Source organism: Comamonas sp. DB36, assembly GCF_057914905.1.
In genome coordinates, this window is record NZ_CP196631.1 from 1,156,198 (window position 1) to 1,267,324 (window position 111,127).

The following is a 111,127-nucleotide window of genomic DNA, read 5'->3' on the forward strand; positions in this document are numbered from 1 at the left end:
CGGGATGTCGGGCAGGCTGCTCGAGCGCCTGGCCGTTGTGACGGCCAGCGGGCGCAGCTTGCCTGCCTTGATGAAAGGCATCACGGGCGTGAGCGTATCGAACGACATCGTCACCTGGCCGCCCAGCAGATCGGTGGTCAGCGGCGCGCTGCCCTTGTAGGGCACATGCAGCAGCTCTATGCCCGACAGCGCGGCAAACTGCGTGCCGACCAGATGCTGCAGCGTGCCGTTGCCGTTCGAGCCATAGGCCAGCTTGTCCTTTGCCGCCCGGGCTTCGGCCACCAGGCCCCTGACATCCGTGGCCGGCGATTTCGCGTTGATCACCAGCACATTGGGCACCATGGCCAGCGTGGTGACGGGCGCAAAGCTCTTCTCGAAGTCGTAGGGCAGCTTCTTGTAGACGCTGGTGGCAATCGCGTGGTGCACCGCGCCCAGCAGCAGCGTGTAGCCGTCGGGCTTGGCCGCGGCAACATACGCCGCGCCCAGCGTCGCGCCCGCGCCGGGCCGGCTTTCGACGATCACCGGCTGGCCCAGGCTCTGCGACAGCTTGTCGGTGAGCGCGCGTGCCAGCACGTCGGAGCTGCCGCCGGGCGGGAAGGGCACGACCAGCGTGATCGGCTTGGCGGGAAAGCCCTGGGCGGCGGCCAGCGCCGAAGTCAGGCCGAGGGCAATGGCCACGAAGGTGGCGCGTGGACGAAAGAAAGAGGTCTTCACGGTTTGTCTCCTTGTTGTTGATTTCATTCTGGGCTGGCAAGGCGGCGAGCGGCCGGGCGCGAAGTTAATGCGTCTTTAACCTCAAGAAAACAATCATGGCGGTTTGTCCCGATGGCTCGCTGAGGGCAGACGCGTTAACTCAGGCGATCTGCGCGATGCGCAGCAGATTGGTCGTGCCCGAGGTGGCGAACGGCAGGCCAGCGGAAATCACCAGCGTCTGGCCGACCGCACCGAAGCCTTGCTGCAGCGCCGTGCGGCTGGCCAGGTCGGTCATCTCGGGAACGTCGGCGACGTCGTGGCACAGCACCGCGTGCACGCCCCACACCAGCGCCAGGCGGCGCGCGGTCGCCAGGCGCGGGGTCATGCCTATGATCGGCGCCTGCGGCCGCTCGCGCGCCATGCGGATCGCGGAATAGCCCGAGCTGGTATAGGCCACGGTCGCGGCCGCATTGAGCAGGCGCGTCACATGGCGCAGCGCGAAACCGATGGCGTCGGCGGCGAGCGGCTGGGGCTCGGCGCGCGCGGCCTCGATCGCCGCCTGGTAGTTGGGGTCCGACTCGGTATGGCTGATGATGCTGCTCATCATGCGCACTGCCTGCACGGGGTAGCGGCCGCTGGCCGATTCCGCGGACAGCATCACCGCATCCGCGCCCTCGTAGATGGCCGTGGCCACGTCGGAAGCTTCGGCGCGCGTGGGCACGGGCGCGCTGACCATGGATTCGAGCATCTGCGTGGCGACGATCACCGGCTTGCCGGCCTTGCGGCAGGCCCGGACGATGCGTTTCTGGATGGACGGCACCTGCTGTGCGGGCATTTCCACGCCCAGGTCGCCGCGCGCCACCATGATCGCGTCGGCCTCGGCGACGATGGCTTCCAGCGACGCGATCGCCGCGGGCTTCTCGAGCTTGGCGACGATGGCGGCGCGCCCCTCGACCAGGGCGCGCACTTCGATGATGTCCTCGGGCCGCTGCACGAACGACAGCGCGACCCAGTCGACACCCAGGCGCAATCCGCAGGCCAGGTCGATGCGGTCCTTTTCGGTGAGGGCCGACAGCGGCAGCACCACGCCGGGAACGTTGACGCCCTTGCGGTCCGACAGCGGGCCGCCGTTGATCACCCGCGTCTGGGCGAAATCGGCGCCGAACTGCTCCACGCGCAGCCGCAGCCGGCCGTCGTCGAGCAGCAGTTCGGTGCCCGCTTCGAGCGCCGCGAAGATTTCCGCATGCGGCAGCGCGACGCGCATGGCGCTGCCCGGCGTGGCGCTGTCCAGATCCAACCGGAACGCCTGGCCTTCGACCAGGGTGACGGGGCCGTCGGGAAACGTACCTATGCGCAGCTTCGGGCCTTGCAGGTCGAGCAGCACTCCTATGGGGCGGCCGCTGCTGCGTTCGATCTCGCGGATGATCTCGAGCCGGCGCTGGTGGTCCTCATGCTTGCCGTGGCTGAAGTTGAGGCGAAAGACATCGGCTCCGGCCTCGAACAGCGCCAGTATGGTCTCGCGGTCGTCGCTGGCCGGGCCCAGGGTCGCCACGATCTTGGCGTTCTTGTTTCTGCGCATGCTATGGCTTCCCGTGCGCGCTGCGGTCCGGGCCGGCATGGGCCTGGATCAGCAGGGCGCGAAAATCGTTGACATTGGTGTGCGTGGGGCCGGTCACCACCGTGTCCCCCAGGCGCTCGAAAAAGCCGTGTCCGTCGTTGTCGTCGAGCTGCTCGCGTGGCCGCAGTCCGCACTCCCAGGCGCGCGCCAGCGTGTCGGGCGTGAGCAGCGCGCCGGCAATCTCTTCCTGGCCGTCGACGCCGTCGGTATCGCCCGCGAGCGCGAAGACGCCGGGTTCGGCATCGAGCGCCAGTCCCAGCGACAGCAGGAATTCGACATTGCGTCCGCCGCGGCCTTGGCCGCGCAGCGTGACCGTGGTCTCGCCGCCCGACAGCAGCACGCAGGGTGCGCGCAGGGGCTGGCCGCGGCGCGCGATCTGCAGCGCGACGCCGGCCAGGGCCCGGGCGACTTCGCGCGCTTCGCCTTCGATCGCGTCGCCCAGGATGTGCGCGTCCCAGCCGGCCTGGCGCGCGACCTGCGCCGCGGCCTCGAGCGCCTGCTGCGGCGTGGCGATGAAGCGCGTCGTGATCTCGGGCAGGCGCGGGTCGCCGGGCTTGAGGCTTTCGCCTTCCTGGCTTTGCAGCAGCGCCAGCGCGCGCGGCGCAACGTCGATCCGGTAGCGGCGCAGGATCTGCAGCGCGTCGGCGCAGGTCGTGGGGTCGGGCACGGTGGGGCCTGAGGCGATGTCTATGGGGTCGTCGCCCGGGACATCGGACAGCAGCAGGTTGAGCACCCGCGCGGGATGGCAGGCCGCAGCCAGCCGCCCGCCCTTGATCGCGGAAAGATGGCGGCGCACGCAATTCATTTCGCCTATGCTCGCGCCGCTGGCCAGCAGCGCGCGGTTCAAGGCCTGCTTGTCGGCCAGCGTCAGGCCGGGCAGGGCCAGCGGCAGCAGCGCCGAGCCGCCGCCGGAAATCAGGGCGATCACCAGGTCGTCGGCGCAGAGTCCGGCAACCAGGGCCAGCATGCGCCGCGCCGCGTCTTCGCCCGCGGCGTCGGGCACCGGATGCGCGGCTTCGACGATTTCCACGCGCTCGCAGGGCACGCCGTAGCCGTGGCGCGTGACCACCAGCCCGGTCAGCGGGCCGGGCCAGTGCTTTTCCAGTGCGCTGGCCATCGCGGCCGAAGCCTTGCCTGCGCCTATCACCACCAGCCGGCCTTTGGGTGGCTGCGGCAGATGTGGCGGCAGGCAGACCGCGGGCTGGGCGGCCGCGATGGCCGCGTCGAACATGGCGCGCAGCAGGGCGCTCTCGGGGGAAGATGACATCGATGGGTCCTCAACAATGATGCCGCGGGGGGCATGCCGGGCCTTCGGGCCAGGCGAGCTCGAGAGGCCTGCCGGGCCCGCACCTGCCCGGCGAGCGAGCGGCGCGCTGCCGCTGGGGGACGATCAGGCGGCCTGCAGCGCCGTGGCGGCCAGCTGTTCGCAGACCGCCTGGGTGACCTGGGCCGTGGTCGCCGTGCCGCCCAGATCGCGCGTGTGCAGCGCCGGGTTGGCGGTCACGCTTTCCACGGCCTGCATGACCTGGGCCGCGGCCTCGTGCTCGCCCAGGTGTTCGAGCAGCATTACCACCGACCAGAACGTGCCGACCGGGTTGGCCAGGCCCTGGCCCATGATGTCGAACGCCGATCCGTGGATGGGCTCGAACATGGACGGGTAGCGGCGCTCGGGATCGATGTTGCCCGTGGGCGCTATGCCCAGGCTGCCGGCCAGGGCCGCGGCCAGGTCGCTGAGGATGTCGGCATGCAGGTTGGTGGCGACGATGGTGTCCAGCGTCGCCGGGCGGTTGACCATGCGCGCGGTCGCGGCGTCGACCAGTTCCTTGTCCCACGTGACGTCGGGGAACTCCTTGGAGATCTGCACGGCAATCTCGTCCCACATCACCATCGCGTGGCGCTGGGCGTTGCTCTTGGTGACCACGGTCAGCAGCTTGCGCGGACGCGACTGGGCCAGCTTGAACGCGTAGCGGATGATGCGTTCCACGCCGGCGCGCGTCATCATCGAGACATCGGTTGCGGCTTCGATCGGATGACCCTGGTGCACCCGCCCGCCCACGCCCGAATACTCGCCTTCGGAGTTCTCGCGCACGATCACCCAGTTGAGGTCGTCGGGGCCGCAGCGCTTGAGCGGGCCGTCGATGCCCGGCAGGATGCGCGTGGGGCGAACGTTGGCGTACTGGTCGAAGCCCTGGCAGATCTTCAGGCGCAGGCCCCAGAGCGTGATGTGGTCGGGAATATGCGGGTCGCCGGCCGAGCCGAACAGGATCGCGTCCTTGTTCTTGAGCGCTTCCAGGCCGTCGGCGGGCATCATCTCGCCGTGTTCGCGGTACCAGTCGCCGCCCCAGCCGAAGTTCTCGAATTCGAACTGGAAGCGGCTGCCAGCGCGCGCCAGCGCCTGCAGGACTTCCTGGCCCGCGGGCACGACTTCCTTGCCTATGCCGTCGCCGGGAATGGTTGCAATGCGGTATGTCTTCATGGTTGGTTTCCGTGGGAGAGATGGATGGCCTGACTTTAGGCACTCGACACCGGTTGCGAGCGCCGCTAAAGTGAATCCAGTATTTACTTGAAATTAACAGTGAGGCCTCTTCATGGGCAACGGCATACAACCCGCGGACCTTGGTTTCTTCTCGGTGCTGGCCGGCGCCGGCAGCCTCAGCGCGGCCGCGCGCGAACTGGGCATCACCACGCCCGCGGTCAGCAAGCATTTGGCGCTGATGGAGACGCGCATGGGCGTGTCGCTGGTCAGCCGCACCACGCGGCGCATGAGCCTGACGCAGGAAGGCGAGGTCTATCTGGAGCATGCGCGCCGCATTCTGGGCGAGATCGACGACATGGAGCAGCTGATAGGCGGCGCCAAGGCCTCGGCCCGGGGGCTGTTGCGCGTCAATGCGACGCTGGGTTTCGGCCGCACCCATGTCGCGCCCCTGATCTCCCGGTTCGTCGCGGATTTTCCCGATGTCGAAGTGCAGCTGCAGCTGTCGGTCAATCCGCCGCCGCTGACCGAGGATGCGTTCGACGTCTGCATACGCTTTGGCGCGCCACCCGACGCGCGTGTCATCGCGCGGCATATCGCACCCAATCGCCGGCTGCTGTGCGCCTCGCCCGCGTATATCGCCCGACACGGCCTGCCCAAGGTCGCGAGCGAGCTCGCGCGCCACAACTGCATAGGCATACGCCAGGGCGAGGAAGCCTATGGCACCTGGCGGCTGACCAGCGGCCGCGGCCGCGCGACGCTCACCGAAGTCGTCAAGACGCGCGGCAACCTGACGACCAACGATGGCGAGATCGCCGTCAACTGGGCGCTCGACGGCCATGGCATCCTGATGCGCGCCGAATGGGACATCGAAAGGCATCTCGCCAGCGGCCGGCTGGTGCAGGTGCTGCCCCAGTGCCACACGCCCGACGCCGCCATCCACGCCGTCTATCCTCAGCGCCACAAGAACGCGGGCCGGGTGCGCGCCTTTGTCGACTTCATCACGCGCGCGTTCGAGCAGCGAGGGGAGGCGGACGAAAATCCCCGGGCCCGCGACCCGGCGCGGTAAATTCAGCGATGATGGCGGCCGCAACGCCCCAGCCTGCAGCCGCAGCCCTGGGGCCGCTTCTTTTTCGACAACCCCGACCTTTCCATGAACGTTGACCTCAAGATTCTCGACGCGCGCCTGCGCGACAACATGCCCGCCTATGCCACGCCCGGCAGCGCCGGCCTGGACCTGCGCGCCTGCATGGACGCGCCGCTGACGCTGGCGCCCGGCGAATGGCAACTCGTGCCCACGGGCATGGCGATCTACCTCAAGGACCCGGGCTATGCGGCCATGATCCTGCCGCGCTCGGGCCTGGGCCACAAGCACGGCATCGTGCTCGGCAACCTGGTCGGCCTGATCGACAGCGACTACCAGGGCCAGCTGATGGTCAGCGCCTGGAACCGTTCGCCCACGGCGTTCACGCTGCAGCCCATGGACCGCCTGGCACAGCTGGTGATCGTTCCCGTGGTGCAGCCGAGCTTCCGCCTTGTCGCGGATTTCGAAGCCGCGTCGGAGCGCGGCGAAGGCGGCTACGGCTCCACGGGCAAGGCCTGATCAGAGGTCGAGTGAACGCTGGCGCCAGAACGCCGGCTCGGGAATCACGCCCTGGCCGGCACGCGCGTTGTCGGCCATGTGCTCTGGCCGACTGGTGCCTGGAATGACGCAGGTGACCGCGGGGTGGCTCAGCACAAACTTCAGCAGCACCTGCGCCCAGCTGCTGCACTCGATTTCTGCGGCCCAGGCCGGCAGCGGGCGACGCTCCAATTGGCGCAGCAGCCCGCCGCCGCCAAACGGCTGGTTCACCAGCACCGCCACGCCCTTGTCCGCGGCCAGCGGCAGCAGCCGCTGCGCTGCGCCCTGGTCGTCAAACGCGTAGTTGATCTGCAGGAAGTCCAGCGGCTCGCTCCTGAGCACGGCCTCGACTTCGGCAAACGCCGATGAGGTGTAGTGCGTGATGCCCAGATAGCGCACCCGGCCCCGGGCCTTCCAACCGCGCAGGGTGCGCAGATGCGTCTGCCAGTCGACCAGATTGTGGATCTGCATCAGGTCGAGTTTCTCGCTGCCCAGCAGCGCCATCGATTCCTCCATCTGCCGGATGCCGGCCTCGCGGCCCGAAGTCCAGACCTTGGTCGCCAGAAAGGCCTGGCCGCCGCGGCGCGACCTGGCCAGCAGTTCGCCCGTGGTCTTTTCCGAGCGGCCGTACATGGGCGAGCTGTCGAGCAGCGTTCCGCCCGCGTCGAACAGCGCTTCGAGCACGCCCGGCAGGCGCGCGTATTCGGGCGTGCCGGGCGCGTGGCCGAAGCCGCGCCAGGTGCCGCAGCCGACCACAGGCAGGGCTTCGCCGCTCGATGGAATGCTGCGCTGGCGCATCGCGCGCGCCGGTGCCGCGGCCTGGCCCGGGCCCAGGCCCATGGCCAGGGACGCGGCCAGCGTGGCGCGCAGGAACTGGGCGCGGTTGATGGCGGATAGGTCAACGGTGGGTTTCATTTTTCCTCCGGAAGTTGGGCGGCGCGGGGTGCGGGCTGGGCAATGTTTCCTGGCGCCGCGCCAGCCACACGCACAGCGCGCACCAGGCGGCCGACAGCGGAATCGCCAGCAGGGCGATGCCGGCCAGCCCCATGCCCAGCGCCGAGAGTGCCGCCGACAGCCAGCCGCTGAGCGCATCGCCGCCGCGGTAGACCAGGGTCTCGATCGCGTTCTTGGCCTTGTATTTCTCCTCGCGGCTGATCACCGTGAACAGCACTTCGCGCGCCGGCCGGGCAATCGCGTAGTCAAGCGCGCGCCGCAGTATCTGCACGCCCGCCAGCACTGCCAGCGTGGGCGCCCAGGCCAGCGCGCCGAACGCCGCCAGCGTCACCAGCGGCAGCAGGGCCAGGCACAGCGCCAGGCCGAATTTTCGCATCAGCAGCCCCGTGACCAGCAGCTGCAGCGCCAGCGTCAGCGCCGATACGCAGAAGTCGACCAGCGCGAAATAGCGCGTGCGCGCCGCGGTATCGGCCAACGCCGCGCTGACGATGCGGCCTTGCTCGAAGTACAGAAAGGTCGACGCCGCGGTGTGCGCCAGCAGGTACGCGCAGATGCCCAGCAGATAGGGAGAACGCGCAATCAGCGACAGCCCGGCCCACACCTGGCCGCCCAGCGCGCGCGCCGGTGCCGGCGCGCTGGCGCTGCCGTCGTGGACCGGGTAGATGCCGCGAAAGCAGCGCAGCGCAAGTTCCAGCAGCAGCGCGGCCAGCAGCGCCAGCGCCATGGTGCCGAACACGCTCGCGGCAGCGGCGGCCAGCAGCGGGCCGAGCACCGTGCCCAGCGTGCCGCCCGCGGCAATGAAGCCAAACAGGCGCCGGCCCTGTTCATTGCTGAAGCAGTCGTCGAGCACGCTCCAGAAGATGCTGACGATGAACAGATTGAAGACGCTGACCCAGACAAAGAAGGTGCGGCCCAGCCAGGCGCTTTGCACGTCCAGCGCCATCCAGGCGCTGAAGGCCAGCAGCGTCAGCGCGAAGAAGCGGTAGACCCAGGGCACTAAGCGGCGCGGCGGCAGTCTGCTCACCAGCCAGCCAAATGCCGGCACCAGCAGCAGCATGGTCACGAAGGTGGCGCTGAACAGCCAGCGCAGCTCCTCCACGCCGCCCGCCAGACCCAGGGCATCGCGCAGCGGCCGCAGCAGGTAGTAGCCCGAAAGCAGGCAGGCAAACCAGGCAAAGCCCAGCAGCGTGGCCCGCACTTCTTCGGGGGCGATGCGGACCAGGCGACTGAGCAGCCGGTGGGCGCGGGAGGTCGTCATGGCGGGCGTGGCTTTCTCATGGGTGGAGGACGAGGTTCACCAGCGCGACCATAGACTATTTGCGCGACAACGGGGGGCCGGGCCTATGGCGCGCGCCGGCGTAGTGGCGCTAAGCTTGCTGCAAATACCTTGCAGGCAACAGGCCGAGCTGGGCGCTTGGAAGGGAGCGGACTTGAAAAACACATCGACGAAGCAAAGGCCGGGCCGGCGCAGTTCCTGGACGCGCATTGCGCTGCCCGCCGAGCAGCAAATGCGCCGCCAGCTGCAAAGCCGCCATTGGCTGCGACTGCATGCCTGGCTCACCGGGCTGTTCACGCTGGCGGTGATGGCGGCACTGAGTTCCATCCTGCTGCATGTCGGCATGCACAGCATGGCCTTGCGCTACGGACTGGTGCTGGCCGCGGGTTATGGCGCCTATCTGCTGCTGGTGCGGCTGTGGGCCGAAGCCATGCTGCGCCGCTCCTGGGATGGGCCCGCCGACCTGCCGATAGAAGTGCCCTGGCCTGGAGGCGCAACGCCGGGCGAAGCCAGCGCCGAGTTGAGCGGGCAGGGCGGCAGTTTTGCCGGCGGCGGGGCTTCGGGCGGCTGGGACAGCGGCGGCGAAGCGCTGGGCAGCGTTGCCGAGAATCTGGCCGAGGGCGCAGGCGGTGTGGACCTGTCGGCAGGCCTGGACGCCGCCGATGCCGAGGGCGTGGTCCTGCTGCCCGTGCTGCTGGTGTTTGGGCTGCTGCTGTTGGCCTTGACCGGCGCGGGCTCGCTGCTGTGGCTGATGTTTGGCTCCGAGCTGTTTCTGGCGGTGGCCGTCGAAGTCGCCTTTGCGCTGCTGATGGCGCGCACGCTCTATGTGGTGGAGCGCGAAGGCTGGTTACTGGTCGCCCTGCGCCTTACCTGGAAGCCGGTGCTGGGTGCGCTGCTGGTCACGGTCGCGCTGGGCTGGGCCGGTGATTTCTTCTTTCCCCAGGCCGATTCGCTGGCGCAGGTGGTGGCGGCGCTGCGCGGTCGCTGAGACGTATCCGAAAGCACTATGTGTGAGGAAGTGTCAAACCTGTCGGCTGGGGATGTTGGCCTACCGTTATAGGTGGACAGGCCGGTCAAAATGGGACAGGCCCATGCCGAAGACGGGAGTCCCTCGACCCTGGATCGCATCGGCATGTCGCAACAGGAGAAATATCCATGCAAAAAATTCAACGTTGGAGCCGCTTGGCAGGTGCAGGCGTCGTTCTCGCCGCGCTGACCGCATGCGCCGGTTACCCCCAGGGCGGCTATAACCAGTCGGGCTATCCCAATCAGCCCGTTTCCAGCTACCCCACGCACTCGTATCCGTCCACGGCCTATCCGAACAACCAACCCGTGTACAACCAGGGCTACCAGACATATGCCCGCGTGATCAACATCGAGACCGTGCGCGTGCAGGACTCGAGCGGCATCGGTGCCGGCGGCGCCATTGTCGGCGGTGTGCTCGGCGGCCTGGTCGGCCACCAGATCGGCGGCGGCTCGGGCAAGACGCTGGCCACGGCCGCCGGCGTGGTCGGCGGTGCGCTCGCTGGCAGCGCCGTGCAAAACCATGCGGGTGGCGGCAGCGTGCGCGATATCTATCGCGTGACCGTAGAGACCCGCGACCGCAGCCTGCGTGCGTTCGACTATCCGAATCCGCCGCCGTTCAACATCGGCGACAACGTGCGCATCGAGAACGACCAGCTCTACCGCTGAGTCGATTCCACGCAAAAAAGGGACTCCGCGGAGTCCCTTTTGCGTTCAATGCAGCGTGTCGTTGCCCGGAGCCTGGGGCGGCTGGATGCGGAAGAAGCCCGTGCCCGAGCTGCCGCGGCCGATTTCCTCTTCGGTCGCTTCGCGCACGCCTTCGACCTTGAGGTGCAGGCGCAGCGCGATGCCGGCCAGCGGGTGGTTGCCGTCAAGCACCACATGCTCGGGATAGATATCGGTCACGGTGTAGAGCGCATCCTTGGGCGCTTCGGCGTTGGTGCCCGCGGGCAGCGCATGGCCTTCGAAGGTCATGCCTTCCTCGATTTCGGCGGGGAACAGCGTGCGCGGCTCCAGGAAGATCAGCTTTTCGTTGTAGTCGCCAAACGCGTCTTCGGGTTCGAGGTGCAGGTCGAGCTTGGCGCCCATGCCGTGGCCTTGCAGCGCGCGCTCTATGGCCGGCAGCAGGTCATCGCCGCCGACCAGGAAATCCACCGGTTCTTCGAGCACGTCGAGTTCTTCACCCAGGGTGTCCTTGAGGGTCCAGGTCAGAGCGACCACGCATTGTTCTTTGATGTCCATGGGTTTGCAGCCTTGTGAGTGGGAAAAGGCCGACCGCAGCGCGATCGGCCCGTATGGCGTCGATTTTCCCACGCCTGTCAAGGCCAGCGCCCCGCGGCGGGCTTATGCCGCCCGCCACTCCTCTCAGAAGGGGTAATGGCGCGGTGTGGTCTGCATCGTGATCCAGCGCGTGTCGGTGAACGCGTCGATGCCGGCCTGGCCGCCGAAATGGCCGTAGCCCGAGCTCTTGACGCCGCCGAAAGGCATTTGCGCTTCGTCGTGCACCGTGGGGCCGTTGATGTGGCAGATGCCCGATTCGATGCGCGCCGCGACCTGCCAGGCACGCGCGGTGTCGCGGCCGTAGACGGCAGCCGACAGGCCGAACTCGTTGTCGTTGGCAATCGCAATCGCTTCCTCGACATTCTTCACGCGCACGATGGCCTTCACGGGAGCGAAAGTCTCCTCGTAGAAGATGTCCATCGCCGAGGTCACATGGTCGAGCAGTGTCGCCGGCATCAAGGTGTTGTCGGCCTTTCCGCCGCACAGCAGCTTGGCGCCCTTGGCAAGCGCATCGTCGATCAGCGCGTTGACGCGATCGACCGTGGTCTGGTCGACGACCGAGCCCAGCACCACCGGGCCCTGGCGCGGGTCGCCCAGCGGCAGCGAAGTGGCGCGCGCGACCAGCTTGGCGATGAATTCATCGGCGACTTTCTCGTCGACGATGATGCGCTCGGTCGACATGCAGATCTGGCCCGAGTTGGCGAACGCGCCGAAGGTCGCGCCGGCAACGGCCGCGTCGACATCGGCGTCGTCGAGCACCAGGAACGGCGCCTTGCCGCCTAGCTCCAGGATCGCGGGCTTGAGGTATTTGGCCGCGGTCTGGCCGATGATGCGGCCCACGCGCGTCGAGCCCGTGAAGTTCACGCGGCGCACGGCCGGGTGGGCAATCATGGCTTCGACCACGGCGCCGGCATCGGCCGGGGCGTTGGTCACGAAGTTCACCACGCCCGGCGGCAGGCCGCCTTCCTGCAGCGCCTCGATGATCAGGCCATGGGTCGCGGGGCACAGCTCCGAGCCCTTGAGCACCACGGTGTTGCCGCAGGCCAGCGGCGTGGCGATGGCGCGCACCGCCAGGATGATGGGCGCGTTCCAGGGCGCGATGCCCACGACCACGCCCGCGGGCTGGCGCACGGCCATGGCCAGGCTGCCGGGAACGTTCGAGGGAATGACCTGGCCGCTGATCTGCGTGGTCAGCGACGCGGCTTCGAGAAACATGTCGGCCGCGAGGTGCACGTTGAAGCCGGCCCAGATGCCCGACGAGCCAGTCTCGGCGGCCATGGCCGCGGCAAAGGCTTGGCCCTTGGCTTCAATCGCCGCGGCAGCCTTCATCAGCAGGCCGCGGCGCTCGCCCGGGCCCATTGCGGCCCAGGCGGGAAAGGCCTTGGCGGCGGCGTCGATCGCGGCGCGCGCGTCGTCGGCCGTGGCGGCCGGCGCACGCGTGGCGACCTGGCCGTCCAGCGGGTTGCGGCGCTCGAATGTGGCACCACCCGTGGCGCCCACCGATTGGCCGCCGATCAGCATCTGTTGTTCGATCATGGAACTTCCTTCACAAAAAAATCAGTGGGCTGCGCCCAGATACGCCTGTCGCACGGCAGGGCTGGCTTGCAGTTCTGCGGCCGTTCCCTGGCCCACGACAAGCCCGGTTTCCAATAGATAGCCGCGGTCGGCAATTGCCAGGCTCTGGCGCGCGTTCTGCTCGACCAGCAGCACGCCCACGCCCAGGTTGCGGATGCGCGCCAGCGCCGAAAACAGTTCCTTGCACATCAGCGGCGACAGGCCCAGCGACGGCTCGTCCAGCAACAGGATATCGGGCGCCGACATCAGCGCCCGGCCCACGGCCACCATCTGCTGCTCGCCGCCGCTCATGGTGCGCACGGTCTGCGCCATGCGCTGGGCAAGCTTGGGGAACAGGTCGAGCACACGCGCCAGGCTTTGCGCTTCGAGCGCGCGTGCCCGCTTGGGGTGGGCGCCCAGCTGCAGGTTCTCGCGCACCGTCAGGTCGCCAAACACGCCGCGGCCTTCGGGCACCAGCGCGAGGCCGGCCTCGACCACCTGATGGGCCGGCAGCCGCGTGAGCTCCTGGCCCGCGAGCAGCACGCGCGCGCCGTCCTGCGGCCGCACCATCGCGCCAATCGCCTTGAGCAGCGAGGACTTGCCCGCGCCGTTGGCGCCCAGCATCACCACCAGCTCGCCCTTGGCGACCTGCAGCGACACGCCGCGCAGCGCCTGGTGCTTGCCATAGGCCAGCGAAAGATCGTGCACTTCAAGCATGGGCGCTCTCCTGGATGTCATCACTGCTGCCCAGATAGGCCTCGATCACGCGCGCATCGCTGAGCACTTCGCGTGTCGGGCCGTCGGCAATGCGGCTGCCGGTGTTCATCACCACGCAGCGGCTGCACAGCGCGTGCACCGCATCCATCACATGTTCGACCATCAGCACCGTCATTCCTTCATCGCGCAGCGCGGCAATCAGCGCAATGCCCTGCTGCAGCTCCGTGGGGTTGAGCCCGGCCAGCCACTCGTCGAGCAGCAGCAGCTTGGGCGCGAGCGCCAGCGCGCGCGCCAACTCCAGCCGCTTCTGGTCGATATAGGTCAGCTCGGCGGCCGGCAGCCCGGCCTGGGCGCCCAGGCCCACGCGCTCGAGCAGTAGCTGCGCCGCATGTTCCGCGGCGCGGCCGTGCAGGCCGCCGGGGCGAAACGCCAGGCCCGCGGCGACGTTGTCGCGGCAGCTCATGCCGCCGAGCACGCGCACCAGCTGAAAGGTGCGCGCCACGCCCAGGCGCGCGATCTGGTGGCTGGCCAGGCCGCTGATGGTGCGGCCGTCAAAGCGCACTTCACCGGCGTTGAGCGGCAGGGCGCCCGAGACCAGGTTCATGGCCGTGGTCTTGCCCGAGCCGTTGGGGCCCAGCAGGCCCACGACCTCGCCCGCGTGCACGTCAAACGACAGGTCGTTGACCGCGACCAGGCCGCCAAAGCGCTTGCTCAGGCCCTTGAGTTCCAGCAGCGGCTTCATTTCCCGCCTCCGTTGTGCTTGCGCCGGCGCAGCCAGCCCGAGATGCCGTGCGGCACTGCATAGACGATGACCATGAACACCAGGCCGACAAGAATGGCGAAATGGTTGGGGAAATTCGCCGACAGGAACTCGAACAGCAGCACCAGCGGCACCGCGCCCAGCAGCGGCCCGAACAGCGTGCCCGCGCCGCCGAGCAGGGCCATGATCAGCGTCTGGAACGAGATCGCGGGTGCAAACGCAATCGTCGGGTCGAGGTAGGTCCAGCGCGGCGCCATGATCGCGCCGGCCACGGTCATGAAGGCCGCGCTCAGCGTGAACAGCAGCACCTTGACGCGCGTGGTGTTGATGCCCACGTGCACCGCCACGGTCTCGTCCTCGCCGATCACGCGCAGTGCCAGGCCCAGCCGCGTGCGCGCTATCCAGGCACGCAGGCCCAGCACCAGCGCCAGCAGCACCAGCAGCTGCCAGTAGATGTCCTGGGCCGTGATGTCGACAAACACATAGCGGCCCAGGTCCTTGGTGATGTTGACTTCGTACCAGGTCACGAGCTGCTTGACCAACTCGGCCAGGCCGAAGCTGAAGATCACGAAGTACACGCCCGACAGCCGCAGCGTCGCCAGGCCCACGACCAGCGCCATGGCCACGCCCACGCCCAGGGCGATCAGCAGCACCGCGGCCCAGGGCAGCGCTTCGCCGAACACCGCCGTGGTGTAGGCACCGACGCCAAAGAACGCCACGGTGGCCAGCGACACATAGCGCGTGGGTCCGGAGAACAGCGCCCAGGCCGAGGCCAGCACGCTGTACATCAGCACGCTGATCAAGAGCGACAGGTAGTAGTCGTTGTGCATCCATTGGGGCACCGTGGCCAGGCCGGCCAGGGCGAGGGCGCCCGCGCCCCATGCCATTGCATCGCGGCGGCTCATCGTGCGCCCTTTCCAAACAGGCCCGTGGGGCGCAGCAGCAGCACGCCGAGGAACAGCGCGTAGTTGACGGCCAGCGTCAGCCCGGGGTCTATAAAGGTCGCGACCAGCGTTTCGGCAAAGCCCAGCATCATTCCCGCGAGCAGGCAGCCCATCAGGTTGCCCACGCCGCCCATGATCACCACGATCAGCGCCTTCATCGCGAACATGGTGCCCATCGCCGCGGAGAACGGCAGGAACATGCTGACCAGCACGCCCGAGGCCGCGACCATCGCCCCGCCCAGGCCGAAGGCCAGCGCCGCGGTGAAGCGCACGTCGATGCCGACCAGCGGCGCAAAGCGCGGCGCGACCGAGACCGCGCGCACCACCGTGCCCATGCGGGTGCGCGTCAGCAGCAGGTACAGGCCCAGGCCCAGCGCGATCGCCACGCCCAGCACCAGCAGGCGGTTGGCCGCGACCGTGCTGCCGAGGATCTGCACTGGCGTCGAGAGATAGGTGTAGCTGTGGTAGTTGCCGCCAAACGCGACCATCATCACGCCCTGCACGACAAACATCAGGCCGAAGGTCGCGAGAATGGAGTCGACTTCCAGCGCCGGCCCCGCGCCCGTGCGCCGCACCAGCGGCGTCAGCAGCAATTGATAGACCAGCCACTGCACGATGAAGCCCAGGGGCAGCACCAGCAGCAGCATCAGAATGGGTGACAGCCCCCAGGCGGTCACGCCCAGATAGGCCAGAAAGGCCGGCGCGATCAGGAACTCCCCATAGGAGAGATTCATGATGCGCGCCACGCCGTATTGCAGGGTCAGCCCCATGGCGATCAGCCCGTAGAGGCCGCCCAGGGTGCTGCCCGCGAGCAGGATGTCGAGCAGGTTCATGGGGCCGGGACTTCAGTTCTTCCAGGCCGGTTTCGGGATGATCGCCGGCTTGGCGCCCGCGCGGTTGCTGGGCGCTACGCCATAGAACTCGCCGTTTTGCCACTGGCCCACGTACCAGAGCTTGGTCAGCATCTGGTTCTCGAGCTTGACCGGGCCGATGATGGTGTCGAAAGTACCGGTCCTGATTTCCTGCGTCACGGCCGCGCGGTCCACCTTGCCCACGCGCTCTATGGCCTGCTGCAGCACCTGCAGCGTGGTGTACTGGATGGTGCTGGCAAAGCGGTCGGGCTCGTAGCCGGCCGATTCCTTGTGGCGCTTGAAGTAGTCCTTGATCGCGGGTGCGTCGAAGTCCACGCCGCCCGGCGCCATGATGCCTTCGGTGGCCGCGCCGAACTTGGCCTTGAACATCGGAAACTGCGTGCCCACGCCCGTGAACATCACCTTGGGGTTGAGGGCGTTGATGCGCGACTGCTCGGTGATCAGCATGGTGTCGGGCGGATACGAGTAGGCAATGAACACATCGGCGTTCTTGCTCTTGATCTCGGTCAGCAGCGGCGTCATGTCCTGCGTGCCTATCGGATAGCTCTTGTCGTAGACCAGCTCGAAGCCATGCTGCTTGGCCGCCTTGCGCGTGGCGTTGGCCAGCTCCACGCCAAAGCCGTCGGCAATGTTGATCATCGCAATCTTGTTGCCTATCTTGCCTTCCTTCTTTGCGCTTTCCAGGTAGCTCACCAGCGACTCGGCATAGCCCGCGCCCGTGCCCAGGAAGAAAAACGCATGCTTCCAGCGCTTGGCCAGCTCGGGCGCCTTGTCGGTCACTGCAGTCGCTGCCAGCAGCGGGTACTTGTGCTTTTCGTAGGTCGGACCGACGGCCAGGTTGCTGCCCGTGCTCCAGGGCGGCAGCACGAAGTCGACCTTGTCCTGTGTCATCAGGCGCTCGGTGGCGCGCACCGCTTCCTCGGTGCTCGAGCGGTCGTCGTATTCGACGACTTCGATGGGCACGCGCTTGCCGTAGGCCTTGAGCATGATGCCGCCCGCGGCATTGATCTCCTTGACCCACAGCTGGTAGTTGGGCATCACGGTGGCCGCGGTGCCGCCGGCGTTGTGGCCGGTCTTGGCAATCGCCCAGCCTATGCGCACCGATTTCGGTGCTTCCTGCGCCAGGGCCAGCGGGCCCAAAGTGGCGATGGCGGCAGCCGCAGTCACCTGCCTGAGCCAGAAACGTTTGCTTGCTGTCTTCATGCTTGTCTCCTTGGTCGCTCTTTTGCTGAGCGTGCAAGCATGCTAGGGCGTGGCCCGCGGCGTGGCTGTACTGAGCATGCACTAAGTCCTTGACTGTGAATGCACGGCGCTCAGGGTTTTCCAGTGCTGGCCCGCATGCCTGGATAATCGGCAGCCAACCCCGGGGAGGTAGCGAAGATGGACAGCAGCTTGAGCACCGATGGCCTGTCGGCCCAGGAAGCCGTGCCTGCGTGGCAGGACTGGATGGCCACGCTGTTTTCGGGCCTGGGCACCGACCTTTACGGCGACACGGTGTTCGAAGGCCATCTGCAGCGCTCGCAGGCGGGTGCCGTGGTCATGACGCGGCTCGAGGCGGCGCGCCACCGCGTGATCCGCAGCGTCCAGGGGCGGCGCTCGCACGACCCCGACTATGTGAAGATCGTCGCCCCCTGGCAAGGGCTGGCGGCCGTGAGCCAGCAGGGCCGCGAAGCCAGCGCGCGCAGCGGCAGCTGGGTGATCTACGACACCAGCCAGGCCTATGAAGTCGCCAACCCCGAATGGTCCGAGCACCTGATCGTGATGCTGCCGCGCAGCAGCCTGGTGCAGCGCGGCATCCGGCTCGAAGGCCTGATGGGGCGCAACGTCGGTGGCAGCTCGGGCATTGCGCGCGTCGCGCTTGAAGCCATGCGCAGCACCTACCAGGAGCTGCCCACCATGGCGCCGGCGGTGGCCGAGCGCGCGGGCGAGCTGCTGATCGATCTGGTGCATCTGTCGCTGCAGGAGCTGTCGGGCCGGGGTACGGCGCTGACCCAGCAGGAAGCGTTCAAGGACCGCATCCGCGCCCATGTCGCGGCCCATGTGCGCGAGCCGCGGCTGTGCATAGACGACATCGCCCAGGCAATGAACTGCAGCAAGCGCCATCTCTACAACGCCTTTGCCGACGAACCCCTGACGCTGGCCGCCTGGATACAGCAGCTGCGCCTGGAACTGTGCATGCGCGAACTGCGCGAGGCGCGCGGCGCGCAGCGCACCATCACCGACATCGCTTTCGGCTGCGGCTTCAGCAACAGCGCGCATTTCAGCCGCGCGTTCAAGGCGTATACGGGGATGGCGCCTAGCGAATTCCGGGCTTTGCGTTGAGGGTATTCGGCAAGCTTAGCTCCAGGGCCTTGTGTGCGATTTCTAGGACAGGCCGTTCATCATTCGACAAGCTCAGGACGAGCGGAACCACCGACCACGTCTTTTGTGGCTGCAGTCGCTCGGAATATGTCCCCCGTTCGTGGTGAGCCTGCCTGCGCGGCCCGGTCGAACCATGAACGCCCTGTCCTCCTCGGCAAGCCTGCCTCCATTGAGGGAAAGCAAACAGCCCCGGCAGCATACATAGGACAATGCAGCCTGTTTCTTAGATCGCGACCCCGTTGACCACCATGGATATTGACCAACCCCTCGCCCTGCTTGGCGGAATGACCGCTTCCCAGTTCATGCGCCGCCACTGGCACAAGAAGCCGCTGCTGGTGCGCCAGGCCGTGCCCGCGATGGTCGCGCCCGTGGGCCGCGACGCGCTGTTCGCTCTCGCCGGCCAGGACGGCGTCGAATCGCGCCTGATCCGCCAGCAGAAGAAGGGCTGGACCATGGACCACGGCCCGTTCGGCACCAAGGACCTGCCGGCGCTGAGCCAGAAGGCCTGGTCGCTGCTGGTGCAGGGCGTGGACCTGCACGATGCGGGCGTGCACGCGCTGCTACAGCAGTTTCGCTTCGTTCCCGAAGCCCGGCTCGACGACCTGATGATCAGCTACGCCACGGACGGCGGCGGCGTGGGCCCGCATTTCGACAGCTACGACGTGTTCCTGCTGCAGGCCCACGGCAAGCGCCGCTGGCGCATAGGCCAGCAGAAGAACCTGACGCTGCAGGAAGGCGTTCCGCTGAAGATCCTTGCCGATTTCGAGCCCGAGCAGGAATTCGTGCTCGAGGCCGGCGACATGCTGTACCTGCCGCCGCGCTATGCGCACGACGGCGTCGCCGAAGGCGAGTGCATGACCTATTCGATCGGTTTCCGTGCGCCGGCGCGCGAGGAACTGGCGCGCGAGCTGCTGCTGCGCATGTCGGACGAACCCGACGAACCAGAAGCCCCCGTGCTGTACCGCGACCCCAAGCAGGAAGCCGTGGCAAATCCGGGCGAAATTCCCGCGGCCATGGCCGACTTCGCGCGCAAGGCGCTGGAACGCGCTCTGGCCGAGCCGCTGGCGCTGGAGCGCGCGCTGGGCGAATATTTGACCGATCCCAAGCCCAATGTCTGGTTCGAGGCCGGCGAGGAGGGCGTGATGCTCGAGGCCCTGGTGCTCGATCGCCGCACGCGCATGATGTACGACGCGCGCCATGTGTTCATCAACGGTGAAAGCTATCTGGCCGCGGGCCGTGACGCCAAGTTGATGCGCCTGCTGGCCGACCAGCGCGCGCTGTCGGCGCGCGATCTGGCCAAGGCCAGCGACGATGCGCTGGAACTGCTGGCGTCATGGCACGAAGCCGGTTGGGTGCGTAGCGCTGTCTGACACGCGCACGGGCAGTTGTCTGTCAGCCTGGCAGACGGCTGGCGCGTTGAAAGAACAGGCCTCGATGATGCCTTTGCCGCCGCAAGCGGGGAAACCCGAAAAAAAGTTGTGGACAAATGTAGAAGTGGCGTCAGGAATCGTCAGGATTCCTGAAATCTCCCTATAATTGCCCGCTGTGTCGCAGTAATTTTCTTGCGACTCTGCCGCGACGTTCCATGGCTGCAAGAGGCTGGCCGTTAATGGCATATCGAATTCTCACTGCTCCTCAATTAGGAAAACTGACATGAAGAACTCTCTCGTTCTGGCTACCGTGATCGCTGCTGCTGCCCTCGTCGCTTGCGGCAAGAAGGAAGAAGCTGCTCCCGCTCCCGTGGCCGCTCCCGCTGTGGAAGCTCCTGCTGCTGCTCCCGTGGAAGTCGCTCCTGCTGCTCCCGCAGCTGCTGCTGACGCCGCCGCTGCTGGCGCTTCGGCCAACGCTGCTGACGCTTCGGCCGACGCTGCCAAGGCTTCGGAAGAAGCTGCCAAGGCTGCTGCCGACGCTGCCGCTGCCGCTGCTGCTCCCAAGTAATGCATGCGCCGCTGGAGTCCGGTTCGCCGGGCTTCAGTCAGGCAAAAAAGCCCTGGTCTCGCGATCGGGGCTTTTTTTATGTGCGCTCGCGCCATCGGCAGCCGATGCGCAGATGAAAAAAAGCCACCGCATGCGGTGGCTTTTTTTGACCGGCCCTTGCGGACCGTCAGCTTTGCAGCTTACTTCAGATCGTCGGTCAGCACGCGCACGATGCGCTGGGCATTGGCCGATGTCTCGGGTGCACCGGCCGTGGTCAGCACCGACACCGTCGAGCGTTCGCCTTCGGAGCGCACCTGGACCTGGTACTTGACTGGCGCCGAAGCTTCGCCGCCCTGGCTGAAGATGCGGCTGAAGAAGCCCTTGGCCTTCTGCTCTTCGGGCGAGACGTAGCGCACGTAGTAGATGCCGCGGCTGCGGTCGCGGTCCTCGACCGTGAAGCCGGTGCGGTCCAGCGCCAGGCCCACACGGCGCCAGGCGCGGTCGAAGCCTTCGTCGAGCAGCACCACGGGCACGTTGTTGATGGTGTCCATGCGGGCGCTGGGCGCGGCAGGCGCGGCCTTGACCGAAGCCGCGGCGGCCTGGGATTGCTCCTGGGTCAGGCCCAGCTTGACCATGAGGCGGCGCAGGAACTCGGTTTCCAGTTCCGTATCGGCGGGGCGTGGCTGCCAGGCCGTGGAATCCTTTTGCTGCGTCGAGTAGACCTCGATCATGCCGCGGTGGGTGATGTACACCTCGGTGCCGCCGTCGGGCTTGCGCTCCAGGCGGGTGCGGAACTTGTCGCGCTCGCCCGTGGAGTACAACGAGTCGAACACCTTGCCCAGCGCCGAGCGGATCACGTCCTGCGGCAGCTTGGCGCGGTTCTCGGCCCAGTCGGTTTCCATGATGCCCAGCTTGGCGTCGTCCTGCACCAGCACGAAGCCGTTCTCGAGCCAGAACTCGCGCACCGGATCCCAGAGCTTGTCGGCAGGGCGCTGGATCACGAGCCAGCGCTCATTGCCCACGCGTTCGATGCGCACATCGCCCACGGAGTTGACCACGGTCTGCGCGCCGCTGGGCGCAGGCGCGTTCTGGCCGGCCTGCAGCGCATTCGCCGAGACCACGCCACCGGGCACGTTGTAGCGCGTGTCGCGCGTCAGCTGGCTCAGGTCGGGTGGAACTTCGAGCGTAGGCGCCTTGACGGCGCTTTTGTAGTCGATCTTTTCCGAATTGAAAGTGGTGCAGGCAGAAAGCGCCATGGCAAGGCCCAGCAGGCCCAGACGTGCAGTAATTGGTTTCACGCGAAAAATCCTCGGTGCTCTGGTAAGGAGGGGCGCAGGCTCAGATGAGCTCTGCGGAGCGCAGCGCGCTCTCGACCAGGTCCACATATTGGGGGCTCAGGTCGGTCATTGGCAGGCGCATGGTTGCACCGCACAGGCCCAGGCGGGCGACGGCCCACTTCACGGGGATGGGGTTGGCTTCGACGAACAGGTTCTTGTGCACCGGCATCAGCTGGCGCTGGATCTGCATCGCGCGCTGCACGTCGCCGGCCAGCGCCGCCTTGCACAGCTCGCTCATCAGGCGCGGCGCCACGTTGGCGGTCACGCTGATGTTGCCATGGCCGCCGCACAGCATCAAGGCCACGGCGGTCGGGTCATCGCCCGAGTACACGCCGAAGCCGGCGGGCACATCGCGGATCAGCCATTGAGCGCGCTCGATGTTGCCCGTGGCTTCCTTGATGCCGATGATGCCCGGAACCTGGGCCAGACGCAGCACGGTGTCATGCTGCATGTCGGCGACCGAACGGCCGGGCACGTTGTAGAGAACCGTGGGCAGGTCGCCCACGGCTTCGGCAATCGCCTTGAAATGCTGGTACTGGCCCTCTTGCGTGGGCTTGTTGTAGTAGGGCACGACCTGCAGCTGGCTGTCGGCGCCCACGGTCCTGGCGAACTGGGCCAGCTCGATCGCTTCGCGCGTCGAGTTGGCGCCGCAGCCGGCCATGATGGGCACGCGCTTGGCAGCCTGCTCGACGGAGACGCGAATGATCTCGCAGTGCTCTTCCACATTGACGGTGGGGGATTCGCCGGTGGTGCCTACCACGCCGATGCAGTCAGTGCCTTCGGCGATATGCCAGTCGATCAGTTTGCGCAGGCTCGGGTAGTCGACACTACCGTCTTCGTGCATGGGTGTGACGAGGGCAACAATGCTGCCAGTGAGGGCGACGGTGGAAGAGGTCATGTCCGCAGTTGAAAACGGGAAAGAGACATTCTAACGATTGCGCGCAAGCCGCAGCGTGCTCGCAGTCGTACGAAGGGAATGGGGACTGTTTCTGGACAGAAAAAGTGCAGGCATTGAAGGCCTAGAGCCTGGCGGGCGTTTCGCTGCCGGGCAGGGTTCTGACGGCCGCGATGCGCTGCACGCAGCGCGCGGGATCGTCGAGAAAACCGTCTTCGTAGGCCACCACGCGCAGTTCATTGCCGCAGACGCGCAGCAGTTCGCCGGGCTGCAGCAGGAAGTCGGGGCGCGAGGGCTTGCCGAAACGCGCATTGCCTTCGGCAAACGTTTCGTACAGCAGCACCCCGCCCGGAGCGACGCTGGCCACCAGCGTGGGCAGCAGCGCGCGCCACAGGTAGTTGGTAACCACGACGGCCGCGAACTGCGCGCCCGGCAGAGGCCAGGCGCCTTGCTCGATATCGGCGCACAGCCGCTGCGCCGACGCCGGCAGCGCCGCGAGCGCCTCCTGCGAGCGGTCGATTCCAAGACAGGGGTGGCCGCGCTGGGCAAACCAGTGCACGTGGCGCCCCTGGCCGCAGGCCACGTCGAGCACGCTGCCGCCCGCGGGCACGAGGTGGCTGAAGCGTTGTATCCAGGTCGAGGGCGTCATCAGAAGCAGGCCCAGACTTGATCGGCCATCAACAGCATGAATTGGGGGTCGGTATAGAGGCCGAACACCGCGGCCAGCACCAGCGCGACCAGGGTCCAGCCCAGGCCCGTGAGCAGGCGCTGGCGCCAGGCGTGATGTGCGGTCATGGTTCAGGCCGCCGCGGGTGTGTGGCGCTGCAGCGCGGCTTCGCGCACCGGCAGATTGATCAGCGCCGCGAAGACGCCTAGCGCAATCGACAGGTACCAGACGATGTCATAGCTGCCGCTGCGGTCATAGAGGTAGCCGCCCAGCCAGACGCCCAGGAAGCTGCCGACCTGGTGGCTGAAGAACACGAAGCCGCCCAGCATCGACAGATGCTGGATGCCGAAGATCTGCGCCACGGTGGCGTTGGTCAGCGGCACCGTGGACAGCCACAGAAAGCCCATGGCCGCGGAAAATGCATAGACCGACGCGGGCGACAGCGGCACCAGCAGGAAGGCCACGGTGACCACCGAGCGCGTGAGGTAGATGCCCGCGAGCAGGTAGCGCTTGGGGAAATGCTGGCCCAGGTTGCCCGCAATATAAGTTCCGAAGATGTTGAACAGCCCGACCAGCGCCAGCGAATAGCTGGCGACATGCGGCGCCAGGCCGTAATCCTTGAGGTAGCTGGGCATGTGCACGCCGATGAACATCACCTGGAAGCCGCAGACGAAATAGCCCGCGGTCAGCAGCAGGAAGCTGGGCGTGCGGAAGGCTTCGGCCATGGCCTGGCCCACGGTCTGCTCGCGCTGCGGCCGCGGGCTGCTGGAAGAAAAGCCGGGCTCGCGCAGGCCGAAGGCCAGCGGCACGATCATCAGCACCAGCATCGCCAGCACGATCAGCGCATTCGACCAGCCGATCTGGGCAATCAGCGCGCCTTCGACCGGCACCATGAAGAACTGGCCGAACGAGCCCGTGGCAGCGATCACGCCCATGGCCCAGGAGCGCTTCGTCGCGGGTATCTGCCGGCCGAGCACGCCGAACACCACGGCATAGGTGGTGCCGGCCTGGGCCGCGCCTATCAGCAGCCCGGCCGTGAGCGCGAACCAGGTCGGCGTGGTCGACAGCGCCATGCCGGTCAGGCCCAGCGCATAGGCCGCGGCGCCGGCCAGCAGCACGCGGAACGCGCCGAAGCGGTCGGCGATGATGCCGACGAAAATCCCCATGATCCCCCAGGCAATGTTCTGGATGGCGATGGCCATGGCGAAGGATTCGCGCGTCCAGCCCATTTCCTGGGTGATGGGCTGCAGCCACAGGCCGAAGCCGTGGCGAATCCCCATGGACAAGGTGACGACTGCGCCCCCGCACAGCAGCACCTGCATCATGGACAGTGGTGTTGGTAATGTTTTTTGCATGATGATGCGACTGTAGCCAAATTGGCCCCAGGATGCTGGCGCGCAGGCAGCATTGCGGGGGCGCGCCACAGAGGCCGCAAGGCCATGCTGTTTGCCCATACAGCTTTCTGGATCACGCAGCACTACAATCCCAGCCCATGGCAGCTAAACCTTCATCCTCCTCCACGAGCGCTTACTCCGAAGGCTCTATCCGCGTGCTCAAGGGCCTAGAGCCCGTCAAGCAGCGGCCGGGCATGTACACGCGTACCGACAACCCACTGCACATCCTGCAGGAAGTGGTGGACAACGCGGCCGACGAAGCCTTGGCCGGTTACGGCAAGAAAATCAAGGTCATCCTGCATGCGGACCATTCGGTCAGCGTGGAGGACGACGGTCGCGGCATTCCCTACGGCCTGCATCCCGAAGAAAACGCCCCGGTGATCGAACTGGTGTTCACCCGCCTTCACGCGGGCGGCAAGTTCGACAAGGGCCAGGGCGGCGCCTACAGCTTTTCCGGCGGCCTGCACGGTGTCGGCGTCTCGGTGACCAATGCGCTGTCCACGCGCATGGAAGTCACGAGCTTTCGCGACGGCCACAGCGCGCGCCTGGTGTTTTCCGCGGGCGACGTGATCGAGCCGCTGCAGACCGTGCCGCTGGCCAGCGGCGAGCGCAAGCGCGGCACCACGGTGCGCGTCTGGCCCGACGCCAAGTATTTCGAGACCGCCCAGCTGCCCATGGGCGAGCTGGTCCACCTGCTGCGCAGCAAGGCCGTGCTGATGCCCGGCGTCACGGTGACGCTGGTCAACGAGAAGACGCGCGACACCCAGACCTGGCAGTACAAGGGCGGCCTGCGCGACTACCTGCAGCAGAACCTGCACGGCGAGCCCGCGATTCCGCTGTTCGAAGGCGAGGGCTTTGCCGACCGCCACCACGACAGCTTTGCCGAAGGCGAAGGCGCGGCCTGGTGCGTGGCGTTCACCGAAGACGGCGCGCCGGTGCGCGAAAGCTATGTCAACCTGATTCCCACCACGGCCGGCGGCACGCACGAAAGCGGCCTGCGCGACGGCCTGTTCCAGGCGGTGAAAAGCTTCATCGACCTGCACTCGCTGCTGCCCAAGGGCGTCAAGCTGATGCCCGACGACGTGTTCGCGCGCGCCAGCTATGTGCTCAACGCCAAGGTGCTCGATCCCCAGTTCCAGGGCCAGATCAAGGAGCGCTTGAACTCGCGCGACGCCGTGCGCCTGGTCTCGGGCTTTGTGCGCCCGGCGCTCGAGCTGTGGCTCAACCAGCATGTCGAGTGGGGCAAGAAGCTCGCCGAACTCGCGATCAAGGCCGCGCAAAGCCGCCAGAAGGCCGGCCAGAAGGTCGAGAAGCGCAAGGGCTCGGGCGTTGCCGTGCTGCCCGGAAAGCTCACCGACTGCGAAAGCCGCGACCTGCTGCACAACGAAGTCTTCCTGGTCGAGGGCGACTCCGCGGGCGGCAGCGCCAAGATGGGCCGCGACAAGGAAACCCAGGCGGTGCTGCCGCTGCGCGGCAAGGTGCTCAACACCTGGGAAGTCGACCGCGACCGGCTGTTCGCGAACAACGAAATCCACGATATTTCAGTGGCGATCGGCGTCGATCCGCACGGCCCCAACGACTCTCCCGATCTGTCGGGCCTGCGCTACGGCAAGGTCTGCATTCTTTCGGACGCCGACGTCGACGGCTCGCACATCCAGGTGCTGCTGCTGACGCTGTTCTTCCGCCACTTTCCCAAGCTGGTCGAAGCCGGCCACATCCACGTGGCGCTGCCGCCGCTGTTCCGTGTCGACGTGCCCGCGCGCGGCAAGAAGCCCGCGGCCAAGGTCTACGCGCTCGACGAGAGCGAGCTGGCCGCCATTTTCGAGAAGTGCGCCAAGGACGGCGTGCCGCGCGAGAAGTGCCAGGTCAGCCGCTTCAAGGGTCTGGGCGAAATGAACGCCGAGCAGCTCTGGGACACCACGCTCAACCCCGACACGCGCCGTCTGTTGCCGGTGCAGCTGCTGAACATGGACTTCGCGGCCTCCGAAGGCGTGATCACCAAGCTCATGGGCAAGGGCGAGGCCGCGGCCAGGCGCGAGCTGATGGAACTGCACGGCGACGCCGTGGAAGTCGACATCTGAAGAACGCCTGAGCCATGCCCGGCATCGCCCGCTCACTGCCTGCGCTGGACCACAGCCTCGGCCAACGCCTGCTGGCGGGTGGCCTGCTGTGCCTGGCGCTGGTCGCGGGCGCAGCGCGCGCCGATCTGTGGGCGTTTGTCGATGCGCGCGGCATCACGCATTTCGCGGCCGAGCAGCTCGATGAGCGCTACGAGCTGTTCTTTCGCGGGGCGAGCTTCGATTCGCAGCGCGATATCGGCGCGCAGGCCGGCGCCGCGGATGAGAATCCGGGCGCGACGCTGGCGGCCAGGGCGCGCGTGCAGTCGTATTTCGACATACTGCCGGCCTATAAGAGCGTGCGTCCGCACCTCAGGCGCGCGGCCGAGCGCAGCGGCATCGACTATGCGCTGCTCAAGGCGGTGATCGCGACCGAGTCGGGCTTCGACGCGCATGCGGTCTCGGCCAAGGGCGCGCTGGGCCTGATGCAGCTGATGCCGGCGACGGCGGAGCGCTTCGGCGTCGCCGCCGCGGGCAGCCGCACGCTGGCCCAGCAGCTGCATGATCCGGCCGTGAACGTGCCCGCGGGCGCGCGCTACCTGCGCCATCTGCTGGACCTGTTCGACGGCCGGCTCGACCTGGCCCTCGCGGCCTACAACGCGGGCGAAGGCGCGGTGCGCCGTGCGGGACAGAAGATTCCGCCGTTCAAGGAAACCCAAAACTATGTGAAGACCGTGCTGGCGCTGTACCGCCAGCTCCAGCCGCTGGCGCCGGCTGACGGTACGCCGGCCGCCGGTACGCCGGCCGCCGGTATGCCGGCCACCGGTATGCCGGCCACACCTTCTTCACGCATCCGCATGACGCTGCCTGCGGGCAGCGCGCGGGAGTCTATTGACGAGAAACGAGAACAATGAGCGATCAAGACACTTTAGATCTGGCTGCGCCCGCCAATGGCGATGCGCTGGACCTCGGAACCTATGCGCAGCGCGCCTACCTCGAATATGCACTGTCGGTCGTCAAGGGCCGGGCCCTGCCCGATGTCTGCGACGGCCTGAAACCCGTGCAGCGGCGCATCCTCTATGCGATGGACCGCATGGGCCTGAGCTACTCGGGCAATACCGCGCCGCGGCCGGTCAAGAGCGCGCGCGTGGTCGGTGATGTGCTGGGGCGCTTTCACCCGCATGGCGACCAGTCGGCCTATGACGCGCTGGTGCGCATGGCCCAGGACTTCGCCCAGCGCTATCCGCTGGTCGACGGCCAGGGCAACTTCGGCAGCCGCGACGGCGACGGCGCGGCGGCCATGCGCTACACCGAAGCGCGACTGTCCAAGATCACCGGCCTGCTGCTCGACGAGATCGACGAGGGCACGGTCGACTTCGTGCCCAACTACGACGGCTCCACGCAGGAGCCGCGCCAGCTGCCCGCGCGCCTGCCGTTCAGCCTGCTCAACGGCGCCAGCGGCATTGCCGTCGGTCTGGCGACCGAGATACCCAGCCATAACCTGCGCGAGATCGCCGACGCCTGCGTGGCGCTGATCAAGAAGCCGCTGATGAGCGCGGCCGATCTGGCCCTGCACATTCCCGGCCCCGACTATCCCGGTGGCGGCCAGATCATCAGCAGCCCGTCCGACATCGCCGATGCCTATCGCACGGGCCGCGGCAGCCTCAAGGTGCGCGCGCGCTGGAAGATCGAGGAACTGGCGCGTGGCCAGTGGCAGATGGTGGTCACCGAGCTGCCGCCCGGCGTTTCGACGCAGAAGGTGCTCGAGGAGATCGAGGAGCTGTCCAACCCCAAGATCAAGACCGGTAAGAAGGCACTGACCCAGGACCAGCAGCTGCTCAAGGTCAACCTGCTGGCCGTGCTCGACGGCGTGCGCGACGAGTCGAGCAAGGATGCGCCGGTGCGCATCGTCATCGAGCCCAAGAGCGGCAAGGTGCGCCAGTCCGATCTGTCGCACATGCTGCTGGCGCACACCAGCCTCGAAACCTCGAGCTCGATCAACCTGACGATGATTGGTCTGGACGGCCGGCCCGTGCAGAAGTCGCTGCTGCAGATGCTGCAGGAGTGGATAGAGTTCCGCCAGGCCACGATCACGCGGCGCTCGCAGCACCGCCTGGCCAAGGTGCTGGACCGCGCCCACATCCTCGAAGGGCGGCAGATCGTGCTGCTCAACATCGACGAAGTGATTGCCATCATCCGCGAGAGCGACGAACCCAAGGCCGCGCTGATCGAGCGCTTCGCGCTGTCGGAGCGCCAGGCCGAGGACATTCTTGAAATCCGCCTGCGCCAGCTCGCGCGGCTCGAAGCCATCAAGATCGAGCAGGAGCTCGCCGCGCTGCGCGAAAGCCAGGGCAAGCTCGAAGACATCCTGGGCAATCCGGCGACGCTGCGCCGGCTGATGATCAAGGAGATCGAGGCCGACGCCAAGCAGTTCGCCGACGCGCGCCGCACGCTGATCCAGGAAGAGAAGAAGGCCACGGCCGAAGTCAAGGTCGCCGACGAACCCGTCACCGTGGTGGTCTCGGAAAAAGGCTGGGTGCGCGCGCGCCAGGGCCATGGCCATGAAGCCGCGAGCTTCAGCTTCAAGGCAGGCGACGCGCTCTACGGTACGTTCGAGTGCCGCACCGTCGACCAGTTGCTGGCGTTCGGCAGCAACGGCCGGGTCTATTCGGTTCCGGTGGCGCAATTGCCCGGCGGGCGCGGCGACGGCCAGCCCGTGACCACGCTGGTCGAACTCGAAAGCGGCACGCAGCTGCAGTACTACTTCGCGGGCCCGGCCCAGGCTTGCCTGCTGCTGGCTTCCTCGGGAGGCTACGGCTTCCTGGCGAATGTCGAAAGCCTGGTCTCGCGCAACAAGAGCGGCAAGGCCTTCGTCAATCTGGCCGAAGGCGAGACGCTGTGCGCGCCGTCGCTGGTGAGCGGCGGCTCGGGCAGCGTCGTCGTGCCCGCCGCGACCCATGTCGCCGTGGGCTCGGTCGGCGGCCGCATCCTGACGTTCGAGATCGGTGAGCTCAAGACCATGACCAGCGCCGCGCGCGGCCTGATGCTGCTGGCGCTCGAAGCCGGCGACCAACTGGCGGGCGCAGCCGCCTATACGCGCAGCATACGTCTCGAAGGCACGGGCCGCGGCGGCAAGGCACGCGACGAGACGCTGGAGATCCGCAGCCTCAACAACGCCCGCGGCAAGCGCGGCGCCAAGGGCAAGGCGGCCGACCTGGGCTTCAAGCCGGCGCGCATCACGCGCGTGGAATGACGTCGCTCGCCACGCTAGGCTGAGGCCGTAAGCGCAGCCCTTCACTGAAACCCCGCCTCTGGCGGGGTTTCGTCCATGCAGGAAAGACGTCCGTTTTTTGCAAATCTTGCCAAATTTTGCCAACGTGTCTAAGCTTGTCTGCATGAGCACGATGAACATTTCCCTGCCTGAAAGTCTCAAGTCGTTTGTCGACGATCAGGTCAGCCAGCGTGGTTATGGCACCAGCAGCGAGTATGTGCGTGAGTTGATCCGCAAGGACCAGGATCGCCTGCAACTGCGCGGGCTGCTGCTTGCAGGCGCTGCCTCCCCGCCTGCGGCAATCGCCGACGGCACGTATTTCTCGGGACTGCGCGACCGCGTGCTTCGGAACGCCAAGGGAGGCGCTCCGAAATGAGCGCCAAGCCGGTGGTGCCGCGCGAGCAGGCCAACCGGGACGTTGAAGAAGCCATCGCCTATTACTTGGGCGAGCATGCGCCGAGCGCTGCCCTGGGATTCATCGACGCATTGGAGCAGGCCTATGTGCATATCGCCCAGCACCCGGGAACGGGCTCACCGCATTGGGCTTATGAGCTTCAGTTGCCGGGTCTGCGTGCCTGGCCTTTGAGCCGCTACCCGCATCTTGTGTTCTATCTCGAGCGCCCTGACCATATTGATGTCTGGCGCGTACTCCATGGGCAGCGCGATATTCCGGCGTCGATGCAGCCAGCCCAGCTGCTTTGAGCAGCATCAGGCTGGAGGCCGGCGCAGCAGTGCACGCCGCGCCTGCATGCAGGGTGTGCTCAGCCCAGTTCAGCGATCAACTCGATTTCCACGCAGGCTCCCATGGGAATCTGCGCCACGCCGAATGCGCTGCGTGCATGCTGACCCTTGGTGCCGAAGACTTCGCCCAGCAGTTCGCTGCAGCCGTTGGTCACCAGGTGCTGCTCGGTGAAGTCGCCGGTCGAATTGACCAGGCTCATCACCTTGACGATGCGCTGCACGCGGTTGAGGTCGCCGCCGGCCGCATGCTGCAGCGTGCCCAGCAGGTCGATCGCCACCGCGCGCGCCGCCGCCTTGCCTTCTTCGGTGCTGATGTCGCGGCCCAGCTGGCCGGCCCAGACCTTGCCGTCCTTCTTGGCGATATGGCCGCTGAGGAACACCAGCGCGCCGGTCTGCACATAGGGCAGGTAGGCGGCGGCGGGCACGGCCAGCGCGGGCAGTTCGATCTGCAGTTCGTTCAGCTTGTTGTAAACGCTCATCACGGTTTCCTTTGGCAAAAAATCAGGGAAAAGGGGTCTGCGTGAGTGTGACATAGGCATAGCCAATGCTGGCCGCAGGGACAGCGTTGGCATTGCCGGATGGCGCTGGCTAGCATCTGCGCCATGCGCTGCGCGCTTCCTTCCCCGCCGACTCCAGCGGCCGTCTTCCGGCCGCTGCGACCCTGGTCTGGCTTTCAGGCGGCGCTCGTGGGTCTGGTCGCGGGCGCGGCCTGGCAGGTCACCCAGCCCGCGCTGTGGCGTGCCGAGAGCTATGCGGGCCTGTTGCTTGCGGCGCTGGCGCTGGGCGCCGCAGTCTGGATCGCCCAGCGCCGCGCGCACCGCAGCGTCGTCTGGCTGCTGTGCGCGCTGGCCGCCGGCCTTGCGATGGGCGCGGGCTGCGGCGCGCGCGCGCTCGCCTTCCAGGCGCAGGCGCTGGACATCGCACTCGAAGGCCAGGACCTGCGCCTCACCGGAATCATCGCCGCCATGCCCGAGCCCGCGCCCTGGGGCACGCGCTTTCGCTTTGCAGTGGAGCATGCCCAGCGGGCGGGAAAGAAAGAGGCGCGGCCGGGTCGGCCGGTGGTGGTGCCGCCGCTGGTCGAGCTGAGCTGGCCGGGCGCGCGCGCAGGTGATAGCGCCATCGCACAGGCCCCGCTCAAGCCCGGTGAGCGCTGGGAGTTGAGCGCGCGCCTCAAGGCCCCGCACGGCCTGCGCAATCCCCATGGCTTTGACCAGGAACTGTGGCTCTGGGAGCAGGGCGTGCAGGCCACGGGCTATGTGCGCCTGGGCCGGGCCCAGGCCAGACCGCAGCGACTGGCGCAGACCGGGCGCCATCCGGTCGCGCGGCTGCGCCAGCAGCTGCGCGATGCCATCGTCGCGCCGCAGGATGCGCAGCCGGCATGGCAGCGCGCGCGCGGCGTGGTCGCGGCGCTGGTGGTGGGCGATCAGAACGCAATTGCCGCCGACGACTGGGAGCTGTTTCGCGCCACCGGCGTAGCGCATCTGATGAGCATTTCGGGCCTGCACATCACGCTGTTTGCCTGGCTGGCGGCGGCGTTGTTGGCACGGGCCTGGCGCTGCTCGGCGCGCTGCTGCCTGTGGCTGCCTGCGCCCACGGCGGCGCTGGTCGGCGGCGTGCTGCTGGCGCTGGCCTATGCACTGCTCAGCGGCTGGGGCCTGCCTGCGCAGCGCACCGTGGCGATGCTGACCGTGGTTGCGGTCCTGCGCCTTGCAGGGATACGCTGGCCCTGGCACCAGATCTGGCTGCTCGCGCTCGCGACCGTGGTGCTGGGCTATCCCTGGGCGCTGTGGCAGCCGGGCTTCTGGCTGAGCTTTGTCGCCGTCGGTGTGCTGTTTGCCGCGTCGGCGCGCGACGAAGGCGTGGCGCAGGGCCTGCGCGCCCGGGCTCTGGCGCTGCTGCGCACCCAGGCCGTGGTCACGCTGGCGCTCACGCCGCTGGGCGTGCTGCTGTTCGGCCAGGTCTCTCTGGTCGGGATCGTGGCCAACCTGCTGGCCATTCCCTGGGTCACGCTGGTGGTCACGCCACTGGCCTTGCTGGGCATGTGCTGGCCGCCGCTGTGGCAGCTGGCCGCGCTGTGCGTGCAGCCGCTGATCGCGCTGCTGTCCTGGCTGGCGCAATGGCCTGCGGCGCAGTGGTTTCCGCCCGCGGCGCCGGCCTGGGCCGCGCTGGCGGCGGTCGCCGGCGGCATCTGGCTGGTCCTGCGCCTGCCCTGGACGCTACGGCTCATGGGCCTGCCGCTGCTGCTGCCGGCGCTGTGGTGGCAGCCGGCGCGGCCCGCGCCCGGCAGCTTCACGCTGCTGGCCGCCGATGTGGGCCAGGGCAATGCGGTGCTGGTGCGCACGCATGGGCACAGCCTGCTCTACGACACCGGCCCGCGCCACGGCCCGGACAGCGACGCCGGTCGGCGCGTGCTGGTGCCGCTGCTGCATGCGCTCGGCGAGCGCCTTGATGTGCTGATGCTGAGCCACGGCGACAACGACCATATTGGCGGCGCCGGCGCGGTCTTGCGCGCCCAGCCCCAGGCCATGCTGCGCGGCGCTGTAGACCCGCAGTGGCCGGCATCCATGCAGCGTTCGGCCACGGCCTGTGTGGCCGGCCAGCGCTGGCAATGGGATGGCGTGGCGTTCGAGGTGCTGCATCCCCTGTCGATCGCATCGTCGCACGACGCGGCGCCCAATACGCAAAGCTGCGTGCTGCGCATCGTTGCCGCCAACGGCACCACAGCCCTGCTCGCGGGCGATATCGAACGCGCGCAGGAGGCCGCGCTGCTGGCCGAGGGCCTGCCACTGCGCGCCGACTGGCTGCTGGTGCCGCACCATGGCAGCAAGACTTCGTCGAGCGCCGAGTGGATTGCCGCCGTCGCGCCGCGCCATGCGCTGGTGCAGGCCGGCTACCGCAACCGCTACGGTCATCCGGCCGCGCCCGTGGTGCAGCGCTACCGTGCGCAGGGTGTGGAGGTGGTGACCAGTGCAGGCTGCGGCGCGGCGCAGTGGACTTCCGCGCGGCCGCGGCACATGGCCTGCGAACGTAGGTCAAAGCCGCGTTATTGGCAGGCGCAGCCTATCGCCGTCAATTGACATGCAACGAGCGTAACAATCCTCTGGCGCGCTGGGTACACTGAAGCGCCAGGCAAGCGCGCAGCCGTATCGGGCCCGAAGTTTGCTTGGATGAGCTGCAGGAGGCTCCGCTGATGCAAAGATTCGACGAAATGTATGCAACCACGCCCTTTGAGGGCAGTGATGTTCGACCGCATTACAAGGACTACCGCCAATGGCTTGCACGCCAGCCGGGGGCGGCCATGGAGGCGCGCCGCGCCGAGGCGGAAATGATTTTCCGCCGGGTCGGCATCACGTTCGCCGTTTACGGCGCAAAGGACGAGGGCGGAGCCGGCCGGGAGCGGCTGATTCCTTTCGACCTGATACCGCGCATCATTCCCGCGCAGGAGTGGTCGCACATGCAGCGCGGCCTGGTGCAGCGCGCGACGGCGCTCAACCGCTTCATCCACGATGTCTACCATGACCAGGAGATCCTGCGCGCGGGCATCGTCCCCACCGATCTGGTGCTGCAGAACGCGCAGTACCGTCCCGAGATGGTGGGCGTGAATGTGCCCAATGACATCTATGCGCAGATCGCGGGCATAGACATCGTGCGCGCCGCGAATGCCGACGGCGTGGGCGAGTACTTTGTGCTCGAGGACAACCTGCGCGTGCCTTCGGGCGTGTCGTACATGCTGGAAAACCGCCGCATGATGATGCGCCTGTTTCCCGAACTGTTCGCCCAGCATTCGGTGGCACCGGTCGCGCATTACCCCGATCTGCTGCTCGACACGCTGCGCGCCGTCGCGCCCGCGAGCGCGCCCGAACCCACGGTGGTGGTGCTCACGCCGGGCATGCACAACAGCGCCTATTTCGAGCATGCCTTCCTGGCCCAGCAGATGGGCGTGGAGCTGGTCGAAGGCCAGGACCTGGTGGTCGAGCACGACACCGTGTTCATGCGCACCACGCGCGGCCTGCGCCGCGTCGATGTGATCTACCGGCGCCTGGACGACGACTTCCTCGACCCCGAAGTGTTCCGCGAAAGCTCCACGCTGGGCTGCCCCGGCCTGATGCGCGCCTACCGCGCGGGCAACGTGGCGATCTGCAATGCGGTCGGCACGGGCGTGGCCGACGACAAGTCGGTCTACCCCTATGTGCCCGACATGATCCGCTTCTACCTGGGCGAACAGCCGCTGCTGTCGAACGTGCCGACCTGGATGTGCCGCAAGAGCGACGACCTGGCCTATGTGCTGGACCACCTGCACGAGCTGGTGGTCAAGGAAGTGCACGGCGCGGGCGGCTACGGCATGCTGATCGGCCCGGCCGCGACGCGCGCCGAGATCGAGGATTTCCGCCGCGCGCTGCTGGCCAACCCCGCGGGCTATATCGCCCAGCCGACGCTGAGCCTGTCGAGCTGCCCGACCTATGTCGAAAGCGGCATTGCGCCGCGCCACATCGATCTGCGGCCGTTCGTGCTCAGCGGAAAGACCGTGAAGATGGTGGCCGGGGGCCTGACGCGCGTGGCCTTGAAGGAAGGCTCGCTGGTGGTCAATTCATCACAGGGCGGAGGCACCAAGGACACCTGGGTGCTCGAAGGCGCGGACGACGCCGGCCTCGAAGGGAGTGTTGCATGCTGAGCCGTACCGCCGACCATTTGTTCTGGATGTCGCGCTATGTCGAGCGCGCCGAAAACACCGCGCGCCTGCTGAGCGTGGCCTACGACACCTCGATGCTGCCGCAGGCGCCGGGCCAGGCGCGCAAGGCCTGGCAGGGGGTGCTGTCGATCAGCGAGCTGGTGCCCGCCTATCAGGAACTGCATGCGGAAGTCGCGCGCGACAAGGTGCTGCATTTCCTGGTGCAGGACGAAAGCAACAGCGCGTCCATCATCTCCTGCCTGCGCGCGGCGCGCGAGAACGCGCGCGCGGTGCGCGGCGCCCTGACTACCGAAGTCTGGGAAACGCACAACCAGACCTGGCTCGAAGTGGGCAAGCAACTGGACCAGGGCGCGTTCGAGCGCGATCCCGCGCAGTTCTTCGAATGGGTCAAGGACCGCTCGCACCTGTCGCGCGGCGTGACGCAAGGCACCATGCTCAAGGACGAGGCCTATCGCTTCCTGCGCCTGGGTACGTTCCTCGAGCGCGCCGACAACACGGCGCGCCTGCTCGACGTGAAGTTCCACGCCATCGAGCGCGACTACCACGGCAGCGTGCGCGGCAATGGCGTGGTGCAGTTCGACTTCTACCACTGGAGCGCGCTGCTGCGCAGCGTCTCGGCCTTCGAGGTCTACCGCAAGGTCTACCGCGATGTCATCACGCCCGAGCGCGTGGCCGAACTGCTGATGCTGCGCGCCGACATGCCGCGCTCACTGCTGGCCTGCCTGCAGGAGGTGGTCGATAACCTGGCGCTGGTGGCGAACGAGCAATCGGGCGAAACCCAGCGCAAGGCCGGGCGGCTGCTGGCCGACCTGCGCTATGCGCGCATCGATGAAATCCTCGCCACCGGGCTGCATGCCTATCTCACGCAGTTCCTCGAGCGCGTCAACGCGCTGGGCGCGGACATCAGCCGGGATTTTCTGGTGCCGAGTTGAACCAAGGCCGCCCTGAGCCGCTTTGGCTCAGGGCGACGTTGCGTCCCCCGTTCGTCCTGAGCTTGTCGAAGGATGAACGCCCGGCTCAAGAGAGCAGGGTGAATGGCGCCACATCCGCCTCAGCGGTTCCTGGGGATTCTTGCCTCAGCGCTTGCCGCCTGTCCTGCGCTGCTCGCGCAGCATGAACAGATACAGGCTCTCGACCTTCTCGCGCGCCCAGGGTGTCTGGCGCAGGAACTTGAGGCTCGAATTGACGCTGGGCTGGCTCTGGAAGCAGCGTATGGGCACCAGCCGCGCCAGCTCTTCCCAGCCGTAGTGGGCGTGCAAGGCTTCGACAATGGCGGCCAGCGTCATGCCGTGCAAGGGGTTGTTGGCTTGCTTGGGGGGAGCGGGAGGCGTCTCGGGCGGATTCTGCATGGGCGCGAGCATAGCGAGATTGGCGCGCTGCGTGGCATTCAGGGACAAGCCGGCGCAAAAAAAGCGGGCCAGGCCCGCTTTCAATCTGTCTCGTGGAAGTCTTATTCCAGCTCACCCATCTGCGATTGCAGATAGTTCTGCAGGCCGACCTTGTCGATCAGGTCGATCTGGGTCTCGAGGAAGTCGATGTGCTCTTCGGTGTCGTCGAGGATCTTCTGCAGCAGGTCGCGCGAGACGTAGTCGCGCACGGACTCGCAGTGGGCAATGCCGTCCTTGATGGTCTGCTGCGCGCCCAGCTCCAGGCGCAGGTCGCAGGCCAGGCATTCAGGCACGTCTTCACCGATCTGCAGCTTGCCCAGATCCTGCAGGTTGGGCAGGCCGTCCAGCGTGAAGATGCGGTCCATGAGCCAGTCGGCGTGCTTCATTTCGCCTATCGACTCTGCATATTCCTTCTTGGCCAGCTTGTCGAAGCCCCAGTGCTTGTACATGCGGTAGTGCAGGAAGTACTGATTGATGGCCGTGAGCTCATTCTTCAGCTGTGCCTGCAGGTGGGCAATGGCTTGTAAATCGCCTTTCATGGGGAACTCCTTCGCTTTATGTGAATACCTTGATTGTCGCTGTTCGCAACGTGGTTGTAATGGCTTGCCCCTGCAAATTCGGTCTGTCTGCGTTTGATGATGACTCGCGTTCTCGTTGTAAAGCGATAGTCTGCACGGGCTATGAATTGCGGTATTCGATAGTCAAATTAAATTAACATAATAAAGTCAATTGATTGGATATATCCTGTGAAAGCTCTAAACTTCATACCTGTGTTCAGTCGCATCACTTAAAGGAAGCAACCATGTCCGTCATCAATACCGAAATCAAACCTTTCAAGGCCAGCGCATTCAAGGCCGGCAAGTTCATCGACATCACTGAAAAGGACGTGCTGGGCAAGTGGGCGGTGTTCGTTTTCTACCCCGCCGACTTCACTTTCGTCTGCCCCACCGAGCTGGGCGACGTTGCTGACCACTACGCAGAATTCCAGAAGATGGGCGTGGAGATCTTCTCCGTGTCCACCGACACCCACTTCGTGCACAAGGCCTGGCACGATGCATCGGAAACCATCGCCAAGATCCAGTACACCATGATCGGCGACCCGACCATGGCGATCTCGAACAATTTCGAAATCCTGCGCGCTGACCAGGGCCTGGCCAACCGCGGCACTTTCATCATCGACCCACAGGGCGTGATCCAGGCCGTGGAAATCACCGCCGAAGGCATTGGCCGCGATGCCACCGAGCTGCTGCGCAAGGTCAAGGCTGCCCAGTACGTCGCCGCCCACCCCGGTGAAGTCTGCCCCGCCAAGTGGCACGAAGGCGAAGCCACGCTGGCTCCTTCGCTGGATCTGGTCGGCAAGATCTAAGCAATTGCCCTTGAAAAGCCCGGGGCGACCTGGGCTTTTTTTGAAGCACTTGAACTTTAGCTATCAATAATAAATTTTAGTAGGATTTGACTATTATGCTCGACGCCACCCTCAAGACCCAACTCAAGGCATACCTGGAACGGGTGCAAAAGCCCATTGAAATCGTCGCCACGCTCGACGACGGCAAGGCGTCTGGCGAAGTCAAGTCCCTGCTCGCCGACCTGGTCGCGCTGAGCGACAAGATCACCGTGGTGGAGAACAATGCGGCCGATGTGCGCAAGCCTTCGTTCCTGATCACCAATCCCGGCGTGGACACCGGTCTGCGCTTTGCGGGCGTGCCGCTGGGCCATGAATTCACCTCGCTGGTGCTGGCGCTGCTGCAGGTCGGCGGCCACCCCTCGAAGGAGTCGGCGGAACTGCTGGAGCAGATCCGCGCCATCGACACGCCGCTGAACTTCGAGACCTATTACTCGCTGTCGTGCCATAACTGCCCCGATGTGGTGCAGGCGCTCAACCTGATGAGCGTGCTCAACCCCAACATCACCCACACTGCGATCGACGGCGCACTGTTCCAGAGCGAAGTCGAGTCGCGCGAAATCATGGGCGTGCCCACGGTGTTCGTCAACGGCGAGCGCTTCGGCCAGGGCCGCATGGAGCTGGCCGAGATCGTCGCCAAGGTCGATAGCGGCGCCGCAGTGCGCGAAGCCGCGAAGATCAGCGCCAAGGAGGCGTTCGACGTGCTGATCGTCGGCGGTGGCCCGGCCGGTGCGGCTGCGGCTGTCTACGCGGCGCGCAAGGGCATTCGCACCGGCATTGCCGCCGAACGCCTGGGCGGCCAGGTGCTCGACACCGTGGACATCGAGAACTTCATCTCGGTGCAGAAGACCGAAGGCCCGCAGTTTGCCGCGGCGCTCGAGCGCCATGTGCGCGACTATGAAGTCGACATCATGAACCTGCAGCGCGCCAAGGCGCTGGTGCCGGCCAAGGAAGAGGGCGGCCTGATCACCGTGGAACTGGAGTCGGGCGCGACGCTGCAATCGAAGACCGTGATCCTGTCGACGGGCGCGCGCTGGCGCAACATGAACGTTCCTGGCGAGGAGCAGTACCGCACCAAGGGCGTGACCTATTGCCCGCATTGCGACGGCCCGCTGTTCAAGGGCAAGCCCGTGGCCGTGATCGGTGGCGGCAACTCGGGCGTGGAAGCCGCGATCGATCTGGCCGGCCTGGTCAAGCATGTGACGCTGCTCGAGTTCGGCGCCGAACTGCGCGCCGATGCCGTGCTGCAAAAGAAGCTGCGCAGCCTGCCCAACGTGACCATCATCGTCAACGCCGAGACCACGCAGGTCAACGGCGACGGCAAGAAGGTCACGGGTCTGACCTACAAGGACCGGGTCACGGGCGAAGTCAAGGACGTGGCGCTCGAAGGCATCTTCGTGCAGATCGGCCTGCTGCCCAACACCGACTGGCTCAAGGGCACGGTCGAGCTGACACGCTTCGGTGAAGTCATCATCGACGCCAAGGGCCACACCAATGTGCCCGGCGTGTTTGCCGCCGGCGACTGCACCGATGTGCCGTACAAGCAGATCATCATCGCCGCGGGTGCGGGTGCCACTGCGGCGCTGTCGGCCTTCGATCATCTGATCCGCCATTGATCTGCCCGGCCGGGAACGGCCAGGCACTGAAGCAAGAAGGACTGCCCAGGCAGTCCTTTTTTGCGCCTGCGCGCTGTCGCTGTTTTTACGGCATGTCGTTGCTGCTAGCGGAGGGCGCCGTTAGACGAAGCAGAGCGTCAGAAAAGGTCACGCTCCGCCGCCGCCGGGCCGTCCCAAGGCGGCGGACGGCCCCCTCGGGGGGCAGCGGCTACGCGAAGCGAGCAAGCGTGGGGGCTAGTACCCCAATCGTTCGGGCTTCACATCCTGCAGGATGGTGGTGGCGATTTCCTCGATCGACTTGTTGGTGCTCGACAGCCAGCGAATGCCCGTGCGGCGCATCATGGCTTCGGCTTCGGCGACTTCGTGGCGGCAGTTCTCCAGGCTCGCGTAACGCGAGTTGGGCCGGCGCTCGTTGCGGATGTCGGACAGGCGCTGCGGGTCTATGGACAGGCCGAACAGCTTCTTGCGCAGCGGCAGCAGCGCGGGCGGCAGCTGGCGCCGGTCGAAGTCTTCGGGAATCAGCGGGTAGTTGCCGACCTTCATGCCGAACTGCATCGCCAGGTAGAGGCTGGTCGGGGTCTTGCCGCTGCGGCTCACGCCCACCAGGATCACGTCGGCGCCCGCGAGGTCGTGGTGGGTCTGGCCGTCGTCATGGGCCAGGCTGAAGTTGATGGCCTCCATGCGGTCCAGATATTCCTTGCTCTGGCTGATGTCGGAAAAACGCCCCACGCGGTGGTGGGACTTGAGGCCCAGCTCCTGCTCCAGCGGGTTGACGAAGGTGCCGAACATGTCGAGCAGCATGCCCTTGCAGTTCTCGCGGATCACATCGACCACCTCCATGTCGACCAGCGTGGTGAAGACGATGGGCTTCTTGCCTTCCACTTCGCCAGTGTGGTTGATCTGGCGCACGGTCTGGTGCGCCTTGTCCACGGTGTCGACAAAAGGAATTCGAACGAAGCGCGCGCTCACGTCGAACTGCGTCATCAGGGCTTTGCCGAACGTCTCGGCGGTGATGCCTGTGCCGTCGGAGATCAGGAATACGGTGCGCGTGTGCATGGTGCTCTGGGGATGAAGTGAATAACGAGCCGGACGCGCGGAAACCGGACGCGGGCCTACAATGGCGCCCATTATTCCCAATTTCACGTTCATGCTCATCGGCGGCCCACAACCACAAGAGCAAAGCCTGCGCAGTGCAGCATGGACCAGACCCGCGCCACCGGATGGCGCGGATCGCAGCGGTTTTTAACTTTGGAGCTTTCCCATGTCTGCACTGTTTGAAGCGACCGCCCTGGTCGTTCCGTTCGAGAAACTGAGAATGAGCGACGTCGAGTCGGTCGGCGGCAAGAACGCCTCGCTCGGCGAAATGATCTCCCAGCTGCCCGAGGGCGTGAAGGTCCCCACGGGCTTTGCGACCACGGCGCACGCATTCCGCGAATTCCTCGCGTTCGAAGGCCTGGCCGACCGCATCAACGCCAAGCTCGCCACGCTCGACATCGAAGACGTGCGCGCGCTGGCCGTCGTCGGCGCGGAAATCCGCGCCATGGTCGAGAACCAGCCTTTCCCCGCCGACCTGCAAAAAGCCATTGGCGAAGCCTTTGCCACGCTGAGCGCGGGCAACAGCCAGGCCTCGTTTGCCGTGCGTTCCTCGGCCACGGCCGAAGATCTGCCCGACGCATCGTTTGCCGGCCAGCAGGAAACCTTCCTCAACGTGGTGGGCATCGATGATGTGCTGCACAAGATGAAGGAAGTGTTTGCCTCGCTGTACAACGACCGCGCGATCTCCTACCGCGTGCACAAGGGCTTTGCGCACGACGTCGTGGCGCTGTCGGCCGGCGTGCAGCGCATGGTGCGCTCGGACACCGGTGCGGCCGGCGTGATGTTCACCATCGACACCGAATCGGGCTTTGAAGACGTGGTGTTCATCACCTCGAGCTACGGCCTGGGCGAGACCGTGGTGCAGGGCGCCGTGAACCCCGACGAGTTCTATGTGCACAAGCCCATGCTCAAGGCCGGCAAGAAGGCGCTGATCCGCCGCAACCTCGGCTCCAAGCTGGTGCAGATGGTGTTTGCCTCGCCCGAGGAAAAGGCTGCGAGCGGCAAGCTGGTCAAGACCACCGACGTCGCTCCCGAGCTGCGCAACCGCTACTCGCTGACCGACGCCGACGTCGAGCAGCTGGCGCGCTACGCGCTGGTGATCGAGGACCACTACGGCCGTCCCATGGACATCGAGTGGGGCAAGGACGGCAGCGACGGCCAGATCTACATCCTGCAGGCACGTCCCGAGACGGTGAAGAGCCAGTCCAAGGGCCAGGCCGAACTGCGCTACAAGCTCATGGGCACGGGCGCCGTGCTGGCCGAAGGCCGCGCCATCGGCCAGAAGATCGGTACCGGTCCCGTGCGCCTGGTCAGCGACATCTCGCAGATGGACCAGGTCCAGGCCGGCGACGTGCTGGTCACCGACATGACCGACCCCAACTGGGAGCCGGTGATGAAGCGGGCTTCGGCCATCGTCACCAACCGCGGTGGCCGTACCTGCCACGCGGCCATCATCGCGCGTGAACTGGGCATTCCGGCCGTGGTCGGCTGCGGCAATGCCACCGACCTGCTCAAGGCCGGCACGCTGGTGACCGTGTCCTGCGCCGAAGGCGACACCGGCAAGATCTACGACGGCCTGATCGAAACCGAAGTCACCGAAGTGCAGCGCGGCGCGATGCCCGAGATCAAGACCAAGATCATGATGAACGTCGGCAATCCCCAGCTGGCCTTCGACTTCGCCCAGCTGCCCAACGACGGCGTGGGTCTGGCGCGCGTCGAGTTCATCATCAACAACAACATCGGCGTGCACCCCAAGGCCATCCTCGACTACCCCGCCGTCGATGCCGACCTCAAGAAGGCCGTCGAATCCGTGGCCCGCGGCCACGCTTCGCCGCGCGCCTTCTATGTCGACAAGGTCGCAGAAGGCGTGGCAACCATTGCCGCGGCGTTCTACCCCAAGCCCGTGATCGTGCGCATGTCGGACTTCAAGTCCAACGAGTACCGCAAGCTGATCGGCGGCAGCCGCTACGAGCCCGAGGAAGAGAACCCGATGCTGGGCTTCCGCGGCGCGGCGCGCTACATCAGCGCCGACTTCGGCGAAGCGTTCAAGATGGAATGCGAAGCCCTGCGCCGCGTGCGCGAGGACATGGGCCTGACCAACGTGCAGATCATGATTCCCTTCGTGCGCACCTTGAGCCAGGCCGAGCGCGTCAACCAGCTGCTGGCCGACAACGGCCTCAAGCGCGGTGACAACGGTCTCAAGCTGATCATGATGTGCGAAGTGCCCTCGAACGCCATCCTGGCCGACGAGTTCCTCGAACACTTCGACGGCTTCTCCATCGGCTCCAACGACCTGACCCAGCTGACGCTGGGCCTGGACCGCGATTCCGGCCTGGAACTGCTGGCCGCCGACTTCGACGAGCGCGATCCCGCAGTCAAGAAGCTGCTCGAACGCGTGATCGCCGCCTGCCTGGCCAAGGGCAAGTACGTGGGCATCTGCGGCCAGGGCCCTTCGGACCACCCCGACTTCGCACTGTGGCTCGCGGACCAGGGCATTGCCTCGATATCGCTGAACCCCGACAGCGTGGTTGCGACCTGGCAGCAATTGGCTGCTCGCTGAAAAGCGGTTGCCCCATGAAAAAAGCGGCCTGGGCCGCTTTTTTTCATTTGCCAGGAGGTCTTAGACCGCCAGCAGTTCCACGTCGAACTTGAGCGTGGCGTTCGGGGGAATCACGCCGCCGGCGCCGCGGGCGCCATAGCCCAGGGCTGCGGGGATGATCAGCGTGCGTGCGCCGCCAACCTTCATGCCCTGCACGCCTTCGTCCCAGCCCTTGATGACCATGCCTGCGCCCAGGGCGAAGACGAAGGGGTCCTTGCGGTCCTTGCTCGAATCGAACTTGGCGCCTTGCACGCCTTCGTTGTAAAGCCAGCCGGTGTAATGCACCGTGACATTGCCGCCGCGCTTGGCTTCGGCGCCGTCGCCCACAACGGTGTCTTCGTATTGCAGGCCGGATGCGGTGGTGGTGAAAGCCATGAGAAATCCTTGAAATATGCGTCTGTGAAAAGTGCCCGCAGAGGGCACATGACCGCGGACTCGAAGTCCGCGCGTCGCCATACCGTACTTTACTTCTTGGCGCGCGCCGCGACCCAGCGGTTGGCAAAAGCCTGTACGTCGCTGAGTCGTTTGAGCAGATCCTGGCCCGACAGCGTCACGATGTAGCCATCGCTGCCGTGCTCGAGCAAGCCGCATTCGCGCAACTCCTTGATGCGGGTGTTGAGCGTGTTGGGCGTGATGCCCCCCACGCTGTCCTGCAGCAGGCGAAACGTCTGGGGATGGCCATCCCGGAGCGCCCACAGCACCCGCAGTGCGTAACGGCATTCGAGCCGCTCGAACAGCTGGTTGATGGCGACATTTTCCTTGGGGCTCATGGACGCTTCTCCTTGCGCGATGGGGTTGAGCGAGGCGTTGGCCAGCTTCGCCAAGTCGTGATTCACTATAGCGTGGAAACTATCTTGCTACAAGTTTAATAGCTTCTAAGCCACGCCTGTCAGGCGCAGACGCGCAAAATTCCGCAAAATCCAGCCAATTGTTGCTGCCAAGCCACGATGGCGCGCAAGCCCTTATTGCGCTGCGTCTGCGGGCTGCGCGGCCGGCCCGCAGGCATGCAGATGCGCGACCAGCAGCCGCGCCGCCGGACTCAGCTGGTCCTGGCTGCGAAAGCAGATCGCGAAGCGCCGGCGCGCCCAGTCGTCGGCCAGCGGCACCAGCCGCAGCCCGTAGGCCTGGGCAAACGGCTGGGCGATTTCGGCGGGCATCACGCTGATGGCCAGGTTGGCGCGCACCACGCGCAGCGCGGCGTCGAAGTGCGAGACCTGCATGCGGTGCTGCAGCACCTTACCCTCGACCGCGGCGGTGCGCGTGAGCAGCTGCTGCACGGCGCTGAGCGCGGGCATGCTCACGTATTCGTAGTCCAGCACATCGGCGAAATGCACTTCGCTGCGCGTCGCGATGGGGTGGCTGGCGTGGGCGCAGATCGCCAGATGGTCGCCGCGGTAGCTCTGCGTCTGCAGGCCTTCGAGGTCGGCCGCGTCCCAGCAGATGCCCACCGACGCGCTGCCGTCGCGCACGCCGCGCGCCACCTCGGGGCTTACGCGCTCCTCGAGGCTGACCTGGATGCGGCCATGGTCGGGGTGCTTGAGAAAGGCCGCCACGTCGTCGGCCAGCGACTCGGCCATGACGGATGCCGTGACCAGCAGCCGCACATGGCCGCGCGTTCCCTGGGCATAGCCGGCCATGTCGCGCGCGATCAGCTCGCTGCGCGCCAGCAGCGCACGCGCATGCTCGAGCAGGGTCTCGCCCGCAGGCGTGGGCGCGACGCCGCGGCGCTTGCGCACCAGCAGCTGCGTGCCCACCTGGTGCTCGAGCTGGGCCAGGCGCTTGCTGATCGCCGAGCCGACCATGGCCTGCTGCAGGCCCGCGGCGGTGATGCTGCGCTGCTCGCAGACGGCAATGAACAGCCGCAAGGTCGTCAGGTCCAGGTCGCGCATCTGAGGTGTTCCATTTGGGAAGGCTAGAAGTTCCAAAATTGATTATCCGTTCCGGCCAGGAATTCCTAGAATCCTCGCATTCCCTTAGAACAACGATTTGGAGACTGCATGCCGACGACTGCTTCCTACGCCTCTGGTCCGCGCCATGCGGTGATCCGTGAAGTCGGTCTGCGCGACGGCCTGCAAAGCCTGGCGCCGACCATGCCGACGGAGCACAAGATCGCCTGGATCGATGCCGCCTACGCCGCAGGCCAGCGCGAGATCGAAGTGGGCTCGTTCGTGCCCGCGCGCCTGTTGCCCCAGCTTGCCGATACGGCCGAGGTGTTGGCGCATGCGAAGACGCTGGCCGGCCTGTTTGCTTCGGTGCTGGTGCCCAACCTCAAGGGCGCGCAGCGCGCGCTCGAATGCGGCGCCGATCTGCTGGTCGTGCCGCTGTCGGCCAGCCATGCGCACAGCCTGGCGAACCTGCGCAAGACGCCCGACGAAGTGGTGGCCGAAGTCGCGCGCATTCGCGCCGAGCGCGACGCGGGCGGCCATGCGACGCTGATCGAAGGCGGCGTGGGCACGGCGTTTGGCTGTACGCTGCAGGGCGAGGTGGCTGCCGGCGAAGTGCTGCGGCTCATGGTCGCGCTGCTGGACGCCGGCGCCGACCGCGTGAGCCTGGCCGACACCGTGGGTTTTGCCGACCCCGAAAGCGTGCGCCGGCTGTTTGAAAGCGCGCGCCGCGAGGTGGGCGACAAGCTGGCCTGCGCGCATTTCCACGATACGCGCGGCATGGGCCTGGCCAACGCCTATGCGGCCTGGCAGACCGGCATCGAGCGCTTCGATGCCTGCCTGGCCGGCATTGGCGGCTGCCCGCACGCGCCGGGAGCGAGCGGCAATGTGACGACCGAAGACCTGGCGTTCATGCTCGAGCGCATGGGCGTGGTCACGGGATTGGATGTCCAGGCCCTGCTGGCTTTGCGCCAGCGACTCGGGGCCTGGTTGCCGGGGGAGACCCTGCATGGTGTGCTGTGGCAGGCAGGTCTGCCACAGGTGCTCAATGGCGCGGCAGCAGTGGCTGCCTGAGCCGGTTTTGGATGGAATGCGATGACTGAGAATTCAAAGGCTGGCGCTGCGGCGCTGCCGCTGGCGGGACTGCGGGTGGTGGAGTTTTCCCATATGGTGATGGGCCCGACCTGCGGCATGGTATTGGCCGACCTGGGCGCGGAAGTGATCAAGGTCGAGCCCGTCGAGGGCGACCGCACGCGCCATCTGCTGGGCGCGGGCGCGGGTTTCTTCCCTATGTTCAACCGCAACAAGAAAAGCATTGCCCTGGACCTGCGCCACCCCGATGGCCTGCAGGCGGCAATCCGGCTCGCCTCGTCGGCCGACGTGGTGGTGCAGAACTTCAAGCCCGGCGTGATGACCAAGTACGGGCTCGACTACCGTGCGCTGTCGCGCCTCAACGAGCGGCTGATCTACGTGAACCACGCGGGCTTTCTGCCCGGCCCCTATGAAAAGCGCACGGCGCTGGACGAGGTGGTGCAGATGATGGGCGGGCTGGCCTATATGACCGGCCGTCCCGGCGACCCGCTGCGTGCGGGCTCCAGCGTCAACGACATCATGGGCGGCATGTTTGGCGCGATCGGCGCGATGGCCGCGCTGATGCAGCGCGGCATCACGGGCCGGGGCCAGGAAGTCGACTCGGCGCTGTTCGAGAACAACGTGTTCCTGGTCGGCCAGCACATGATGCAGTACGCCGTCACGGGCGAAGCCGCCGCGCCCATGCCCGAGCGCATCTCGGCCTGGGCGGTCTACGATGTGTTCAGCGTCAAGGACGACGGCCAGATCTTTCTTGCGGCCGTGAGCGATGCGCAGTGGAACACGCTGTGCACGGCCATGGGCTTTGCCGATCTGCAGGCCGATCCGGCGTTCGCCACCAACAACGAGCGCGTGCGCGCCCGCCCCACGCTGCTGCCCGAGCTGCGCCGGCGCCTGGCGGCCTACAGCACCGAGCATCTGTCCGAAGTGTTCGAGCGCAACGGCCTGCCCTATGCGCCCATCGTGCGGCCCGAGCAGCTGTTCGACGACCCGCACCTCAATGCCACGGGCGGCCTGGCCGAGATCACGCTGACCGACGGCGAGCGCGCGGGCCAGACGGCGCGCACCACGCTGCTGCCGATACGCATGGACGGCCAGCGCCCGGGCATTCGCCACAACCCGCCGACGCTGGGCGAGCACACCCGCCAGCTGCTGGAGTCGCTGGGCTACGGGCCCGACGAAGTCACCTCCATGGAAGCTGCGGGCGCCGTGGTGTAGCGCCCTTCAGGCCTGCTGCGCAGGCTTTTTTGTATTCATAACAACGAGCTGGAGACAAAAAAATGCAATTTCCCACGAATTCCCGCCGCGGCATTCTTGCGCTGGCCGCGGCCGGCCTGCTGGCCCCCTTGGGCGCGCTGGCCCAGGGCGACAAGCCGCTGCGCGTGATCCTGCCGCTGTCGGCAGGCTCGGGCGCCGACGGCGCGATACGCGCGATCAGCACCCAGCTGGCCAAGGCCGCGGGCCATCCCGTGGTGATAGAGAACCTGCCGGGCGCGGGCGGCATCACCGGCACGGCGCAGATCGTGCGCGGGCCCAGGGACGGCTCGATGATTGGCGTGGTCTCGAACAACCATGTGGTCAATCCCAGCGTCTATCCGTCGATCCCATTTGACGCGATCCAGGACATCGCGCCCATCACCATCATTGGCGCGACGCCGTTCGTGGTGGTTGCCAATCCTGCCGTGCCGGCGCGCAACATCCAGGAGTTGGTGGCTCTGGCCAAGGCCAAGCCCGGCACGCTCAACTACGGCTCGTCGGGCAACGGCACCATCCTGCACCTGGGCGCGGCCATGCTGGTCGACCAGGCCAGGCTGGACATCAAGCACATCCCCTACAAGGGCATGGGCATGCTGATGAACGACCTGCTCAGCGGCCAGGTCCAGTGGGGCGTGGTGGCGCTCGCGCCCGCGGCGCCGCACATCAAGAGCGGCACGCTGCGCGCGCTGGGCGTGACCACGGCGCAGCGCGTGCCGTCCATGCCCGATCTGCCCACGGTGGCCGAGCAGGGCCTGCCCAACTACGCGCTCGAAGGCTGGATCGCGGCCATAGGCCCCAAGGACCTGCCCATGGCCGAACGCAACCGCCTGCACCAGGCGTTCCAGCAGGCGCTGGCCCAACCCGAGGCGCGCAATGCACTGATTGCCCAGGGCTATGAGATCAAGCTGACCCCGCCCGAAGCCACGACGGCCTTCATGCGTTCGGAACTGCAGCGCATGGCCGAAGTGGTCAAGAACGCGCGCGTGAAGGTCGACTGACGCCGGCCGCGTTCAGGCCATCTGGCGCAGCGGCTGCGCGGCCTGCCAGCTGCGCAGCTTGCCCGGATTGAGCAGGCCCAGCGGATCGAAGCGCTGCTTGGTGCCGACCACGGCCGGGTCCAGGTTGTTCTGCTTGCCGTCCTCGACAATGTAGACATGCGGGTTGTTGATCTGCACGCCGTGGTCGCGGTAGATCTGCATGATGGCGTTGAGCCGCTCCTCGGTGGTGTAGCGGATGATCTGCAGCCCGCTGCAGTTGAACGCGCCTTCCTTGGTGCGCAGGAACTCCAGGTGCATCATCACTTCGCCGCCCAGCGCGGCTTCTAGCGCCTTGACCTGCTCTATGCGCCGCGCGGGGTTGAAGCCGCTCTGGATATAGGTAAGGCCCTTGTCGACTTTCAAGGCATGCAGCGTGGTGTGGTTCCAGGTGTATTCGACCAGCGTCTTGTTGCCGGCCTGCACTTCGTCGGCCGTCTTGCGGTAGGTGATCTGGCCGCCATGTTTGGCCACCATGTCGCGCATGCCGGCCTCGGAATGCGGCGCCACCAGCAGCAGCACCGCGTGGCAGCCCGTGGGCAGGTATTCGGCCAGGCTGGTGAAATACTCGGGAATCGGTGCAGCCAGAAAGCAGACTTCCTTCTTCTCCAGGCCCGGCGCGCTGCCAAACCGGTCGGCGAATTCCAGCGCCGCATCGAAATCCTCGAAGGTCGCAATGCACTCGGTCCAGGGCACGGCGGGCGTGAGCGCGACTTCGAGTTCCAGCACGATGCCGTTGGTGCCGTAGGTGTGGTGCAGCAGCATGGCCTCGGCACCGCGCAGCTCGATGATCTGCGGCTCAGGTTCCACGGTCATGGCGCGCACCGCCAGCACGTTGCCGGGCGCGGCCAGCGGGCCGTGGTTGATCGAGCCCGCGCCGCCAAAGCCGCCGCCAAACAGTCCGCCCAGAGTCGCGCTGCGGTAGGTCGAGGGCAGCCAGCGCAGCTCCTGGCCCAGCGGCTTGGCCTGGGCGTCGAAATCGGCCAGGCGTATGCCGGCCTGGGCCCGGCCCACGCCGCCGCGCACCCAGCCAAAAGCGTTGTAGCCCGACAGGTCGAGGATCACGCCGCCGTGCAGCGGCGTGCACTGGCCATAGTTGCCCGTGCCGCTGCCGCGCACGGTGATGGGAATGCCCGCGCTGGCGCAGGCCGACACCACCTGGCGGATCTCGGCTTCGCTGCGCGGGCGCACGGCAATGTCGGCGCGCTTGCCGGCAAGCTCGCGCTTGAGCACCGGGCTGAACCAGGCGAAATCCTGCGACAGCCGGCCCACGCGCAGCGGGTCGGCGATCCAGTCGAGGTCGGGAAGTTGTTCGGGCAGTTGGTGGGCGGTGGTGGTGTAAGTCATGTTGTTTTCCTGGTTTTCAGGCAAGGCGCGGCCTGCACCGCGCGTCGTGCGCGGCGTGGTGATGGAATCAAGTGGGATCAGTTCTCGCTGGAATGCCAGCTGCCCAGCGCCAGACGGCTAAGCCAGGCCATGGCGACAAACATTCCCACGCCGGTCAGCGAGATCAGCAGCAGCGCGGCAAACATGCGCGGGATGTTGAGCTGGAAGCCCGCCTGCAGGATCTGGTAGGCCAGGCCCGCGCCCGAGCCGCCCGTGCCGGCGACAAACTCGGCGACGACGGCGCCGATCAGCGCCAGGCCGCTGGAGATGCGCAGCCCGCCGAAGAAGTAGGGCAGGGCGCTGGGAATGCGCAGCCGCACCAGGGTCTGCAGCCGCGTCGCGCGGTTGAGCTGGAAGTAGCTTTGCAGATCGGGCTCGACGCTGCGCAGGCCCAGCGTGGTGTTGCTGATGATGGGAAACAGCGCGACCAGCGCCGCGCAGATCACCATCGACGCCGTCGGGTCCTTGACCCAGATGATGATCAGCGGGGCAACGGCCACGATGGGCGTGACCTGCAGCAGCACCGCATACGGGAACAGCGCCATCTCGATCAGCTTGCTCTGCACGAACAGGAAGGAGATCAGCACGCCGGCCACGGTCGCGGCGAGAAACGCCAGCACCGTGATCTTCACCGTGACCCACAGCGAGGCGCCCAGCGCCGCCCAGTCGGTGACCAGCGTCTCCAGCATCAGCAGCGGCGAAGGCACGAGATAGGGCGGCAGCTCCAGCCCCGTGACCAGGCCTTGCCACAGCGCAATCAGCACCAGGCCGACCAGCAGCGGGTAGAGGATGCGCTGCACGCGCGGCCGGGCCAGCAGCGGCTGGCGCGCGCGCCTGGGCGCGGCGGCGGCTTTCCTGGCGGCTGGCGCTGCGGGCGCAGGCGCTGCAGCCAGGGGCACGGCAACGGAAGGAAATGGGGTGCTCATGCGTGGGCCTCCGCGGTGTCTGCGCTGGCGCGCAGCAGGCTGTCCTGCAGCAGCTTGGCGTAGCGGCTGAATTCGGGCGAGACCATGAAGTCGGCGCTGCGCGGATAGGGCGCATCGATGCGGAATTCCTCGACCACCCGGCCCGGGCGCGCGGCCATCATCACCACGCGGCTGGAGAGAAACACGGCTTCATGGATGGAGTGCGTGACGAAGATCACGGTGAGCTTCTTCTTGCGCCACAGGTCCAGCAGATCGGCGTCGAGCTTGTGGCGCGTGATCTCATCGAGCGCGCCGAAAGGCTCGTCCATCAGCAGCAGGTCGGGCTGGGTCACCAGGCCGCGCGCGATCGAGACGCGCATCTGCATGCCGCCCGACAGCGCGCGCGGCAGCGCCGCGGCGAACTTCGCCAGGCCCACCAGGGCCAGGGCCTCGGTCACGCGCGCATCGGCCTCGGCGCGCGGCACGCCGGCCAGGTCCAGCGGCAGACGCACATTGGTCTGCACGCTGGCCCAGGGCATGAGCGTCGGCGACTGGAACACAAAGGCCATCTTCTTGCCGCTTTCGTCCAGCTGCGCCACGGGCTTGCGCCACAGGTGCAGCCGGCCGTCGGTGGGCTCGAGCAGGCCGGCGACCATCTTCAGCAGCGTGCTCTTGCCGCAGCCCGAAGGCCCGAGCAGGGTGACGAATTCGCCTTCCTCTATGCATAGGTCCACGGGCAGCAGCGCCTGCGTGCCGTTGGGGTAGGTCTTCTCGGCCGACAGCACTTCCACGGCGGGCGTGGCGGCATTCGGGGTCTCAGCGGGGTGCATGGTCGCCTTTCGATGAATGAGGACTGGCCTCTGTTTCAGGGCAGATGAAAGTTCAGGGCAGAACCTTGAGGTCCTTGACGAAGCTGGTGGTGTAGGTGTCGGCAAGCTTGACCTTGGCCGGGTTGATGAGCTTGGTCTCGACCAGGAAGTCGTAGCTGGCCTTGGCGCGCGCGTCGGTCAGCACGCCGATTCCCATGCTGGCCGCGTCGCCGCCCGTGACCATGCCCATTTCCTTGAGCTTGGCGACGCTGTAGGCCAGCTGTTCGTCGCTCATGTTGGGGTTGTCCTTCTTGATCAGCGCATTGCCGGGCGCGGGGTCGGCGAGGTAGCTTTTCCAGCCTTCCATAGACGCCTTGACGAAGGCGCTCACCGCGTCGGAGCGGGTCTTGAGCGTCTTGTCCATGCACGACACCGTGGTCGCGTAGGCGGGGTAGCCCTGGTCGCTGAACATCAGCGTGGTGGTCTTGACGCCGGCCTTGGCAATCGCAAACGGCTCCGACGTCAGATAGCCCTGCTGGGCGGTGTTCCGGTCGGCGACAAAAGGCTGGATGTTGAAGGTGTAGGGGCGGGTCTGGGCATCGGTGAAACCGTACTTGGCCTTGAGCCAGGGCCAGTAGCCGCGCTGGGCCGAGGAGCCGATCAGAATGGTCTTGCCCTTGAGGTCCTCGAACTTCTTGACGTCGTCGTGCGCGATCAGCACCTGCAAGTCCTTCTGGAACACCGCGGCGACATTGGTCACGGGAACGCCGCCTTCGCGCATCTGGATCATCTGCAGATCGCTCGATCCCATCACGCAGTCGGCCTGGCCCGCGGCCATCATCTGCACGATGTTGACCTGGGGACCGCCCATCTTGATGGTCGCGTCCAGGCCGTATTTCTTGTACAGGCCCGTGGCCAGCGCCTGGTAGAAGCCGCCGTGCTCGGCCTGGGCGTACCAGTTGGTCATATAGGTGAACTTCTCCTGCGCCTGCGCGGTGCCCAGGGCACCAAGAGCGAGCAGGGCGGCTGCACCAAGTTGGGAAAGGCGGGAAGCAGTCTTCATCATGGCAATACTCCGAGAGGGGCAGGGCAGAGGCGGAACGGGAAAGGATTCGCAGGTTTCAGGCCAGCGCCGAGGAGCTCTCGACATGGCCCGTATGGTTGGCGCGGCCCCAGGTGGGCTCGGGGCGCGCCGCCCATTGCAGCTGGTGCAGCTCGGTGATGGCCGCGGCCCAGCTCACGGCCAGCGATTCGAGAATCGCCAGGCCCTGTTCGGCGGTCGCGGGCAGCGGGTCGCCGATGATTCCGCTGGCGCCGAAGTCGCGCGCGCTCCAGGCGCAGGCGGGGCGGCCGTCGGGCGACAGCAGCGGCGAGTCAAACACCGGCGGGTAGTTGGTCACGGCGCGCTCCATGTGCACGGTGTCGGGCGCGAGCGCCAGCATCAGCGCGGTCTCGGCATGGCCGGCATGCATGGCCAGCTTCTTCTCGGTGTCCGAGAGGTATTTGCCGGCCACATGCGGCACGCGCCAGGTGAAGCTGGGCACGACAATGAAGTCGCCGTGGCGCAGGCGCAGCTCGCGCGCGCACATCTCCATCACCTGGGGCTGGCCGCCGTGGCCGTTGACGAACAGCAGCTTGCGAAAGCCCGCGCGGTAGACCGACTCGCCGATCTCGTTCATCGTTGCCAGCAGCGTCTCGCCGCTGAGCGTCACCGTGCCCGGAAAGTGCAGATGCTCCTCCGACTTGCCGTAGGTGATCGGCGCCATCGCGAACGCCGGCACATGGGCCGGCAGGCGCGCCATCGCGTGGCCGACGACGCCGGCGCTGATCACCGTGTCTACGGCGCAGGGCAGGTGCGGGCCGTGCTGTTCGGTGGCGCCCGTCGCCAGCACGATCACGGTGTTTTCCTTGTCGGGCAGATCGGCGATCTCGGTCCAGCTCAGGTAGGGCAGATAGCGGTGGGGCGGGGTGTAGCCGTGCAGCATGGGATGGGTCTTTCTTGGGGTTTTCAGCGCTGGGGCAGCCAGGCCGTGGCCTCGACTTCGATCAGGATTTCGGGCGTGGGCAGCATGGCGCTGACCTCGACCACGGTGGAGGCCGGCGGCTCGCCGGGGAAGAACAGCTTGCGCACCCGGCTGTATTGCGGGAAGTGGTCCAGGTTCCTGAAGTACTGCACCAGCTTGATCACGTCCGACATCTGGCCGCCCGCGGCCTCGATGGTCAGGCGTATGCGGTCCAGCACATACCAGCTTTGCGCCAGGATCGGGCCTTCCTTGATGTCGCTGCTGAACTCGCCGCTGCGGCCGATCAGCGTCGCGGCGTCCTCGGGAATGTCGGCATAGCCGTGCACGATGCGGCCGGCCGCGGGATCGACGGCAATGATTCCCGAGAGAAACACCATGTCGCCCGCGCGCCGCCAGGCCGCGTAGCGCGCCAGCGGTTGGGCAATTCCGGGTGGGTTGGCGCTCATGCGAGGCTCCTTGCAAGTGGGGAAATCGAAGGGGAGGCGGTGAACCAGGCGGCATTTGCCTGGCCGCTCGCGAGCCGGCCCTGGCGCAGCACCAGACGCGATTGCGCGCGCGAGGGAAAGCCGCAGGCATCGGCCTGGTGGAAGACGATCAGGTCGGCGCTGCTGCCTGCCTGCAGCGGCAGCGCCGGCGCGCCGCGGCGCAGCCAGTCGGCGCGGCACAGCGCTTGCGACCAGCGGTCGAAAGGCGCGTCCAGCTGCGCGGCCAAAACGCCCGTGGCCAGGGCTTCGAGCGGATCGAAGCTGCCCACGGGGCAGAACGGGTCCTGCACGTTGTCGCTGGCAATGAGCAGCGGAATGCCGCGCGCCTGCGCTTCCTTGACCAGCGTGAGCCCGCGCTGGCGCGGCGTGCGCCCGGTCACCGCGTCCTGCAGCAGCAAATTGGTGATGGGCAGCGTGACCAGCGTGATCGGGCATTGCGCGACGGCGTCCAGCGTTGCCAGCGCCGTGGCTTCGGGCTGCGCGGCCAGCGCGCAGCTGTGGCCGCAGACCACATGGCCGTCGAAGCGCAGCGCCTGCAGCAGCGCGGCCGTGGTCGCCAGGCCCTGGGCGGCGGGCTGCAGTTCCTCATCGACATGCAGATCGACATTCAGGCCATGGATTTGCGCCGCCTCGAACAGATGGCGCAGCGCCTGGGGGTTCCAGTTGGTCGAATGCACGAAGCCGCCGAGCAATGCGCCCGGGCCGCTTTCGGCCACGCTGCGCGCCAGGCGCAGCGCGGTATCACGCTCGGCAAACAGGTGCAGCGGAATCAGCGCCACGCGCTCGAGCACCAGGCGGCCGGCCCATTCCTGGGCAAGTTCGCGCAACACGTTCCAGGCCAGCGGCTGGGCCTGGGGCTCCCACCAGTCGCAGTGGGTGCGCAGGTGCACCGTGCCGGCTTCATGGGCCCACTGCAGCGCGCGGCTGGCGCGCGCACGCACGTCGGCTGGCGTCCAGCTGCGGCGGTCGACCATCATCGCGTCAATGGCGCCCAGCAGGCCGGGCTGCACGGACCCCATGCGTGCCAGCGTGAAGGCCTTGTCCAGATGCGTGTGGGCATCGACCAGGCCGGGCAGCACCAGGGCGCCGGCCAGGTTCCAGGCCGTGCCCGCGGGCGGCGTGAATTGCGCGTCGTGCGGCGCCAGGCCCAGTACCCGGCCCTGGGTCAGGTGCAGGTCGGCCAGCGCGGGCCGGCCGCCATGCTCGGGCCACTGCGCGGGCAGCAGCCAGCGTGGCAGGCGCGCGGCAAGAAGATGTTGGGGAGCGTGCATGTCGAGTCCTTCAGGCAAAGCGCGCCATGGCCTCGCCCACGCGCGCCTTGAAGGCCTCGAGGCGCTGCGGCGTGGCGACGTTCAGGTGGTAGCAGGCGTGGTAGTCGACGCGCGCCTTGCCGCCCGTGAGCAGGCGCAGATAGCGCGTCACCGACTTGCGCGGCGGGTCGCCCATCAGCAGCGCGGTCCAGCGCGGCCGGCCATAGGTGACCACGGCCGAGATGCGCTTGAGGTGCGTGAGCGCGGGCTTGACGTTTTGCGGGTCGCTGATGTCAAAGGCCACGCCGGGCATCAGCACGCGGTCGAAGAAGCCCTTGAGCATGGCCGGCATGCCGAAGCACCAGGTGGGAAAGCAGAACACCACGGCCTCGGCGCGCAGCAGCCGGTCCACGTAGCCCTGCACCGGCAGGCGGTTGCCGGGCACCTCGTGATAGCCCAGGCGCTCGGCGCGGCTGAGCACCGGATTGAAGTCCTCGGCGTAGAGGTCGCAGTCGTCGACTTCATGCCCGGCGCTGCGCAGGTTGAGCAGCACTTCGGTATGCAGCGCCGCCTGGTAGCTGGTCTCGACCGGATGGCAATAGATCACAAGAACGCGCATCGCCGCTCCTCAGAGATCGAGCGTCAGCGCCGGGCCGTGGCTGCGCGCGCAGCAGACCGCGACATGGGTGCGCTGCTCCTCGGCGCTCAGGCAGCTGTCGCGGTGCTCGGGCGCGCCATCGAGCCAGCGCGTGACGCAGGTGCCGCACACGCCTTGCTCGCACAGCGTGTCGATGGCGATGCCGGCGAGCTGCAGCACGTCGGCCATGCTTTCGCCGGGCGCTACGCTCAGGCGCAACTGGCTGCGCGCCAGCACCAGTTCAAAAACGTGTTCGCTGGCGCAGGACAAAGGGGCAGGGGCGGTGATTTGCATTTTTGACCATTTGATTTGATCGAACGGTCAAACTATTGCAAATGCTGTGCCAGCCTGCTGCCCTCTCTGAGCGGGGCGGCAGCGCGACCCGGGTGCCCGCGAACGTGCAGGCCGTGCTTATTCTGGTGCGAGCCCGCAGCCCAGCAGCACAAAAGTGGTGAGCTCGCGCATGATGGGTTCGCGGTCAATGGCGGCGTCGGGCGCGACGCCCAGCATGATGTGCACCTGCACGCCGTAGTCGGCGTAGTGCTGTGTCATTCCCCAGATCTGCATCAGCAGCACCGTGGGATCGAGCGCGCGCATGCGGCCTTCGGCAATCCAGCGGTTGATCAGTTCGACCTTCTGCTGCGTGGACTTCACGGCCACGGGCCAGTACTTGCCCAGGTTGCGCCCGCCGCCCAGCACCTCGGACGTGAAGATGCGCGACAGCCCCGGGTTGTCGAGCGCGTAGTCGAGCTTCTTGCGCACATAGCCGCTGAGCACGGTTTTCGGGTCGTCACTGTCGATATCGAACACAAAGGCGCTGGACCAGCCATTGAGCACCGAATACAGCAGCTCCTCGTAAAGCTCTTCCTTGCTGCTGATGTAATAGTGCAGCTGGGGCTTGGTCAGGCCCGCGCGCTCGGCAATGGCCTTGGTCGAGGCGCCCTTGAAGCCGTGGCGGCTGAACTCGGCAATGGCCGCCTCGCGGATCGCGCCCAGGATGCGTTCACGCCCTTGCTTGGCGCGGCTGGTGAGCGCGCCGGCGGGCGCGCTGTCTTCGGGTTCTATCATGGGCAGGCCGGTGGAGAGCAACGCTGCCGATTCTGCCTGCATCAGGCTTTCCAGAAGCCGATATGGGGAACGCTGGCTTCCTCTATCATCGTCGGGCCCAGGCACTCGATCTCGTGCGGCGAGGCCGCGAACACGTCGCGGCAGGACAGCTCGGCGTCGCGCTGCTCGGCATGCTCGCCGCGAAACACGCGCAGGCGCACGGCATCGATGCCGAACACCACCCGGCCTATGCCCGACCAGAAGATCGCGCCCGCGCACATCACGCAGGGCTCGGCCGAAGAATACAGCGTGGCCTGGGCCAGCACGTCGCGCGCCACGCGCGGGCTCAGCTGGCGCACGGCATTGGTCTCGGCATGGCCCGTGCAGTCGCCGGTCTCGGTGGTATTGCAATAGGCTTCGGCCAGCAGCTTGCCGTCGGCATCGACGACCACCGCGCCAAACGGCCGGTTGCCGCGCGCGCGCGCCGTGGCCGACAAGGCAATGGCCTGGCGCAGATAGCGGCCGTCGGTGTCGCCTACGGGCGTGGGTTCTTCAAGAAAATCAGGGCTGGCAAACATGAGTGCGGGCATGGCGGTCTCCGGCGTTGAGAAAAGCGCAGGCAGGGCTGCGGCGGTCTGCGCCATGCACTTTGCATGCCAGGCAGGCACCCTTCTTGCTTGGCTTTTGCCAGGAGTAGAAGCGTTCACTGTGCGGTCCATGGGGCCTGGCCAGCCGGAAATTGCTCCTGAAGCCTGCATGTCCTGGCTTCAGGAAAAGCCGGATGGCGCGCGCGCCTGTCCGGCTGGCTGAAGCCGGGAGCGGGAAGACTTTTGTTTGACTTCCATCTTCTGGAGAACCGCATGACCACCGCCACCTACGACCTGACCGAGCTGCAGAAGGAAACGCGCATGGGCGCGCTGGGCTCGGAAAGCAGCCGCCGCGAAATCCGCCGCATCGATCTTTCCGACTTCGCCGCGCGCAAGCGCGAGATTGCCGAGCAACTCTGGGACGCCGCCGTCGATGTCGGCTTCTTCCAGGTCGTGAACCACGGCATCGCGCTGGACGACGTGCACCACGCGTTTGCCATGACCGAGCGCTTCTTCGCGCTGCCCGATGCCGTCAAGGCCCAATACCCTTTGAAGAAGGCGCTCAACGTCGGCTGGGAAAGCCGCGCCCAGGTGCGGCCGTCGACGGGAACGCCCGACCAGAAGGAGTCCTACCAGATCACGCGCCCGCACATGCAGGGCCTGTGGCCCAGCGAGGAGGAGCTGGCGGGCTTCCAGGCCACCATGCTGGCGTTCGAAGGCCAATGCTGGCAGGTGGCAATGCAGGTGCTGTCGTGCTTTGCCTGGAAGCTGGGCTTTGACGACGGCTTCTTCCTGCGCGCGCATGACCCGGCGCAAGCCAGCTACCAGAGCACCCTGCGCCTGCTGCATTACTTCGCCACGCCGCCCGAGCAGCAGGCCAATCTGGGCCTGTGGCGCGCCGGCGCGCACACCGACTTCGACTGCCTGAGCCTGCTGTTCCAGCGCCAGGGCCAGGGCGGGCTGCAGGTCTGCCCGGGCAAGGAAATGGACAGCCAGGAGTGGACTTCGGTGCAGCCCGATGAAAAAGCCATCACCTGCAATATCGGCGACATGCTGATGCGCTGGAGCGACGACCAGCTGCCGTCGAACTTCCACCGCGTGAAGAACCCGCTGCCCGGCGAATACATGGGCCCGCGCTACAGCATGGCGTTCTTCGCCCAGGCCAACCGCGATGCCATCATCGAAGGCCCGGGCCGCAAGTACCCGCCGATTGCCGCGGGCGACTACCTGAACCAGCGCGTGGCGGCGAACTTCAAGGCGTACTGAAAGGCGCGCGAGCGCGCGCCTTTCATCGCGCGGCGCGTTGTCAGGCGACGGCGACGGCGCCGGCTTCGGCCAGCGTCGGGTAGTCGGTGTAGCCTTGCGCGCCGCCGCCATAAAGCGTCTTGGGATCGAGCGCGGCCAGCGGCGCGCCGGACTGCAGGCGTTCGACCAGATCGGGGTTGGCGATGAACGGCCGGCCGAACGCAAACAGGTCGGCCTTGTCTTCGGCCAGGCGCTTGGAAGCCAGTTCGAGGTCATAGCCGTTGTTGGCCATGTAGGTGTTGCGAAAACGCTTGCGCAGGCTCGCGTAGTCGAACGCTGCGACATCGCGCGGCCCGCCGGTCGCGCCTTCGACCACATGCAGGTAGACCAGGTCCAGCGCGTCCAGGCCGTCGACGATATGGTCGAACTGCGCTTGGGGCTCGCTGCAGCTGATGCCGTTGGCCGGCGACACCGGCGAGATGCGAATGCCCGTGCGCTTGGCGCCGATCTCGCCCACGACGGCGGCCGCGACTTCGAGCATCAGGCGCGCGCGGTTCTCGATCGAGCCGCCATAGGCATCGGTGCGCTGGTTGGCGCCGTCCTTGGCGAACTGGTCAAGCAGATAGCCGTTGGCGCCATGGATCTCGACGCCGTCAAAGCCCGCGGCAATGGCGTTGGCCGCGGCATGGCGGAAATCGTTGACTATGCCCGGCAGTTCGCGCAGCTCGAGCGCGCGCGGCGCTGAGACTTCCTCGAAGCGGTTGTTGACAAAGGTCTTGCCTTGGGCGCGTATCGCCGATGGGGCCACGGGCGCGGCGCCGCCGGCCTGCAGGTCGACATGCGAGATGCGCCCCACATGCCACAGCTGCAGGAAGATGTGGCCGCCCTTGGCGTGCACCGCATCGGTGACCTTGCGCCAGCCCGCGATCTGCGCGGGCGTGTAGATGCCGGGCGTGTCCTGGTAGCCCTGGCCCTGCTGCGAGATCTGCGAGGCTTCGGAGATCAGCAGGCCCGCGGAGGCGCGCTGGCTGTAGTAGGTGGCGGCGAGATCGCTGGGAACGAAACCCGCGCCCGCGCGGTTGCGCGTCAGCGGCGCGAGCACGATGCGGTTGGCGAGCGTCAGCGCACCGAGGGAATAGGGCTGGAACAAACGGCTGTCGGACATGCTTCTTTCCTTGGGGTAGGTAAACAGGCGGCTGCGCGCCGCCGCAAAGGGTAGGGAGTGTTTATTGCGCGGCGGCGTCGTCGTCGAAACAGGCGATGCCGTCATCGAGCAGTTCGTGCAGCGCGGCGACGCGCTCCACGCCCAGGCGTTCATTCAGTGCGAGCTGCGCGAGCTTCCAGGCGCGCTGGCCTTCGACGCGCTTGGCGCGGCCGGCGTCGGTGATTTCCACCAGGCGGCTGCGCGCGTCTTCTCCCGCCCCGATGCGCAGCCAGCCCTGGGCGACCAGGGGCTGCATGTTGCGCGTGAGCGTGGAGGCATCCATCTGCATGCTGCGCGCCAGATCGCCGGGGCGTATGGGCCCGAGCTTCTCCACATGCGACAGCAGCGAGTACTGCGTCGTCTTGAGCCCGGCCGCTGCGGTGTAGTGGTCGTAATGGCGCGTGACCAGCCGGGTCAGCTGGCGCAGCTTCAGATTGGTGCAGCCTTTTGGAGTGTTCATCTGCTATATTGTACTTGCAATGTTTGTATATACAATGATTTGACAAGGAGCATGTGATGGAGATGGTAATGGACCCTGTTGTTGCGCGCTGGACGGCGCAGGAAATCGAAGTGCGCTCGCGCCTGAACGTCGATGCCGGCGCGCCCGCATCGCTGGCCGGACTCACGGGAATGGAGCTGTTTGCCGCGATCTTCGCCGGCGATATCCCGCCCGCGCCCATAGGCCTCACGCTCGACTTCATTCCCATCCACATGGAGCCCGGCGTCGCGGTGTTCCAGGGCCGGCCGCAGCGCAAGCATTACAACCCGCTGGGCAGCGTGCATGGCGGCTGGTTTGCCACGCTGCTGGACTCGGCCGTGGGCTGCGCCGTGCACACGCTGCTGCCCGCGGGCAAGGGCTTCACCACGCTGGAGCTCAAGGTCAACATGGTGCGTGCCTTGAACGACAGCGTGCCGCTGGTGCGCGCCGAAGGCAAGGTGATACACCAGGGCCGCCAGGTCGCCACGGCCGAAGGCCGCATCGTGGGCCCCGACGGCAAGCTCTACGCGCATGCGACCACGACCTGCCTGATCTTCGATGTGCCCGCCAACGCCCAGGAGTCCTCCCATGTCCGCCAATGATCGCGCGCTTTCCTACCTTGACGACCTGGAGCCGGGGCAGCGCTTTGTCGGCAGCGCGCGCCTGCGCGTCGACGAGGAGCGCATCAAGTCCTTTGCCGCCGAGTTCGATCCCCAGCCTTTTCATCTTGACGACGAAGCCGCGCGCGCGACGCTGTTTCGCGGCCTGGCCGCCAGCGGCTGGCACACGGCCGCCGTGACCATGCGCCTGCTTGTGAGCCATGATTTTCCGCTCGCGGGCGGCATCATAGGCGCGGGCTTCGACGAGCTGCGCTGGCCGCTGCCGGTGCGCCCCGGCGACACGCTGCGCGTGGAATGCGAAGTGCTGGAAGTGCGGCCTTCGAAGTCGCGCCCCGAGCAGGGCCTGATCAAACTGCGCACCACGACCTTCAACCAGCATGATCAGCCGGTGCAGATTTCGGTGGGAAATCTGGTGGTGCCGCGGCGTTCGCCCTGAGCAGGAAAGGCAAACTCCGCACTTGCGTTTGCCCTGTCGAAGGGCGTTTGAGCCCAAGCGACATGCGGGTGCTCGAGCGCCCATGAAAAAAGCCATCCCTGAGGATGGCTTTTTGCTGTGCCTTTAAGGCGCGTCGCTTAGAGCGAGTCGATGAAGCTGCGCAGCTTGTCCGAACGCGAAGGGTGCTTGAGCTTGCGCAAGGCCTTGGCTTCGATCTGGCGGATGCGCTCGCGCGTCACGTCGAACTGCTTGCCGACTTCTTCCAGCGTGTGGTCGGTGGACATTTCAATGCCGAAGCGCATGCGCAGCACCTTGGCTTCGCGCGGCGTCAGGCCGTCGAGGATGTCCTTGACCACGTCGCGCAGACCGGCCTGCATGGCGGCATCGATGGGGGCGGTGTTGGCACCGTCCTCGATGAAGTCGCCCAGGTGGCTGTCGTCGTCGTCGCCGATGGGCGTTTCCATGGAGATCGGCTCCTTGGCGATCTTCATGATCTTGCGGATCTTGTCCTCGGGAATCTCCATCTTCGCGGCCAGGATGGACGCATCGGGCTCGAAGCCGAACTCCTGCAGATGCTGGCGGCTGATGCGGTTCATCTTGTTGATGGTCTCGATCATGTGCACCGGAATGCGGATGGTGCGTGCCTGGTCGGCGATCGAGCGCGTGATGGCCTGGCGGATCCACCACGTGGCATAGGTCGAGAACTTGTAGCCGCGACGGTATTCGAACTTGTCCACGGCCTTCATCAGACCGATGTTGCCTTCCTGGATCAAGTCCAGGAACTGCAGGCCGCGGTTGGTGTACTTCTTCGCGATGGAGATCACCAGGCGCAGGTTGGCCTCGATCATTTCCTTCTTGGCATCGCGCGACGCACGTTCGCCGTCGTTCATGCGCTTGTTGATGTCCTTGAGGCCTGGCAGGGGCACGACAACGCGCGTCTGCAGGTCGATCAGGTTCTGCTGCAATTCCTGCACGGGCGGAATGTTGCGCTCGAGGATGACGCTCCACGACTTGTTCGACGCGGCCTGCTTGACCACCCATTCGAGGTTCAGCAGGTTGGCCGGGAATTCCTTGATGAAGGTTTCCTGGGGCATGCCGCACTTGTCGACGATGATGCGGCGCAGTTCGCGTTCCTTCTTGCGCACGTCGTCGACCTGGGCGCGCACCAGGTCGCACAGCTTCTCGATGGTCTTGGCCGTGAAGCGGATGGTCATCAGCTCTTCGGTCAGCGCGGCCTGCACCTTCATGTACGCAGGAGTGCCGTAGCCTTCCTTGTCGTAGATCTTGTGCATCTTCTCGAACAGCTCGCGCATCTTGTCGAAGCGCGACAGGGCGTCGTTCTTGAGTTCTTCGAGCTTCTTGGTCAGCGCCTTGGAGCCGCCCTTGCCGTCGTCGTCGTCTTCTTCGTCGAATTCGTCGAAGTCTTCTTCGGCCACGTAATCGTCGGCTTCGTTGGGGTTGGAGAAACCGTCAACGATGGTCGAGATGACCACCTTGCCGCTGCGGATTTCCTCGGACATGTTGAGGATTTCGGCAATCGTCGCAGGCGATGCGCTGATCGCCTGCATCATGTCCTGCAGTCCGCCTTCGATGCGCTTGGCGATTTCAATTTCACCTTCGCGCGTCAGCAGCTCGACCGTGCCCATTTCACGCATGTACATGCGCACCGGGTCGGTCGTGCGGCCGAATTCGGAGTCGACGGTCGACAGCGCGGCTTCGGCTTCTTCTTCGGCTTCCTCTTCGGTCGTTGCCGACTGGCCGGTGTTGTTCAGCAGCAGCGTCTCGGCGTCGGGCGTCTGTTCATAGACGGCCACACCCATGTCGTTGAGCATGGAGATCACGACTTCCAGCGTTTCGGCATCGACCAGCTTGTCGGGCAGGTGATCGTTGATTTCGCCGTGCGTGAGGTAGCCGCGGGTCTTGCCCAGCTTGATCAGCGCCTTCAGGCGCTGGCGGCGGGTCAGCATTTCTTCTTCGGTCAGGACGGTTTCGTCCAGGCCGAATTCCTTCATCAAGGCGCGTTCCTTGGCCTTGCTGATCTTCATGCGCAGCGGCTTGACCTTTTCGGTCGTCGTCGTGGTCGTGGTTTCGACGGCTTCGACTTCGCCTTCCAGATCGGACTCGATGTCCGACAGGTCGGTGTCGTCCATGTCGTCGCCGTCTTCCTTGGACTTGGGCTTGCGGCCGCGCTTGGCCGGCGTCTTGTCGGCAGCAGCCACCGCCTTCTTGGCCGCGGGGGCCTTCTTCACGGCGGGTTCGGCGCCGTCTTCGGCCGCAGCCTTGGGCTTGCGGCCGCGCTTGGCGGGGGCGGCTGCCGCGAGCAGGGCGTCGGCGGCGGCGATGAGTTCAGCAGAGGTCTTGGTGGCCACGGATTTGACTTTCTTGGCAGCAGCTGGGGGCTCAGCCGCTGTTGGGGTCGCAGATGTTACGGTCTTGGCCGATGCCTGGGGCACGGCCTTGGCAGCTGCGGTTGCAGGCACAGATTTTTCGGAATTTGCAGCGGGGCCAATGGCAGACTTGGGCAACTTCGGGGACTTTGGAACAGGCATGGACACCTCGGATTCAAAATCAAACACACAAAGAAAACACAAGCGCCTAAGATTCCGGCGCAATGGATGCGATCCCGCCATAGGCAGGTTGAGCATCCGGAGAAAGATCTCCCGGGCAAGATGTCTGGGCGAACATTTGGGGTGCAGTCCTTGCGGTAAATTGGGTCCATGCAGTTGCTGCAATGACGTGTTTTTCACGTTGACCCGGTCCGGAGGTGCTGCTGTCGCTCTTGCCGCTAGCCTTTAATTATATCTTTGTCCAGCGATTTCAAGAGGGGTTGCGCGTTTCATTTTCTAAAAATTGTAAGCGAGTGTATATATCTCGCAGTTGCTGTGCGGCATGGGGGTCGGTGGAGATCGCCATCGCGACCGTATGGGTCTGCTGCTTGAGGTGGTCGATCAGCACGCGGTTGAGCACGCCGCGCAGTTCACGGCGCAATTCGGGCAGCTCGCCTTCAGGCTGGGCATGCGGGCCGGTCATCAGGCGCTCGGCCAGGGGCGCCACGCCCGCGTCCATGCATTCCTGCAAGCGCTCGCGCAACACGGCCCAGGGCTGGGCGCCATATTCCTGAAATTGGGCTTCGAGCCACGAAAACAAGTGACCGTGCGGCGCGCCGCAGCGCGCCAGCGCGTCGAAATCCTCGTGCGTGAGCTCTTCCATGAATTCCATGTGCGCCATAAGCAGTCGCGCGGCCTGGTCGGTCTTGGTGGCGGGTGCGCCGCGCGGACCGCGCGAAGCGGCGTCGAAACGGTTGGCGGGCTGGCGGTCGCGCCCCCAGCTGCCTTTTTCCCATTTCTTGCCCTTGCCCTGCGGCGGGCTCCAGGCGCCGCTCTGGCTGCCGGCGTTGTAGCCCCCGCCTTGGCCGCCGCTGTAGCCGCCCGCGCCGGGCGGCATGTCGTTGCCCCAGTCCATGTCAGGCGCGGCGCCCGCGCTGAAACCACCAGCGTCATGGCCGGGCGCGGCGGCGCTGCGCATGCCGGGGCGCGCGGGCTCCTTGCTCCAGAGCTCGCTCAGATCCTGCAGCTGCAGCTGCGCCAGCTCGGCAATTTCAGCGATCAGCTGGCGCTTGAGCACGCCGTCGGGCAGCAGCGTCCACAGCGGCCTGGCATTGCTCGCCATGTGTGCCCGGCCTTCGGGCAGTCCCAGGTCGCAGCCTTCGCTGGCGGCGTCGATCAGAAAGCGGCTCAGCGGCTTGGCGTCGCCGACCTGGCGCGCAAACGCATCGGTGCCGAATTCGCGGATGAAGCTGTCGGGGTCGTGCTCGGACGGCAGGAACAGGAACTTGAGGCTGCGCGTGTCGGTCGCGTAGGGCAGCGCGGCTTCGAGCGCCTTGTGCGCTGCGCGCCGGCCCGCGCCGTCGCCGTCGAAGCTGAACACCACGGCGTCGGTGAAGCGGAACAGCTTTTGCACATGGTCGGGCGTGCAGGCCGTGCCCAGCGTGGCGACGGCATTCGCAAAGCCCAGCTGGGCCAGCGCGACCACGTCCATATAGCCTTCGGTGACCAGCGCATAGCCCATTTCGCGCAGCGCGTTGCGCGCCTCGTACAGGCCGTAGAGCTCGCGCCCCTTGTGGAACACCGGCGTTTCGGGCGAGTTCAGGTACTTGGGCTTCTCGTCGCCGAACACCCGTCCGCCAAAGCCTATGCATTCGCCCTTGACGTTGCGGATGGGAAACATCAGCCGGTCGCGAAAGCGGTCGTAGCGCTTGTTGTCTTCCTCGTTGACGATCACCATGCCGCTTTCGTGCAGCAGCGGGTCGTCATATTGGGCAAACACGCTCGCCAGGCTGCGCCAGCCTTCGGGCGCATAGCCCAGGCCGAAGCGCGCGGCCGTGGCGCCCGAGACACCGCGGCCCTTGAGATAGGCGATGGCGTGCGGCGAGTCCTTGAGATGGCGGCGGTAGGCATCGCCGGCCTTCTCGAGCACGTCGGTGAGCGTTGCCTGCTTTTCCTTTTGCGCGGCCTGGCGCTGGCGCTCCTGGGGACTGATGTCGTCCTGGGGCACGACCAGGCCGACCTGGCCGGCCAGATCCTGCACGGCTTCTATGAAGCCCATGCCCGCATGCTCCATCAGGAAGCCGATGGCGTTGCCGTTCTTGCCACAGCCGAAGCAGTGATAGAACTGTTTGGAGGGGCTGACGCTGAACGACGGCGACTTCTCGCCATGGAAGGGGCAAAGCCCCATGAAGTTCGCGCCGCCTTTGCGCAGCTGCACATAGCGGCCGACGATGTCGACCACGTCCACGCGGGACAGCAGCTCTTGGATAAACGATTGGGGAATGGACACCGGGCGTATTTTGAACTATCCGGCGCTAATTTGGCTGCTCAGGGGCAAGGTGCGGCGCGCGCAGCAGCTGATCGGCATGGCCGCGCATCCAGCCGGCGAGCGAATCCAGCGTGGGCCGCAGGCTCCGGCCCAGCGCGGTGATTTCGTATTCCACGCGCGGCGGCACTTCGGCGTAGACCGTGCGGCGCACCAGGCCGCGCTGCTCGAACAGGCGCAGCTGCTTGGTCAGTTCCTTTTGCGTGATCGGCGCGATCGCGCGCTGCAGTGCGCTGAAGCGCACCGGCGCGCCAATGACGATCAGCCGGTACAGGATGGGAATCGCCCATTTGCCGGAAATCAGGTTCACGAAGTCCACCATGGGGCAGCGTTGCGTGTCGGGAGCGTTCATGGTTATTCATCCGCCTGTTTAGTATCCAGTATCCAAATGGTGCCTACTATGCAAAGGATACTATTGATTGAACAATGCGGCTTTGTTTCTTCTGGGGATTCAAGGACATGGCCAGACTTCAAGGCAAATACGCACTCATTACAGGCGGCACGGGCGGCATAGGGCTGGAGACCGCACGCCAGTTTCTCGCCGAAGGCGCGACGGTGGCGATCACCGGGCGCAACGAGGCGGCGCTGTCGGCCGCGGGGCGCGAACTTGGCGATCGGGCGCTGCTGCTGCAAAGCGATGCGGGTGACATTGCAGGCCAGCGCACGCTGGCGCAGCAACTCGCGCGGCACTGGCCGCGCCTCGACGTGCTCTATGCGAATGCGGGCGATGTGACGCATCGCCCCTTGCAGGATTGGGACGAAGCCGCCTACGACCAGCTCATGGGAGTCAACCTCAAGGGCCCGTTCTTTCTGCTGCAGGCCCTGCTGCCGCTGCTGGCCAATCCCGCGTCGGTGATTCTTTGCGGCTCGGTCAGCGCGCATATCGGACTGCCGCAAAGCAGCGCCTACGCCGCGAGCAAGGCCGGGCTGCTGTCGCTGGCGCGCACGCTGTCGGGCGAATTGTGGGAGCGCGGCATACGCGTCAACGGCCTGAGCCCCGGGCCCACCGAAACCGCGGCGCTGGGCAAGCTGGGTCTGCCGCCCGAAGAGGAAGCGGCGCTGCGCGATCAAATACGCAAGCTGGTGCCGATTGGCCGGCTGGGAACGCCGCTTGAACTGGCCAAGGCCGCGGTGTTTCTGGCCAGCGACGAGTCAAGCTATGTCGTGGGCACCGAGCTGCAGGTTGACGGCGGAGTGGGGAATCTGTGAAGCGCTGGAAATAAAAATGGCCCGCACCTTGCGATGCGGGCCGGTCTCCTCCGCCCCGGTACATGCCGGGGTGGTCCTCTGTTGTCTGTTGATTCCGGGCCGATTTTCTCGCCACCGCCGGGGCCGGCGAAAGCGGCGGGGCAGGGCGTCATGCGGGAACGAATGCAATTGTAGGAAGCTCCCGGCCTTGCTGCCAGGCTTTTATTTTAATAAATGATGTTTTATATAAGACATGAGACTTGGATAGCTGCAGTCTGCCGATGTCCTGAATATTTATTCTCTTAAGTAATTGTTTTATCAGCTGATTTTCTTGTTTCAGAAAATGCTGAAACACCTGGATTGAATGAATCAGCTCAATTCTTGAGAGATTCAAGGGGGCAATGGTGTGGTGAAAAGGGGTATTCAATGCCCTGACAAAGTTCAGGATGAATGGTTTTTCGCTGCGGCATTAAGTTTGATTGCGCGGGCATGAGGATGGGCCGTTCATGGTTCAACGGGCGCGCCTGGCGAGGCTCGCCACGAGCGGGTCGCGGCAAAAGATGAACGACCTGACCTCAATGCCCCGTGGAAGAAGAAAACAGCTGGATCACCAGCACGCCCGCGATGATCAGCCCCATGCCGATCAGCGCCGCGGCGTCCAGCGTCTGGCCCTGCCAGAACCAGGCGATGGCCGAGACCAGCACGATGCCCGCGCCCGACCAGATCGCATAGGCCACGCCCGTGGGCACGGTGCGCAGCGTCAGCGACAGGAAGAAGAAGGCCAGCGCATAGCCCGTGGCCGTGATCAGCGAAGGCCACAGCCGCGTGAAGCCTTCGGCGCTCTTGAGGAAGGAGGTCGCGATGACTTCGCAGACGATGGCCAGCGCCAGATACAGATAGCTGATCGACATGGATGTCAGAGCGCTGCGTAATCGCCCGTGCCTTCGGGCCAGGGCGTGAGCACTTCGTAGCCGGTCTCGGTCACGCAGACCATGTGCTCCCATTGGGCCGACAGCGACTTGTCGTTGGTGATCACGGTCCAGCCGTCGCTGAGCTCGCGCGTCGCGGCCTTGCCGGCGTTGAGCATGGGCTCGATGGTGAAGATCATTCCTGGCTCCAGCCGGAGGCCCTGGCCGGCCACGCCGTAGTTGAGCACGTCGGGCGTGTCGTGGTAGATCTGACCAATGCCGTGGCCGCAGTATTCCTGCACCACGGTGAAGCGTTCGCGTTTGGCCACGCTTTCGATCGCATGGCCGACATCGCCCAGCGTCGCGCCGGGGCGCACGGCCTGCACGCCTGCGCGCATCGCTTCATAGGCGGTGCGCACCAGGCGCCTGGCCTGGGCGCGCGGCTCGCCGACCATGTACATGCGGCTGGTGTCGCCGAACCAGCCGTCCTTGATCAGCGCCACGTCGACATTGACGATGTCGCCGTCCTTGAGGATGTCGCGGTCCGACGGTATGCCGTGGCACACCACATGGTTGACCGAAGCGCAGATGGTCTTGGTATAGCCGTGGTAGCCGATGTTGGCCGGAATGCAGCCCAGAGTGTCGACGATGTAGTCGTGGCACAGCTTGTCGAGATCATTGGTGCTGACGCCGGCGCGCACATGGGGCACCAGCATGCGCAGCACATCGGCGGCGAGATGGCCCGCCTGGCGCGACTGGGCGATGTCGGAAAGGGTATGGATGGGCGTGGAAATGGAGCGTTTCATTGCGCGGCTCCAGGCGTCTGTTGGGCCTGGAGGCGCGGCGGCACGGGCAGCGCAAACGACGCTGGCGTGCTCGCGTGCTGGATCAGCAGCTGGCAGATGTCGGAGTAGGTCAGCTGCGGATGGAGTTCGGCCATCATGCCGACCCGCAGCCAATGTTCGGCCTGTGCGTTGATGGAACGGCTCAAGGCCGTGCTGGCGGTGCGCACGCTGTCATGCAGTGCGTCGGATATTTTGACGATTCCCATGCGGCGCGATTATACGTTCCATTACGTTTCGTATACTACGCGTGATCAATCACAGCAGCCATTCGATCGGCAGCCAGCCCAGCAGCCGCAGCCAGGCGCGTTCGAACCAGCGGCTTTCGGGCTCGGTGTGGTGGATCGGCGCCGGGTTGCCGGCACCGCCCTGCCATTCGAGCCGGCCTTGCGCGTCGAGGCGCACGCGCCAGCTGCGCAGCGGAATCTGCTGATCGAAAGCGTCGGACACCTGGCCGGCAAGCCGCGGGCTGTCGATCACGAAACCCAGCTCGGTATTGAGCAGCGCCGAGCGCGGGTCGAAGTTGAACGAGCCCACGAACACGCGCTGCGCGTCGATTGCGAACGTCTTGGCGTGCAGGCTTGCCCCCGAACTGCCCAGCGGTCCCGAGCCCTGTTCCTCGGCCGCCTCGCCGGGGCCGGGGCGCATTTCATAGAGCTCCACGCCTTGGTCCAGCAGCGCCCGGCGCCAGCGCGCATAGCCCGCATGGACTATGGCCACGTCGGTCGCCTGCAGCGAGTTGGTCAGCACGCGCACGCGTATGCCGCGCTGGCGCAGCTGCGCGAACGCCGCGACCCCGGCCTGCGTGGGCACGAAGTAGGGCGAGACCAGATCCAGCGAATGCTGCGGCGTGCCGATGATGGGCGCGAGCTGCGTCACCAGCAGCCCTGGGGGTGTGGCCCGCCCCAGGCCCTTGGCCGGGTCGTCGCTGACCATGCGCACGCGCGCCCATTCGAGCGGCAGAACGCCCTGCAGCAACTGCTGCAGAAACGGCGTGCGCACCACGGCGCTGCGGTAATTCTGCGTCGCGGGCGCGGCGGCGGCTTGGCCTAGCCTGGCATCCAGGCGCTGGCGCTGGTCGGGGTGGGACGGCAGCAGCGGCGCCACGGGATAGGATGAGTCGCTGGCCCAGTAGCGGTCGAAGTCCTGCGAGACTTCGGGAACGATGGCGCCCACGGCCAGCACGTCGAGGTCGGCAAACAGCACGCCGTCGGTCGCACCGAAATATTCGTCGCCGATATTGCGCCCGCCTATCACCGTCGCCTGGTTGTCGGCGGTCAGCGACTTGTTGTGCATGCGCCGGTTGGCGCGCGCGAAATCGGTGAGGTAGCCCAGGGCCTTGGGCCGGCGCACGACCATGGGGTTGAAGAGCCGAACTTCGATCAGCGGGTGCTGGTCGAGCGCGCTCCACTGCGCATCCAGCCCTGAAGTGCCCACGTCGTCAAGCAGCAGGCGCACGCGCACGCCGCGCCCGGCCGCGGCCAGCAGCTCCTGCGTCAGCAGCGCTCCGGTGGTGTCGTCGTGCCAGATGTAGTACTGCACGTCTAGCGTGCGCTGCGCGGCGCGCATCAGCAGCGCGCGCGTGGCAAAGGCTTCGAGCGGATCGGACAACGCATAGATGCCGCTGAGTCCGGGATGGGCTGCGATCTGCGGGGCGAGCGCCCGGCCCAGCGGGGTGTCGGCGGCAGTTTCGTGCACGAGCGCCGCGCTTGCCGTCCGGTGATCGAGCGGCGGCAGACTGCAGGCGCTGAGTGTGCTCAGCGCGCTGCATGCGGCGAGCAGCAGCGCCGGCCCGGGCCGGTGCCAGCCGGAACGCACAAGGGGAAGCGCCATGCCTCAGTTGCCCATCACGCTGCCTTCGCGGCGCGCGTCGGAGCCGCTGAACCACATGGGCTGGCCATGGGCGCTGCCGCGCACGATCACCTGCAGGCCGCTGGTCATCTCGATCTGCTGGACTGCACCGCCGCGTGCCTGCAGCGCCCGCACCGTGGCCGCGGGAAAACGCTGCTGCTCGAGTTGCGTCGGGCCGCTGATGTTGCCGAAGTTGGGCAGGTCTATGGCCTGCTGGGGCATCAGCCCCCAGTGCAGCATGGCGTAGAGCGCCTTGCCGGTGTAGTGGATGATCTGCGCGCCGCCGGGGCTGCCGGCGCTGGCGAGCAGCTGGCCCGTGGCGTTGTCGAACACCAGCGTGGGTGACATCGACGAGCGCGGGCGCTTGCCGGCTTCCACGCGGTTGGCGACGGGGGCGCCATTGGCGCCGCGCGGGCTGAAGCTGAAATCGGTCAACTGGTTGTTGAGCAGAAAGCCGCCGCTGCGCGGGCGTTCGCTGCCCAGGCTGGTGTTGACCATGCGGCGCGCGCCGAACTGGGCTTCGATGGTGGTCGTGAGCGCCAGCGCATTGCCATGGGCGTCAACGATGCTGATGTGGCTGGTGCCGTATTCGGGCTGCTGTGCCATGGGCGCGAACGACACGCGCGCGGGCTGGGGCGATGGCGTTCCGGCCGCGGCCGTGGGCATGTGACGCGGGCCTATGAGCTGGGCGCGCTGGCTCAGATAGCCGGGCGCGAGCAGGCTGTGCCAGCTGCCGGCCGGCGGCCGCACGAAATCGGGGTCGGCGAGATAGAGCGCGCGGTCGGCATAGGCCAGGCGCGCGGCTTCGCTGTAATAGTGCAGCCATTCGGCGCCCGGCAGGCCGTCGTCGCCCAGCGGCAGTCCGTTGGCGGGCGTCTGCTGGAGCATGCCCAGGATCTGGCCTATGGCGATCGCCCCCGAACTCGGCGGCGGAAAGCCGCACAGCCGGTAGCTGTGCTGGCTTGCGGGAATCCGCACCTGGTAGTCATGGCACAGCGGCTGGCGCTCGCGCGGCTGGTAGCCCGAAAGATCGGCCAGGCTCAGCCGGCCGGCGCCGCCCGGATGGGTGCGCACGGCGTCGACGATGGCCCGCGCCGTCGGGCCTTCGAGCAGGCCGCGCGAACCCTCGGATGCAATGCCGCGCAGCACCTGGGCCAGCTCGGGGTTCTTGAGCAGATGGTCTATGGGCCAGGGCTTGCCCGCGGCGTCGTAGAAATAGGCGCGCGCCACGGGGTCGCGCGCCAGCAGCTTGTCGTTGCCCAGCAGCGTATGCAGGCGGTGGCTCACGGGGAAGCCATTCTCGGCCAGATCGATCGCGGGCTGAAACAGCTGCGCCCAGGGCAGCTTGCCATGCACGCGGTGGGCCTGCTCGAGCATGCGCACCGCGCCCGGCACGCCCACCGAGCGCCCGCTGGCCATGGCGGCGTTGAAGGCCAGCGGCTTGCCGTCGGCCTGCAGGAAAAGCTTTTCATCGACGGCAGCAGGCGCGGTTTCGCGGCCGTCGTAAGCCTGCACCTTGTCGCCCTGGGCATGCAGCAGAAAGGCGCCGCCGCCTATGCCGCTGGACTGCGGCTCGACCAGCGTCAGCACCATCTGCACGGCAATCGCGGCATCGAGGGCCGAGCCGCCGGCGCGCAGGATGTCGTAGCCGGCCTGCGTTGCCAGGGGATGGCCCGAGGCAACGGCGAAGTCCTGCGTGGCCCAGCCGGGCTTCTCGCTCCAGCCCGATGCGGCTTCGGGGGCGCTGGCGGCGGACGCGGCGGCGTCGTCCGCAGGCAGATGGCCGCAGGCGGCAAGCAGCGCGGCGGCAAGCAGGCTGGTCGCCACTGCCGCGCGCTGCCAGGAATTCAAACGGGTCGGTTCGGGCGCGTGCGGCAGCATGGATTCACCTCATGGCAATAGTTTGATGAACAGCTGAATCATCGCAGCATTCACGATGTCGATGAAAAACGCCCCTACCATGGGCACGATCAGGAACGACTTGTGCGAGGGGCCGTACTGGTTGGTGATGGCCTGCATGTTGGCAATCGCCGTGGGCGTGGCGCCCATGCCGAAGCCGCAGTGGCCCGCGGCGAGCACGGCGGCGTCGTAGTCCTTGCCCATCATGCGGAACGTCACGAAGGCCGCGTACAGCGCCATGGTCAGCGTCTGCGCAAGCAGGATCACCATCAGCGGCGCGGCCAGGCCGCTGAGTTCCCAGAGCTTGAGCGACAGCAGCGCAATGGCCAGGTAGACCGACAGGCCCACATTGCCGAACAGGTCGATCGCACGGTCGAACACCTGGAAGTTGAACAGGTAGTTCAGCGTGTTGCGCAGCAGCACGCCGCCGCCCAGCGCCCAGACGAAGGTCGGCAGCTGGAAGAACGTGCCCTGGGAAAAGGCGGTCATGAACTCGGCAAAGCCCAGGCAGGCGGCAAACAGCGCCAGCGTCTCGATTGCCGCCTCGGTGGTGATCAGCCGGACTTTCTGCGGATTCTCGAAGTTGGCGTCATTGGACAGGGAAGCCGTCGCGTCGTTGACCGCCGCGGCCGCGGGATTGGTCAGACGGTAGCGCGTGATCAGGCCCTTGGCCAGCGGGCCGCCGATCAGTCCGCCTATGACCAGGCCAAAGGTCGCGCAGGCAATGCCCAGCGTCACCGCACCTTGCACGCCATGCTCGTTCTCGAGCACCACGCCCCAGGCACCGGCCGTGCCGTGGCCGCCGACCAGCGTGATCGAGCCGGCAATCAGGCCGATCAGAGGATCCAGCCCCAGTGCGCCTGCCAGTCCAATGCCGACGGCGTTCTGCACCAGGATGAAGAAGGTGATGATGACCAGGAAGAACACCAGGCCGGCCCCGCCTTCGCGCAGCTTGGCGAAGTTGGCGCTCAGACCTATCGAGGCGAAGAACAGCAGCATGAAGCCGGTCTGCAGCTCGCTGCTGAACACGAAGGAGTAGCCGGTGAACTGGTGGATGGTGAAGATCACCGCTGCCGCGAGCAGGCCGCCGGCCACAGGCTCGGGAATATTGAAGTCGCGCAGGAAACGGATTCTGTGGACCAGGAATTTGCCGGCCAGCAGCACCAGGGCTGCGCAGATAAGGGTGTAGTAGGTGCTGAAGCTCAGTTGCATGCGGGATTTTCTGGGGGGAGCGAGGTGACTGCGCGCCCAGCCGCGGCGCCGGGCGTCAAGGCCCGGTACGCGGTGCGCGGCCTGGGGCAGGCGCGCGCGGCGCCAGCCGGGAAAAGGCGCGCAGTGTAGCACTCACTTTGCGGCCCGCTCAGAGCCAAAGCCCACAGCGGCGGCAGCTGTTTCCCCGTCAGTTCATCGTGTCAGCACCAGCTTGCCCATCACGGCGCGCGAGCCCATGCGCGCATAGGCGGCCTGCAGCTCGGCCATGGGCATGGTGGTGTCGATCACGGGCTTGATACGGCCTGCGCGGTACCAGTCCAGTAGCTCGGCCATCATCGCGGCGTTGGCTTGGGGTTCGCGCCGCTGGAACTCGCCCCAGAAGACGCCGACCAGCGATGCTCCCTTGAGCAGCGCCAGGTTCCAGGGCAGGGCGGGAATCGGGCCGGCCGCGAAACCGACCACGAGGTAGCGGCCGCGCCAGGCGATGGAGCGGAACGCGGGCTCGGCCAGATCGCCGCCCACCGGGTCGTAGATCACGTCCGGGCCCTTGCCGCCGGTGGCAGCCTTGAGGGCTTCGCGCAGGTCGCTGCTGCTGTAGTTGATGGTCGCGTCGGCGCCCAGGGTGGTGCACAGCGCGCACTTCTCGTCGCTCGAGGCCGCGGCAATCACGCGTGCGCCCGCGGCCTTGGCGATCTGGATCGCTGCCGTGCCCACGCCGCCGGCCGCGCCCAGCACCAGCAAGGTCTCGCCGGCGCGCAGCTGCGCGCGGTCTATCAGCGCGTGGTGGGAGGTCGCGTAGGTCATGATGAAGGCCGCGGCATCGACCAGCGGAAAATCAGCGGGCAGCGGCAGGCAGGCCGCGGCGGGAGCGATCACATGGCTGCCGAAGCCGCCCGTGCCCGTGAGACAGGCGACGTTCTGGCCTACCGTCAGATGCTCGACGCCCGCGCCCACGGCGCGCACCACGCCCGCGTACTCCGAGCCCGGCACGAACGGCAGCGGCGGCTTGATCTGGTATTTGTTCTGCACGATCAGGATGTCGGGGAAGTTCAGGCTTGCGGCCTTGATCTCTATGAGGACTTCGCCGGCCTGGGGCTGGGGCGTAGGCAGCTCCGTCCATTGCAGGGAATCGACGCCCGTGGGCGTGGTACACAGCCAAGCATGCATGCAGGTCTCCTGTCGTTTTGTTGCCTGAATGATAGAAGCGAGTGCCTGCCTGAGCTTGTCCCTGTGGCGACGGGTCGGAGGGCGCCTACAATCCGCTCCATCCCATGAAAATCCTCATTTCCAACGATGACGGTTATCAAGCGCCCGGACTCGTGGCGCTTTATGAATCGTTGAAGACCATTGCCGATGTGGAGGTGGTCGCTCCTGAGCACAACAACAGTGCCAAATCGAATGCCCTGACGCTGCACTCGCCTTTGTACGTGCACCAGGCCCCCAACGGCTTTCGCTATGTCAACGGCACGCCGGCCGATTGCGTGCACATTGCGCTGACCGGCCTGCTGGGCTACCGTCCCGACCTCGTGGTGTCGGGAATCAACAACGGCGCCAATATGGGCGACGACACGATCTACTCGGGCACCGTGGGCGCAGCCATGGAAGGCTACCTGTTCGGCGTGCCGGCGATCGCGTTTTCCCAGGTTGACAAGGGCTGGACCGAAATCGAAGCTGCTGCAGCCAAGGCGCGCGAAATCGTGCAGCAGATGCAGGCCCAGCAGCTCGTGGGCGACACGCCCTGGCTGCTCAACGTCAACATCCCCAATATGCCGCTCGCGGCCATGCGCTCGCTCAAGCTGTGTCGGCTAGGGCGCAGGCATGCGGCCGAGCGGGTCATCACCCAGGAAAGCCCTCGAGGAGAAGTCATGTACTGGATCGGCAGCGCGGGCGCGGCAAAGGACGACGCCGATGGCACGGATTTCCATGCCACGGCCCAGGGCCATGTGGCGATGACGCCGCTCAAGGTCGATCTGACCGACCACGACAATCTGCGCTACTGGGCGCAGACCGCGGCGCGCATGCTTGACCCCACCGACAAGGCGTCGACGCCGTGACGCAGCGTCCTCCCGGTTTCCCCTCGTGGATTGCGTCTTCGGCCAGTCCTTCCTCCGCCAAGTCCGGAGCCAAGCCAAGCGCCAAGCCCGGTGCCGGCCAGTCCGCGCGCGCGCCTGCAGCCATGCCCATGCCCATGGGCGTAGGCCTTGATTCGATTGCCGTGCGCAGCCGCATGGTGCAGCGGCTGGCACAAGGTGGTGTGAATTCGCAACAGGTGTTGCAGGCCATGTCCAGCGTCGAGCGCCACCATTTCGTCGACAGCGCGCTGGTCAATCAGGCCTATGAAGACACGAGTCTGCCCATAGGTCTGGGCCAGACGATCTCCAAGCCCAGCGTGGTGGCGCGCATGACTGCGCTGCTGCTGGGGGCCGAATGCGCACGCAACGGCCTGGGCCGCGTGCTCGAGATCGGCACCGGCTGCGGCTACCAGGCGGCGGTGCTTGGGCGCGTGGCGCAGGAGGTCTATTCGATAGAGCGCCTGCGCGGTCTGCACGAGAAAGCCCGCACGAATCTGCGCCCGCTGCGGCTGGCGCATGTGCATCTGCTCTTTGGTGACGGTATGCTAGGTTATGCCCAGGGAGCGCCGTATGCGGGAATTCTCGCCGCCGCGGGTGGCGACGCCATTCCCGATGCCTGGTGCGAGCAACTGGCCGTGGGCGGTCGTCTGGTCGCGCCCATGGGCAACGGCGCCGGCGGGCAAAGTTTGTTGGTCATTGACAAGACGCCCTATGGGCTCAAAAGGACGGTTCTCGAGGCAGTGAACTTTGTCCCACTAAAATCTGGTATTGCCTAAAAGGGATTGCTTATGTTGGTATCGCGAAGTCTTGGGGCTTGGGGATCTGTGCTGCTTGCGGGTTTTGTGCTTGCAGGCTGTGGTTCACAAGTGAACAGGGCTCCAGTGGAAGATCGGGGCACGGCTGCCTCGTCGGGAGGCTCTATGTCGTCGGCACCGGCCGCCAAGCCCTTGCCCGGCGCTGAAAATGCGGGCAAGCCCGGTTATTACACGGTCCGTCCCGGTGACACCCTGATCCGCATCGGATTGGAAACCGGCCAAAGCTGGAAGGACATTTCCCGCTGGAGCAATCTGGAAAATCCCAACCTGATCGAGGTGGGGCAGGTGCTGCGCGTGGTGCCGCCGGCGTCGTCGTCGTCGTCGGGCATGGCGCAGTCGTCGTCCGGCGACTCCGGCAGCGGCCGCACGGTCGCGCCTGTCGTGGTCTCCGGTGGCGATGCCACCGTGACGCCGCCGGCCACCGTGAGCCCGGCTCCAGCCGCACCCGCCAAGCCCGCGGCTTCGGCGCAAACCGGTGGCGACGATGATCTGGGCTTCATCTGGCCGGCCTCGGGCAGCCTGATCGCGGGCTTCGACGAAGCGCGCAACAAGGGCTACGACATCGCCGGCAAGGCCGGTGACCCGGTGCTCGCGGCGGCTGATGGTCGCGTGGTCTATGCCGGCGCCGGCCTGCGCGGCTACGGCAACCTGATCATCCTCAAGCACAACAACACCTACCTGACGGCCTACGCGCACAACCAGACCTTGCTCGTCAAGGAAGACCAGAGCGTGCGCAAGGGCCAGAAAATCGCCGAAATGGGCAGCACCGATGCCGATCGCGTGAAGCTGCATTTCGAAGTGCGTCGCCAGGGCAAGCCTGTCGATCCGTCGCGCTACCTGCCTTCCCGTTAATGCGCTGCGCGCAGCCGCCGTCCGTCGGGACGGCGCTGTGCCGCGCTCCACCCCCACATCATGAACTCTCATTCTCTCGAGCCGGATTCGTCTCTCAGTGAGGAGTCTGGCGCGCTGGAAGAAGAAGTTCTCGAAACGCGCCAGGCCCCGGTCAGCCTGGCCCAGCACGGCACACGCCTGGACAAGGCGCTGTGCGCGCTGGTGCCCGAATTCTCCCGCAGCTATCTGCAGCAACTGCTGGCGCTGGGCGCGGTCCAGCTCAACCAGCGCGTGGTTGAAAAGGCCGCGCTCAAGGTCAAGGCCGGCGACCAGTTGCAGATCGAGATGCGGCCCACGCTGCAAAGCCAGGCCTTCCAGCCCGAAGACCTGCCCATCGATGTCGTCTACGAAGACGCGCATCTGCTGGTCATCAACAAGGCCCCGGGCATGGTCGTGCATCCCGCGCCTGGCAATTGGAGCGGCACGCTGCTCAATGCGCTGCTGGCGCGCGACCCGGGCGCGGCCGTCGTGCCGCGCGCGGGCATCGTGCACCGGCTCGACAAGGACACCAGCGGCCTGATGGTGGTCGCGCGCGACCGCCTGACTATGGATGCGCTGGTGGCGCTGATCGCCGAGCGCAACGTCAGCCGCCAATACCTGGCGCTGGCGCACAAGCCCTGGCTGGGCGCCAGGACCTGCACGGTGAACCGTCCAATAGGCCGCGACCCGCGCAACCGGCTGAAAATGGCTGTCGTCGATCTGGGCCTGCATGCGGGCAAGACCGCGCAGACCGATTTCGCGCTGCTGTCCGGCTGCACCGAAGGCGCGCTGGTGCATTGCACGCTGCACACCGGGCGCACGCACCAGATTCGCGTGCACATGGCGTCCATAGGTCACCCGCTGGTCGCCGACACCACCTACGGCGGCCATCCGGCCGCGGGCATGCAGCGCCAGGCCCTGCATGCGTTCCGTCTGGCGTTCGTGCACCCCATGACCGGCAAGTCGCTGGAGTTTCGCGCGCCGCTGCCGGCCGACATGCAGGCAGCCTGCGATTCCTGGGGCTTAGCGCAGGACGCCTGAGCATTTTGCGCGGCCTGGGCTACAATTCGCCCCAGGTTCCGGTGTGCGCCGCGCGAGCGCCATGCCCGGATCACGCTGACGCACCTGCGTTTTCGCCTGTCTCCCCAGCCCCGCCACACCGGGGCGCGTTACCCCGAGTCGCTGCACGATGAATACGGTCGATGCCAAACGGGTTCTGGAAACTGCTCTGATATGCGCGCCTTTACCGGTCTCCGTGCGAGACCTGCGGGCGCTTTTTGACGATGCACTTGGAACCGACACTGTCAAAGGTCTGCTGCTGGAGTTGCGCGACGACTGGGCGCTGCGGGGCGTGGAGCTGGTGCAGGTGGCCTCTGGATGGCGCTTTCAAAGCCGTCCCGAGATGCGTGTGTATCTGGATCGCCTGCACCCCGAGAAGCCGCCACGCTATACGCGTGCGGCGCTCGAGACGCTGGCGATCATTGCCTACAAGCAGCCGGTCACGCGCGGCGACATCGAGGACATACGCGGTGTCACCGTGAACAGCCTGCTGATCAAGCAATTCGAGGATCGCGGCTGGGTCGAAGTCATAGGCCATCGCGAGACGGTGGGGCGGCCCGCGCTGCTCGCAACCACGCGGCAGTTTCTGGACGATCTGGGATTGCGCTCGCTGGATCAGCTGCCCGCGATGCAGGCAGGCGTGCCGCAGCCAGACCTTTTCAAGGCGCTGGATGAGAACGCAGCAGCCGCCGCCGCGCCCGAAACGGCAGCGGTCGCGGCAGAGGAATCGGGCGGCGGTGAAACGCCGCAGACGGCCGCGGTGCAGGGCACCACGGGCCTAGACGGGCAGGCTTCGCTTTTGCCCCAGGTTTGAACAAACAGGGTCTCGCAGTGATGCGACACAGGAAAAAAATGATGAATGATTCGACGGCGGATAAAGACGGCAACCCCAATGCGGTGCCTCCCGTGCCTGATGCAGACGAGCCAGCGCGCCCTGCAGCACGCCAGCGCCCCCAACCACGCCCACGTCCCCAGCAGGTCAAGGGCGCGTTCGGCAAGGGCCCGCGCCGCGCGACGGCGGTCGCCCCGGTGGCACCTGCCGCACCCGTGGCCGCGACCCAGGACGGCTTTGATTTTGCCGATGTGGTTTCGGGCGAGCTCGACGCCCAGGAGCAGATCGAGGATGCCGCGCTGCCCAAGCGCGTGCTCACGCCCCAGGCCGAATCGCCCAAGCTGCACAAGGTGCTGGCCCAGGCCGGCATGGGCTCGCGCCTCGAGATGGAAAAGCTGATCCTCGAAGGCAAGATTTCGGTCAACAAGGAACTGGCCCACGTGGGCCAGCGCGTACAGTACGGTGACCAGATCACGGTCAACGGCAAGCCCATCCGCTTTCGCATCGAAGCGCCCGAAGCGCGCGTGCTGGCCTACCACAAGCCCGCGGGCGAAGTCGTGAGCCATGACGATCCGCAGAACCGCCCCACGGTGTTCCGCCGCCTGCCGCGCCTGCACCAGGGCAAGTGGCAGTCCATCGGCCGGCTCGATCTGAACACCGAAGGCCTGCTGCTGTTCACCAACTCGGGTGATCTGGCCAACAACCTGATGCACCCGCGCTTCGGCCTGGAGCGCGAGTACGCGGTGCGCGTGCTCGGCGCGCTCAACAAGGAAGAAAAGCAGCGCCTGCTCGACGGCGTCAAGCTCGAGGATGGCGAAGCTTCGTTCGGCTCTATCGAGGACGGCGGCGGCGAAGGCGCGAACTGCTGGTACCGCGTGACGATTTCCGAAGGCCGCAACCGTGAAGTGCGGCGCATGTTCGAGGCCGTGGGCCACGCCGTGAGCCGGCTGATCCGCATCCGCTACGGCGCGATGCTGCTGCCGCGCGGTCTCAAGCGCGGAGCGTTCATGGAACTCGACGAGAAGGACATCCAGGCGCTGCGCCAGGCGGCCCGCGTTCCTGCCGAGAACCCCGAAGGCGAAGGCGAGCAGCGCCCGCCACGTGGCACGGGCCGTCCGGCCAACCCCCGGGGTACGGGCGGTGCTGGCCGTGCACCGGCACCGGCACCGGCACGCAAGGGCGGCGGCATTTTTGCCGCGCGCACCGCCGCGCCGCGTCCGGGCCGCAAGCCCACGCAGGCCAGCGAAGTGCAGGCCGATCCGCTCAAGACCGAACCCGGTTTCATTGGCGAGGACAGCCTGTCGCGCGCGCGCAAGGAAGCCAAGCGCGTCACGGCGCAGCGCCGCGGTCGCCGCTGACAGTCCCCGGTGGAGAGTCAGGTGTATGTCCGAGATCGCTAGAATAAGAGGTTTTGTTGTTACCGACAAAAATCTTTAAAACCCTCAAGGAAAACCAAATGGCTATCGAACGCACTCTCTCCATCATCAAGCCCGACGCCGTTGCAAAGAACGTCATCGGCCAAATCTACGCCCGCTTCGAAGGCGCTGGCCTGAAGATCGTCGCTGCCCGTCTGGTGCAACTGTCGCGCAACGAAGCTGAACAGTTCTACGCTGTGCACGCTGCACGTCCTTTCTTCAAGGACCTGGTCGACTTCATGATCTCCGGTCCCGTGATGATCACGGCCCTGGAAGGCGAAAACGCGATTCTGACGAACCGCGAACTGATGGGTGCAACCGACCCCAAGAAGGCTGAAGCCGGCACGATCCGCGCCGACTTCGCTGACAGCATCGACGCCAATGCAGTGCACGGCTCGGATGCTGCCGAAACCGCGGCAGTGGAAGTTGCTTTCTTCTTCCCCGGCCTGAACATCTACTCGCGTTGATCGCCTGGACGCTGTGCAGCGAAAGACCTCCGGGTCTTTTGCTGCCGGCGCCTTGCGGCCGGCGTGGACCCGCATGCCGATATGACTACCAACCTACTTGAATTTGATCTCGACGGACTGTGCGCCTATTGCGAACAGCTCGGGGAGAAGCGTTTCAGGGCGACGCAGCTGTTTCGCTGGATTCACCAGCGCGGTGCGAGCGACTTTGAACAAATGAGCGATCTCGCCAAGTCCCTGCGCGAGAAGCTCAAGGCGCGTGCCCATGTCACGGCGCTGCCGGTGATCACCGAGCATGTGTCCCAGGACGGCACCGTCAAATGGCTGTTCGATGTGGGCGATGGCAATGCGGTCGAAGCCGTGTTCATCCCCGAGGACGACCGTGGCACGCTGTGCATTTCGTCCCAGGCCGGTTGCGCCGTGGGCTGCCGTTTCTGCTCCACGGGCCACCAGGGCTTCAGTCGCAATCTGACGACGGGTGAAATCCTCGCCCAGCTGTGGTTCGCCGAACATGCGCTGCGCAAGCGCCTGGGCGTGAGCGAGCGCGTCATCTCCAACGTGGTGATGATGGGCATGGGCGAGCCGCTGCAAAACTACACGGCCCTCGTGCCCGCGCTGCGCGTGATGCTCGACGACCACGGCTACGGCATGTCGCGCCGGCGCGTGACGGTGTCCACATCCGGCGTCGTTCCCATGATGGACCGCCTGGGCCTGGACTGCCCCGTGGCGCTGGCCGTGTCGCTGCACGCGCCCAACGATGCGCTGCGCGACGACCTCGTGCCGCTGAACCGCAAATACCCGATCAGCGAGTTGCTGGCTTCCTGCCAGCGCTACCTCGAGCATGCGCCGCGCGACTTCATCACTTTCGAATACTGCATGCTCGACGGCGTCAACGACCAACCCGAGCATGCCCAGCAACTGGTGAATCTGGTGCGCAGCCATGGCAACGGCCGCCCATGGTGCAAACTCAACCTGATTCCGTTCAACCCGTTCCCGGCTTCGGGACTGCTGCGCTCGCCTTCGGCCCAGGTGACCGAGTTTGCGCGCATCCTGACCCAGGCGGGCATCGTGACCACCGTGCGCAAGACGCGTGGTGACGACATCGACGCGGCCTGCGGCCAACTCGCCGGCGACGTCAAGGACCGCACGCGCGCCGCGGAGCGCATGGCAAAACGTCGCACAATCATGATTGCTCCTTCTCCCTGAAGGAGCCATAAGGCTTACTGCATGAATCCTGGAAAAATCGGACGGCAAAGTTCCTACCTGGGCTGGGGCTTCGCAGCCTGCCTGGGGCTGGTGCTGCTCACCGGCTGTGCGGGTGGTCCGCGCGGCATCGACGGCGGCACGCATGCCGACCTCGTCACGCCTTCCGACGAATCCGATATACGCCGCCGTGCACGCATACGCATGGAGCTCGCGGCGAGTTATTTCCAGCTCGGCAGAACCGAAGTCGCGCTCGACGAAGTCAAGCAGTCGCTCGCGACCGATCCCAACTATGCCGAAGCCCACCAGCTGCGCGGCCTGATCTACATGCAGCTCGGCGATGCCGAGCTCGCCGAGGACGGTTTTCGCCGCGCGCTGGCGCTCGCGCCGCGCGATGCGAACGTGCTGCACAACTACGGCTGGCTGCTGTGCCAGCAAAAGCGCTATGCCCAGGCCGACCGGCTGTTCAACGAGGCGCTCGAGCAGCCGCGCTACCAGGCCAGGGCCAAGACCTGGATGGCCAAGGGGCTGTGCCTGCAGAGCGCGGGCCAGGTCAAGGCGTCCGAGGAAGCATTGTTCAAGGCCTATGAAATGGACGCCGGCAATCCGGTTGTCGCTTACAACCTGGCCAACGTGCTGTATGTTCAGGGGGATGTGACGCGTGCCCAGTTCTATATCCGCCGCCTGAACAACAGCGAGCAGGCCAACGCCGAGTCGCTGTGGCTGGGCATCAAGGTGGAGCGTGCGCTGGGAGACCGGCTGGCGATGGAGCAGCTGGCCGGCCCGCTGGGCAGGCGTTTTCCGGAATCGCGCGAGTGGTTGGCCTATCAACGGGGTGCATTCAATGAGTGAGAGAGAGTTGCAGATGTCCGGTGTTTTGGAGACGCAACAGAGTGAGGCGCCAGCGCGCGCCAGCGCCGGCCAGCAGCTGCGCAGCGCGCGCGAGGCCGCGGGCCTGCATGTGGCCGCGCTTGCGGGCGCGCTCAAGGTGCCGGTGCACAAGCTCGAGGCCCTCGAGGCCGACAATTACGCGGCTTTCCCCGATACCGTGTTCATGCGCGCGCTGGCTTCCAGCATCTGCCGCAGCCTGGGCATGGATGCCCAGCCGGTGCTCGACCAGCTGCCGCGCAACGCGCCCCAGGGCCTCAATCCCCAGCGCACGCATTTGAACGCGCCCATCAAGGAGCGTGCAGGCAAGAGCGGCGGCGGCATGACGGCCGGCAACAGCGGTGTCTCGACCAAGGCGGTGGCCGCGGTGGCGGTGCTGCTGATCGGCGCTGCAGCCGTTTATTTCCTGCCCAGCGGCATTCTTGACCGCGACGACAGCGGTCAAGACGCGCCGGCGACGGTGAGCCAGCCTGTCGACGCTGCGGCCGTGCAGACACCTGTGGCGCCCGCGGTCATCGATACGCCGGCGGCAGCGCTGCCCGCCGAGCCCGCGGCCGCAGCGCCGGCTGCCGCAGCATCGGCTGCCGCACCTGTCGCCGCCGAAACGCCTGCGCCCGCCGCCGGTACGCCCGTTGCCGGTACGCCCGTTGCCGGTATGCCCGCCGCCGGTACGCCGGTCGCCGCCGCGCCGCTGCCGCCCGGCCAGCAGTCGCTGGTCTTCAATGCCTCGGCCCCTTCCTGGGTACAGGTCAAGGATGCACGCGGTGCCGTGGTGTTGAGCAAGAATCTGGCAGCCGGGGAGTCCGCCCAGGTCGCGGCGCAGCTGCCGGTGCAGGTGGTGGTGGGTCGCGTCGCGGTCACCACGCTGCAGGTCGGCGGCCAGGCTTTCGACCTTGCGGCCGCGGCCCAGGGTAAAGACGTAGCACGCTTCGAGGTGAAATAAGTGAACAGCAAAGAACAGCTGCCCATCCCCATGTCCGCTCCCGCGGCGCGGCGTTCGCGCCAGGCGCGCGTGGTCTGGGGAGACCGCGTGGTGACGGTGGGCGGCGATGCGCCGGTGCGCATCCAGTCGATGACCAATACCGACACGGTCGAGGCCGTGGAAACCGCGATACAGATCCGTGAACTGGCCCAGGCCGGCTCGGAAATGGTGCGCATCACCGTGAACACGCCCGAGGCGGCCGCGGCCGTGCCTTATATCCGCGAGCAGCTCGACCGCATGGGCGAGAACGTGCCGCTGGTCGGCGACTTCCATTACAACGGTCACCGCCTGCTGACCGATTATCCGGAATGCGCCAAGGCGCTGTCCAAATACCGCATCAACCCCGGCAACGTCGGCAAGGGCGACAAGCGCGACAAGCAGTTCGGCCAGATGATTGAAGCCGCCGCGCGCTACGACAAGGCGGTGCGCATTGGCGTCAACTGGGGCAGTCTCGATCAGGAATTGCTCGCCAGCCTGATGGACGAGAACGGCCGCCGCGCCCAGCCCTGGGACCCGCGCCAGGTAATGTACGAAGCGCTGATCACGTCGGCCATCGACTCCGCGCGCCTGGCCGAAAGCATGGGCCTGGCCGGCAACCAGATCATCCTGTCGTGCAAGGTCAGCGGCGTGCAGGACCTGATTTCGGTCTACCGCGAGCTGTCGCGCCGCTGCGACTATGCGCTGCACCTGGGCCTGACCGAAGCCGGCATGGGCACCAAGGGTACGGTGGCCTCGGCCGCGGCGCTGTCGGTTCTGCTGCAGGAAGGCATTGGCGACACCATCCGCGTCTCGCTCACGCCCCAGCCCGGCGAGGCACGCACCCAGGAAGTGGTGGTTGCCGCGGAAATCCTGCAGTCGCTGGGAATGCGCATGTTCGTGCCCAGCGTCACGGCCTGCCCGGGGTGCGGGCGCACCACCAGCACCACGTTCCAGGAGCTGGCCAAGCGCATCGACGACCATCTGCGCGCGCAGATGCCGGTCTGGCGCCTGAACTATCCGGGCGTGGAAGCGATGCGCGTGGCCGTCATGGGCTGCATCGTCAACGGCCCGGGCGAAAGCAAGCATGCCGACATCGGCATCAGCCTGCCGGGCAACGGCGAAGCACCGGCCGCGCCGGTGTTCATCGACGGCGAAAAGGCCTTGACGCTGCGCGGGGACAACATCGCCGAGGAATTCCACGCGCTGGTCGACAACTATGTGCGCCGCCGTTACGGCGCCCAGGCGCAATAAGTCGCTGCCCGCTGCGCTGCCCGCGCAGCGCCTGAATCTTGATCTCACCCATTTTTGCCGTGACCACTGAAACCAAAACCTCTCCCAAGCCGGGAAAGATTGTTGCCGTCAAAGGCATGAACGATATTCTTCCCCCCGATTCCGCACGCTGGGAATGGCTGGAGGAAAAAGTGCGCAGCCTGATGCAGCGCTATGCCTACCGCAACATCCGCACGCCCATCGTCGAGCCCACGCCGCTGTTCGTGCGCGGTCTGGGCGAGGTCACCGATATTGTCGAGAAGGAAATGTATTCCTTCGAGGACCGGCTCAACGGCGAGCAGCTCACGCTGCGCCCCGAAGCCACGGCCGGCGTGGTGCGCGCGGTGGTCGAAAGCAATCTGCTGTATGACGGCGGCAAGCGCCTGTACTACATGGGCCCGATGTTCCGCCACGAGCGCCCGCAGCGCGGCCGCTACCGCCAGTTCCACCAGATCGGTGCCGAGGCGCTGGGCTTTCACGGCCCCGAAGTCGATGCCGAACTGATTCTTCTGGCCGACGCGCTGTGGAAGGAACTGGGCCTGCAGCAGGTGCGCCTGGAACTCAACAGCCTGGGCCAGCCCGACGAGCGCCGCGCGCACCGCGCCGCGCTGATCACCTATCTGGAGCAGCACCAGGACCTGCTCGACGAGGAAGCCAAGCGCCGCCTGCACAGCAACCCGCTGCGCATTCTCGACACCAAGAACCCGGCCATGCAGGCCATGGTCCAGGCCGCGCCGCGGCTGCTCGACTTCCTGGGCGAAGCGTCGCTGGCCCACCTCAACGCCGTCACCGCCATCCTCGACGCCAACGGCGTGGTCTGGAGCATCAACCCGCGCCTGGTGCGCGGCATGGACTACTACAACCTCACGGTGTTCGAGTTCATCACCGACCAGCTCGGCTCGCAGGGCACGATCTGCGGCGGCGGCCGCTATGACTACCTGATCGAGCAGATCGGCGGCAAGTCGGCACCGGCCGTGGGTTGGGCGCTGGGTGTCGAGCGCGTGCTCGAACTGGTCAAGGAAGCCGGCCTGGCGACGGCCGCGCCCGTGCCCGACGCCTATGCGGTCGTGCCCGATGCGGCCGCGCTGCCCCAGGTCAGCCAGGTGATACAGGCGCTGCGCGGCGCCGGCGTCAGCGTGCAGCTGCACAGCCCCTCGGGCGCTGCGGGCGAGGGCATGGGCAGCATGAAGTCGCAGTTCAAGAAAGCCGATGCGAGCGGCGCGCGCTTTGCGCTGGTGTTCGGTTCGGACGAACTCGCGCAGGGCCAGGTCACGGTCAAATCGCTGCGCGACGGCAGCGGCGCCCAGACCACGCAATCCCTCAGCGCCGTGGCGCAGTGGGCGACCCTTCTACAATCGACAGACTAAAAACACCCAGCATAGCCATGGCCCAACATTTCGATCTTGAAGAACAAGAGCAACTTGACCAGCTCAAGCATTTCTGGAACAAATGGGGCACCCCGATCACGGGTGCCCTGATTGTTGTGTTCGGCAGCTTCGCGGCCTGGAATGGCTACCAATACTGGCAGGCGCGCCAGGCCACGCAGGCCGCGGCGCTCGCGGATGCAGTGACCCAGGCTGTCGAAGGCAAGCAGCTCGACCGCATAGGCCAGGCGCTGACCGATCTGAAGAGCAGCTATTCCGGCACCCAGCAGGCCGCGCAGTCGGGTCTGCTGGCCGCCAAGGCCTATGCCGATGCGGGCCAATGGGACCAGGCCAAGGATGCGCTGAGCTGGGTTGCCGACAAGGGCAGCGACAACGGTCTGCAGGCGCTTGCGCGCTTGCGCCTGGCCGCGGTGCTGCTCGAGCAAAAGCAGCCCGATGCCGCGCTGCAGCAACTGTCGGCCGCGTTCCCCGCGGAGTTCACGGCCGTGGCCGCCGACCGCCGTGGCGACGTCTATGCGCTGCAGGACAAGAAGACCGAAGCCGTGGCTGAATACGAAAAAGCCTACAAGGCATTCGACAGCCAGATCGACTATCGCCGCCTGGTGGAATTCAAGCTCAATGCACTGGGCGTGCAAGTCCAGGCCAAGGCCAGCCCAACGGAAGCCAAACTATGACCCGCAGCCTGCCAACGCGCCTGGTGCGCAGCCTCTGTACTTTCGGCCTGATCGTGAGCCTCGGCGGCTGTGCGTTCTGGAACTCCAGCAAGGTCAAGCCCTCGGATCTGGGGCCCAATGTGGCCCTGCTGCCCGTGCAGAAGGCCTGGACGGCTAAAATCGCGCCCCTTGGGCAATTGCCCCTGGTGCCGCATGTGCATGGCACGACCGTGGTGCTGGCAAGCATAGATGGCAGCCTGCAGGCGCTGGACGCCAGCTCGGGTGCCTCGCTGTGGCAGGCCAAGGTCGGCCAGCCGCTGACGGCCGGCGTGGGCGGCAATGAACGCCTGCAGGCCGTGGTCACGCGCGCTAACGAAGTGGTGCTGCTGGAGCAGGGCCGTGAAGTCTGGCGCAAGCGCCTGCCCGCGGCGTCGTACACGCCGCCGCTGGTCGCTGGCGGCCGCGTGTTCGTGCTGTCGGCCGACCGCGCGCTCACGGCCTTCGATGCCGAGAATGGACGCCAGCTGTGGGTGCAGCAACGTACCGGCGAATCGCTGGTGCTGCGCCAGGCGGGCGTGCTCACGGCCGTCGGCGATACGCTGATGGCCGGTCTCGCGGGCCGGCTCGTGGGCCTGAATCCCGACAACGGCGCCGTGCTGTGGGAAGCCGCTTTGGCCAGCCCGCGCGGCACCAACGATGTCGAGCGCCTGGTCGACCTGGTGGGGCCGCTGAGCCGCGAAGGCGGGCAGCTGTGCGCCCGCACCTTCCAGGCCTCGGTGGCCTGCGTGGACGTGGGCAGTGCACGTCTGCAGTGGGCCCAGCCGGCCCGGGGCGCGCAAGGCGTGGGTGGTGACGCCGAACGCATTGTCGGCTCCGAAGGCAATGGAACAGTGATCGCATGGCGGCGTGCCGATGGCAGCCGCCTGTGGTCAACGGATCGCCTGCAACTGCGCAAGCTGACAGCACCTTTGCTGTTGGGGCGCTCAGTGGTGGTGGGCGATGACGAAGGTCTGGTGCATCTGTTGTCCAAAGAGGATGGTTCTCCGTTGAACCGCCTGACGACCGATGACTCCGGGATTGCTGCAGCACCGGTGGTGGCTGCGGATACGCTGGTGGTCGTGACGCGCAATGGTGGCGTGTACGGCTTCCGGCCGGATTGATAGGTATTCTGGGATGAAGCCAGTTATTGCCCTTGTAGGGCGCCCGAATGTGGGCAAATCGACGCTGTTCAATCGGCTCACGAAGTCGAGAGATGCGATCGTCGCCGACTATGCCGGGTTGACGCGGGACCGTCATTACGGCCAGGGCAAGCAGGGCAAGCACGAGTACATCGTGATTGACACCGGCGGCTTCGAACCCGATGCAACCAGCGGCATTTTCAAGGAAATGGCCAAGCAGACGCAACAGGCCGTGGCCGAAGCCGATGTGGTCATCTTCGTGGTCGATGCGCGCGCCGGTGTCTCGGCACAGGACCATGACATCGCCAAGTACCTGCGGCGTCTGGGCAAGCCCTGCCTGCTGATCGCCAACAAGGCCGAAGGCATGCTTGAAGGCGTGCAGCTGACCGAGTTCTACGAACTCGGTCTGGGCGCGGTGCACCCGGTGTCCGCGGCCCACGGCCAGGGTATTCGCGGCCTGGTCGAGCTCGCGCTCGAACCGCTGCACCTGCCCGAGCCCGAAGAGGAATCGCTGGAAGAGGGCGAACTCGGCCCGATCAAGCTGGCCGTCGCCGGCCGTCCCAATGCCGGCAAGTCGACGCTGATCAACACCTGGCTGGGTGAAGAGCGCCTGGTCGCATTCGACATGCCGGGCACGACGCGCGACGCGATTTCCGTGCCGTTCGAGCGCAACGGCCAGAAGTTCGAGCTGATCGACACTGCCGGCCTGCGCCGCAAGGGCAAGGTGTTCGAAGCCATCGAGAAGTTCTCGGTGGTCAAGACGCTGCAGGCCATCGAGTCGGCCAATGTCGTGCTGCTGCTGATCGATGCGACGCAGGGCGTGACCGAGCAGGACTCGCACATCGCCGGGTTCATCCTGGAAAGCGGTCGCGCCGTGGTGCTGGCCGTGAACAAGTGGGATGCGGTCGACGAGTACCAGCGCGAGCTGCTGCAGCGCTCGATCGAGTCGCGCCTGTCGTTCCTCAAGTTCGCGTCCATGCACTTCATCTCGGCGCGCAAGCGCCAGGGCCTGGGCCCGGTATGGGCATCGATCGCCCAGGCGCACAAGGCGGCCACCTGCAAGATGTCCACGCCCGTCCTCACGCGCCTGCTGCTCGAAGCGGTTCAGTTCCAGGCGCCCAAGCGCGCCGGCATGTTCCGCCCCAAGATGCGTTACGCCCACCAGGGCGGCATGAACCCGCCGGTCATCGTGATCCATGGCAACTCGCTCGAGCATGTGACGGACGTGTACAAGCGCTTCCTCGAAGGGCGTTTCCGCAAGGAGTTCAATCTCGTGGGCACGCCGCTGCGCATCGAGATGAAGACTTCGGCGAATCCTTACGCCGACAAAGACAAATAATCGCCGCAAGACCTCGACGAAAGTGGCCCCCAAGGGCCACTTTTGCATTGGGCGGCCCGGCGGCAAAAGACCTCGGTGCCCCCCGGTAATCCGGGGTCCGCAAGGCTTGTGGTAAGGTGTCGGTTTACAACAACACTCCTTGAACACGGAGAATATCGTGAGCAATAAAGGCCAACTCCTCCAAGATCCGTTCCTGAACGCGCTGCGTCGCGAGCATGTGCCGGTCTCGATTTATCTCGTCAACGGCATCAAGCTCCAGGGGCAGATCGAGTCTTTTGACCAGTACGTCGTGCTTCTGCGCAATACCGTCACCCAAATGGTGTACAAGCACGCCATTTCCACCATTGTTCCCGGCCGTGCCGTGAACTTCTCCACAGCCGAAACCGCTGCGGACAACGAAGCCGCTGGCGCTTGAGATTGCACCACCCAGTCTTTTCCCCCGCGACCGGGAGTCGCGTACTGACGGAGGGTCTGCATGGGCACTCCTGATACTCCCAACGGCCCCGCCACACCGGTCCTTCTGGTCGGTGTGGATTTCGGGCTGCCCCATTTTGATTCCGAGCTCGAAGAGCTCGGATTGCTCGCCCAGACCGCAGGCCTGGAGCCCGTCGCGCGCCTGACCTGCAAGCGCAAGGTGCCCGACGCGGCGCTTTTCGTCGGCAGCGGCAAGGCCGACGAGATCCGCATGCTCGCACAGATGCATGGTGCGCAGGAAATCCTGTTCGACCAGGCGCTGAGCCCGGCGCAGCAGCGCAACCTCGAGCGCCATCTGGACATGCCGGTCACCGACCGCACGCTGCTGATCCTCGAGATTTTCGGCCAGCGCGCGCGCAGCCATGAAGGCAAGCTCCAGGTGGAGCTCGCGCGCCTGCAGTATCTGGCCACACGCCTGGTGCGCCGCTGGTCCCATCTGGAGCGCCAGCGCGGTGGTATCGGTGCGCGCGGCGGTCCGGGTGAAACCCAGATCGAGCTCGATCGCCGGATGATCGACAAATCGATCAAGAGCACGCGCGAGCGCCTGGTCAAGGTCAAGAAGCAGCGCGCCACGCAGCGCCGCCAGCGCGAGCGCCAGGACGTGTTCAACGTCTCGCTGGTCGGCTACACCAATGCCGGCAAGTCGACGCTGTTCAATGCGCTGGTCAAGGCCCGCGCCTACGCGGCCGACCAGCTGTTCGCGACGCTGGACACGACCACGCGCCAGTTGTATTTGAGCGATGCGCGCCAATCTGTGTCCCTGTCGGATACCGTGGGCTTCATCCGCGATCTGCCACACGGCCTGGTCGATGCGTTCCAGGCGACGCTGCAGGAGGCGATAGACGCCGATCTGCTGCTGCATGTGGTCGATGCGTCGAATCCCGCATTCCCCGAGCAGATCGCTGAAGTGCAGAAAGTGCTTGCCGAAATCGGTGCTGACGGGATTCCCCAGTTGCTGATCTTCAACAAGCTCGATGCCATGCCCGCTGAATTGCGGCCGGTATTGCTGCAGGATACATATGAGTGGGACGGTCAACCCGTGCCACGGCTGTTCGTCAGCGCGCGCGCGGGTGAAGGTCTGCCAGCATTGCGCCAGTCGCTCACCGAGAGCGTTCTGGCAGCGAAGGGGGCGGATAAGATCCCCGAGAACCCCGCTGATTTATGAGGCGCCAAGCCCTGTTTGGGCAAAATGCCGAAGGGATCCCTGTCTTTTTGCAAAATACTTGAGACTTTTCGCATGAATTTTTCACACCGCGCGTCCCGTTGGGCGCTGCTGCCCAAGCGCCTTCGGGGGATGTTCAACCTGAACGATCCCCGCTGGGGTCGGGGCGATGACAAGGACTCGGACGGCTCGGGACAAGGTCCCCGGCCCGACGGCGACCGCCCGATTCCTCCGGCGAACGGCCGCGATCGCCGGCCGCAAGGCCAGGGCCAGGGCAATCCTCCGGACCTGGACGAGCTGTGGGGTGAGCTCAACCGCAAGCTGGCGGGACTGTTCCGCGGCAAGAATGGCGGCAACGGCCAGCCGCCCGGCGGCAATGGCGGCTTCCAGCCCGACATGAAGAATGCCGGTGCCGGCATCGGTGTGATCGCCGGCGTCGCCGTGCTGATCTGGCTGGGCACGGGCTTCTTCATCGTGCAGGAAGGCCAGCAGGCCGTGATCACCCAGTTCGGCAAGTACCAGAGTACGGTCGGTGCGGGTTTCAACTGGCGCCTGCCTTATCCCATCCAGCGCCATGAACTGGTGTTCGTGACGCAGATCCGCTCCACCGATGTCGGCCGCGACAACGTGATCAAGAGCACGGGTCTGCGCGAATCGGCCATGCTGACGCAGGACGAGAACATCGTCGAAATCAAGTTTGCCGTGCAGTACCGCCTGAGCGACGCGCGCGCCTGGCTGTTCGAGAGCAAGAACCCGGCCGAGGCCGTGGTCCAGGCCGCCGAAACGTCGGTGCGTGAAGTCGTCGGCAAGATGCGCATGGATGCGGCGCTGTCCGAAGAGCGTGACCAGATCGCGCCGCGCGTGCGCCAGCTGATGCAGACCATTCTCGACCGCTACAAGGTCGGCGTGGAAGTCGTGGGCATCAACCTGCAGCAGGGCGGCGTGCGTCCGCCCGAGCAGGTGCAGGCCTCGTTCGACGACGTGCTCAAGGCCGCGCAGGAGCGCGAGCGCGCGAAGAACGAAGCCCAGGCCTATGCCAACGACGTCGTGCCGCGCGCGGTCGGTGTCGCTTCGCGCATGCAGGAAGAAGCCGCGGGCTACAAGGAACGCATCGTGGCCCAGGCCCAGGGTGACGGCCAGCGCTTCAGCTCGCTGCTGACCGAATACCAGAAGGCGCCCCAGGTCACGCGCGACCGCCTGTATCTCGAAAGCATGCAGCAGATCTACGGCAACGTGACCAAGGTGCTGGTCGATTCGAGCAAGGGCTCGAACCTGCTGTACCTGCCGCTCGACAAGATCATGCAGTCCGCGGGCCAGGCGGGTGGCGCGACCGACAGCTCCGCAGCGGGCGCCGCCAGCGCCCCGGCCGCAGGCACGGTGACCGTGCCTTCCTCCACCCTGAATGATGCCCGTGCGCGCGACAATGGTCGTTCGCGCGAGCGCGATGCCCGCTAGGAGATTCTTGTGAACAGAGTCGGATTTATTGTCTCCACCCTGCTGGTGGTGCTGGCCTTGCTCAGCTCCATGCTGTTTGTTGTCGATCAGCGCCAGTTCGGCGTGGTCTACGCGCTCGGCCAGATCAAGGAAGTGATCACCGAGCCGGGCCTGCACATCAAGATGCCCCCGCCGTTCCAGAACGTGCGCTACCTCGACAAGCGTCTGCTGACGCTCGACAGCACCGATACCGAGCCCATGCTGACCGCTGAAAAGCAGCGCGTGGTGATCGACTGGTATGTGCGCTGGCGCATCTCCGAGCCTTCGGAGTACATCCGCAACGTGGGCCTGGACGAGACCGCGGGCACGATGCAGCTCAACCGCGTGGTGCGCAATGCTTTCCAGGAGGAAATCAACAAGCGCACCGTCAAGGATCTGCTGGCCGACAAGCGTGAAGCGCTGATGGCCGATGTGAAACGCGAAGTGCTCGAATCCGTGCGCGGCGCCAAGCCCTGGGGCATGGACGTGGTCGATGTGCGCATCACGCGCGTCGACTATGCGGAATCGATCACCGAGTCGGTCTACCGCCGCATGGAAGCCGAGCGCAAGCGCGTGGCCAACGAGCTGCGTTCGACCGGCGGCGCCGAAGGCGAAAAGATCCGCGCCGACGCCGATCGCCAGCGCGAAGTCACGATCGCCAACGCCTACCGCGACGCGCAGAAGATCAAGGGCGAAGGCGATGCCGAAGCCGCGCGCATCTATGCCGAGGCCTTTGGCCGCGATCCGCAGTTCGCGCAGTTCTACCGCAGCCTCGAAGCCTACAAGGCCAGCTTCAGCAAGAAGAGCGACGTGATGGTGCTCGACCCCGCGTCGTCGGAATTCTTCAAGGCCATGCGCAACGGCGCCGCGGCCAAGTAGGCATCCCGACTGCGCCTGGCCTGTACGGGCGCATGACCGGAAAAAAAAGAGGGGCTCAGGCCCCTCTTTGCATTGGCGGGCACGTTGGATGGCCGGGGCCGGGCTGCGGACTTTCCGCACCCAATACCTGTCATTAAGCAAGCAATACTGTGTGACGAGGCTAGGCCTTGGTGCAAGGAAGGGTGGGATGTCGCGGCTATCCCGTAGAATCGCGTTTTTAACAGCCTCCCCTTTTTTCCATGTCTGCTTGGGTCCTGCCGGATCACATCGCCGATGTATTGCCTTCCGAGGCACGGCACATCGAAGAATTGCGTCGAGGATTGCTCGATACGGCGCGTAGCTACGGGTATGAGCTGGTCATGCCTCCCCTTCTGGAGCATCTGGAGTCCCTGCTGACGGGTACCGGCGAAGCCCTGGACCTGCAGACGTTCAAGCTGGTTGACCAGCTTTCCGGACGTTCGCTGGGTCTGCGCGCCGATACCACCCAGCAGGTGGCCCGCATCGACGCCCATCTGCTCAATCGCCGAGGCGTCACACGCCTTTGCTATTGCGGCCCGGTGCTCCATACCCGTCCTGATCGTCCACGCGCCACGCGTGAGCCGCTGCAGTTCGGCGCGGAAATCTATGGCCATGCCGGCCTGGAGGCCGACCTCGAAGCCCTGCTGCTCGCGCTGGCCTGCCTGCGCAGCGCCCAGGTGAGCAACGTCAGCGTCGACATGGCCGATGTGCGCGTGGTGCGCAGCCTGCTCGCCGGTGTGGATGTCGACGCCCAGGTGCTGCATGCCGTGCACGCCGCGCTGGCCACCAAGGATGCGAGCGAGCTGGCCCAGCTGACGCGTGATTTTCCCGCGGCTTCGCGCAACGGCCTGATGGCCTTGCTGCAGCTGTACGGCGACGTGCAGGTGCTGGACGAAGCCGAGAAGGTGCTCGCGGGCGTGCCCGGCGTGGCCGAAGTGCTGACCCACCTCAAGTGGCTGGCAGCGCGGCTCGACGGCGTGAACGTGACCTTCGATCTCGCCGACCTGCGCGGCTATGGCTACTACAGCGGCACGCGCTTCGCGATGTACGTGCCCGGTGCCAGCGATGCGCTGGTGCGCGGCGGCCGTTACGACGAAGTCGGTGCGGTGTTCGGTCGCAACCGGCCCGCGGCCGGCTTCAGCCTGGACATCAAGCAACTGGTGAGCGTGGTGCCCACGCGCGCCCTCAAGGCCGCGATCCGCGCGCCCTGGGGCGATGCGCAGGACGTGAGCGCGGCCATTGCCGCCTTGCGCCAGCAGGGCGAGACGGTGGTCTGCGTGCTGCCGGGCCACGGAAGCGAAGTAGACGAATTTCACTGCGACCGAGAACTGGTGCAAGTCGCCGGGCAATGGGTCGTACAAGCCATTTCAGGCATTTGACATTTCATCGGATTTGAATATGAAAGCAACCAAAGGTCGCAACGTGGTCGTGGTCGGCACCCAGTGGGGTGACGAAGGCAAGGGCAAGCTCGTGGACTGGCTCACGGAAAGCGCCCAGGGCGTCGTGCGCTTCCAGGGCGGTCACAATGCCGGTCACACCTTGGTCATCAACGGCGTCAAGACCGCGCTGCACCTGATTCCCAGCGGCATCATGCGCGCCGGCGTCAAGTGCTACATCGGCAACGGCGTGGTGCTGTCGGCCGCCAAGCTGTTCGAGGAAATCGAAGGCCTGGAAAAAGCCGGCGTGCAGGTGCGCAACCGCCTGCGCGTGAGCGAAGCCTGCCCGCTGATCCTGCCTTTCCATGCAGCCCTCGACGTCGCCCGCGAAGCCGCGCGCGAGCAGGGCGGTACCGAGAAGATCGGCACCACCGGCCGCGGCATAGGCCCGGCCTACGAAGACAAGATCGCGCGCCGCGCGCTGCGCGTGCAGGATCTGAAGTACCCCGAGCGCTTCGCCACCAAGCTGCGCGAACTGCTGGCCCTGCACAACCACATCCTGGTGCATGTGCTTGGCTCGAAGAACTTCACTTTCGGTGACGCGCTCAAGCCCTACATCGCCGACGGCGAAGTGCAGTTCGACGCGGTCTACGAAGAAGCGATGCGCCACGCCGAGCTGCTCAAGCCCATGATGGCCGACGTCTCGCGCGAGCTCAACGAAGCCCACCAGGCCGGCGGCAACCTGCTGTTCGAAGGCGCTCAGGGCACGCTGCTCGACGTGGACCACGGCACCTACCCCTATGTGACCTCGAGCAACTGCGTGGCCGGCAACGCCGCCGCCGGTTCGGGCGTGGGCCCGAGCCTGCTGCACTACGTGCTGGGCATCACCAAGGCGTATTGCACGCGCGTCGGCGGCGGTCCGTTCCCCACCGAACTCGATTGGGAAAAGGAAGGCACGCCCGGTTATCACATGAGCACCATCGGTGCCGAAAAGGGCGTGACCACGGGCCGCAGCCGCCGTTGCGGCTGGTTTGACGCAGCCCTGCTCAAGCGCTCGGCCCAGGTCAACGGCCTGTCGGGTCTGTGCATCACCAAGCTCGACGTGCTCGACGGCCTCGAGGAACTCAAGCTCTGCGTGGGTTACGAACTCGACGGCGAAACCATAGACCTGCTGCCCATGGGCGCGGACGACATCGCGCGCTGCAAGCCGATCTACGAAACCATTCCCGGCTGGACCGATTCGACCGTGGGCGTGACCGACTACGACAAGCTGCCGGCCTCGGCCCGCCGCTACCTGGACCGCATTGCCGAAGTCACCGGCGTGCCGATCGCCATGGTGTCGACCAGCCCCGACCGCGATCACACGATCCTCATGCACAACCCCTACAGCGCAGCCTGATCGCCGCCGTCTGTATCCACGACTGAAAACAGGAAAGCACCATGTTGACCGAAGACGGTAATCACCTGTACGTAAGCTACGACGAGTACCACGGCCTGATCGAGAAGCTTGCGCTCAAGATCCACCAATCGGGCTGGGAATTCGACACCATCCTGTGCCTGGCACGCGGTGGCCTGCGTCCGGGTGACATCCTGAGCCGCATTTTCGACAAGCCGCTGGCCATCATGTCCACCAGCTCCTACCGCGCTGAAGCCGGCACGGTGCAGGGCCACCTGGACATCGCGCGTTTCATCACCACGCCCAAGGGCGAGATCGCGGGCCGCGTGCTGCTGGTCGACGACCTCGCGGACTCGGGCCACACGCTCAATGCCGTGGTCGGAATGCTCAAGAGCAACTACGCGCCCATCACCGAGCTGCGCAGCGCGGTGATCTGGACCAAGGGCCTGTCGACCTTCAAGGCCGACTACTCGGTGGAATTCCTGCCGACCAACCCCTGGATCCACCAGCCGTTTGAAAGCTACGACAACATGGGCCCGCAGAAACTGCTGGAAAAATGGAAACTCTAAGCACCCCCTGAGCGGCTTACGCCGCTTCCCCCTCTCAACCTTCGGTGGAGGGGGACGGCACCATCGCTGCGGGGCGGCCCTTGCTCGGTGCCCCTGAGCTGGGGCATGCTAGGTTTGGAAAACGTGAATGACTTTTTCCGCCGATATCCAAGACCGCTTAGGCGGTCTTTTTTTTGCCGCGCCGCCCTGTGTCACTGTTGGTTTTAGATGACATCTGGTGACAAGCTTTGGTGCACACGCACGCACCAGTGTGGCGCGCAGATACACTGCACGCACTCTAGAAAGTGGTGGTTTGTGAAGCGCAATTCTTTCGAGCAGCGACGCGCTGCCCTGGTTTTGATCGGATGGGCCGGTGTGGCCGCCACGGGGGCCTTCGCTGCGCCACCCGCAACGCCGGTTCCGGCCGCTGCCGCGCCGCTGCCCGCGGTGAATACGCCCCCGGCCAAGCTGCCCCCGATCTTCGTGCTCAATTCGCTCGATGCATCGGTCAGCGTGATCGACCCCGAGCGCTGGGTCGAGACCCAGCGCATTCCCACGGGCAAGGAGCCGCACCATCTTTATCTGACGCCCGACGAGAAATCGCTGATCGTCGCCAATGCGCTGGGCGATTCGCTGACCTTCCTCGATCCGCGCACGGCCCAGGTGCAGCGCGTGGTGCGCGATATTTCCGATCCCTACCACCTGCGCTTCAGTCCCGACATGAAGTGGCTGGTGACGGCCGCCAACCGGCTCGACCATATCGACTTCTACCGCTGGGACGGTCAGCAGCCGGTGCTCGCCAAGCGCGTGAGCACGGGCAAGACCCCCAGCCACCTGTGGATAGACGCGCGCAGCGCCACGCTGTATTCGACCATGCAGGACAGCGACGAGCTGGTCGCGATCGACATGGCGACCCAGGTCATCACCGCGCGCGTGCGCACCGGTGCCATGCCCGCCGACATCTACGGCAGCCCTGACGGCAAGCGGCTCTACATCGGCCTCACGGGCAGCGACAGCGTGGAAGTGTTCGACATCTCCGCCGGCCCGCCGCGCAACATGGCGCTGATCAAGACCGGCAAGGGCGCGCACGCGTTCCGCGCCGCGGGCGACAAGCGCCATCTCTATGTCAGCAACCGCGTGGCCAACACCATAGGCAAGATCGACATGCAGACCCAGCAGCTGGTCGACACCTATCCCGCCCCTGGCGGCCCCGACTGCATGGAAGTGTCGGCCGACGGCCGCTACATCTATCTGAGCTCGCGCTGGGCGCGCAAGCTGTCGGTGATCGACACCGTCGAGAAGAAGGTCGTGCGCCAGGTCAACGTGGGCAAGTCGCCGCACGGCGTGTGGACGCTGGCGCACGCGCCGCGCTGAAGCCATGCCGCTGCGCCGTAACGCCTTGCTCGGGGCCTGCCTGCTGGGCGCCAGCCTGCTGTCGTTCGGCGCCTGGGCCCAGGACGCCTGCAAACCGGTCTATCTGACGTTCGACACCGGCCACATGGGCGTCGCGCCGCTGGTTGCCGAAGTGCTGCAGCGCCAGCAGGTGCGCGTGACTTTCTTCGGCGCCAACGAGGCGACGAAGGAAGGCGACGGCAGCCTGGGCGAGCACTGGGCACCCTGGTGGCGCGCGCGCGCCGCCGAAGGCCATGCTTTCGCTTCCCACACCTGGTCGCATGCCTACTGGCGCGGTGATGCGGGCAGCCCCCAGGCACCGGCCTTTCGCGTCAAGCCTTCGGCCGGACCGCGCGAAGGCGAAACGTATACGCTCAGCGCCGCGGGCTACTGCGCCGAAATCAAGCAGTCGGCCGAGCGGCTGCAGCAGATCACGGGCAAGAAGCCGCTGCCGTTGTTTCGCGCGCCGGGCGGCAAGACTTCGCCCGCGCTGCTGGCCGCGGCCAGGTCCTGCGGCTGGGCGCATGTGGGCTGGTCGCCCGCGGGGTTTCTGGGCGACGAGCTGCCCAGCGAGCGCTTCAGCAACAAGGCCTTGCTGGCCCAGGCACTGCAGCGCATACGCAGCGGTGATATCTTGTTGGCGCATCTGGGCATATGGTCACGCAAGGATGCCTGGGCGCCCGCGGTGCTCGAGCCGCTGATCGTCGGGCTGAAGGAGCAGGGCTTTTGCTTTCGCACGCTGGACACACATCCTGATTACCGTGATTGGATAACGCAGACGCGTTGAGTGGAGAGGTTATGCAGGTCTTGGTGGATTGGTTCAACGCAGCGCAACAGTGGCTGTTCGAGGGCGTGGTGCAGCCGCTGCTGTTTGGTCTGGGGCTGGGCAATCTGCTCGAGGACGGCTACACGGCCACGGGCTGGCTGCTGGTCGGGCTGATCCAGCTGGTGGTGATGGTGCTGCTGATCGCGCCGCTGCAGCGCCTGTGGCCCGTCGAGGCCGTGACCGACCGGCGCGCGATACGCGTCGATATTCTTTATACGCTGGTGCACCGGTTGGGCCTGTTTCGCATCGCGCTGTTCTTCTCTATCGATCCGTTGTGGGACCATCTGTTCGGCACGCTGCGCGTGTGGGGCATGCCCACCTATCACCTCGACAATCTCTGGCCCGGCGTGACCGACCAGGCCTGGGTCAGCCTGCTGCTGTACCTCGTGGTGTTCGACCTGCTCGACTACTGGATACACCGCGGCCAGCACCATTTCGGCTGGTGGTGGAAGCTGCATGCGCTGCACCATTCGCAGCGCCAGATGACGATGTGGAGCGACAACCGCAACCATCTGCTCGACGACCTGTTGCGCGACAGCATCATCGTGCTGGTGGCGCAGATCATCGGTCTGGCACCTGGCCAGTTCGTCGCCATTGTCGCCATCACCCAGCTCAGCGAAAGCCTGCACCACGCGAATCTGCGCCTGTGGTTCGGCCGCGTGGGCGAACGGCTGTGGGTCAGCCCGCGCTTTCACCGCCGCCACCACACCATTGGAATCGGCCATGAAACGCCCGACGGCCAGCGTGTGCGCCGGGGTGGAAACAACTTCGCCGTGCTGCTGCCGGTGTGGGACATGCTGTTCGGCACGGCCAATTTCGAGCTGCGCTATGACCCTACCGGCATCCGGGATCAGGTCGAACCCGATGCCCGCGGACGCCTGCGTGACTATGGGGAAGGCTTCTGGAGTCAGCAGTGGCGCGGGGTTCTGCGTTTGATGGGTCGCGCTTGAGGCCCGCAATGGGTATCCTAGAGGCATGCGACTGCTTATCGACTCCTTCTGGCGTGCAGCAGCTTACTGTCTGCACAAACGGGTAATCCTCTGGTCCCTGGTCCCGCTGCTGTTCATGACCCTGTTGTCGACCGTGCTCGGTTACTTCTTTTGGGGGCCGACGGTGCAATGGGTGCAGGGACTGCTCGACGGCGCGGGCTGGCTGCAGACCGCCTGGGGCTGGCTGCAGGCGCGCGGCGTGGGCTTTGGCTCGGCCGCGGTGGCGCCGGTGCTGGTGGTGCTGGTCGCGATGCCCATCATTGTCGTGCTGTCGCTGCTGTTGGTCGCGCTGTGCATGGCGCCCGCGCTGGTGCGGCTGGTCGCCGAGCGGCGGTTTCCCCTGCTAGAGCGCAAGCTGGGCGGTTCGCTGCTCGCGAGCCTCGCCTGGTCGCTGGGCTCGACGCTGATCGCGCTGATTGCCCTGGTCGTTTCCGTTCCGCTGTGGTTCGTGCCGCCGCTGGTGCTGATCATCCCGCCGCTGATCTGGGGCTGGCTCACCTACCGCGTCATGGCTTTCGACGCGCTGGCCGAGCACGCGAGCAAGCGCGAGCGGCGCGTGCTGTTCCTGCGCCATCGCTACAGCCTCATGGTCATGGGCGTGGTCTGCGGCTATCTGGGCGCTGCGCCGGCCATTGTCTGGGCTTCGGGCATGCTGTTCCTGGCCGCGTTCTGGGTGCTGATTCCGCTGGCAATCTGGATCTATGCGCTGGTGTTCGCGTTCTCGTCGCTGTGGTTCGCGCATTTCTGCCTGGCGGCGCTCGAGCTGCTGCGCGCCAACCCGCAGCCGGTCGACGCCGCCGACGTGATCGTGCCCTTGGCGCCCCAGCCCGAATCTTCGGCGCAGGTGCCACCTCTTTCCTCCCCCCACAAGTGAGTGTTCATGGATTTGCAGTTTGGCGCCATCATCATTGGCGATGAGATTCTTTCGGGTAAAAGGGCAGACAAGCATCTGTCCAAGGTGATTGAACTGCTGGCGGCGCGTGGCCTGTCGCTGTCATACGCTGAATACATAGGGGACGACCGGCCGCGGCTCACGGCCGCGCTGGAGCGCGCGTTCGACAGCGCGAGCGTGGTGTTCTCGTTTGGCGGCATAGGTGCCACGCCCGACGACCATACGCGGCAATGCGCGGCCCAGGCGCTGGGCGTGCCGCTGGCGCTGCACCCGCAAGCCGTGGCGCTGATCGAGGAGCGCATGCGCGATGTCGCGGCCGAGAAGGGCGAAGTGTTCGAGCCCGGCCGGCCCGATAACCTGCACCGGCTGCAGATGGGCAATTTTCCGCAGGGCGCAAGCATCATCGCCAACCCCTACAACAAGATTCCCGGTTTTTCCTGCGCGGGCCGCGCGGGCGGTGCCGTGCATTTCGTGCCCGGCTTTCCCGTCATGGCCTGGCCCATGGTTGAAAGCGTGCTCGACCAGCACTATGCGCCGCTGTTCCATGGCCCTGCGCGGCAGGAGCGTTCGGTGCTGGTTTTTGGCGTGGGGGAGGCTACACTCACGCCGCTGATGCAGCAACTCGAAGCCGCCCATGGCGACATCCGGGTGTTCAGCCTGCCCAGCGTGGACCATGCGGTGCACGGCGCGCATGTCGAGCTCGGCATCAAGGGCCTGGCCACGGCGGTCGAATCCGCCTGGCCTGCACTGATTGAGGGATTGCACTCTATTGGTGCGAAGTACAGCACCGAAGTGGTGCGAAATGGGTGATTTTTTTCGGCATCGCAGAATTGCACCGTTTTGGTGAAGCTCGGCGCTGCCATGGTACGGTGCCTGCCTTTGGGCGAGCGGGTGAGCACCAGCGAATACGGCAATCGGAGTGCGTGCAAAGTTGGCACGCAAACTGCTTGAAGTATTGCAACATTTTTTGAACAAGCCGTTTTTGCAGGAGACCCTGATGGCTAAGACCGTTGCAGATGTGATGAAGATGGTGAAGGAGAACGAGGTCAAGTTTGTTGACCTGCGTTTCACCGATACCCGCGGCAAGGAACAGCACGTGACCGTGCCTGTGTCGCACTTCGATGAAGACAAGTTCACTTCGGGCCATGCATTCGACGGCTCCTCGGTGGCTGGCTGGAAGGGCATTGAAGCCTCGGACATGCAATTGATGCCCGATCCCGCCACCGCGAACATCGACCCCTTCTTCGAAGAAACCACGCTGTTCCTGCAGTGTGACGTGATCGAACCCAGCGACGGCAAGGCCTACGACCGCGATCCGCGTTCCATCGCCAAGCGCGCTGAAGCCTACCTGAAGGCATCGGGCCTGGGCGATACCGCCTACTTCGGACCCGAGCCAGAATTCTTCATTTTCGACGGCGTGCGCTGGACCAACGAACCCGGCCACGTGAGCTTCGAGATCGAAGAGTACGAAGCCCCCTGGAACACCGGCACCAAGTTCGATTCCGGCAACCGCGGCCACCGTCCCACGACCAAGGGCGGCTACTTCCCCGTGCCTCCCGTCGACAGCACGCAAGACATGCGCGCCGAGATGTCGCTGATCCTCGAATCGCTGGGCATTCCGGTCGAAGTGTTCCACCACGAAGTGGCGGGCGCAGGCCAGAACGAAATCGGTACGCGCTTCTCCACGCTGGTGGAACGCGCCGACTGGACGCAGCAGCTCAAGTACGTCGTCTGGAACGTGGCCAACACCTATGGCAAGACGGCCACCTTCATGCCCAAGCCCTACGCTGGCGACAACGGCTCGGGCATGCACGTGCACCAGTCGGTCTGGAAAGACGGCAAGAACCTGTTTGCCGGCGACGGCTATGCCGGTCTGTCTGACTACGCGCTGTACTACATCGGCGGCATCATCAAGCACGCCCGTGCACTGAACGCCATCACGAACCCCGGCACCAACAGCTACAAGCGTCTGGTCCCCGGCTTCGAAGCTCCGGTCAAGCTGGCCTACTCGGCCAAGAACCGTTCGGCTTCGATCCGTATTCCTTACGTGTCCAACCCCAAGGGCCGCCGCATCGAAGCGCGCTTCCCCGATCCACTGGCCAACCCTTACCTGTGCTTCTCGGCACTGCTGATGGCGGGTCTGGACGGCGTGGAAAACAAGATCCATCCCGGCGAAGCCGCGACCAAGGATCTGTACCATCTGCCCCCGGAAGAAGACAAGCTGGTGCCCACCGTGTGCCACAGCCTGGACCAGGCCCTCGAAGCCCTGGACGCCGACCGCGCGTTCCTGACCAAGGGTGGCGTGTTCTCGGACTCCATGCTCGATGCCTATATCGAACTGAAGATGACCGAAGTGACGCGTTTCCGCCAGGCCGTGCACCCTGTCGAATACGACATGTACTACTCGCTCTGATGGAGCCAGCTGCCGCCCCGCAAGGGGCGCAGCACAAGAAAGCGGCGCAAGCCGCTTTTTTTTCGCCTCCACGGCGTGTGCAATGTGGGCGCACGCGCACAGCGCGCGGGGCAATTCGCCTGTTTGTCACCGGATCAGGCGATACTGTTGGTTACTGCGCCGCGCCTGTCCGCAGGCCAACGGTGACCGAGGACTGTGATGAAAAAACTGCTTGTACTCCTGTTATTGCCGCTGCTCGCACCCCTGGCTTCGGCCCAGAGCACGATCTACCGCTGTGGCAATGAATACACCAACAATGCGACCAGCGCCAAGGAGCGCGGTTGCAAGCCCGTGGAAGGCGGTCATGTGACCGTGATCCATGGCGGCCCGCCACCCGGTGCCTCGGCGGCACCCGCGGCGCCGGCCGCACGCAGCGGCGCCGCGCCCGCACCTGCACCGCGCGCCGAAGGCAGCGCCCAGCGCGTGCGCGATTCGGACGCGCGCGCCATCCTGCAGGGCGAGCTCGCCAAGTCGCAGGAACGCCTGGCCCAACTGGAGCTCGAATACAACAACGGCAGCCCCGAGCGCTCGGCGCTGGAGCTGCGCAATCCCCAGGGCTATATCGAGCGCACGGCCAGCCTCAAGGCGCAGATCGCGCGCTACCAGAGCGACATCGCGGGTCTGCGCCGGGAAATTGCCCGCCTGCCGGCAGCCGCTGCCGATGTGCCCGTCAACTGAAGGCGTACATGCCCCTTTCCCTCGAGAAACGGCGCCCGGAAAGCGCCTACCATGTCTTCGATTCGCTCTGTACCCTGACGGCCGTGCTGGCGCTTGACGGTTCGGTGCTGTTTGCCAATGCGGCGCTGGAGAACGCGCTGGGCCTGTCGCGGCGCATGCTCGAAGGCAGCGACTTTTCCGAACACTTTGTCGACCCGGCGCTGCTGCACAAGGCCATGGACGGCGCGCGCGTGCAGGACTATGCGGCGCTGCGCTTCGAAGCCAGCCTGCGCCGCCAGGCCAAGGAGTCGATTCCCATGCAGGTGATCGTGTCGATCGCCGAAGGCTCGGGCCATGTGCTGCTCGAGATGTCGCCGCTCGAGCAGCAGGTGCGCCAGGACCGCGAGGAGCGGCTGATCGAGCAGACGCAGGCGCACAAGGAGCTCATACGCAACCTCGCGCACGAGATCAAGAACCCGCTGGGCGGCATTCGCGGCGCGGCGCAGCTGCTCGAGATGGACCTCGAGAGCCCCGAGATGCGCGAGTACACCCAGGTGATCGTGCACGAAGCCGACCGGCTGCAGAGCCTGGTCGATCGCCTGCTCGCGCCGCACCGCCATCCGCATCTGGTCGGCGACGTCAACATCCACGAAGTCTGCGAGCGCGTGCGCTCGCTGGTGCTGGTCGAGTACCCGCAGGGTCTGAGCGTGCGGCGCGACTACGACACCTCGATTCCCGAGTTCCGCGGCGACCGCGCGCAGCTGATACAGGCCGTGCTGAACATCGTGCAGAACGCCGCGCAGGCACTCGCGCCACGCATTGTGCAGGGCGATGCCTGCATCACTCTGCGCACACGCGTCGCCCGGCAGGTGACTTTTGGTAAACAGCGCTACCGCCTGGCATTGGAATTGCATGTGATAGACAACGGACCGGGCGTGCCAGAGACCATCAGGGACAGGATTTTCTATCCCCTGGTGTCTGGACGGGACGGCGGATCGGGTCTGGGGCTGACATTGGCCCAGACCTTTGTGCAGCGGCACGATGGCTTGATCGAATGCGACAGCCAGCCAGGTTGCACCGATTTCCGCATTCTCATCCCCTTGCCCTGAGGTCCATGACAACACCCAAGCGTAAGGAAGCAAGAAAGTATGAAGCCGATCTGGATAGTAGATGACGACCCTTCGATCCGCTTCGTCCTGGAAAAGGCCCTGGCACGGGAAAACCTGCCGACCCGCAGCTTCACCAATCCGCGTGAAGTGCTCGAGGCGCTGGCCGACATAGACGCCAGCGATCCCGCGCGCCAGCCTCCCCAGGTGCTGGTCAGCGACATCCGCATGCCCGGCGGCTCGGGCCTGCAGCTGCTCGAGCAGGTGCGCACCCAGCAGCCCGGCCTGCCGGTGATCATCATGACGGCGTACTCCGACCTGGACAGCGCCGTGTCGGCCTTCCAGCGCGGAGCGTTCGAATACCTGGCCAAGCCGTTCGACCTGCCCAAGGCCGTGGAGCTGATCCGCCGCGCGGTCGAGGAAAGCCAGCGCGAGGAGATCATCGAGGACCAGGCGCCGCTGAACGCCGAAATGCTGGGCCAGGCGCCCGCCATGCAGGACGTGTTCCGCGCCATCGGCCGCCTGAGCCAGAGCCAGGTGACGGTGCTGATCACGGGCGAATCGGGCTCGGGCAAGGAGCTGGTCGCGCGCGCGCTGCACAAGCATTCGCCCGTCTCGGGCGGACCGTTCGTCGCGATCAATACCGCGGCCATTCCCAAGGACCTGCTGGAAAGCGAACTGTTCGGCCATGAGCGCGGTGCGTTCACCGGCGCCCAGACCCAGCGCCGCGGGCGCTTCGAGCAGGCCGACGGCGGCACGCTGTTTCTCGATGAAATCGGCGACATGCCGTTCGACCTGCAGACGCGCCTGCTGCGCGTGCTGTCCGACGGCCATTTCTACCGCGTGGGCGGCCATGCTCCGGTGAAGTCGCATGTGCGCGTGATCGCCGCGACCCACCAGGATTTGGAGCAGCGCGTGCGCGAAGGCGGCTTTCGCGAGGATTTGTTCCACCGCCTCAACGTGATCCGTCTGCGCCTGCCGGCGCTGCGCGAGCGCCGCGAGGACGTGCGCATGCTCGCTCGCCATTTCCTGCAGCAGAGCGCGCGTCAGCTGGGTGTCGAGCCCAAGCGCATTGCCGAGGCGGCGCTGCAGCGGCTCGAGGCGTTCTCGTTCCCGGGCAATGTGCGTCAGCTGGAAAACATTTGCCACTGGCTCACCGTGATGGCGCCCGCGCAGCAGATCTCGGTCAAGGACTTGCCGCCCGAAGTGCTGCAGGAACTTCCCGGTAGCGCCGTTGCCGCTGGCGCAGCGCCGGTCTTCGCGCCGCCCGAGCCAGTTCCCGTGGTCGAGCGCGACGAGGTGCTTGCGCCGGCTTTCGTGCCGGCGACGGGTCTGCACGACGCAGCCGCAGCCGACATGCCGGTGGCGGGCGCGGCGCCGTCGACCTGGGAGCCCTTGCTCGACGTGCAGGCGCGCCAGCTGCTTGAAAGCGGCCAGGCCGATGTCTGGGATGTGCTGAGCCGACGCTTCGAGTCGCACCTGATCCGCACGGCGCTGCAGGTCACCCACGGCCGGCGCATGGAAGCCGCGCAACGCCTGGGCATAGGCCGCAACACCATCACGCGCAAGATCCAGGAACTGGGCCTGGAAGCGGGCGAAGAGCACTGAGCCGGCCCGGATGGCGCCGGACGGGCGTCATCCCGTCCTACGCCAGTGTGTCGGACTCACTGACCTGGCGGGGCTTGCGGCTGGGCGACAATGAAACCCTATTGTTTTGTGTGCGACGCACGTTTTTCCATGCCTGACCCCCGGTTTGCCGATTCTTCCTTTTTACGCCGAACCCAGCGTCAACTACGCTGGGGCGAAGAATTGCACCGTCAGACACCTACCGCACGCAACGCCGCCAACGGCAACCCTCAAGTCCAGGCCAGCCAGGATGTACTTCAGGACGCCTTCTGGTATGACCATTATCATCTTCAGCCCAACTACGTGAGTGGCCGCGGCTACGACCAGTATCGGCCCGCCTATGAACTGGGCTGGAAGGCCGCCGTGCAGTATCCGGGCGATCTGGCATCGGTGCTGCCGGTGCTCGAAGCGCAATGGCCGGCCTGCAAAGGCACGAGCCTGCTCGCCTGGCGCCAAGTATCGAGCGCAGTGGAGGCCGCCTGGGAGCGCATGCGCCAGGCCGATCCGGTGCTGGGGCTGTCGCAGGTGCAGGTCCTGGCCGTGTTGCAGGGGCTGCAGCGGCTGAACATGCAGACCGCCAAAAGCCTGCAGGTCGCGATCGTGCATTCGCCGCCCGGGCTGCTGCAGCAAATGCTGCAACGCCATCTGCACGCCTTCGAAGCGGCTTGCGCCGAACTGGTTCACGAATTCGCCTTGCCGCCATTGCACAGTGGCGACGGTTTTCTGTCCGGGCCTTTGCTGCGTGGATGGGAGACGCTCAAGTCGGCGATAGCGCCGCAGAGCAGCGAGGCCCTGCTCGATGCGAGCGAGGACGCCGAGAGGATGCTGCTGACGGCCTATCGCGCGGCGCTGCGCGAAGGGCTGCCCGAAGCGGCACGCGTGATCCTGCTGCGCCAGGCGATGGCCGTGCAGCGCGGCATCGAAGCGCTGCACTGGCTGCGTTCATGATTTTTGCCTGACGCTGCACGCCGGGCGCGGCGTTCAGTCCAGTGTCACCACCACCGGCGTATGGTCGCTGGGCTGGGGGTTCTTGCGCGGCGCGCGGTCGATCACGCAGGCGCTGACGCCGGGCTTGAGCGCGTCGCTCACGAGAATGTGGTCTATGCGCAGGCCGCGATTCTTCTGGAAGCCCAGCATGCGGTAATCCCACCAGGAAAAGCTTTTCTCGGGTTGCTCGAACATGCGGAACGCATCGGTCATGCCCAGCTCCAGCAGGTCGCGGAAATGCTGGCGCTCCTCGGTCGTATGGTGAATGGTTTCACGCAGGCCTTCGGGATCGAACGAGTCGCGGTCCTCGGGCGCGACATTGAAGTCGCCGACCAGCACCAGGCGCTCGTTCGCCGCCAGTTCCTTGCGCACCCATTCGCGCAATGCTTCCAGCCAGCGCATCTTGTAGGCGAACTTTTCGCTGCCCGGCGCCTGGCCGTTGACGAAGTAGCCGTTGATCAGGCGCAGCGGGCCTTTTTCTGTGTCCAGCGTGGCGGCAATGATGCGCGCCTGCGGGTCTTCGTGCTCGGGAATGTTGCGCACCACGTCGCGCGCGGGAGTGCGGCTCAGGATGGCGACGCCGTTATAGGTCTTCTGTCCATGGGTGACCGCATGGTAGCCCGCTTCCTGCAGCGCCTGCAGCGGAAATTTGTCGTCGGTCAGCTTGAGCTCCTGCAGGGCCAGTGCATCGACCGGATTGGCTTGCAGCCAGTCGAGCACCTGGGGCAGGCGCACGGTGAGGGAGTTGACGTTCCACGTCGCAATTTTCATTTTTCAAGACTTTCTATATTTCATGCGGGTTACAAGAGGGTCTAACGCAGTATTCTGGTTCTAGCTACCCATCTAGCTACCCAAAACGCGGCAGTCACTCTTGCCCCGATTTCGCCAACGCGCGCTCAGCCGGATGTTGCAATCCTGGCCGAAAGCAGTTGGCGCAAGCTCGCATCGGTGATTCTGGTGGATCCTTTGCCAATCCTGACCAGCTCAATGGTGCCAGCTTTGGCCATTCGGTAGATTGTGGCCCGGGAGACGGACAGTTTTTCACAGGCCGTGCTGATTCTGTGAACGGGGGGCAGTGCAGTGGCTTGCATATTTATGTACTCGTAAAAAAGCCCGCTTGCTGGGCGGGCTGGTCAAAGTCGGGGGCGGCTGGATGTAGTGCGCGCTTCTCTCGCAGATAGGCGGCGTATGCTGCCTCCGGCGTATGGAAATATCCAAGGTGCATGGTTTTCCTGTTCAGCTTGATTTTTGCGCACCAACGCTTTGCGTCCTTGCTCCAGCTGACGCCACTGAAGCCGCTGGTGTTATTTCGCTGCATCAGACGGTTCTGCACGTTTTCCGAGCGTGTGGCTTCCCGGAGATTCGACAGCCTGTTGTCGGACCGCACTCGGTTTATGTGGTCGAGCTCTTTCGATGGATGCACGCCATGAGCCCACAGCCAAGCCAACCGGTGAGAAAAATGCAGTCTGCCATCCAGCCTTATGGCTCGATAGCCGTCCTTGTCAAAAGAGCCGGCCTCGTCTCCAACATGGACCCTGTTACTCGATGCGGCCTTCCATGTGAAAACGCCAGTCTCCGGGTTGTATTGAAGCAATTCGCGCACCCGATCGGCAGTAAGTTCTGTTGTCATGTGAGGTGTCCTTTGGCGCGTTTATCGCGGCGCTCTCGTTTGCGGCGGCTCATCGAGGGGCCTCAATGCTTTGGGCGGCGTCCCAGCCAAGTCGCACCAGGTGGCATTCCTGTTCCGTTGGATCGCCGAAGCCGATCAGGTCTTGAATCTGTTCTTCTGTCAGCGGCTTGCGCTCCTGCGCGGCCTTGGCCTGCTTTGCCATTGCCAGGTGGCGCTCGCGGTTCACTGCGATCTGCCCGCGCTCTTTGAGCATCGTGTCGATGGCGCAGCTGCACGGATCGCGGTCGTCTTTGCACTGCCCGCATGGACCGATGATCAGTTGCTGTGCAGCTCCAGCAGTAACGCTGCCAGCTCCAGTAGTTGGGGCCTGAGGTTCGGTAGTAGCGGGCGCGGCTGGTGGCTGCGGGGCCGCGGCCAGCAGGTTGGCATATCTCTCTGGAATTCCGGCGCGATCAATCAGCAGCACCTGATGCTTTT

At 66.0% G+C, this 111,127-nt stretch carries 109 protein-coding genes (2 of these 109 running past the window's edge); 57 read left to right on the forward strand and 52 right to left on the reverse strand.

The genetic code is table 11. From position 1 onward, the window contains the following. The 4 genes from ACSVDO_RS05495 to ACSVDO_RS05510 all read right to left on the reverse strand — a co-directional run. Nucleotides 1-714: the 5' portion of a Bug family tripartite tricarboxylate transporter substrate binding protein gene (locus tag ACSVDO_RS05495; RefSeq protein ID WP_489595268.1), read on the reverse strand. The gene continues 264 nt to the left of window position 1, outside the view; 714 of the gene's 978 nt are visible here — the first part of the coding sequence; it begins with the start codon at nt 712-714; the stop codon falls past the left edge of the window. A gap of 139 nt (nt 715-853) precedes the next feature. After that, nucleotides 854-2,272: a pyruvate kinase gene (pyk, locus tag ACSVDO_RS05500; protein ID WP_332534982.1), complete on the reverse strand. Its 1,419-nt coding sequence runs from the start codon at nt 2,270-2,272 to the stop codon at nt 854-856. 1 nt (nt 2,273) lies between these two features. Next, entirely contained in the window at nt 2,274-3,578 is a 1,305-nt protein-coding gene (locus tag ACSVDO_RS05505) for a glycerate kinase type-2 family protein (protein ID WP_332534980.1), read from the reverse strand. 123 nt (nt 3,579-3,701) lie between these two features. Continuing rightward, the gene (locus ACSVDO_RS05510; RefSeq protein ID WP_332534978.1) at nt 3,702-4,787 is read right to left on the reverse strand and encodes a tartrate dehydrogenase; all 1,086 of its coding nucleotides are present in this window, start codon (nt 4,785-4,787) and stop codon (nt 3,702-3,704) included. A gap of 112 nt (nt 4,788-4,899) precedes the next feature. On the opposite strand from ACSVDO_RS05510, the gene ACSVDO_RS05515 reads away from it, so the two are divergent. Beyond that, nucleotides 4,900-5,853, forward strand: coding sequence for a LysR substrate-binding domain-containing protein (locus ACSVDO_RS05515; RefSeq protein WP_332534976.1), 954 nt, complete (start codon nt 4,900-4,902; stop codon nt 5,851-5,853). A gap of 84 nt (nt 5,854-5,937) precedes the next feature. After that, the gene (gene dut / locus ACSVDO_RS05520) at nt 5,938-6,387 is read left to right on the forward strand and encodes a dUTP diphosphatase (RefSeq protein WP_489595270.1); all 450 of its coding nucleotides are present in this window, start codon (nt 5,938-5,940) and stop codon (nt 6,385-6,387) included. Here the strand turns inward: dut and ACSVDO_RS05525 are convergent, their stop codons facing one another. Both ACSVDO_RS05525 and ACSVDO_RS05530 read right to left on the reverse strand, forming a co-directional pair. Next, nucleotides 6,388-7,293 carry an aldo/keto reductase gene (locus ACSVDO_RS05525; protein WP_489596338.1) on the reverse strand — a complete coding sequence of 302 codons (906 nt, stop codon included), beginning with the start codon at nt 7,291-7,293 and terminating at the stop codon, nt 6,388-6,390. It abuts the gene before it with no gap. A 10-nt stretch (nt 7,294-7,303) separates the two neighbouring features. Then, nucleotides 7,304-8,617, reverse strand: a complete 1,314-nt coding sequence (locus ACSVDO_RS05530; RefSeq protein ID WP_489595271.1) for an NTP/NDP exchange transporter — start codon at nt 8,615-8,617, stop codon at nt 7,304-7,306. A 172-nt stretch (nt 8,618-8,789) separates the two neighbouring features. Between ACSVDO_RS05530 and ACSVDO_RS05535 the strand changes: the two genes are divergently transcribed. Both ACSVDO_RS05535 and ACSVDO_RS05540 read left to right on the forward strand, forming a co-directional pair. Beyond that, complete coding sequence (locus ACSVDO_RS05535) at nt 8,790-9,623, forward strand: hypothetical protein (protein ID WP_489595272.1); 834 nt, start codon at nt 8,790-8,792, stop codon at nt 9,621-9,623. Between the two features lie 167 nt (nt 9,624-9,790). Next, nucleotides 9,791-10,327 (forward strand): glycine zipper 2TM domain-containing protein, encoded by a 537-nt coding sequence (locus ACSVDO_RS05540; RefSeq protein WP_332534972.1) that lies wholly within the window; start codon nt 9,791-9,793, stop codon nt 10,325-10,327. A 45-nt stretch (nt 10,328-10,372) separates the two neighbouring features. Here the strand turns inward: ACSVDO_RS05540 and ACSVDO_RS05545 are convergent, their stop codons facing one another. From ACSVDO_RS05545 to ACSVDO_RS05575, 7 genes are all read right to left on the reverse strand, one after another. Then, entirely contained in the window at nt 10,373-10,900 is a 528-nt protein-coding gene (locus tag ACSVDO_RS05545; protein ID WP_332535041.1) for an FKBP-type peptidyl-prolyl cis-trans isomerase, read from the reverse strand. A gap of 123 nt (nt 10,901-11,023) precedes the next feature. Further along, nucleotides 11,024-12,475, reverse strand: coding sequence for an aldehyde dehydrogenase (locus ACSVDO_RS05550; RefSeq protein ID WP_489595274.1), 1,452 nt, complete (start codon nt 12,473-12,475; stop codon nt 11,024-11,026). Between the two features lie 21 nt (nt 12,476-12,496). Next, on the reverse strand, nt 12,497-13,210 hold the full coding sequence (locus ACSVDO_RS05555; protein WP_489595275.1) for an ABC transporter ATP-binding protein: 714 nt from the start codon (nt 13,208-13,210) through the stop codon (nt 12,497-12,499). Then, on the reverse strand, nt 13,203-13,952 hold the full coding sequence (locus ACSVDO_RS05560; RefSeq protein ID WP_332534967.1) for an ABC transporter ATP-binding protein: 750 nt from the start codon (nt 13,950-13,952) through the stop codon (nt 13,203-13,205). Before ACSVDO_RS05560 ends, ACSVDO_RS05555 begins: the two co-directional genes overlap by 8 nt. Beyond that, nucleotides 13,949-14,875, reverse strand: a complete 927-nt coding sequence (locus tag ACSVDO_RS05565; RefSeq protein ID WP_332534965.1) for a branched-chain amino acid ABC transporter permease — start codon at nt 14,873-14,875, stop codon at nt 13,949-13,951. The genes ACSVDO_RS05560 and ACSVDO_RS05565 overlap by 4 nt, the downstream gene beginning before the upstream one ends. Further along, nucleotides 14,872-15,747: a branched-chain amino acid ABC transporter permease gene (locus ACSVDO_RS05570; RefSeq protein ID WP_332534963.1), complete on the reverse strand. Its 876-nt coding sequence runs from the start codon at nt 15,745-15,747 to the stop codon at nt 14,872-14,874. The genes ACSVDO_RS05565 and ACSVDO_RS05570 overlap by 4 nt, the downstream gene beginning before the upstream one ends. Before the next feature lie 12 nt (nt 15,748-15,759). Continuing rightward, nucleotides 15,760-16,989: an amino acid ABC transporter substrate-binding protein gene (locus ACSVDO_RS05575; RefSeq protein ID WP_332534961.1), complete on the reverse strand. Its 1,230-nt coding sequence runs from the start codon at nt 16,987-16,989 to the stop codon at nt 15,760-15,762. Between the two features lie 177 nt (nt 16,990-17,166). On the opposite strand from ACSVDO_RS05575, the gene ACSVDO_RS05580 reads away from it, so the two are divergent. From ACSVDO_RS05580 to ACSVDO_RS05590, 3 genes are all read left to right on the forward strand, one after another. Then, a complete protein-coding gene (locus ACSVDO_RS05580; RefSeq protein WP_489595276.1) occupies nt 17,167-18,108 on the forward strand; it encodes a helix-turn-helix domain-containing protein in 942 nt (313 codons plus the stop codon). Between the two features lie 287 nt (nt 18,109-18,395). Next, nucleotides 18,396-19,517: a JmjC domain-containing protein gene (locus ACSVDO_RS05585; RefSeq protein WP_489595277.1), complete on the forward strand. Its 1,122-nt coding sequence runs from the start codon at nt 18,396-18,398 to the stop codon at nt 19,515-19,517. A gap of 283 nt (nt 19,518-19,800) precedes the next feature. Next, nucleotides 19,801-20,085 (forward strand): hypothetical protein, encoded by a 285-nt coding sequence (locus ACSVDO_RS05590; RefSeq protein WP_332534955.1) that lies wholly within the window; start codon nt 19,801-19,803, stop codon nt 20,083-20,085. A gap of 179 nt (nt 20,086-20,264) precedes the next feature. Here ACSVDO_RS05590 and bamC read toward each other — a convergent pair whose 3' ends face one another. The 5 genes from bamC to ACSVDO_RS05615 all read right to left on the reverse strand — a co-directional run bounded on the left by bamC (nt 20,265) and on the right by ACSVDO_RS05615 (nt 24,288). After that, nucleotides 20,265-21,362, reverse strand: a complete 1,098-nt coding sequence (bamC, locus tag ACSVDO_RS05595; protein ID WP_332534954.1) for an NlpB/DapX family lipoprotein — start codon at nt 21,360-21,362, stop codon at nt 20,265-20,267. A gap of 40 nt (nt 21,363-21,402) precedes the next feature. Then, entirely contained in the window at nt 21,403-22,299 is an 897-nt protein-coding gene (gene dapA, locus ACSVDO_RS05600; protein WP_332681539.1) for a 4-hydroxy-tetrahydrodipicolinate synthase, read from the reverse strand. Between the two features lie 121 nt (nt 22,300-22,420). Next, nucleotides 22,421-22,945 carry a class I SAM-dependent methyltransferase gene (locus ACSVDO_RS05605; RefSeq protein WP_332534952.1) on the reverse strand — a complete coding sequence of 175 codons (525 nt, stop codon included), beginning with the start codon at nt 22,943-22,945 and terminating at the stop codon, nt 22,421-22,423. Further along, nucleotides 22,945-23,091: a hypothetical protein gene (locus ACSVDO_RS05610; protein ID WP_332534951.1), complete on the reverse strand. Its 147-nt coding sequence runs from the start codon at nt 23,089-23,091 to the stop codon at nt 22,945-22,947. Before ACSVDO_RS05610 ends, ACSVDO_RS05605 begins: the two co-directional genes overlap by 1 nt. Before the next feature lie 3 nt (nt 23,092-23,094). Further along, nucleotides 23,095-24,288 carry an MFS transporter gene (locus ACSVDO_RS05615; protein ID WP_489595278.1) on the reverse strand — a complete coding sequence of 398 codons (1,194 nt, stop codon included), beginning with the start codon at nt 24,286-24,288 and terminating at the stop codon, nt 23,095-23,097. A gap of 167 nt (nt 24,289-24,455) precedes the next feature. Between ACSVDO_RS05615 and ACSVDO_RS05620 the strand changes: the two genes are divergently transcribed. The 5 genes from ACSVDO_RS05620 to ACSVDO_RS05640 all read left to right on the forward strand — a co-directional run bounded on the left by ACSVDO_RS05620 (nt 24,456) and on the right by ACSVDO_RS05640 (nt 30,387). Next, nucleotides 24,456-26,438, forward strand: a complete 1,983-nt coding sequence (locus tag ACSVDO_RS05620; RefSeq protein WP_332548080.1) for a DNA topoisomerase IV subunit B — start codon at nt 24,456-24,458, stop codon at nt 26,436-26,438. 14 nt (nt 26,439-26,452) lie between these two features. Beyond that, nucleotides 26,453-27,328: a lytic transglycosylase domain-containing protein gene (locus ACSVDO_RS05625; protein WP_489595279.1), complete on the forward strand. Its 876-nt coding sequence runs from the start codon at nt 26,453-26,455 to the stop codon at nt 27,326-27,328. Continuing rightward, nucleotides 27,325-29,667, forward strand: a complete 2,343-nt coding sequence (gene parC / locus ACSVDO_RS05630) for a DNA topoisomerase IV subunit A (protein ID WP_489595280.1) — start codon at nt 27,325-27,327, stop codon at nt 29,665-29,667. The genes ACSVDO_RS05625 and parC overlap by 4 nt, the downstream gene beginning before the upstream one ends. A 142-nt stretch (nt 29,668-29,809) precedes the next feature. After that, on the forward strand, nt 29,810-30,061 hold the full coding sequence (locus ACSVDO_RS05635; protein ID WP_332534945.1) for a ribbon-helix-helix domain-containing protein: 252 nt from the start codon (nt 29,810-29,812) through the stop codon (nt 30,059-30,061). Continuing rightward, nucleotides 30,058-30,387, forward strand: a complete 330-nt coding sequence (locus ACSVDO_RS05640) for a type II toxin-antitoxin system RelE/ParE family toxin (protein ID WP_332534943.1) — start codon at nt 30,058-30,060, stop codon at nt 30,385-30,387. Before ACSVDO_RS05635 ends, ACSVDO_RS05640 begins: the two co-directional genes overlap by 4 nt. Nucleotides 30,388-30,446: 59 nt before the next feature. Here ACSVDO_RS05640 and ACSVDO_RS05645 read toward each other — a convergent pair whose 3' ends face one another. Then, nucleotides 30,447-30,905, reverse strand: a complete 459-nt coding sequence (locus ACSVDO_RS05645; RefSeq protein WP_489595281.1) for a RidA family protein — start codon at nt 30,903-30,905, stop codon at nt 30,447-30,449. Nucleotides 30,906-31,112: 207 nt separating this feature from the next. On the opposite strand from ACSVDO_RS05645, the gene ACSVDO_RS05650 reads away from it, so the two are divergent. From ACSVDO_RS05650 to ACSVDO_RS05660, 3 genes are all read left to right on the forward strand, one after another. Beyond that, nucleotides 31,113-33,503: a DNA internalization-related competence protein ComEC/Rec2 gene (locus ACSVDO_RS05650; RefSeq protein ID WP_489595282.1), complete on the forward strand. Its 2,391-nt coding sequence runs from the start codon at nt 31,113-31,115 to the stop codon at nt 33,501-33,503. Nucleotides 33,504-33,616: 113 nt separating this feature from the next. After that, the gene (locus ACSVDO_RS05655; RefSeq protein ID WP_332537811.1) at nt 33,617-35,098 is read left to right on the forward strand and encodes a circularly permuted type 2 ATP-grasp protein; all 1,482 of its coding nucleotides are present in this window, start codon (nt 33,617-33,619) and stop codon (nt 35,096-35,098) included. Beyond that, a complete protein-coding gene (locus ACSVDO_RS05660) occupies nt 35,092-36,048 on the forward strand; it encodes an alpha-E domain-containing protein (RefSeq protein WP_332537812.1) in 957 nt (318 codons plus the stop codon). The genes ACSVDO_RS05655 and ACSVDO_RS05660 overlap by 7 nt, the downstream gene beginning before the upstream one ends. Nucleotides 36,049-36,192: 144 nt before the next feature. On the opposite strand, the gene ACSVDO_RS05665 is transcribed toward ACSVDO_RS05660, so the two are convergent. Then, entirely contained in the window at nt 36,193-36,465 is a 273-nt protein-coding gene (locus ACSVDO_RS05665) for a VF530 family protein (RefSeq protein WP_332537813.1), read from the reverse strand. Nucleotides 36,466-36,566: 101 nt separating this feature from the next. Then, nucleotides 36,567-37,043, reverse strand: a complete 477-nt coding sequence (gene bfr / locus ACSVDO_RS05670) for a bacterioferritin (RefSeq protein WP_332549092.1) — start codon at nt 37,041-37,043, stop codon at nt 36,567-36,569. Nucleotides 37,044-37,306: 263 nt separating this feature from the next. Here bfr and ahpC point away from each other — a divergent pair, with 263 nt between their 5' ends. Together ahpC and ahpF are read left to right on the forward strand one after the other, a co-directional pair. Then, a complete protein-coding gene (gene ahpC, locus ACSVDO_RS05675; RefSeq protein WP_175504699.1) occupies nt 37,307-37,870 on the forward strand; it encodes an alkyl hydroperoxide reductase subunit C in 564 nt (187 codons plus the stop codon). A gap of 95 nt (nt 37,871-37,965) precedes the next feature. Continuing rightward, on the forward strand, nt 37,966-39,522 hold the full coding sequence (ahpF, locus tag ACSVDO_RS05680) for an alkyl hydroperoxide reductase subunit F (RefSeq protein WP_332537815.1): 1,557 nt from the start codon (nt 37,966-37,968) through the stop codon (nt 39,520-39,522). Nucleotides 39,523-39,756: 234 nt separating this feature from the next. Here the strand turns inward: ahpF and ppsR are convergent, their stop codons facing one another. Beyond that, nucleotides 39,757-40,578: a posphoenolpyruvate synthetase regulatory kinase/phosphorylase PpsR gene (ppsR, locus tag ACSVDO_RS05685; protein WP_332537828.1), complete on the reverse strand. Its 822-nt coding sequence runs from the start codon at nt 40,576-40,578 to the stop codon at nt 39,757-39,759. 205 nt (nt 40,579-40,783) lie between these two features. Here ppsR and ppsA point away from each other — a divergent pair, with 205 nt between their 5' ends. Then, on the forward strand, nt 40,784-43,177 hold the full coding sequence (ppsA, locus tag ACSVDO_RS05690) for a phosphoenolpyruvate synthase (RefSeq protein WP_332537829.1): 2,394 nt from the start codon (nt 40,784-40,786) through the stop codon (nt 43,175-43,177). 60 nt (nt 43,178-43,237) lie between these two features. On the opposite strand, the gene ACSVDO_RS05695 is transcribed toward ppsA, so the two are convergent. From ACSVDO_RS05695 to ACSVDO_RS05705, 3 genes are all read right to left on the reverse strand, one after another. Further along, the gene (locus ACSVDO_RS05695; protein WP_159914009.1) at nt 43,238-43,591 is read right to left on the reverse strand and encodes an FKBP-type peptidyl-prolyl cis-trans isomerase; all 354 of its coding nucleotides are present in this window, start codon (nt 43,589-43,591) and stop codon (nt 43,238-43,240) included. Between the two features lie 89 nt (nt 43,592-43,680). Next, on the reverse strand, nt 43,681-43,986 hold the full coding sequence (locus ACSVDO_RS05700) for a winged helix-turn-helix transcriptional regulator (RefSeq protein WP_159914011.1): 306 nt from the start codon (nt 43,984-43,986) through the stop codon (nt 43,681-43,683). Nucleotides 43,987-44,178: 192 nt separating this feature from the next. Then, a complete protein-coding gene (locus tag ACSVDO_RS05705) occupies nt 44,179-45,105 on the reverse strand; it encodes a LysR family transcriptional regulator (RefSeq protein WP_332537830.1) in 927 nt (308 codons plus the stop codon). 108 nt (nt 45,106-45,213) lie between these two features. Here ACSVDO_RS05705 and ACSVDO_RS05710 point away from each other — a divergent pair, with 108 nt between their 5' ends. The 3 genes from ACSVDO_RS05710 to ACSVDO_RS05720 all read left to right on the forward strand — a co-directional run bounded on the left by ACSVDO_RS05710 (nt 45,214) and on the right by ACSVDO_RS05720 (nt 48,443). Beyond that, the gene (locus ACSVDO_RS05710; RefSeq protein WP_489595283.1) at nt 45,214-46,173 is read left to right on the forward strand and encodes a hydroxymethylglutaryl-CoA lyase; all 960 of its coding nucleotides are present in this window, start codon (nt 45,214-45,216) and stop codon (nt 46,171-46,173) included. 21 nt (nt 46,174-46,194) lie between these two features. Beyond that, nucleotides 46,195-47,406 carry a CaiB/BaiF CoA transferase family protein gene (locus ACSVDO_RS05715; protein ID WP_489595284.1) on the forward strand — a complete coding sequence of 404 codons (1,212 nt, stop codon included), beginning with the start codon at nt 46,195-46,197 and terminating at the stop codon, nt 47,404-47,406. A 62-nt stretch (nt 47,407-47,468) separates the two neighbouring features. After that, nucleotides 47,469-48,443 carry a tripartite tricarboxylate transporter substrate binding protein gene (locus tag ACSVDO_RS05720; RefSeq protein WP_332548052.1) on the forward strand — a complete coding sequence of 325 codons (975 nt, stop codon included), beginning with the start codon at nt 47,469-47,471 and terminating at the stop codon, nt 48,441-48,443. A gap of 12 nt (nt 48,444-48,455) precedes the next feature. On the opposite strand, the gene ACSVDO_RS05725 is transcribed toward ACSVDO_RS05720, so the two are convergent. From ACSVDO_RS05725 to ACSVDO_RS05775, 11 genes are all read right to left on the reverse strand, one after another. Further along, nucleotides 48,456-49,826: an FAD-binding oxidoreductase gene (locus ACSVDO_RS05725; RefSeq protein WP_489595285.1), complete on the reverse strand. Its 1,371-nt coding sequence runs from the start codon at nt 49,824-49,826 to the stop codon at nt 48,456-48,458. A gap of 77 nt (nt 49,827-49,903) precedes the next feature. Next, nucleotides 49,904-50,791: an ABC transporter permease gene (locus tag ACSVDO_RS05730; RefSeq protein WP_489595286.1), complete on the reverse strand. Its 888-nt coding sequence runs from the start codon at nt 50,789-50,791 to the stop codon at nt 49,904-49,906. Continuing rightward, complete coding sequence (locus ACSVDO_RS05735) at nt 50,788-51,600, reverse strand: ABC transporter ATP-binding protein (RefSeq protein ID WP_489595287.1); 813 nt, start codon at nt 51,598-51,600, stop codon at nt 50,788-50,790. Before ACSVDO_RS05735 ends, ACSVDO_RS05730 begins: the two co-directional genes overlap by 4 nt. Before the next feature lie 52 nt (nt 51,601-51,652). Then, a complete protein-coding gene (locus tag ACSVDO_RS05740; RefSeq protein ID WP_489595288.1) occupies nt 51,653-52,645 on the reverse strand; it encodes an ABC transporter substrate-binding protein in 993 nt (330 codons plus the stop codon). Between the two features lie 55 nt (nt 52,646-52,700). Next, the gene (locus ACSVDO_RS05745; RefSeq protein ID WP_489595289.1) at nt 52,701-53,564 is read right to left on the reverse strand and encodes a creatininase family protein; all 864 of its coding nucleotides are present in this window, start codon (nt 53,562-53,564) and stop codon (nt 52,701-52,703) included. A gap of 23 nt (nt 53,565-53,587) precedes the next feature. Beyond that, nucleotides 53,588-54,049, reverse strand: a complete 462-nt coding sequence (locus ACSVDO_RS05750; protein ID WP_332548049.1) for a RidA family protein — start codon at nt 54,047-54,049, stop codon at nt 53,588-53,590. After that, nucleotides 54,046-55,359: an amidohydrolase family protein gene (locus ACSVDO_RS05755; RefSeq protein ID WP_489595290.1), complete on the reverse strand. Its 1,314-nt coding sequence runs from the start codon at nt 55,357-55,359 to the stop codon at nt 54,046-54,048. The genes ACSVDO_RS05750 and ACSVDO_RS05755 overlap by 4 nt, the downstream gene beginning before the upstream one ends. Nucleotides 55,360-55,369: 10 nt before the next feature. Next, entirely contained in the window at nt 55,370-55,957 is a 588-nt protein-coding gene (locus tag ACSVDO_RS05760; protein ID WP_332540024.1) for an NAD(P)H-dependent oxidoreductase, read from the reverse strand. 9 nt (nt 55,958-55,966) lie between these two features. Beyond that, complete coding sequence (locus tag ACSVDO_RS05765) at nt 55,967-56,269, reverse strand: 2Fe-2S iron-sulfur cluster-binding protein (RefSeq protein WP_489595291.1); 303 nt, start codon at nt 56,267-56,269, stop codon at nt 55,967-55,969. A gap of 117 nt (nt 56,270-56,386) precedes the next feature. Continuing rightward, nucleotides 56,387-57,043 carry a TetR/AcrR family transcriptional regulator gene (locus ACSVDO_RS05770; RefSeq protein WP_489596340.1) on the reverse strand — a complete coding sequence of 219 codons (657 nt, stop codon included), beginning with the start codon at nt 57,041-57,043 and terminating at the stop codon, nt 56,387-56,389. A gap of 41 nt (nt 57,044-57,084) precedes the next feature. After that, a complete protein-coding gene (locus ACSVDO_RS05775; RefSeq protein ID WP_332540026.1) occupies nt 57,085-57,612 on the reverse strand; it encodes a nucleoside deaminase in 528 nt (175 codons plus the stop codon). Nucleotides 57,613-57,882: 270 nt separating this feature from the next. On the opposite strand from ACSVDO_RS05775, the gene ACSVDO_RS05780 reads away from it, so the two are divergent. Next, nucleotides 57,883-58,875 (forward strand): isopenicillin N synthase family dioxygenase, encoded by a 993-nt coding sequence (locus ACSVDO_RS05780; protein WP_489595292.1) that lies wholly within the window; start codon nt 57,883-57,885, stop codon nt 58,873-58,875. 40 nt (nt 58,876-58,915) lie between these two features. On the opposite strand, the gene ACSVDO_RS05785 is transcribed toward ACSVDO_RS05780, so the two are convergent. After that, on the reverse strand, nt 58,916-60,019 hold the full coding sequence (locus ACSVDO_RS05785) for an alkene reductase (RefSeq protein ID WP_489595293.1): 1,104 nt from the start codon (nt 60,017-60,019) through the stop codon (nt 58,916-58,918). Between the two features lie 61 nt (nt 60,020-60,080). Next, a complete protein-coding gene (locus ACSVDO_RS05790) occupies nt 60,081-60,518 on the reverse strand; it encodes a MarR family winged helix-turn-helix transcriptional regulator (RefSeq protein WP_489595294.1) in 438 nt (145 codons plus the stop codon). Nucleotides 60,519-60,580: 62 nt separating this feature from the next. Between ACSVDO_RS05790 and ACSVDO_RS05795 the strand changes: the two genes are divergently transcribed. Both ACSVDO_RS05795 and ACSVDO_RS05800 read left to right on the forward strand, forming a co-directional pair. Then, complete coding sequence (locus ACSVDO_RS05795) at nt 60,581-61,138, forward strand: PaaI family thioesterase (RefSeq protein ID WP_489596341.1); 558 nt, start codon at nt 60,581-60,583, stop codon at nt 61,136-61,138. Further along, a complete protein-coding gene (locus tag ACSVDO_RS05800; protein ID WP_489595295.1) occupies nt 61,125-61,592 on the forward strand; it encodes a MaoC family dehydratase in 468 nt (155 codons plus the stop codon). The genes ACSVDO_RS05795 and ACSVDO_RS05800 overlap by 14 nt, the downstream gene beginning before the upstream one ends. 137 nt (nt 61,593-61,729) lie before the next feature. Here ACSVDO_RS05800 and rpoD read toward each other — a convergent pair whose 3' ends face one another. The 3 genes from rpoD to ACSVDO_RS05815 form a co-directional block, all read right to left on the reverse strand. Next, nucleotides 61,730-64,141: an RNA polymerase sigma factor RpoD gene (gene rpoD, locus ACSVDO_RS05805; protein WP_332548046.1), complete on the reverse strand. Its 2,412-nt coding sequence runs from the start codon at nt 64,139-64,141 to the stop codon at nt 61,730-61,732. Nucleotides 64,142-64,409: 268 nt separating this feature from the next. Then, entirely contained in the window at nt 64,410-66,428 is a 2,019-nt protein-coding gene (dnaG, locus tag ACSVDO_RS05810) for a DNA primase (protein WP_332535053.1), read from the reverse strand. A 25-nt stretch (nt 66,429-66,453) separates the two neighbouring features. Next, complete coding sequence (locus tag ACSVDO_RS05815; RefSeq protein WP_489595296.1) at nt 66,454-66,816, reverse strand: winged helix-turn-helix transcriptional regulator; 363 nt, start codon at nt 66,814-66,816, stop codon at nt 66,454-66,456. A gap of 107 nt (nt 66,817-66,923) precedes the next feature. Here ACSVDO_RS05815 and ACSVDO_RS05820 point away from each other — a divergent pair, with 107 nt between their 5' ends. Continuing rightward, nucleotides 66,924-67,673 carry an SDR family oxidoreductase gene (locus ACSVDO_RS05820; RefSeq protein ID WP_489595297.1) on the forward strand — a complete coding sequence of 250 codons (750 nt, stop codon included), beginning with the start codon at nt 66,924-66,926 and terminating at the stop codon, nt 67,671-67,673. Nucleotides 67,674-68,227: 554 nt separating this feature from the next. On the opposite strand, the gene ACSVDO_RS05825 is transcribed toward ACSVDO_RS05820, so the two are convergent. The 7 genes from ACSVDO_RS05825 to ACSVDO_RS05855 all read right to left on the reverse strand — a co-directional run bounded on the left by ACSVDO_RS05825 (nt 68,228) and on the right by ACSVDO_RS05855 (nt 75,531). Beyond that, nucleotides 68,228-68,563 (reverse strand): SMR family transporter, encoded by a 336-nt coding sequence (locus ACSVDO_RS05825; RefSeq protein WP_332535059.1) that lies wholly within the window; start codon nt 68,561-68,563, stop codon nt 68,228-68,230. A gap of 5 nt (nt 68,564-68,568) precedes the next feature. Continuing rightward, nucleotides 68,569-69,366 (reverse strand): type I methionyl aminopeptidase, encoded by a 798-nt coding sequence (map, locus tag ACSVDO_RS05830; RefSeq protein WP_332535060.1) that lies wholly within the window; start codon nt 69,364-69,366, stop codon nt 68,569-68,571. Beyond that, on the reverse strand, nt 69,363-69,611 hold the full coding sequence (locus ACSVDO_RS05835; RefSeq protein ID WP_332535062.1) for a ParD-like family protein: 249 nt from the start codon (nt 69,609-69,611) through the stop codon (nt 69,363-69,365). Before ACSVDO_RS05835 ends, map begins: the two co-directional genes overlap by 4 nt. A gap of 49 nt (nt 69,612-69,660) precedes the next feature. Then, nucleotides 69,661-71,235 (reverse strand): phospholipase D family protein, encoded by a 1,575-nt coding sequence (locus tag ACSVDO_RS05840; RefSeq protein ID WP_489595298.1) that lies wholly within the window; start codon nt 71,233-71,235, stop codon nt 69,661-69,663. A gap of 3 nt (nt 71,236-71,238) precedes the next feature. After that, nucleotides 71,239-73,134 (reverse strand): gamma-glutamyltransferase family protein, encoded by a 1,896-nt coding sequence (locus ACSVDO_RS05845; protein ID WP_489595299.1) that lies wholly within the window; start codon nt 73,132-73,134, stop codon nt 71,239-71,241. Between the two features lie 9 nt (nt 73,135-73,143). Further along, on the reverse strand, nt 73,144-74,364 hold the full coding sequence (gltS, locus tag ACSVDO_RS05850) for a sodium/glutamate symporter (RefSeq protein WP_489595300.1): 1,221 nt from the start codon (nt 74,362-74,364) through the stop codon (nt 73,144-73,146). Nucleotides 74,365-74,556: 192 nt separating this feature from the next. Beyond that, nucleotides 74,557-75,531: an NADPH:quinone oxidoreductase family protein gene (locus ACSVDO_RS05855; RefSeq protein WP_489595301.1), complete on the reverse strand. Its 975-nt coding sequence runs from the start codon at nt 75,529-75,531 to the stop codon at nt 74,557-74,559. A 104-nt stretch (nt 75,532-75,635) separates the two neighbouring features. On the opposite strand from ACSVDO_RS05855, the gene surE reads away from it, so the two are divergent. The 32 genes from surE to ACSVDO_RS06015 all read left to right on the forward strand — a co-directional run bounded on the left by surE (nt 75,636) and on the right by ACSVDO_RS06015 (nt 108,981). After that, complete coding sequence (gene surE, locus ACSVDO_RS05860; RefSeq protein WP_332535070.1) at nt 75,636-76,418, forward strand: 5'/3'-nucleotidase SurE; 783 nt, start codon at nt 75,636-75,638, stop codon at nt 76,416-76,418. Then, nucleotides 76,415-77,212, forward strand: coding sequence for a protein-L-isoaspartate(D-aspartate) O-methyltransferase (locus ACSVDO_RS05865; protein ID WP_489595302.1), 798 nt, complete (start codon nt 76,415-76,417; stop codon nt 77,210-77,212). The genes surE and ACSVDO_RS05865 overlap by 4 nt, the downstream gene beginning before the upstream one ends. A gap of 12 nt (nt 77,213-77,224) precedes the next feature. Continuing rightward, a complete protein-coding gene (locus tag ACSVDO_RS05870) occupies nt 77,225-78,103 on the forward strand; it encodes a peptidoglycan DD-metalloendopeptidase family protein (protein ID WP_489595303.1) in 879 nt (292 codons plus the stop codon). A gap of 60 nt (nt 78,104-78,163) precedes the next feature. Continuing rightward, on the forward strand, nt 78,164-79,162 hold the full coding sequence (locus ACSVDO_RS05875; protein WP_332535074.1) for an RluA family pseudouridine synthase: 999 nt from the start codon (nt 78,164-78,166) through the stop codon (nt 79,160-79,162). A 148-nt stretch (nt 79,163-79,310) separates the two neighbouring features. Then, on the forward strand, nt 79,311-79,994 hold the full coding sequence (gene scpB, locus ACSVDO_RS05880) for an SMC-Scp complex subunit ScpB (RefSeq protein WP_489595304.1): 684 nt from the start codon (nt 79,311-79,313) through the stop codon (nt 79,992-79,994). A gap of 41 nt (nt 79,995-80,035) precedes the next feature. Then, nucleotides 80,036-81,370, forward strand: coding sequence for a pseudouridine synthase (locus ACSVDO_RS05885; protein ID WP_489595305.1), 1,335 nt, complete (start codon nt 80,036-80,038; stop codon nt 81,368-81,370). 98 nt (nt 81,371-81,468) lie between these two features. After that, the gene (gene ndk, locus ACSVDO_RS05890) at nt 81,469-81,894 is read left to right on the forward strand and encodes a nucleoside-diphosphate kinase (RefSeq protein WP_213304770.1); all 426 of its coding nucleotides are present in this window, start codon (nt 81,469-81,471) and stop codon (nt 81,892-81,894) included. An 81-nt stretch (nt 81,895-81,975) separates the two neighbouring features. Beyond that, on the forward strand, nt 81,976-83,097 hold the full coding sequence (gene rlmN, locus ACSVDO_RS05895) for a dual-specificity RNA methyltransferase RlmN (protein WP_332681701.1): 1,122 nt from the start codon (nt 81,976-81,978) through the stop codon (nt 83,095-83,097). Between the two features lie 21 nt (nt 83,098-83,118). Next, nucleotides 83,119-83,946, forward strand: coding sequence for a type IV pilus biogenesis/stability protein PilW (pilW, locus tag ACSVDO_RS05900; protein WP_489595306.1), 828 nt, complete (start codon nt 83,119-83,121; stop codon nt 83,944-83,946). 13 nt (nt 83,947-83,959) lie between these two features. Further along, nucleotides 83,960-84,925 carry a helix-turn-helix domain-containing protein gene (locus tag ACSVDO_RS05905; protein WP_489595307.1) on the forward strand — a complete coding sequence of 322 codons (966 nt, stop codon included), beginning with the start codon at nt 83,960-83,962 and terminating at the stop codon, nt 84,923-84,925. Between the two features lie 30 nt (nt 84,926-84,955). Continuing rightward, entirely contained in the window at nt 84,956-86,194 is a 1,239-nt protein-coding gene (gene ispG / locus ACSVDO_RS05910) for a flavodoxin-dependent (E)-4-hydroxy-3-methylbut-2-enyl-diphosphate synthase (protein WP_332535086.1), read from the forward strand. A gap of 116 nt (nt 86,195-86,310) precedes the next feature. Beyond that, nucleotides 86,311-87,579, forward strand: a complete 1,269-nt coding sequence (hisS, locus tag ACSVDO_RS05915) for a histidine--tRNA ligase (RefSeq protein ID WP_332535088.1) — start codon at nt 86,311-86,313, stop codon at nt 87,577-87,579. A 17-nt stretch (nt 87,580-87,596) separates the two neighbouring features. Next, on the forward strand, nt 87,597-88,271 hold the full coding sequence (locus ACSVDO_RS05920) for a YfgM family protein (protein WP_332535090.1): 675 nt from the start codon (nt 87,597-87,599) through the stop codon (nt 88,269-88,271). Beyond that, nucleotides 88,268-89,410 (forward strand): outer membrane protein assembly factor BamB, encoded by a 1,143-nt coding sequence (gene bamB, locus ACSVDO_RS05925; RefSeq protein WP_489595309.1) that lies wholly within the window; start codon nt 88,268-88,270, stop codon nt 89,408-89,410. Before ACSVDO_RS05920 ends, bamB begins: the two co-directional genes overlap by 4 nt. Nucleotides 89,411-89,423: 13 nt before the next feature. Next, nucleotides 89,424-90,767, forward strand: a complete 1,344-nt coding sequence (der, locus tag ACSVDO_RS05930; RefSeq protein WP_332535093.1) for a ribosome biogenesis GTPase Der — start codon at nt 89,424-89,426, stop codon at nt 90,765-90,767. Nucleotides 90,768-90,924: 157 nt separating this feature from the next. Next, complete coding sequence (hfq, locus tag ACSVDO_RS05935; RefSeq protein WP_231044172.1) at nt 90,925-91,182, forward strand: RNA chaperone Hfq; 258 nt, start codon at nt 90,925-90,927, stop codon at nt 91,180-91,182. Nucleotides 91,183-91,242: 60 nt separating this feature from the next. Then, on the forward strand, nt 91,243-92,406 hold the full coding sequence (hflX, locus tag ACSVDO_RS05940; RefSeq protein WP_489595311.1) for a GTPase HflX: 1,164 nt from the start codon (nt 91,243-91,245) through the stop codon (nt 92,404-92,406). 72 nt (nt 92,407-92,478) lie between these two features. After that, nucleotides 92,479-93,858 carry an FtsH protease activity modulator HflK gene (gene hflK / locus ACSVDO_RS05945; protein WP_489595312.1) on the forward strand — a complete coding sequence of 460 codons (1,380 nt, stop codon included), beginning with the start codon at nt 92,479-92,481 and terminating at the stop codon, nt 93,856-93,858. A 9-nt stretch (nt 93,859-93,867) separates the two neighbouring features. Next, nucleotides 93,868-94,755, forward strand: a complete 888-nt coding sequence (gene hflC / locus ACSVDO_RS05950; protein WP_489595313.1) for a protease modulator HflC — start codon at nt 93,868-93,870, stop codon at nt 94,753-94,755. Between the two features lie 239 nt (nt 94,756-94,994). Continuing rightward, the gene (locus tag ACSVDO_RS05955; RefSeq protein WP_489595314.1) at nt 94,995-96,152 is read left to right on the forward strand and encodes an ATP phosphoribosyltransferase regulatory subunit; all 1,158 of its coding nucleotides are present in this window, start codon (nt 94,995-94,997) and stop codon (nt 96,150-96,152) included. A gap of 19 nt (nt 96,153-96,171) precedes the next feature. Then, on the forward strand, nt 96,172-97,548 hold the full coding sequence (locus ACSVDO_RS05960; RefSeq protein ID WP_489595315.1) for an adenylosuccinate synthase: 1,377 nt from the start codon (nt 96,172-96,174) through the stop codon (nt 97,546-97,548). A 41-nt stretch (nt 97,549-97,589) separates the two neighbouring features. Further along, nucleotides 97,590-98,114 carry a phosphoribosyltransferase gene (locus ACSVDO_RS05965; RefSeq protein WP_332535105.1) on the forward strand — a complete coding sequence of 175 codons (525 nt, stop codon included), beginning with the start codon at nt 97,590-97,592 and terminating at the stop codon, nt 98,112-98,114. 417 nt (nt 98,115-98,531) lie between these two features. After that, entirely contained in the window at nt 98,532-99,467 is a 936-nt protein-coding gene (locus ACSVDO_RS05970; protein ID WP_489596343.1) for a YncE family protein, read from the forward strand. Nucleotides 99,468-99,471: 4 nt separating this feature from the next. Next, a complete protein-coding gene (locus ACSVDO_RS05975; RefSeq protein WP_489595316.1) occupies nt 99,472-100,272 on the forward strand; it encodes a polysaccharide deacetylase family protein in 801 nt (266 codons plus the stop codon). Between the two features lie 11 nt (nt 100,273-100,283). Then, a complete protein-coding gene (locus tag ACSVDO_RS05980) occupies nt 100,284-101,261 on the forward strand; it encodes a sterol desaturase family protein (RefSeq protein WP_332535109.1) in 978 nt (325 codons plus the stop codon). A gap of 25 nt (nt 101,262-101,286) precedes the next feature. Further along, nucleotides 101,287-102,174, forward strand: a complete 888-nt coding sequence (locus ACSVDO_RS05985) for an EI24 domain-containing protein (protein ID WP_489595317.1) — start codon at nt 101,287-101,289, stop codon at nt 102,172-102,174. Nucleotides 102,175-102,180: 6 nt separating this feature from the next. After that, nucleotides 102,181-103,002: a competence/damage-inducible protein A gene (locus ACSVDO_RS05990; RefSeq protein WP_332535112.1), complete on the forward strand. Its 822-nt coding sequence runs from the start codon at nt 102,181-102,183 to the stop codon at nt 103,000-103,002. Between the two features lie 187 nt (nt 103,003-103,189). Further along, nucleotides 103,190-104,605, forward strand: a complete 1,416-nt coding sequence (glnA, locus tag ACSVDO_RS05995; protein WP_489595319.1) for a type I glutamate--ammonia ligase — start codon at nt 103,190-103,192, stop codon at nt 104,603-104,605. A 198-nt stretch (nt 104,606-104,803) separates the two neighbouring features. Further along, nucleotides 104,804-105,322 (forward strand): hypothetical protein, encoded by a 519-nt coding sequence (locus ACSVDO_RS06000; RefSeq protein WP_332535114.1) that lies wholly within the window; start codon nt 104,804-104,806, stop codon nt 105,320-105,322. Between the two features lie 8 nt (nt 105,323-105,330). Beyond that, complete coding sequence (gene glnL, locus ACSVDO_RS06005; RefSeq protein WP_489595321.1) at nt 105,331-106,410, forward strand: nitrogen regulation protein NR(II); 1,080 nt, start codon at nt 105,331-105,333, stop codon at nt 106,408-106,410. Nucleotides 106,411-106,449: 39 nt separating this feature from the next. After that, nucleotides 106,450-108,015, forward strand: a complete 1,566-nt coding sequence (ntrC, locus tag ACSVDO_RS06010) for a nitrogen regulation protein NR(I) (protein WP_332535116.1) — start codon at nt 106,450-106,452, stop codon at nt 108,013-108,015. Nucleotides 108,016-108,144: 129 nt separating this feature from the next. Further along, a complete protein-coding gene (locus ACSVDO_RS06015) occupies nt 108,145-108,981 on the forward strand; it encodes a ferritin family protein (RefSeq protein WP_489595323.1) in 837 nt (278 codons plus the stop codon). A 33-nt stretch (nt 108,982-109,014) separates the two neighbouring features. Here ACSVDO_RS06015 and xth read toward each other — a convergent pair whose 3' ends face one another. The 4 genes from xth to ACSVDO_RS06035 form a co-directional block, all read right to left on the reverse strand. Next, on the reverse strand, nt 109,015-109,791 hold the full coding sequence (xth, locus tag ACSVDO_RS06020) for an exodeoxyribonuclease III (RefSeq protein WP_489595325.1): 777 nt from the start codon (nt 109,789-109,791) through the stop codon (nt 109,015-109,017). Nucleotides 109,792-109,916: 125 nt separating this feature from the next. Further along, nucleotides 109,917-110,111 carry a helix-turn-helix transcriptional regulator gene (locus tag ACSVDO_RS06025; RefSeq protein ID WP_489595327.1) on the reverse strand — a complete coding sequence of 65 codons (195 nt, stop codon included), beginning with the start codon at nt 110,109-110,111 and terminating at the stop codon, nt 109,917-109,919. Nucleotides 110,112-110,113: 2 nt separating this feature from the next. Beyond that, nucleotides 110,114-110,650, reverse strand: a complete 537-nt coding sequence (locus tag ACSVDO_RS06030; RefSeq protein ID WP_489595329.1) for an HNH endonuclease — start codon at nt 110,648-110,650, stop codon at nt 110,114-110,116. A gap of 49 nt (nt 110,651-110,699) precedes the next feature. Next, a protein-coding gene (locus ACSVDO_RS06035; protein WP_489595331.1) for a Lar family restriction alleviation protein crosses the window boundary here: on the reverse strand, nt 110,700-111,127 show its 3' portion. It continues 496 nt past the right edge of the window; only the last 428 of its 924 coding nucleotides appear in the window; its start codon lies off the right edge, out of view; its stop codon occupies nt 110,700-110,702.

Coding starts and splice junctions, on each gene's coding strand:
- pyk (WP_332534982.1), bottom strand. CDS start 2,272: ATGCGCAGAAACAAGAACGCCAAGATCGTGGCGACCCTGGGCCCGGCC.
- ACSVDO_RS05505 (WP_332534980.1), bottom strand. CDS start 3,578: ATGTCATCTTCCCCCGAGAGCGCCCTGCTGCGCGCCATGTTCGACGCG.
- ACSVDO_RS05510 (WP_332534978.1), bottom strand. CDS start 4,787: ATGAAGACATACCGCATTGCAACCATTCCCGGCGACGGCATAGGCAAG.
- ACSVDO_RS05515 (WP_332534976.1), top strand. CDS start 4,900: ATGGGCAACGGCATACAACCCGCGGACCTTGGTTTCTTCTCGGTGCTG.
- dut (WP_489595270.1), top strand. CDS start 5,938: ATGAACGTTGACCTCAAGATTCTCGACGCGCGCCTGCGCGACAACATG.
- ACSVDO_RS05530 (WP_489595271.1), bottom strand. CDS start 8,617: ATGACGACCTCCCGCGCCCACCGGCTGCTCAGTCGCCTGGTCCGCATC.
- ACSVDO_RS05540 (WP_332534972.1), top strand. CDS start 9,791: ATGCAAAAAATTCAACGTTGGAGCCGCTTGGCAGGTGCAGGCGTCGTT.
- ACSVDO_RS05545 (WP_332535041.1), bottom strand. CDS start 10,900: ATGGACATCAAAGAACAATGCGTGGTCGCTCTGACCTGGACCCTCAAG.
- ACSVDO_RS05550 (WP_489595274.1), bottom strand. CDS start 12,475: ATGATCGAACAACAGATGCTGATCGGCGGCCAATCGGTGGGCGCCACG.
- ACSVDO_RS05555 (WP_489595275.1), bottom strand. CDS start 13,210: ATGCTTGAAGTGCACGATCTTTCGCTGGCCTATGGCAAGCACCAGGCG.
- ACSVDO_RS05560 (WP_332534967.1), bottom strand. CDS start 13,952: ATGAAGCCGCTGCTGGAACTCAAGGGCCTGAGCAAGCGCTTTGGCGGC.
- ACSVDO_RS05565 (WP_332534965.1), bottom strand. CDS start 14,875: ATGAGCCGCCGCGATGCAATGGCATGGGGCGCGGGCGCCCTCGCCCTG.
- ACSVDO_RS05570 (WP_332534963.1), bottom strand. CDS start 15,747: ATGAACCTGCTCGACATCCTGCTCGCGGGCAGCACCCTGGGCGGCCTC.
- ACSVDO_RS05575 (WP_332534961.1), bottom strand. CDS start 16,989: ATGAAGACAGCAAGCAAACGTTTCTGGCTCAGGCAGGTGACTGCGGCT.
- ACSVDO_RS05580 (WP_489595276.1), top strand. CDS start 17,167: ATGGACAGCAGCTTGAGCACCGATGGCCTGTCGGCCCAGGAAGCCGTG.
- ACSVDO_RS05585 (WP_489595277.1), top strand. CDS start 18,396: ATGGATATTGACCAACCCCTCGCCCTGCTTGGCGGAATGACCGCTTCC.
- ACSVDO_RS05590 (WP_332534955.1), top strand. CDS start 19,801: ATGAAGAACTCTCTCGTTCTGGCTACCGTGATCGCTGCTGCTGCCCTC.
- dapA (WP_332681539.1), bottom strand. CDS start 22,299: ATGACCTCTTCCACCGTCGCCCTCACTGGCAGCATTGTTGCCCTCGTC.
- ACSVDO_RS05605 (WP_332534952.1), bottom strand. CDS start 22,945: ATGACGCCCTCGACCTGGATACAACGCTTCAGCCACCTCGTGCCCGCG.
- ACSVDO_RS05610 (WP_332534951.1), bottom strand. CDS start 23,091: ATGACCGCACATCACGCCTGGCGCCAGCGCCTGCTCACGGGCCTGGGC.
- ACSVDO_RS05615 (WP_489595278.1), bottom strand. CDS start 24,288: ATGATGCAGGTGCTGCTGTGCGGGGGCGCAGTCGTCACCTTGTCCATG.
- ACSVDO_RS05620 (WP_332548080.1), top strand. CDS start 24,456: ATGGCAGCTAAACCTTCATCCTCCTCCACGAGCGCTTACTCCGAAGGC.
- ACSVDO_RS05625 (WP_489595279.1), top strand. CDS start 26,453: ATGCCCGGCATCGCCCGCTCACTGCCTGCGCTGGACCACAGCCTCGGC.
- parC (WP_489595280.1), top strand. CDS start 27,325: ATGAGCGATCAAGACACTTTAGATCTGGCTGCGCCCGCCAATGGCGAT.
- ACSVDO_RS05635 (WP_332534945.1), top strand. CDS start 29,810: ATGAGCACGATGAACATTTCCCTGCCTGAAAGTCTCAAGTCGTTTGTC.
- ACSVDO_RS05640 (WP_332534943.1), top strand. CDS start 30,058: ATGAGCGCCAAGCCGGTGGTGCCGCGCGAGCAGGCCAACCGGGACGTT.
- ACSVDO_RS05645 (WP_489595281.1), bottom strand. CDS start 30,905: ATGAGCGTTTACAACAAGCTGAACGAACTGCAGATCGAACTGCCCGCG.
- ACSVDO_RS05655 (WP_332537811.1), top strand. CDS start 33,617: ATGCAAAGATTCGACGAAATGTATGCAACCACGCCCTTTGAGGGCAGT.
- ACSVDO_RS05660 (WP_332537812.1), top strand. CDS start 35,092: ATGCTGAGCCGTACCGCCGACCATTTGTTCTGGATGTCGCGCTATGTC.
- ACSVDO_RS05665 (WP_332537813.1), bottom strand. CDS start 36,465: ATGCAGAATCCGCCCGAGACGCCTCCCGCTCCCCCCAAGCAAGCCAAC.
- bfr (WP_332549092.1), bottom strand. CDS start 37,043: ATGAAAGGCGATTTACAAGCCATTGCCCACCTGCAGGCACAGCTGAAG.
- ahpC (WP_175504699.1), top strand. CDS start 37,307: ATGTCCGTCATCAATACCGAAATCAAACCTTTCAAGGCCAGCGCATTC.
- ahpF (WP_332537815.1), top strand. CDS start 37,966: ATGCTCGACGCCACCCTCAAGACCCAACTCAAGGCATACCTGGAACGG.
- ppsR (WP_332537828.1), bottom strand. CDS start 40,578: ATGCACACGCGCACCGTATTCCTGATCTCCGACGGCACAGGCATCACC.
- ppsA (WP_332537829.1), top strand. CDS start 40,784: ATGTCTGCACTGTTTGAAGCGACCGCCCTGGTCGTTCCGTTCGAGAAA.
- ACSVDO_RS05695 (WP_159914009.1), bottom strand. CDS start 43,591: ATGGCTTTCACCACCACCGCATCCGGCCTGCAATACGAAGACACCGTT.
- ACSVDO_RS05700 (WP_159914011.1), bottom strand. CDS start 43,986: ATGAGCCCCAAGGAAAATGTCGCCATCAACCAGCTGTTCGAGCGGCTC.
- ACSVDO_RS05705 (WP_332537830.1), bottom strand. CDS start 45,105: ATGCGCGACCTGGACCTGACGACCTTGCGGCTGTTCATTGCCGTCTGC.
- ACSVDO_RS05710 (WP_489595283.1), top strand. CDS start 45,214: ATGCCGACGACTGCTTCCTACGCCTCTGGTCCGCGCCATGCGGTGATC.
- ACSVDO_RS05715 (WP_489595284.1), top strand. CDS start 46,195: ATGACTGAGAATTCAAAGGCTGGCGCTGCGGCGCTGCCGCTGGCGGGA.
- ACSVDO_RS05720 (WP_332548052.1), top strand. CDS start 47,469: ATGCAATTTCCCACGAATTCCCGCCGCGGCATTCTTGCGCTGGCCGCG.
- ACSVDO_RS05725 (WP_489595285.1), bottom strand. CDS start 49,826: ATGACTTACACCACCACCGCCCACCAACTGCCCGAACAACTTCCCGAC.
- ACSVDO_RS05730 (WP_489595286.1), bottom strand. CDS start 50,791: ATGAGCACCCCATTTCCTTCCGTTGCCGTGCCCCTGGCTGCAGCGCCT.
- ACSVDO_RS05735 (WP_489595287.1), bottom strand. CDS start 51,600: ATGCACCCCGCTGAGACCCCGAATGCCGCCACGCCCGCCGTGGAAGTG.
- ACSVDO_RS05740 (WP_489595288.1), bottom strand. CDS start 52,645: ATGATGAAGACTGCTTCCCGCCTTTCCCAACTTGGTGCAGCCGCCCTG.
- ACSVDO_RS05745 (WP_489595289.1), bottom strand. CDS start 53,564: ATGCTGCACGGCTACACCCCGCCCCACCGCTATCTGCCCTACCTGAGC.
- ACSVDO_RS05750 (WP_332548049.1), bottom strand. CDS start 54,049: ATGAGCGCCAACCCACCCGGAATTGCCCAACCGCTGGCGCGCTACGCG.
- ACSVDO_RS05755 (WP_489595290.1), bottom strand. CDS start 55,359: ATGCACGCTCCCCAACATCTTCTTGCCGCGCGCCTGCCACGCTGGCTG.
- ACSVDO_RS05760 (WP_332540024.1), bottom strand. CDS start 55,957: ATGCGCGTTCTTGTGATCTATTGCCATCCGGTCGAGACCAGCTACCAG.
- ACSVDO_RS05765 (WP_489595291.1), bottom strand. CDS start 56,269: ATGCAAATCACCGCCCCTGCCCCTTTGTCCTGCGCCAGCGAACACGTT.
- ACSVDO_RS05770 (WP_489596340.1), bottom strand. CDS start 57,043: ATGATAGAACCCGAAGACAGCGCGCCCGCCGGCGCGCTCACCAGCCGC.
- ACSVDO_RS05775 (WP_332540026.1), bottom strand. CDS start 57,612: ATGCCCGCACTCATGTTTGCCAGCCCTGATTTTCTTGAAGAACCCACG.
- ACSVDO_RS05780 (WP_489595292.1), top strand. CDS start 57,883: ATGACCACCGCCACCTACGACCTGACCGAGCTGCAGAAGGAAACGCGC.
- ACSVDO_RS05785 (WP_489595293.1), bottom strand. CDS start 60,019: ATGTCCGACAGCCGTTTGTTCCAGCCCTATTCCCTCGGTGCGCTGACG.
- ACSVDO_RS05790 (WP_489595294.1), bottom strand. CDS start 60,518: ATGAACACTCCAAAAGGCTGCACCAATCTGAAGCTGCGCCAGCTGACC.
- ACSVDO_RS05795 (WP_489596341.1), top strand. CDS start 60,581: ATGGTAATGGACCCTGTTGTTGCGCGCTGGACGGCGCAGGAAATCGAA.
- ACSVDO_RS05800 (WP_489595295.1), top strand. CDS start 61,125: ATGTCCGCCAATGATCGCGCGCTTTCCTACCTTGACGACCTGGAGCCG.
- rpoD (WP_332548046.1), bottom strand. CDS start 64,141: ATGCCTGTTCCAAAGTCCCCGAAGTTGCCCAAGTCTGCCATTGGCCCC.
- ACSVDO_RS05815 (WP_489595296.1), bottom strand. CDS start 66,816: ATGAACGCTCCCGACACGCAACGCTGCCCCATGGTGGACTTCGTGAAC.
- ACSVDO_RS05820 (WP_489595297.1), top strand. CDS start 66,924: ATGGCCAGACTTCAAGGCAAATACGCACTCATTACAGGCGGCACGGGC.
- ACSVDO_RS05825 (WP_332535059.1), bottom strand. CDS start 68,563: ATGTCGATCAGCTATCTGTATCTGGCGCTGGCCATCGTCTGCGAAGTC.
- map (WP_332535060.1), bottom strand. CDS start 69,366: ATGAAACGCTCCATTTCCACGCCCATCCATACCCTTTCCGACATCGCC.
- ACSVDO_RS05835 (WP_332535062.1), bottom strand. CDS start 69,611: ATGGGAATCGTCAAAATATCCGACGCACTGCATGACAGCGTGCGCACC.
- ACSVDO_RS05840 (WP_489595298.1), bottom strand. CDS start 71,235: ATGGCGCTTCCCCTTGTGCGTTCCGGCTGGCACCGGCCCGGGCCGGCG.
- ACSVDO_RS05845 (WP_489595299.1), bottom strand. CDS start 73,134: ATGCTGCCGCACGCGCCCGAACCGACCCGTTTGAATTCCTGGCAGCGC.
- gltS (WP_489595300.1), bottom strand. CDS start 74,364: ATGCAACTGAGCTTCAGCACCTACTACACCCTTATCTGCGCAGCCCTG.
- ACSVDO_RS05855 (WP_489595301.1), bottom strand. CDS start 75,531: ATGCATGCTTGGCTGTGTACCACGCCCACGGGCGTCGATTCCCTGCAA.
- surE (WP_332535070.1), top strand. CDS start 75,636: ATGAAAATCCTCATTTCCAACGATGACGGTTATCAAGCGCCCGGACTC.
- ACSVDO_RS05870 (WP_489595303.1), top strand. CDS start 77,225: ATGTTGGTATCGCGAAGTCTTGGGGCTTGGGGATCTGTGCTGCTTGCG.
- ACSVDO_RS05875 (WP_332535074.1), top strand. CDS start 78,164: ATGAACTCTCATTCTCTCGAGCCGGATTCGTCTCTCAGTGAGGAGTCT.
- scpB (WP_489595304.1), top strand. CDS start 79,311: ATGAATACGGTCGATGCCAAACGGGTTCTGGAAACTGCTCTGATATGC.
- ACSVDO_RS05885 (WP_489595305.1), top strand. CDS start 80,036: ATGAATGATTCGACGGCGGATAAAGACGGCAACCCCAATGCGGTGCCT.
- ndk (WP_213304770.1), top strand. CDS start 81,469: ATGGCTATCGAACGCACTCTCTCCATCATCAAGCCCGACGCCGTTGCA.
- rlmN (WP_332681701.1), top strand. CDS start 81,976: ATGACTACCAACCTACTTGAATTTGATCTCGACGGACTGTGCGCCTAT.
- pilW (WP_489595306.1), top strand. CDS start 83,119: ATGAATCCTGGAAAAATCGGACGGCAAAGTTCCTACCTGGGCTGGGGC.
- ACSVDO_RS05905 (WP_489595307.1), top strand. CDS start 83,960: ATGTCCGGTGTTTTGGAGACGCAACAGAGTGAGGCGCCAGCGCGCGCC.
- ispG (WP_332535086.1), top strand. CDS start 84,956: ATGTCCGCTCCCGCGGCGCGGCGTTCGCGCCAGGCGCGCGTGGTCTGG.
- hisS (WP_332535088.1), top strand. CDS start 86,311: ATGAACGATATTCTTCCCCCCGATTCCGCACGCTGGGAATGGCTGGAG.
- ACSVDO_RS05920 (WP_332535090.1), top strand. CDS start 87,597: ATGGCCCAACATTTCGATCTTGAAGAACAAGAGCAACTTGACCAGCTC.
- bamB (WP_489595309.1), top strand. CDS start 88,268: ATGACCCGCAGCCTGCCAACGCGCCTGGTGCGCAGCCTCTGTACTTTC.
- der (WP_332535093.1), top strand. CDS start 89,424: ATGAAGCCAGTTATTGCCCTTGTAGGGCGCCCGAATGTGGGCAAATCG.
- hflX (WP_489595311.1), top strand. CDS start 91,243: ATGGGCACTCCTGATACTCCCAACGGCCCCGCCACACCGGTCCTTCTG.
- hflK (WP_489595312.1), top strand. CDS start 92,479: ATGAATTTTTCACACCGCGCGTCCCGTTGGGCGCTGCTGCCCAAGCGC.
- ACSVDO_RS05955 (WP_489595314.1), top strand. CDS start 94,995: ATGTCTGCTTGGGTCCTGCCGGATCACATCGCCGATGTATTGCCTTCC.
- ACSVDO_RS05960 (WP_489595315.1), top strand. CDS start 96,172: ATGAAAGCAACCAAAGGTCGCAACGTGGTCGTGGTCGGCACCCAGTGG.
- ACSVDO_RS05965 (WP_332535105.1), top strand. CDS start 97,590: ATGTTGACCGAAGACGGTAATCACCTGTACGTAAGCTACGACGAGTAC.
- ACSVDO_RS05975 (WP_489595316.1), top strand. CDS start 99,472: ATGCCGCTGCGCCGTAACGCCTTGCTCGGGGCCTGCCTGCTGGGCGCC.
- ACSVDO_RS05980 (WP_332535109.1), top strand. CDS start 100,284: ATGCAGGTCTTGGTGGATTGGTTCAACGCAGCGCAACAGTGGCTGTTC.
- ACSVDO_RS05985 (WP_489595317.1), top strand. CDS start 101,287: ATGCGACTGCTTATCGACTCCTTCTGGCGTGCAGCAGCTTACTGTCTG.
- ACSVDO_RS05990 (WP_332535112.1), top strand. CDS start 102,181: ATGGATTTGCAGTTTGGCGCCATCATCATTGGCGATGAGATTCTTTCG.
- glnA (WP_489595319.1), top strand. CDS start 103,190: ATGGCTAAGACCGTTGCAGATGTGATGAAGATGGTGAAGGAGAACGAG.
- ACSVDO_RS06000 (WP_332535114.1), top strand. CDS start 104,804: ATGAAAAAACTGCTTGTACTCCTGTTATTGCCGCTGCTCGCACCCCTG.
- glnL (WP_489595321.1), top strand. CDS start 105,331: ATGCCCCTTTCCCTCGAGAAACGGCGCCCGGAAAGCGCCTACCATGTC.
- ntrC (WP_332535116.1), top strand. CDS start 106,450: ATGAAGCCGATCTGGATAGTAGATGACGACCCTTCGATCCGCTTCGTC.
- ACSVDO_RS06015 (WP_489595323.1), top strand. CDS start 108,145: ATGCCTGACCCCCGGTTTGCCGATTCTTCCTTTTTACGCCGAACCCAG.
- xth (WP_489595325.1), bottom strand. CDS start 109,791: ATGAAAATTGCGACGTGGAACGTCAACTCCCTCACCGTGCGCCTGCCC.
- ACSVDO_RS06025 (WP_489595327.1), bottom strand. CDS start 110,111: ATGCAAGCCACTGCACTGCCCCCCGTTCACAGAATCAGCACGGCCTGT.
- ACSVDO_RS06030 (WP_489595329.1), bottom strand. CDS start 110,650: ATGACAACAGAACTTACTGCCGATCGGGTGCGCGAATTGCTTCAATAC.